The organism is Rhodococcus sp. BE178 (genome assembly GCF_050433545.1).
Lineage (GTDB): Bacteria > Actinomycetota > Actinomycetes > Mycobacteriales > Mycobacteriaceae > Prescottella.
Genome location: NZ_JBNPXA010000001.1, coordinates 516,410 through 631,752, shown reverse-complemented (window position 1 = coordinate 631,752; position 115,343 = coordinate 516,410). Strand labels below are relative to the sequence as shown.

Genomic DNA, 115,343 nt, shown 5'->3' with positions numbered 1-115,343 from the left:
GCTCCGTCGAGGATCAACTGGCTGGGTGCCATCGCCGATCCTGCCTGCGCTGCCGGGGTCAGGACATCAGAAGTGAGCCCCCGAACCACGTCGGATATCTGCCGGGTCGTGTCGAACGGACTGCCCAGCCACGGAATCGCTCCGGCGACACGCCAGCTGACCGAGTGGGCGGCGTCATAGGCCTGGTCTGCGTAGCGGTCCGCATCGGCCGCAGATCGTGTGCCTGTCTCCGAGTTACCCGCCAGTAGTGCATCTTTCGATTGCGTCGCGTGATCCGATGCTCGTTCAAGATTCAATCTGATCTGGGTTGCCTCGTACGCGAGATAGCAGCCCCAGGCACCGACGATCGCGACCGCGCACGTTGCGCCGATCGCGATGCGGCGTCGCCGCTTCCGCGCCGTTACCGCAGGTTGTGACGTCCGGCGGCGGCTTGTTCGACGGGCGGGCGCCGGATCGATCTCCGTCGTCCTTGATGCGGCTTCGGGCTCGGACTGCTCCACGTGGTGGACCCCCTTCGGTCGGCATGCTCTGGGCAGGCTAACCCGGATCGAGAATTGGTCGGGCGTTCAACTGGTGAATGGTGCACTCGCACAGTAAGTTATTCCTACCCGATCCAGGCAGGTTGGATCGGGTGGGTTCCGCTCGAGCGCGCTTGCGTGCCAGCGGTGGAGCTGTCGGGATACCTGCCGGATAAGAGGGGGTGCGCGCTTGCGTTCGTTTCCGCTTGCGCCATCACAGAGAGCGCTTCTGTTCGCTCAACAGCTGACGCCCGACACTGCCCTGACAGTCGCGCAGTATCTGGATCTGCGTGGGCCGCTCGATCGCCCGGCCTTCCTGGCCGCATGCGACCGTGCCGCCCGCGACATCGAATCCGGCACGGTTGTTCTCGTCGACGTAGACGGTGAACCGCACCAGCGGCCTGTCCTGGACATCGATGACGCGCCGAGGTTTCTGGATCTCGGTGGTGCGGACGATCCTCACACTGCGGCAATCGAGTGGATGACCGACCGAACGTCCCGACCGATCGACCCGTTCTCGGATCGGCTTGCGGAGATGACGCTCATCCGGCTGGGAAACGACCGGCATTATCTGCACTGTTTCGCACACCACCTCGTGATGGACGGCTCGGCCGCGCAAGTCCTGACCAAGCGCATCTCCGAGCTCTACACCGCGATGGTCAGCGGTGTGGAGCCGCCGCAATGTGCCTGCGCGCCGGTCGAAGAGCTGTACAGGAGTGTCGAGGCCTACTCCGGGAGCCGGCGCGAGGAACTCGACCGCGAGTACTGGCGTGAGCGACTGGCGGCGCTGCCGCAGGTCGTGTCACTGGCCGACCGGGTGGGGACGTTGTCAACACCTGCGCTGCGCACAGCCGGTGTTCTTCCGGAACGCTTTCTCGAGGCGCTGGACCACGCGGATTCCGCACCCGTGCCGGAAGTCCCCACGCTCGTTGCGTCGTTTGCCGCGTACGTGTCGCGGGTGACGGGCGTCGATGACATCGCTCTCAGCCTGCCGGTCTCTGCCCGTACCACCGCTTTGCTGCGCCGGTCAGCAGGATCGGTCTCGAACGTCGTGCCGCTGCGGGTGTTCGTCGATCCTGAGGGCACCGTCGAGGACCTGATCCGACGAGTCCAGTTGGAGATCACCGGTGCTTTGCGGCATCAGCGCTTCCGCTACGACGCGATGCTGGATGAGATGCCGGACTCCGCGGTCCACGGGGCCGGGTTGGGCGGGGTGTTCGGACCGGTCGTGAACATCATGCAGTTCCCTCGGCACTCGGTGTTCGGCGAGGCCGAAGGTGAACTGCATATTCTCTCGACCGGGCCTGTCGACGATCTCTCGCTGACCGTGTATCCAGGGTCGGGCGATCGCGCGACCCGAGTGGATTTCGAGGCCAATCCAGCGCGCTACTCGCAGGATTCACTGGAGCGACACCATTCCCGGTTCCTCGATTTCGCGGGGGAGTTCGTCTCCTCTGGGCACCGACGGGTGGGTGACCTTCCGCTCGGGCGACCCGGAGAGTCGGCGTCCGTCGACCCTGTCCGCGGCGCCGACATCGGTGCTGAGATCACCTTGCTCCCCGAGGCGCTCACCCGTCACGCCGCGAGCGCGGAAGCCGCCCTCGTCAGCGGTGACACCACACTCACGTATCGGGACCTCGACGCCCGCTCGTCGGCGCTCGCTCGGCGGTTGATCTCGCTGGGCTGCGGTCCGGAAGGTGCCGTCGCGGTTGCACTTCCCCGATCCCCCGCCTCGGTACTCGCGCTGTGGGCAGTGGCGAAGACCGGTGCGGCGTACGTACCGGTCGACCCGGATCTTCCGTCGCTGCGCCTGACGCAACACCTCGATGGCATCGAGGTTGTCTTCGCCGAGCAGGGTGTCGCGTTGCCGCCCGAGGTGATGCGCGTCGATATCGCGGCCGACGACTGGTCGACCGAACCGGTCACGGACGCGGATCGCGTCCGGCCTCTGCGGCCGGACAATCCGGCGTGGATCGTTCACACCTCCGGCTCGACCGGACGTCCGAAGCCCGTGGTGGTCTCCCACCGCGGGATCGCCGGACTGCTCTCGACGCTCCGTTCGCGATACGCCGTCACGGAGGACTCTCGGGTCCTGCACATCGCGTCTCCCACGTTCGATGCGTCCATCCAGGAGATCCTGACGGCTGCGGACGCCGGTGCTGTCCTGGTCGTGGCCGATCCGGATACCGTTGCGGGTGAGGCTCTCACGCGTCTGATGGGGGACCGCGCCGTCACCCATCTGGTTTCGGCACCGGCCGTGCTGGCGGCCACGTCCAGCGTGGGGCTGCCGCACCTGCGAATGTTGGACGCCGGCGGTGAGCCGCTCCCGATTCCCGTCGCACGTCGGTGGGCAGAGGGCCGCACGATGGTCAATGCGTACGGTCCCACCGAGACGACGATCCTCGCGTCGGTCAGCGGAGAACTCGATCCCGAGATCCTCACGCGGTTGCCTTCCGTGCCGATCGGGCGGCCTGTCGACGGAACGTCGCTGGTGGTGCTCGACCGGCGACTCCGGGTGGTGCCGCCGGGCGTCGTCGGCGAGCTCTATGTGATCGGTCCTGCCCTGGCACGGGGGTACGGTGCCCGTCCGGGGCTCACCGCCGAGCGCTTCGTCGCCTCGGTATTCGGGGGCGACCGGATGTATCGAACCGGCGACCTGGTGCGTTGGGGTGTCGACGGTCAACTCGAATTCGTCGGCCGAGCCGACAACCAGATCCAGATCCGCGGCATCCGTGTCGAGCCGGGTGACGTGGATGCCGCGCTCGTGACACACCCCGACGTCGACGGCGCCGCGACGGTACAACGTGACGGTCGGCTGCACTCCTACGTATCGGGCCGCTCCCCGACGGCGAGGGACCTGCACAAGTGGCTGACGGCTCGACTCCCGCGCCACATGGTTCCCGACAGGATCCTCGTCGTCGAGTTCCTGCCGCTCACCCCGGGCGGCAAGATCGACCGCTCGGCATTGGCCGCGATGGCGCCGCCCGCAGAGGACGCCGACGCGCGCGCGGTACACGGCCCGCTCGAGGCGTTGATCGCCGATGCGATGGGTGAGGTGCTGGGCGCCGAGGTTCGGGATGCGTCCGCCGACTTCTTTGTGCTCGGCGGCAATTCGCTCGATGCCACCCAGCTCGCCGGCCGCCTCGCATCCGCGACCGGTCGACGGATCACCGTCAAGGACGTCTTCGAGCAGCGCACGGTGGCCGGGCTGGCGGGGTCGGTGGCCGGCGTCGACGAGCGGACCGCGCTGGTCGGGGGTGCGACGGAGTCGAACTCGCTCGCGCCCGCTCAGCGGCGGCTGTGGCTACATGCGCAGACTCGACGCGACAGTACCGCCTATCACGTGCCGTTCGCGGTGGAGATGCGCGGACCGCTGTCAGGTGATGCCCTCACCTCGGCTCTACGGGACGTGATGGTTCGGCACTCGCCGCTGCGTACGGTGATCCACGACGGTGACCTCGGGCCGGAGCGGCACGTGTTGCCTGTCGAGGAGGCGTTCACGGTTCCGACCGTCGTCGACGTCACGTCAAGAGCCGAGTCCGATAGCGATGCAGCAGAATTCGTCAGCCGACCGTTCTCGCTCGCGTCGGACGTGCCGGTCCGATTCAGGCTCCAGCGATTCGACGCCGATCATCACGTACTCGTCGTCGTGGCTCACCACATCGCCCTCGACGGTCTGTCCTTCGGGCCCCTGGTGAACGACCTGGTGAGCGCCTACCGTGCACGGGCGGCGGGCGAGGAGCCGGCATGGGCGCCTCTGCCGGTCACATACACGGACTATGCGCAGTGGCATCAGACTGTGCTCGACTCCGGCGTCCGGGACGACGACCTCGACCACTGGACGTCGGCGCTGGCCGGTGCCGCGGACGTTCCGGGCCTTCCCCTCGACCGGACCCGGGGCCCGCTGGCCGGCTCTGCCGGACGCATCACCACTACGCTCGGCGCCGAGGTGCGAAACGCTCTCCACCGCACAGCCCGACAGCACGACACGACCGTCTTCATGCTCGTGCACGCCGCCCTCGCCGTGGTCCTGTCGGCTCTGACCGGATCCCGCGACACCGTGGTCGGAACCGTGGACGCGGGACGTGGAGATCCCGCCCTGGACGCGCTGGTCGGCATGTTCGTCGGCACGATCGCGTTGCGTGCCCAGGTCACTCCCGAGGAGACCTTCGACCGATTGCTCGACGCGGTCCGCGCCGACGACATCGAGGCATTCGTGCACAGCGCGACTCCGTTCGACAGCGTGCAGGAGCTTCTGGGCGCGGGCGTTTCGTTTCAGGCGGTGCTCACCTACGAGCACTTCGACGATCCGGTGATGCGGGTGTCGGATCTGAACTTCGTCGGACGCGAGCTGACAGGGACTGACGCGCGATTCGACCTTGAAGTCGCCATCCGGGAGCGGCCGGGCACCGAGGTGGAACTGTGCCTCACCTACGACGAGAGCATCCTGGACGGCGGAACCGTCCGCGGGTGGGCGGCGCTGTTGCGTGAAGTGCTCGAGTCTGCGGTGGCGGACCCGACGGCGCGGATTGCCGACCTGCTTCCCGCGGGGCCCGTCGACCGGGGGCCGTCGAACTACGCCGTTGCCACGTTGCGCGAGGTGCTCGGAGGTCCGACGCGGATCTGTGACGAGGAGGGCAAGCTCGTCGACATCGGTTCGGTGGCGGAGGCACTGGCACGCCGTCTCGCGCGGCTCGGTGTCGGTCCCGAGGACTTCGTCGGCGTCCTCCTGCCACGCTCGATCGACGCGATGACCGCCGTGTTGGCCGTCGCTCGGACCGGTGCGGCGTTCGTACCTGTCGACCCGGCCCAGCCGCGGCGACGCATCGAGGCCATCCTCGCGGACGCGGGTACACGATTCGTTGTTGCCGATCGGAGTGCGGTTCTGCCGCAATGGGTCACGCGGATCGATCCCCAGGCGGACAACTCGGTCGCACCGTCGAACAGCGAGTACCGGTTCGTTCCCCCGCATCCGGACAATCCGGCGTACGTGATCTACACCTCGGGGACGACGGGCGCGCCCAAGGGTGTCGTCGTGACGCACCGCGGCCTGGCGCCGCTCGCGTCGGCGCTGCGCCGGGAGTTCGCCGTGAGCGAGAACTCCCGGGTGTTGATCGGTGCATCGCCGTCGTTCGACGCATCCGTCCTCGAGTATCTGCTGGGGTTCGGGACCCGGGCGACCGTCGTGCTCCTGCCGCCGGGAGCATTCGGCGGCCCCGCACTGGCGGAAGTTCTCGAGTCGCAACGCATCACGCACTGGTTCACCACTCCCTCCGTCGCGTCGGGTATCCCGCCCGAAGGACTCGACCAACTACGTGTGGTCGGGCTCGGCGGTGAGGCGTGCGCCGCGGACGTCGCCGTCCGGTGGGGCGCGGGTCGGACCCTTCTGAATCTCTACGGTCCCACCGAGGGGACCGTCGTCGCGACCATCGGTCGACTCGACGACAACGGCGGTTCCACCCCGATCGGCGCGCCGATCGATGGAATGACGGCAGCGGTGTTGGATCGTGGGTTGCGAGCGGTTGCGGTCGGTGTGGTCGGTGAGCTGTACCTGTCCGGTCCGGGACTCGCTCGCGGATACCTGGGGCAGCCCGCTCGGACCGCGGAACGTTTCGTGGCCTCGGTGTTCGGCCCCGGCCGGATGTACCGCACCGGCGATCTGGTCCGGCGGCGTCCGGACGGGCAACTCGAGTTCGTGGGACGTCTCGATGATCAGGTCCAGATCCGTGGTATCCGTGTCGAATTGGGTGAGATCGAGACCGCGATTGCCGGGCATTCCGACGTGGAAGCCGCTGTCGTTGCCCTGCATGAGGGAATCGTCGTCGCCTACGTGCACGGCTCCGGCCTCATCGACACCGAACAGGTGCGCCGATACGCCGCCGACCGACTGCCCCGGCACATGGTGCCGGGCATCGTCCAAGTCCTCGACGCAGTGCCGCTCACGACGGCCGGAAAGATCGACCGGTCCGCGTTGCCGAGTCCCGCCCGTCCGTCGACGTCCGACACGGGCCTCCGCGGGCCGGCGGAGGAGATGGTCGGCCGTGTTGTGCAGGAGGTTCTCTCGGCCGAAGCAGTGGGCCGGGACACGGACTTCTTTGCACTTGGGGGCGACTCCCTGTCGGCCACTCGACTGGTCGCACGCCTCGGCAGCGTACTCGGCAAGCGGGTAGATGTCCGCGATGTTTTCGAGAATCCCACTGTCGCAGAACTTGCGGCCACTCTGTGGGGCCGGGACGATCTGCCGGAGTTCCCGACGGCGCCGGCGTCGTCGGGACCCGCGCCGCTGGCCCCCGCGCAGCAGAGGATGTGGCTGCTGAACCGCGTCGACCGGTCCGGTAGTGACAACATCGCATTCGCATTGGACTTCGAGGGCGACCTCGACACGGTTGCTCTGCGCCGGGCCATCGGCGATGTGCTGGAGCGGCACCCGGCTCTACGGACCGTGATCTCCGACAACGGCGACGGCCCGGTACAGATCGTGGAGGCCCCGGCGCCCGTCCCGGCGGTCGTCGACACTCCGGGCGGGTGTGAATCGGAACTGGACGCGCTCGCCTCGTCGGAGTTCGACCTCGCGATGGAACATCCAGTGCGCCTGCAGTTGTACCGAATCGACGGGAACCATCACACGCTCGCCGTGGTGGCCCACCACATCGCGGTGGACGGGTTGTCGGCGGTGCTGCTCTCCCGTGATCTGGCCCATTCCTACACCGCGCGCCGCGCAGGCCAGGCGCCCCACTGGCCGTCCCTCGAGATCCAGTTCGCCGACTATGCCCGCTGGCACCGGACCGTGCTCGGTGACCCCGCCGCCCCGGAGAGTCGCGCGCATCGGGATCTCTCCTACTGGCGATCTGTTCTGGACGCGGATGCGCCGCCCCTCGCGTTGCCCAGCGACCGGCCGCGTGGCGGGCCGATCGAGACTGCAACTTCCGGCATCGTGCGGTTCGAGGTGCCGGCGAACCTGCAGGCGGCGTTGGAAAAGATCGCACGCGAGTACGACTCGACCCTGTTCATGGTGCTGCACGCGGCGCTGGCCGTGCTGCTCGGCAAGTTGGCCGGTACAGACGACATCAGTGTCGGATCGCCGGTCTCCGGGCGTACCGATCCTCGCCTGGACGAGGTGGTGGGAATGCTCGTCGGAACCGTCACCCTGCGAACCCGTGTCGATCCGCACCGGTCCTTCGCCGATCTGCTCGCCCGTACCCGCCGCGTCGACATCGATGCCTTTGCCCATGCGGACCTGCCGTTCGACGAAGTCGTCGCTCACCTGACGCGGCGTCCCCCGACCGCCCATCATCCGCTCTTCCAGGTGATGCTCGCGTACGAGAACTTCGTGCCGGACGAGGTCGAGCTGCCCGGTCTGCAGGTGACGACCCGTGAACTGTCCAGTGAGCGAACCCGGTTCGATCTCGAGGTCCGGCTGCGGGCGCGGGACGCGGATATGGGGGAGGCGGCGGGACTCGACGGTAGCCTCACGTACCCGCGTGCACTGTTCGACCACGAGTCCGTAGCAAGGTGGGCGCCGTGGCTGCTTCGGATCTTGGAGGCGGTCTCGGACGATCCGACGATCGTCGTCGGTTCGATCGACCTGAGCGCACGTCCGATGGACGCGCGTCGCCCCCTGCTCGGCGCGGACGCTGACCATTTGCAGGCCGGGATCACCACCGCGGCAGGCTCGTTGGGGGAGCTCTTCGCACAGCGGGCTGCCGAGTCTCCAGATGCGATCGCGATCGTATGCGGTGACGATCGCGTGACCTACGCCGACCTCGACTCGCGTTCGAGGGCCTTCGCCCGCCGCCTCGTGCGCGAGGGAATCGGGGCGGAGGACGTCGTCGCGATTGCGCTGCCCCGCTCACCCGACCTGATCGTCGCGATGCTGGCCGCGGTCCGCGTGGGCGCGGCCTACCTCCCACTCGACGTCACCCAGCCGCCCGAGCGCCTGAACGCGCTGATCCGCCAGGCGCAGGCTGCGCTTGTGGTGTGCCACGACGGGTTCGCCGCCCCGGAGCGCTCGATCACCCTCGACATGGACTTCGCAGCAAGCGAACTGGATCGATGCGGAAGTATCGATGTGACATGCGACCCCGACCGCACCGCCTACGTGATCTACACGAGCGGGTCGACCGGAACACCGAAGGGTGTCGCGGTGACCCACGCGAACGTGCTCGCGCTCCTGACCAACACATACGCGGGGTTGGGCTTCGGTCCTTCCGACGTGTGGACGATGTTCCACTCGCCGTCTTTCGACTTCTCTGCGTGGGAGATCTGGGGGCCGTTGACCACCGGGGGACGCGTCGTCGTGGTCGATCACTTCGTGGCCCGCAGCCCCGAGGAGTTCCGGAAGCTGCTCGTCGCTGAGCGGGTGACCGTGCTGAACCAGACGCCGACCGCGTTCGGCCAGTTGGCCGAGGTGAGCGGAGACCCGGCGGACCTGTCGCTGCGTCTGCTGATCTTCGGCGGTGAGCCGCTGGACGGGGACCGCGTTCGTGGCTGGCTCGAGCGACATCGGAACCTTCGAGCGGTCAACATGTTCGGCATCACCGAGACCACCGTGCACGCCACGTGGACGGAGGTCCGATCGGCGCCGGCAGGTCGAAGTGTGATCGGTGTTCCACTGCCCGGTACCGGCGTGCAACTGCTCGACCGGCTCCTCCGGCCGGTGCCGCGCGGCGCGATCGGCGAGATGTACGTCTCCGGACCGCAGGTCGCTCGCGGCTACCGGGGACGGGCGGGTCTGAGTGCCGTCCGGTTCGTGGCGGATGTCGACGGCAAACTCCGGTATCGGACGGGTGACCTGGCTCGGCTACGCAACGACGGGATGCTCGAGTACCGGGGCCGGGCGGACGGTCAGCTCCAGATTCGCGGTCACCGCATCGAGCCAGGCGAGATCCGGGCGGCACTGTCCAGGCTCCCGGAGATCGTCGATTCCGCGATCGACGTGCGGGACGGTCGGCTGGTCGCGTACGTGGTGGGTGCGGTGCCCCGAGTCGGGCGGCAGGACCCGGATATCGACTCACGCGCGGTGATCCGTGCATTGCGAACAATCCTGCCGGACTACATGGTTCCCGCGGCGGTGGTAGCGGTCCACCATCTGCCGTCGAGTGCCAACGGCAAGGTCGATCTCGCGGCGCTGCCGACACCGTCGGTACCCGCCCCTGCTGCGGAGACAGCTACCGGGCCACGGGGTCCGTTCGAGGAAATCGTTGCGGGTGTCTACCGCGAACTGCTCGGCGCCGACCGAGTGGGACGTGGCGACGACTTCTTCGAGTTCGGTGGTAACTCGTTGCTGGCAACCAGGCTCGCCGGTCGACTCGCTGCGATCACCGGGGCCGACGTCGGAGTGCGGGACGTGTTCGAGGCGACCACGGTGGCCGAACTCGCCCTGGTCGTCGAGGAACGGGTGGGTGGGGGTGCACGGTGCGAAGGTCCTCGGCCGTCCACGCCGGCAGCGACGACCGGTCCGCTGTCGCCCGCGCAACGGCGACTCTGGTTCCAGCAGAACTTTGCTCCGGACTCCGCGATGTACAACCTTCCGTTCCTGCTGCACTTCGACGGTGAACTGGTCGAGGACGCGCTGGCGTGCGCGCTCCACGATGTGATCGAACGGCATCGGATCCTGCGCACGGTGTATCCGACCGTCGCGAGCGGACCGGTCCAGCAGGTGCTCGACGTCCCCGACCTCGACCTCGGTCCCGTCGCGATTGCGCCGGACATGTTGTCGGACACGGCTCGAGCCTTCGCGACCGCGCCGTTCGACGTGGCAACCGAGCCGCCGATTCGCGCGCGTCTCTACCGGACCGGTCCCATCCGCCACACGCTGGCTGTCGTCGTACACCACATCGCCGCCGACGAATGGTCGCTCACGCCCCTGCTTCGAGACCTCGCGCAGGCGTATCGGTCCCGGGCAACCGGGCACGTACCGCAGTTGCCGGTCCCGGCCATCGAGTACATCGACTACGCCCGTTGGCAGACCTCGGCCGGCGAGGACGGACTGGAGTACTGGTCGGCGGCACTGGACGGTGTCCCGGACGAGTGCACCCTCCCGAACGATCGTCCGCGATCCGGCACGAGCTCGACGCGTTCGGCCACCGTCGGGGTGCGACTGGGGACCGAACTGGCGACCCGGGTTGTGGCCACGGCTCGCCGACATCGCGCGACGAGTTTCATGGTCCTGCACGCGGTTCTGGCCGCGGTGCTGGCACGGCACAACGGCTCGGCGGACGTCGTGATCGGTACGGCGGTGGCGGGCCGGGGAGATCCGAGATTCGACGACGTGGTCGGAATGTTCGCCTCGACGGTGGTCCTGCGGACCGATGTCGACGGGGACGGTTCGTTCGCGAGTTTGCTCGAACACGTCCGGCGCCGCGACGTCGAGGCGTTCGCCCACGCCGACACCCCGTTCGAGACGATCGTCGAACGGCTCGCCCCGCTCCGGGATTCCGCTCGCCATCCGCTGTTTCAGGTGGCGCTGTCGATGCGCCGTCCCGAGACGGTGCGGATCGACCTCTCGGGGCTGGTGGTCACGGCCGAGCCCGCGGCGCAGGACACCGTCCAGTTCGATCTCCAGTTGACGGTCACCGAGACCCCGGGCGCCCTCGAACTCGAATTCGCCTATCGGAGTGATCTCTACGATCACGACACCGTCACCGCGTTCGCCGAGCGGTTCGAGATGTTCCTCGACGCCGTGACGGACGATCCCGCGAAGGTGGTCGGAGACGTCGACCTGCTGACCGATGTCGAGCGGGCATCACTGGTGCCGGCCTCGGGGGAAGCCGGCACGCCGGTCGGTCTGTGGGCACTGCTGTCCGACGGGGCCCGCCGTGGCGGCAGCAGGGCAGCGGTCGTGGCGCCAGGCATCGAAGTCTCCTATCGCGATCTCGTCGATCGCGCGGAGGGCCTGGCGGCAGCCCTGGGCGCCCGGGGCGCGGGGCCGGGGGTACCCGTCGCATGTGCGCTGCCGCGGTCGTTCGAGTCGGTGCTCGCGGTGTGGGCGATCTCCCGGACCGGAGCCGCCCCGGTGATGGTCGATCCCACTCACCCGATCCACCGGATCGCCGCGATGCTCGAGCAGTCCCGGGCGCGCCTCGGTGTCACTGCGGCCGATCTCGTGGCGGAGCTACCCGGAGACACGCAGTGGATCGACGTCGCGGCCGTCGGCGACACCGACGTTCCACTGCCCGAGGTGCTTCCGGATCAGCCGGCGTACGTCGTGTTCACCTCGGGCTCGACCGGGCGACCGAAGGGAGTGGTGCTCACGTCCCGAGGCCTCGGCGCGCTGGCAGCCGACCTGCGCGACGTGTTCGCGGCAAGTCCGCAGTCGCGTGTGCTCCACGTGGCGTCTCCGGGATTCGATGCGGCCCTACTGGAGATGTTGGTTGCGGGCGCCGCAGGGGCGCCGTTGGTGGTGGCGCCGGTCGAGGCCTACGGCGGTTCCGGGCTGGCCGATCTGCTCCGACGCGAGCGGATCACCCACGCCTGCATGACACCGTCGGTCCTCGCAACGGTGGGTCCACGGGACCTGCCGGACCTCGAGGCACTGATGCTCGGAGGCGAGCGAGTCATGCCGGATCTCGTGCGGCATTGGGGGCCCGAATGCCGCCTCTACAACGGCTACGGCCCCGCCGAATCGACGGTGTTCGCGACCTTCGCCGGCCCACTCGGTCCCGGGGATCCGGCGGTGATCGGCAGCCCCGCCCGAGGGATCGACGCGGTAGTTCTCGACGTGCGACTGCGGCCGGTGCCGCCGGGGGTGACCGGCGAACTGTATCTGGCCGGTGATCGCGTCGCACACGGATACGCGGGCGCACCTGTGACAACGTCGGCGAGATTCGTTGCGGGAGAGAACGGTCGACGCTGGTACCGGACCGGTGACCTCGTTCGGTGGGTGAGCGGCGCGCGCGGACCGGTCCTGGAGTTCTGCGGACGTAACGACCATCAGGTGAAGATCCGTGGGATCCGGATCGAACCGGCGGAGATCGACGCCGTCCTCACCCGGAGCGGGGCGGTGTCGGCCGCCGCGACGGTCGCACGGGTTGGGACGACGGGATCGCCGGTCCTGGTCTCGTACGTCGTTCCCGCCGATGCCGACGTCACCGAGCTGCGCCGCAACCTGGCCGCGGCGTTGCCGTCGTACATGGTGCCCGCGTCGGTTGTCGGCGTCGCCGAGATCCCTCTCACCGCGAACGGGAAGATCGACGTCGAACGGTTGCCGGAACCTGTGCTCGACTCGGCCACCGGACCGGTAACCACGACGGAGGAACTCGTCGCCGACGCCTTCTCGGCCGCGCTCGGCGCCCGAGTCGGTCGGACCGACGACTTCTTCTCCGTCGGCGGCGACTCGCTGCTGGCCACCAGCGTGGTCGCACAATTGCGTGCTTCCACCCATACGGATGTCCCGCTGCGGTTGCTCTTCGCTGCCCCGACCGTCGCCGAACTCGCCGCGGAATTGGATCGGAGCCGGTTCGCCGAGATCGACCCCGGCCCGGTCGCCGTCTCGCGGCCGGATCGGATTCCCCTGAGCCGTAGCCAGAGCCGCATGTGGGCACTGCGCGGAGTCAGCAGGGAGGAGGCGTACCGGCTGCCGGCTCGTGTGGTGTTCCGGGGGCCGCTCGACGTGGATGCATTGGACGCCGCGCTCGCCGACGTCCTGGTGCGGCACGAGTCCCTGCGGACGTCGTTCGCCGTCGACGCTGACGGGCCGCACGCGATCGTCGCGGCGGCGGAGGACGTCGTTCGGCCGTTGAGGAGTGCCGCGTCCGATCAGCCTCCGGGAGCACTGGACGTGCGCCTGCGTGAGGACGGCGCCGACCGGCACGTCCTGGAGGTGACGATCGACCACCTCGCCGCCGACGGCACCTCGGTCGCGGTGCTGCTCGCCGACCTGAGAGAGGCGTACCGGGCCCGCCACGCAGGTGCCCCTCCCCGCTGGGATCCGTTGCCGCTGCAGTACGCCGACTACGCGGTCTGGGAGCGTGCGCGGGTCACGGACGGCGCGGATCTCGGGTTCTGGCAGCGGGAACTCGATGGCTTCGATCCGGTCGTGCTGCCGATCGAGGCGGGGAGCGCCGCACCGGGAACTGGCGCGACCGTGGAGTTCGCGCTCGACGAGGACACGGCGCGGGCGATCACGGAGCTCGCGACGGCCCATCACGCTACCGAGTTCATGGTGATCCACGCCGCGCTCGCTGCGCTCCTGTCACGGCTCTGCGGTGGCGCCGACGTGGGAGTGGTCGCGGTGGTGGCAGGCCGCAGATACCCGCAACTCGACTCCCTCGTCGGGCTGTTCGTCGACACCGTCGTGCTGCGCACCCGGGTGGAGTCGGACATGCCGTTCGGCGCGCTGCTCGCACAGGCTCGAGACACCGATGTCGCGGCATTCGACCGGGCCGCGGTCCCGATCGAGGAAGTTCTCACCGCCGCCGGGGCCCGGATGCCGCAGGTAGCGGTCGCCCTCCAGGACTTCACCCCGCCGATCGTGCGGATCGGCGACCTCGAAATCGAATCCCACGAACTCGCCGAGGACGCGGCGAAGTTCGATCTCCAGTTCACGCTGTCACGAAGCGGGGCAGCAGGATTCCACGGCACCCTGGTCTACGACGCCTCGAAGTTCGGCGCCGAGACAGCACGAAGCCTTGTGGACCAGTTCGTCCGTGCTCTCACCGGCGCAGCAACACGGCCCGACGTCACTGTGCAGGACTTGCCGATCGCGGTCACCGATGTCGTCCACGGCTGCGCGGCGGATGCACCGCGGACCCTGGCCGGGTTGCTGCGCAGTACCGCGGCCGCGCATCCGGACTGTGTAGCAGTCGTCGACGGTTCCGCCGCCGTGACGTACCGAGAGCTCGACGAGCAGTCCGACGAGTTGGCCCGACGCTTGATCGAGGATCACGGTGTAGGACCCGAGGATGTGGTGGCCCTCGATCCCGAACGGTCGTTGGGCAGGCTCCGCATGCTGTGGGCAGTCACCAAGACCGGGGCGGCGTTCGGGCCGACGGATGCGTACGTCGCCGCGCCGGTCCCCGCACCCAGACAGTCGCAGTCGGTCGATTCGCCCGCATACGTCATCTCGACCTCGGGCTCGACCGGTGAACCCAAGCTCGTTGCCGTGACGCATCGCGGCCTGGCGGCCCTGGCATCGGCGGCGCGAGGACGGTACCGCGTGGGTCCGGGCGATCGGGTACTGCACGGATACAACCCGGCGTTCGATGCGGCCGTGCTCGAGATTCTGCTCGCGCACACTTCGGGCGCGACACTGGTCGTCGCGCCGCCGGACGTGTACGCCGGCCCCGCGCTGCACGGGCTGCTGCGGCAACATCGCGTGACCCACTTCCTCTCCACCCCATCGGTACTCGCGACGATTCGATCCGACGATCTGGACGACCTGCGGGTGGTGGCCAGCGGCGGTGAGAGTCTCCCCGCGGAGATCGCTGATCGGTGGCGGGCGGGCCGCACGATGCTCGACGCCTACGGGCCCACCGAATGCACTGTCGTCGCCACCCTCGGTGAGGTCGACGGTTGCACCGGTATCGGCACACCGATACCGGGAACCTCGGTCGCGGTCCTGGATACGCGGCTACGCCCCGTCGCGGTCGGTGGCGTCGGCGAGCTGTACCTCGCCGGCGGCGGTCTCGCCCGTGGCTACCTCGGCGCGCAGGCGCTGACCGCAGCGAGCTTCGTTGCATCGGTGTTCGGCCCGGGCCGTATGTACCGCACCGGAGACCGCGTCCAGGTGCTCGCCGATGGGCGGATGGTGTTCCTCGGGCGTGTCGATCGGCAGGTCAAGGTCCGCGGGGTCCGGGTAGAGCCGGAGCAGGTAGAGGCGGCGCTCATGCGCTGCAGCGGTGTTCGTCATGCGGCCGTCGTCGTGCGCGGACCAGTCCTCGTCGCATTCGTCGCGGGGGCATGTATCGATGCCGCAGCCGTCCTCGCTCGCATCGCGGGTGAGTTGCCACCGGGGTTGGTGCCGTCTCGCCTGCACGTACTGGACAGCCTGCCGACCACACCGAACGGCAAGCTCGACCACGCGGCACTGTCGACGATGGCGGACAGTCTCGCGGCGACCACCTCAGATCGATCACTCACGTCGACCGAGGTGCTGGTCGCGGCCGTCGTGCGGGACGTCCTCGGCCACGACGTCGACATCGACACCGGCTTCTTCGCGCTCGGTGGCCACTCTCTCGGCGCAGTCGAGGTAGCCGCCCGTCTCGCCGACGCGCTGCACCGCGACGTGCCGCCTCGAGCTGTTCTCGAATCGGTGACGCTGGCGGCGCTCGCCGGTCTGCTCGATCTCTCCGAGCTCGATGTCCGACCTCCGCTGACAGCGGCCGGCCCCGAACCTGCGCCCATGGCGCCCGCACAACGACGCCTGTGGATGCTGCACCGCGCGGACCCGGCGAGCTATGTCATGCCGATCACGTTGCGGCTGAACGGCTCCCTCGTTGCGGACGCCCTCGGGGCGGCGCTGGCCGATGTCGTCGAACGCCACGAGCCGCTCCGGACCGTCTACCCCGACGAACACACTCAACGGGTGTTGAGCGCCGATCGGTTCGTGATCGACTACACGGTTGCATCCGTCGATCCTGACGACGTGGACCACCGGGTGCGCGAACTTGTCGAGCGTCCTCTCGATCTCGTGGAACAGGCTGCTCTGCGTGCGGGTCTGTTCCAGGTGGACGACACGGAGTGGGTCCTCGCGATCGCCGTGCACCATATCGCTCTGGACGGCGCGTCGGCCGTACCGCTTCTGCGTGACCTCGAGTGCGCGTACGTTGCACGTCTCGCCGGTACGGCGCCGCCGTGGACGCCGCTTCCGCTGCGCTACAGCGATTTCGCGCATTGGCAGACGAAGATGCTCGGCGATGTCCGCGATCCGGACACTGTCGGTGGTCGTCAACTCGCGTACTGGGCGCACACCCTCGCGGGAGCGCCTGACACGCCGCTGGATCTACCGACCGATCGCCCTCGACCCGACGTCCCTACGCACCGCGGCGGCGTCGTACACGCCGAAATCGGTCCGGATCTGCACGCGGCAGTGACCGATCTGGCGCGTACCCACGGGGTCAGCGCATTCATGGTCCTGCACGCCGCCCTCGCCGCGCTCCTTGCACGACTCGGCGGCCGCGACGACGTCACGGTCGGCACCGTCGTCGCCGGTCGGACCGACGCTCGACTCGCCCCTCTCGTCGGGATGTTCGTGGGTACGCTCGCCCTGCGGACCCGGGTCGATCCGACCGAACCGTTCGCGGATCTCGTCCGACGGGTGCGCGACGTGGACCTCGCGGCCTTGGCCCACGGAGACGTGCCCTTCGACGATGTCGTGGCCTGCGTCGCGCCCACTCGTACTGCCGCGCATCACCCGATCTTCCAAGTGCTGCTGGCACACTCGACGGCGACACCGGAATTGCCGAGCCTGCCCGACGTGGAGGTGGCAGACCTCGCGGCGGGTGCGCCGACGGCGCAGTTCGATCTCGCGTGGGATGTCGTCGAGTCACCGGATGGATCGGGCATCGACGTGCGCTTGGTGTTCGCCACCGACCTGTTCGACTCCGGAACCGCCGACATGTTGCTCACATCCTGGGTGCGCCTGCTGGCTCATGTCGCGGCCGACGCGGCCACCCCGGTGGGCGATCTCGAGCTCGCGCTCGACCCGTCGGTCGCGGACGGGAGCTCGGCCCCGGTCGCCCGCACCCTGCGCGAGATACTGGCGGCGTCGGTTCGCACAAATCCCGACCGAATCGCGCTCCGGGCCGGTGACCGGCAGTGGACGTACGCCCAACTGGACGTCGCGGCGGCCCATCGAGCCGACCTCCTGCGAGCCGAGGGCGTCCGCGCGGGTGACGTCGTCCCGATCCGAGCGGTACGCGGCCCGGACTGGGTGCTCGACGTGTGGGCGATCACCCGAATCGGAGCGGCCTGGGTGCCGGTCGATCCGAAGCTCCCGGACGACAGGCGCCGACGGGTGCTCGACAGCGCGCGCGGATCGACGGACGGGTCGCTGGCCTACCTGCTGTACACGTCGGGGACGACCGGGGAGCCCAAGGGTGTCGCGGTAACGCACGAGGGACTGTCGGCGCTCGTCGATCTACAGGCCGATCGACTGCTCGTCACCCACGAATCCGTTGTTCTGCAGGCGGCTTCGCCGATCTTCGACGCGTCGGTGTTCGAACTGCTCGCGGCGCACGCGCACGGGGCGACCTTGGTGTGTGCACCGGAGTTCGCCTACGCGGGCGCAGACTTGCAGGCGGTGATCGAGGACGAGGCCGTCACCCACCTGAACCTGACGCCTACCGTCCTCGCGACGCTGGACCCGGCCGGATTCACTCGGGGCCTGACCGTGGTATCGGCAGGCGAGAGGTTGCCGGTCCCGTTGGCGCACAGTTGGTCCCGGCACGATCTTCGCAACGGTTACGGGCCCACCGAGTGCACAGTCGGCGTCACGTGCAGCGACGTGTTGGGGACCGGAGCAGTGAACATCGGGGCGCCCCTGGCCGGCGCGAGTCTGCGAGTTCTGGACGGGCGACTGCATCCGGTTCCGGTGGGTGTGGTCGGTGAACTCTACGTCGGTGGCACGGGGCTCGCGCAGGGATACCACCGGCTGCCCGGTACGTCGGCCGGCCGATTCGTCGCCGACCCGTTCGGGGCACCGGGGGCGCGGATCTACCGGACCGGGGACCTGGTGCGCCTGCGCAGTGACGGCACCCTCGAGTACATCGGCCGCGGTGACGACCAGGTCCAGATCAACGGCGTGCGTGTGGAACCCGCCGAGATCGACACTGCACTACTGGCGCACCCGGCGGTGGTTGCGGCAGTCACTCTGCCGAGGTGTCGACCGACGGGCGAGACGGTGCTGGTGTCGTACGTGTCGACCCGGCGTGGAGGCACCCTCGAACCGCGATTCCTGCGTGCGCACCTCGAGCGCGTGCTGCCCCGCCATCTGCTTCCCGCAGCGGTAACCGTGATTGCCGAGATGCCGGTGTCGGCAGGTGGAAAGATCGACCGGAGCGCGCTGCCGGAACCGGTTTTCGACGACGGATACGTGAGCGGTTCCGAGCCGGAGGGGATCATCGAGCGGCGCGTGGCCGCCGAGATGGCGGACGTGATCGGGTTGTCCGGTGCTCCCCGAGATCGCAGCTTCTTCGAACTCGGCGGAACATCCATGGGCGCCGTCCGCTTGGTGACGCGGCTACGGGAACGGTACGGCTACGACGTTGCGCTCGCCGCACTCTTCGCCGATCCAACGGTCGCCGGCACGGCCCGGCAGATCGAATCCGGAAGCGAGGATCCGGATCCGTTGGCGACGCTCGTGCGCCTGAACCGGCCCGAGAAACCCGATGCGGCACCGCTCTTCTGCGTTCACCCCGTCAGCGGGCTCGCCTGGTGCTACGCGGGACTGGCCGAGGAGTTGCGCGACAGGCCGCTGTACGGATTGCAGGCAACCAACGAAGGCGTCGACAGCCTGGAGGGACTGGCGCGCCGGTACATCGAGCAGATACGAGCGGTGCAGTCGCAGGGGCCGTACCACTTGCTCGGCTGGTCCTTGGGCGGCAACATCGCGCATGAGATGGCGGTGCAGTTGCGCGCGGCGGGGGACGAGGTGGCGGCACTGGTACTGCTCGATTCGCTCCCGCCGGAGTCCGTTCCGTCGAACGCCGCCGTGGATGCGGTTGGCGCGATCGATGACGTCCCGGGACTCGACCCCGGTGTTGTTCAGCACGTGGTTCGGACCGGCGCAGCGTTGGAAGCCGCCGCCCGTGGGCACCGTTCGGGAGCCTTCGACGGCGACGTCGTGTTGTTCGTCGCGGCACACGAATCGGAGGAACGGGGAAAACTGAGTGGTCTGTGGAGTCCCTACGTTCGGGGCGACGTGACGGAGCATCGCGTGCCGTGTGCGCACGCGGAGATGACCTCGACGGATTCGCTCCGGCGCGTCGCGCACCTTCTCGCCGAGCTGGACGGAGGTGCGCCGTGATACGAACTCGCGCATAGGGTATCCGCAAGTGTTGTACCGAAAACAGGACGGGGAATCGGGGATATGGAAGTACAGGACTACCTACGGATCGTGCAGACACGGTGGAGGATCATCGCGCTGACAACACTGGTCGGCATACTCGTCGCGCTCGGAGCCTCGCTGATGTCGACACCGATGTACCAGGCATCGTCCAGGCTGTTCGTCTCCACCTCCTCAGGTGCGTCGGTCAACGAGGTCTACCAAGGCAACCTGTTCTCGCAACAGCGTGTCGCTTCCTATACCAAACTGTTGACCGGTTCCACGCTCGCCCAGCGCACGCTCGACAAGCTGGGGAAGTCCGACCTCACTGCGGAGCAACTGGCCAAGAAGGTCAAGGCAACCTCGACGCCGGACACCGTCCTGATAGACACCAAGGTGACGGATGCATCTCCCGAGGTCGCGCGCGACCTCGTGAATGCACTGTCGGACGAGTTCGTTCTCATGGCAGAGGAACTCGAGAGCATGGAGCCCGGGACGCCTCCGATGGCCCGCGTCGTGGTGGAGCAGCACGCGTCGACTCCGTCCACTCCTGTGAGCCCCAAGACAAAGCGCAACCTGGCACTGGGCTTCGTCGTCGGACTTCTCGGCGGCATCGCCCTCGCCGTCCTGCGCGACCGCCTGGACAACACCGTGAAGAGCCGTGAGGTGCTCGACGAGCTTGCCGGGGTCGGTCTGGTGGGTACGGTGCCGTTCGACAAGGATCGGGAAGAGAAGGCGGCCATCGCTTTCCAGGACGGGTATTCGGGCAGCGCCGAGGCGTTCCGTGAGCTGCGCACGAATCTGCAGTTCCTCGAGGTGGACAACCCGCCCCGTGTCATTGCGATCACCAGTTCGCTTCCGGGAGAGGGAAAGACGACGACGGCGATCAATCTATCGCTCGCGATTGCGGAGGCCGGCTACTCGGTGGCTCTCGTGGACGCGGATCTGCGCCGCCCGCGTATCGCCAAGTATCTCGATCTGATCGGGTCGGTCGGTATGAGCACGGTGCTGGCCGGGCAGGCCGACATCGACGACGTGTTGCAGTCGACGCCGTTCCCGAACGTCTCGGTACTCGCGTCCGGTCCGCTGCCGCCGAATCCGAGCGAGTTGCTCGGCTCCACGCATGCCGAGAAGTTGTTCGCGGATCTGCGCTCGCGTTTCGACTTCGTCATCATCGATGCCTCGCCGCTTCTGCCGGTGACGGACGCGGCCGTTCTCGCGGTCAAGGTGGACGGCGCGTTGGTCGTGGTGAAGCACGGGCAGACCAAGCGCGAGCAGGTCTCGCGGGCTATCGGCAATCTGCGCAGCGTGGGTGCGACCGTCCTCGGCACGATCCTGACGATGACGCCGGCCAAGGGCAAGGGGGCGTACGAGTACAAGTACTACTACGACTCGGATGCGCCGGTGCAGAAGGTGGAAGATGCCCCGGCGAAGGTCGATCCCGCGCCGCTAGTCGCGCAGGCGGGGCAGAAGGTCGAGTAGGGCCTCGTCGATCTGACTGCCGACGTCCCCGAACACGATCGCGCTGCGGCCGATCGGGTCGGGGACGTCGACGTTGTCGGGTCGGGGGACCTGACCGCGGACCGCTGCGAGGTCGGCGACGGTGGCCGATCCGGTCGCGCGCGCCAGATGGGTCGCCTCGAGCAGCGTGAACGTCCGCTTGAGCTGGCGCGGTGCCGTGCGAAGCACGGCGTCGCGGTGGGACTCGGTCATCGTCAGGATCAGGTCGGCGGTTCCCGCGATCGCCGGGTTCAGCTGGCGCGCCGCGAAGCCGTCCGGCGTGCCGCCGAGGTTCGAAAGGATCTGTGCTGCCGTCGGTTCCATCGGGCCGCCGACTACCGCTCGGGTCCCTGCGCTGGATGCGGCCAGATCGGTCCGCCCGGTGCGGGCCGACCAGGCGGCGGTGAGCCGCTCTGCGGTGGGGGAGCGGCAGATGTTGCCGGTGCAGACGAACAGCAGTTGCATGGGGTGAGTGTAAGGCGGCTGTATAGACTCGGCTCGTCCAGCACGCGGCTCGCGCGGCGACCGTTTGCGACCACGATCGAAGGCGGCTCATGGGTGGGGTTCTGGGAGTTTCGGTGGGGGCCGGATTCGTTCGTCTGGTGCGATCCGATTCCCCGGACGGATCCGGTGAGTTCGAGTACCAGGCGATCGAGGTCGGTGGGCAGATCGCGGAGGATCTGGCGGCGCAATCGGTCGGCGTGATCCTCGCGGAGGCGGCCGAGTCGGGATCGGCCGTCGGCGTGGGTATCTCCTACAGCGACGAGGGCCAGGCCGCTGCGCTCGACGTGGCGATGCGACGGCAGGGTGTCACCGGCTTTCGCCTCGTCCCCGAGGTGACCGCGGTACTCGAGCAGTTGCGCGGTGTCGGCGATGTGGCGGAGTTCCGGACGGTCGTGCTCTACGACCTCGGTAGTTCGGGGTTGACCGTCAGCGTGGTCGACCGGTCGACCGGAGTGGTCGCGGCAACGGAGCGCACCGACGTCCTGTGCGGCGACGACCTGATCGGACTACCACGTGAAACATTCGACAGCGTCGCGGTTCCCGCGGTCCAGCGTTCGGCAGACCTGGTGGCCGAACTGATCGTGCAGTCCGGGCACAGGCCCGACGCCGTCGTGCTTCTCGGTGGCGGAGCCCATCTGCCCGTGGTGCGGGCCGTGCTCGAGTGGAGGCTCGGTCTGCCGATCGTGGCGCCGCACGCGCCGGAACTGGCCGCTGCCCGCGGCGCCGCGTTGCTTGCGGCGCCGGTGTCGGCGGCCGGGCCCGCTCGTCCACGGCCGTCCACCGCGCGCGGGCGGCACCGGCAGGCGGTCTCGCGGCGTCAGGTCAGCGGTGCCGGTATCGCCGGGGCCGCGCTCGTCGTCATCGCCGTCGTCGGGTTCGGACTGGGCTACGGCAGAACCCTTTTCGGTCCGGATGCGGCAGCCACCGCCGACACACCCACCTTGGTACCGCCGAGTTCGTCGACGACGGTCCAGACCTCGCTCCCGTCACCCCCGCCGCCGTCCGAAGCGCCGACGACGCCGCCGTCCGAGCAGGGCGCGTCGCAGCCGGTCGGGGGCGGTGGGGGCGCCCCGGCCCCACCTCCACCGGCCCAGCCCCGTCCGGCGGATCCACCACCCTGGTGGGAGATCCCGGAGCTACCCGGGATCCCGCCGCTCCCGCCGCTGCCGCAGCTCCCGCAGTTGCCGTTGCCTCCGGTGGAACTGCCACCCTTGCTGCCCCTCCCGCGGCTCTGACGGGCGGTCGGTCAGCGCGCGTGACGCCCGCCTGTACGCCGCCGCGGTGACGGAGCGGCGAGCCGGGGCCGGGCGAGGAGCGCGGCGATCCCGGTTGTCAGGGGCACGGAGAGCGCGAGTGCGATGCCGCCGACCGACGATCGGACGATCTCGATCGCCACGGCGTCACCGGTCAGGACGTCGCTGACGGGTCCACCCGCGACGCTGAACAGCAGCAGGAGCGGAAGCGCACCGCCGGCGTACGCGAGCACCAGGGTGTAGACCGTGCTGGCGATGTGGTCGCGTCCCACCCGCATTGCGGAGGTGAAGACGGTTCGCCGGGAAGCGGCCTCGTCCATCGACGCGATCTCGAATGCCGCCGACGCCTGCGTGATCGTGACGTCGTTCAGCACACCGAGCGAGCCGATGATGAAGCCGGCCAGGAGGAGTCCGGTGATGCTGACCTGCTGGATGTAGGCCTGCACGTTGGTGTTCTGTTCCTCGGACAGTCCCGTCAGATGCGTCATCCGAATCGCGATGACGGACAGGACGGCTGCGACGAGCATCGAGGCGAGCGTGCCGAGCAGCGCCGCGCTGGTGCGTAGATTCACGCCGTGCGCCAGGTAGAGCACGGCGTACAGGATCACCGCGCCCGAGACGAGTGCGACGGGCATCGCCGGCTTTCCGTCGAGCAGTGCCGGCAGCGTGAAAACGACGAGGACGCCGAAGGTGATCCCGAGTCCGAGGAGCGCCCGCGCACCCCGCCACCGGGCAACCGCGACGATCGCGACGGCGAACGCCGCGACGACGAGGAGCAGGGGAAGCCCGCGGGAGTAGTCGTTGAACGAGTAGATCGGGGTGCCGGACGAATCCGTCTGCCGGACAAGCCGGATGTGCTCACCGACGCTCAGATTCGGTTGCCCCGGACCGGGCACGATCTCGAGCAGCGTCCGGGTTCCCTCGTTGGGGCCGGAGTCGATCGTCACCAGGCTGCGTCGGCAATCGAACGAACTACCGGTCGGGGGAGGTGTGGGATCGCCCGGAAACGCCCGGCCCGCAGACGGGCTGCCGCACGGTGTGATGTCCTGTGCGACGACGGTGCCGGCCTCGGTGGTGACGGCTCCACCGCCCGCGTTCTGGAACGGCAGCGGGATCTCGATGTGCTGCTTGCCCGGCCACAGGATCGCGGCCGCCGCGACGACGGCGATTGCGATCGCGACGAGCAGTCCGACCACAACGCGTGCAGCGGTCGGGCCCACCGGGAGCGGGCCTTCGAAATGGCCGTGGCCGTGGCCATGACCGTGGAGGGCTTCGGATGTCATCGGATCGGCCTCTGCACCGGATCAGGCTAGCGGTGGCGGTGGCAAGCGACGGTGGCGGGGAGCAGGGGGGGGTCGTCCCCGCCACCGATACCTCGTCGCCCAGGGGGGAGGGGGCAAGACGAGGCGCTTACGGACACTCAGAGGTGCCAATCGGTCAATCTACCCATACCGGGGCGATCCCGCAGGGTTGAGGGAAAATAGCGTGTCGGCCCACCATGCGATCACCTGGATCACGTTCGGATGCAGGTGCTTCCGAGGTATCGGGTGCACCTGCATCCGGGCCGGGCGGACAGGTCCGACGGGCTACTGCTTGTAGCTGGACAGGAAGTTGCCGAACCGCTCGATCGCCACCGCGAGATCCCGCGCCCACGGCAACGTCACGATGCGCAGGTGGTCGTGATCGGGCCAGTTGAAACCGGTGCCCTGGACCATGAGGATCTTCTCCTGCAGCAGCAGATCCTGCACCAACTTCTCGTCGTCGTGGATCTCGTAGACGTTCGGATCCAGCCGGGGGAACGCATACAGCGCGCCGCGCGGCTTGACGCACGAGACGCCGGGAATCATGTTGAGCCGCTCCCACGCGACGTCACGCTGCTCGAGCAACCGGCCGCCCGGCAGGATCAGATCCTCGATGCTCTGGTGCCCGCCGAGCGCAACCTGGATGGCGTGCTGACCCGGAACATTGGGGCACAGGCGGGTGGACGCCAGCAGATCCAGACCCTCCAGGAACCCGGCAGCGTGGTCCTTCGGGCCGGTGATGGCGACCCAGCCGGAGCGGTAGCCCGCGACGCGGTACGCCTTCGAAAGCCCGTTGAACGTCAGGCACAGCATGTCGGGCGCGAGCGTGGCCAGCGAGATGTGCTTGGCGTCGTCGTAGAGGATCTTGTCGTAGATCTCGTCAGACAGCAGCAGCAGCTGATGCTTGCGGGCCAGGTCGACGAGCTGCGAGAGCACCTCCGCCGAATAGACGGCGCCCGTCGGGTTGTTGGGGTTGATGACCAGCAGCGCCTTGGTCTTCTCGGTGATCTTGGACTCGATGTCCGCGATGTCCGGGTTCCAGTCGTTCTGCTCGTCGCACAGATAGTGCACCGGGGTGCCGCCCGACAGGCTCGTCATCGCGGTCCACAGCGGGTAGTCCGGAGCCGGGATCAGGACCTCGTCACCGTCGTCGAGCAGTGCCTGCATCGTCATCGTGATGAGTTCGGAGACGCCGTTGCCGAGGTAGATGTCGTCGACGTCGAGCTCCGGGAAGCCGGGCACCAATTCGTACCGCGTGACGATTGCGCGCCGTGCGGACAGGATGCCCTTGGACTCCGAGTAGCCCTGCGCGTACGGCAGAGCCGCGATCATGTCGCGCATGATCACATCGGGTGCCTCGAATCCGAACGGGGCGGGATTGCCGATGTTGAGCTTGAGGATTCGGTGCCCCTCGGACTCCAGTCGCGCCGCGTGCGCATGCACCGGCCCGCGGATTTCGTACAGCACGTTCTGCAGTTTGGTGGACTGCTCGAGAGCGCGCTGCGGCCGACGGTTGCGGACGGAATCTGGAGTGCTCACGCAACCATGATTCCACTCGCGCGCAAACGGAAATCGGCCGCCCACGAGCGGCCACTCCGGAGCGGCGCCGAAATCGGGCATGTTCGGCCTGGTGGGGGCGCTGATCGTGGGTGTCGGGACGCGCGCGGGAAAGGTCCGTCGAGGCCCGTGGACGTGACGGACGCCGCCGCGCTCACGACGCCGACCACGCCCGCCACCGAACGTCGCCGATCGCCACGACCGGACCGGCGGGGCGCATCGATCGGTACTGCGGATACTTCGCGACCAGCGCGTCGATCGCGGACCGGCCCTCGCTGCTGTCACCGGACAGGATCCGTGCGGCGCCGTCGACGCGGACCCACCACAGTCGCGTCCAATCGTGGTCGTAGTGGTCGACGATCAGGCTGACGCGTCCGGTCGCGGTGATGTTCGCGAGCCGACGCAGCCGGCGGGTGCTCTTCGGCTTGTCGTCGACCGCGGTGTAGATCGTCTCTCCGAGCACCGCGAATACCACCGGCACCACGTGCGGGTCGCCGGCCTCGGTCACCGTCGCCATGCGGGCGATCGGGGCGTCGGTGAACCGCGAGGGCAGCTGCGCGGGCATGAGGAAACGGTACGTCGCGCGGCGGTGTCCCCGCGATATTCCTGGCTAGGGTGTGCGCATGACATCTGCCGCTCGAACCGTCGCCCCCTACGGCTCGTGGACGTCGCCCATCGCGGCTGCCGACCTGGCGGCCAGCGGTCACCCGGTGGACGGAGGCCGGTTCGTCGGAGATCAGGTGTGGTGGTCGGAGCAGCGCCCCACCGAGGGCGGCCGGACCGCGATCCGCCGGCTCGGACCCGACGGTGAACCGGCCGACGTCCTGCCGATCCCGTGGAACGCGCGCACCCGCGTCCACGAATACGGTGGCGGAGCCTGGACGGTGGCCCGCGACTCGGTGCTGGTGTTCGCCGAGTTCAGCGACCAGCGGCTGTACCGGTTCGACCCACGCGTCGACGCTGCGCCGGTGCCGATCACCCCGATGTCGCCCACCCCGTCCTCGGACCGCTACGGGGATCTCACCATCGTCGGCGACGAGGTGTGGTGTGTGCGCGAGGTCCACCGCGGCCCGTCGCCGATGCGCGACATCTGCGCGATCCCCCTCGACGGATCGGCCGCCGGCGACCCGGCCGCGGTGCGCTCGATCGTCGGCGGCTCGGACTTCCTCGCCTACCCACGGTTGTCCCCGGACCGGACCCGGCTGGCCTGGATCGCCTGGAATCACCCGCAGATGCCTTGGGACGGAACCGAACTGCGTGTGCTGACGCTCTCGACCGGTCGGGTCGACGTTCTGCTCGGCGACGCCGAGGAATCCGTCCTGCAACCCGAATGGGTCGACGACGCGACACTGCACGTGATCAGCGACCGCAGTGGCTGGTGGAACCTCCACCGCGTTGCGCTCGGTGACGGCACCGTGACACCCATCTGCCCGACGGACGCCGACTTCGGCGCCCCGCTGTGGCAGCTCGGTGCCCGCTGGTACGCCGACCTCGGCGACGGCACCCTGCTGACCACTCGCACGGTCGGCACCGACACCCTCGCCGTGCTCGATCCCGCCACCGGTGCGCTCCACGACATCCCGCTCGACGGCATCTCCTCGGTGCACATCGCGGACGTCGACGGACGGCGGATCCTGTTGCGGTGCGGCGGAGCCCGCGTCGCCTCCGGGCTGAGACTGCTCGACCCGGACAGCGGCGAGCTCACCGACGTGCGAATGTCGGTCGACGACCTGCCGGACGTCGCCTACCTGCCCGAGGCGCAGTCCCTGACCTTCCAAGGCCCCGAACGCGAGGTCCACGCGATCGCCTACGCGCCGCGGAACCCGAACTACGAGGCGCCCGACGGCGAACTGCCGCCGTACGTCGCGCTCGTGCACGGTGGCCCCACCGCGCACGTCGCACCGGCCGTGCACCTGGTGTACGCGTACTTCACAAGCCGCGGTATCGGCGTCGTCGACGTCAACTACGGCGGCTCGAGCGGGTTCGGACGTGAATACCGCAACCGACTGCGCGGACAGTGGGGAATCGTCGACGTCGAGGACACCGTCGCCGCCGTGCGGGGGCTCGCCGACGCCGGTCTGGCCGATCCCGCGCGTCTCGCGATCGAGGGCGGCTCGGCCGGCGGCTGGACCGTGCTGTCCGCCCTGACCACGTCGGACGTGTTCGCCTGCGGCGTCTCGTATTACGGCGTCGCCGAACTGGTCGAGTTCGTGAAGGAGACCCACGACTTCGAGTCCCGCTACATCGACGGCCTCATCGGACCGCTGCCCGAGGCCGCCGACCTGTACGCGCGGCGGGCGCCGGTCAACAACGTCGACGGGCTCTCCTGCCCGGTGCTGCTGCTGCAGGGCCTGTCCGACCCGATCGTCCCGCCGTCCCAGGCCGAGCGATTCCGTAGCGCGCTGCTGCGCAAGGGCATCCCTCACGCGTACCTCGCGTACGACGGCGAGTCCCACGGATTCCGGAAGCTCGAGACGATCGTCAGCGCTCGGGAAGCGGAGCTGTCGTTCTACGGGCAGGTGCTCGGCTTCGAGACACCGGACGTGCCGCGCCTGGAGCTGTGGCGGCCGTAGGGCGCTCACGGGCGGGGCACCGGTTCAGTTCGTCCACGAGGGCCGGGGCGTGCCCGGCCGACTGCTTCCAGGATGCGCTCGACGATGACGCGAGGAGTCGCCAGTTCATCCCACACCCAGCGCACCACTTCCCATCCGGCGCCGCGGATCGCGTCCTCGCGTAGCTTTTCCGCCCACAGCACATCCTCCGGGACTCGGCCGTCGGGAGCGAGACGGCCGTACTTCGACCTCCCGTCGAATTCACCGACGACTCCCTGTTCGGTGAACAGGAAGTCGACGCGACCGAGGAATCTTCCGTTGGACGAGTAGAGCTTCGGCTGGCAGTCCGGGATCGGGAGTTGCTCGCGGATCATCAACACCCGGCTGCGCGATTCGCCGACGGACTCGGATCGCCCGTCGAGCAGTTGGAGGACGCCGGCAACCTTGCGACGCGAGGTTCGGGGATCCGTGGCCGCCAGGTCACCGGCGGAGCACCGCCCTGAATGGAGTGCATGATCGCCCGCTACGAGCGCTTGCTCGAACGGGAGTGTCCGCGCCAAGTCCACTATCGTGCGAGCGGCCGTCGTCACTCGCAGACCGGCCACTGACGTCGACTCGTCGGGGAGCAGTGACGTGCAGTGCACGTGTCGAAGCGCGGTGCGGCTGCCGCCGGACTGGCGGTTGCGAGTGAGGTGGACGGCGGCAAGCGGGGTGTTCCACAGATCGATGCCGTGCACGATCGCGGCTGACTGGTGGCTCAGTATCGCGTCGCGTGACGCGGACTCGAGTGTGGCGACGGACCGTACGCGGTGGCGTTCGCGAGCACTCAGCTCTGCAAATGTTTCCGCTGACAGGTAGGAGCCGCGCCGGAGCCGGTGCCAGGAACCGTTCCGGCACAGATGCTGCAGATTCCAGTCCGTCGCGCCACGCTGCAGTGCTTCGGAGCGCCGGATGATGAGTGGGTCCATGGCGTCATCCTGGCCGGCAGCTCCGTCACTCGAAGGGGCGCCGGACGCTGGATCGAGGGGGTTGTGGATGGCGGAGGAGCTGGGGACAAACACCATTGCCGCAGGGGTTGTCGCGCTGTCGCAAGGGCTGTCAGCGCGGAATCGCCATGCGGTGCTCGCACAAGCCCTGCGGCAGCTGGCGTCGGGAGCGCGGAAACGAAAGCGCCCCCACCGCGAACGGTGGGGGCGCTTGTCGTCAGGCGACTACTTCTTGCGGCCCGGTGCCTTGGCGCCGGCCTTGAAGCCCAGCGCGCCGGGCTTGGCCTGCGGCGGCGGAGGCGTGTTCGACGCATCCTGCTGGGGCGCGGCCTCGGCCTGCGGCTCGGCAGGTGCCTCGGGCTCAGGCTCCGCGACTGGCTCCGGGGCAGCAGGTGCCGCCGGTGCCGGGGCGGCCTTGCGGGCGCCCGGTGCCTTCGCGCCGGCCTTGAAGCCCAGTCCGCCCGCCTTGGGCTGCGGTGCCGGCTTGGCCTCGGCAGCCGGTGCGGCCGGAGCCTCGGGTGCGGTAGCCGCGGGAGCCTCGGCTACGGGCGCAGCCGGTGCCGGTGTAGCGGCCTTGGCGCCGGGAGCCTTGGCGGCGCCCCTCATCTGCAGGCCCTTGCCTCCGGGCGCCTTGGCGCCGGACTTCATGCCGAGTCCGCCGGGCTTGGCGGTCGGTGCGGTGGGAGCCGCCGGTGCCTCCGCAGCCGGAGCAGCCGGAGCAGCCGGAGCGGCCGAATCGGCAGGAGCGGAGGGTGCCGGTGCGGCAGCCTTCGCGCCGGGTGCCTTCGCGGCGCCCTTCATCTGCAGGCCCTTGCCGCCCGGTGCCTTGGCCCCGCCCTTCATGCCCAGGCCGCCGGGCTTGGCGACCGGCGCCGCAGGTGCCTCGGCAGCCGGTGCAGCAGCCTCGGCGGCCGGAGCGGCAGCCTCGGCCTTGGCGCCGGGTGCCTTGGCGGCGCCCTTCATCTGCAGACCCTTGCCGCCGGGAGCCTTCGCGCCCGGTGCCTTACCGAGACCCTTCATCTGCAGGCCCTTACCGGCCGCGGGAGCGGCGGCGGCAGCGGCCGGTGCCGTCTCGGCGGCCGGAGCCTCGGGTTCGGCGGCGGGAGCAGCAGCGGCGGCCGCGGGTACAGTGACAGCCGCGGCGGCGACCGGCGTCTTCTCGCGCGGCTCGACCTTGATGTTCGCGGTGAGCTGTGCAGGATCGAGTCGCGTGACCGAGCTCAGCATCAGCTGTGCGACGTCGACGACCTCGACGCCCTCGCCCTGGCCCTGCTCCTGTCGGGCGGTGACGCCGTCGGTGAGCATGACGCGGCAGAACGGGCAGCCTGTCGCGATCTTCTTGGGCGAGGTGGTGAGGGCCTCGTCGACGCGATCGATGTTGATGCGCTTGCCGAGCTGCTCCTCCATCCACATGCGGGCACCACCGGCGCCACAGCACATGGACCGCTCGCCGTGACGCGGCATCTCCTTGAGATTCGCGCCCGACGCCTCCATCAGCTCACGCGGTGCGTCGTACACCTTGTTGTGACGGCCCAGGTAGCACGGGTCGTGGTAGGTGACGTCCTCGTCGAGCTTGGCGACGGGGATCAGCTTCTTCGCGCGCACCAGGCGGTTGAGCAGCTGCGTGTGGTGGACCACCTCGTAGACGCCGCCGACCTGCGGGTACTCGTTGCCGAGCGCGTTGAAGCAGTGCGCACACGTGACGACGATCTTGCGCTTGGTGTCCGGGGTGCCGTCGAAGACCGTGTTCAGCAGCTCGATGTTCTGCATCGCGAGCTGCTGGAACAGGAACTCGTTGCCCGCGCGGCGAGCCGAGTCGCCGGTGCAGGTCTCCTCGGCGCCGAGGACCATGAACTTCACGCCGGCGGTCGCGAGCAGCTCGGCGACGGCCTTGGTGGTCTTCTTCGCGCGGTCCTCGTAGGCGCCGGCGCAGCCGACCCAGAACAGGTACTCGTAGTCCTCGAAGGAGTCCGCGTCCTGGCCGTAGACCGGGATCTCGAAGTCCATCTCGTTGATCCAGTTGAGCCGGTCCTTGGAGTTCTGGCCCCACGGGTTGCCCTTGTTCTCGAGGTTCTTGAACAGACCCGCGAGCTCGGACGGGAACTCCGACTCGATCAGCACCTGGTAGCGGCGCATGTCGATGATGTGGTCGACGTGCTCGATGTCGACCGGGCACTGCTCGACGCACGCGCCACACGTGGTGCACGACCACAGGGTCTCGGGGTCGATGATGCCGCCCAGTTCACCCTCGACCGTCTCGCCGACGAGCGGGCGCTCGGCCTCGGCACGCGCGGCTTCGGGGATCTTCGCGAGGGCAGCCTCGTTCGGCTTGCCGTCGGCGTCGACCAGGCCGACCTCGTCGCCACCCATGTCCTTGCGGCCACCGGCCAGCAGGTACGGGGCCTTGGTGTAGCCGTGGTCGCGCAGCGACATGATCAGCAGCTTCGGCGAGAGCGGCTTGCCGGTGTTCCACGCGGGGCACTGGCTCTGGCAGCGGCCACACTCGGTACAGGTCGTGAAGTCCAGCCAGCCCTTCCAGGAGAAGTCCTCGATCCGGCCGGCGCCGAGGGTGTCGGTGTCCGGGTCGACGTTCTCCATGTCCAGGGCGCGGCCCTTCGACATCATCGGCTTGGCGGCACCGAGAGCGACGTCGCCGTCGTCCTCACGCTTGAAGTAGATGTTCGGAAAGGCCGAGAAGCGGTGCCAGGCGACGCCCCACGTGATGTTGCGGCCGACCACGAAGAGCCAGATCATGCCGGACATCAGCTTGACGAACGCGAAGACCGAGACCATGACGGCGCTGGCGGGCAGCAGGTTGGCCACCTGCATCGTGAAGAAGTCGGTCCACGGGTTGGAGTGACCGGTCATCGCGATGCGGCCGGCCTTCACCATGATCATGCCGAGGCCCTCGATGAGCACGACGATCTCGACGAAGTACGCGGGGCCGAACTTCGAGCCACTGAAACGGGAGAGGCGCGCCGGGATCCGCGGGTGGTTGAGCTGGCGGATCACGATCAGCGTCAGGATGCCGACGACGGTGCCGATGCCCAGGATCTCGTCCCACAGGTGCCACACCCAGGTGTTGCCGAACAGCGGCCAGTGGAACTCGGGGTTGAACGTCTGGCCGTAGGCCTCGAACCACAGCAGCGCACCGCCGAGGAAGCCGATCATCACCAGCCAGTGCGCCCAGCCCACGGTGCGGAACTTCTGCATCCGGGTGTGCGCGATGAACTCGACGATCATCTGCTTGAAGCGAGGGAAGAAGGGTCGCCAGCGGTCGGGCGCCGGCTGACCGATCTGCACGGTCTTCGCCATGGTCCAGGCCCCACTCAGGAATGAGGCCCAGCAGACAAGGCTCAGCAGCGCGCCGACGGTGCCCAACGTAATCGTCAGGGCATTCATGTCGATGCCTTTCGTTTCGGGGCAGCACGCGTGCCGCCTGGGGTCAGCCCACAGATCCTAGCGCCCTACAAGTTACCCGCTGGTAACTTGTGAGCACTACCTGTCGGTAACATAGCGCGTACCGTCGTTTCCTGCATCTTTGTCTGTGAAGAACCTTCCCGGGGCACGCAGACGTCCGGTTCGAAGGGGTGCGGGGCGGGCTGGGCCCCGGCCGTTCGGGTCGGATTCAGTTAACGGTATGCGGTGCCGGTGTGACGTATGTCGTGTAGGTAGACCTAACTCGCGCGGGTGGGTGTGAATCCCAAAAGCAATTTGGACGTTTGTTCATTTAATATTCGATATGAATTAGTGACAATTCCGTGTTGTGTCGGGTTATGATTCGCCGCGAATCGGAGGGCTTCTCGCGGCTCATTTGCGCAGGTGGGAGAGCGCCGGGAGCGCTTCGAGGGTTCGAATACCTATTCGGTCGGAGAGCCACTCGTGGCAGTCACAGAACGGAAATGACAGCCTTATGAAGTTCACGAAGCTTGCCGCAACGTCGGCATTGGTGATCGCCGCAATGGGCGTCGGTGCGGGCACGTCGTACGCCGCGCCTGCGCAGGATGCGGTCGGGTACGAGGCACACATCGACGGCCGCTCGGTCGTCACCGTCCTCGACGCCGGCGGATTCCACGTGACGTCCGACGGAAAGTTCGTCGAGATCAAGAACGACGCCGGCACCGTCCTGCAGGCGCTGCCGCTGTCGTACCGGATCGGCGATCGCGAGTTCTCGATCGCACCCGTGATCGAGGGCCGGCAGTTGGCCCTCACTCCCGAGACCGATCCGGCGAAGTCCACGCCGGTCGATGTCGCGGGTCCGGCACTGCCGCCGATGCCGATCGACCTCTCGATGCTCGACAAGTTGGCTGACGGAGTCGACTCGGCGGTCACCGTCGGCACCTTGGTCGGCACGATCGTCGGGGCGCTTGTCGGATGCGTCGCGGGCGGCTCCACCGGTCCGGCCGCGTGTTTCGCCGGCCTCGCGACGGGCGCCGGTGTCGGCGGGGTCATCGGCACGATCCTCGCCGCCGGGCCCGTCCTCGCCTACAACGGATGGCAGGTGTTCCAGACGATGAACCCCGCTCCGGCGCCGGCGGCGTGACCTGACTGCACCGGGACAGAGGAGAAGGAGCCCACTTCCGTGAGGAAGTGGGCTCCTTCTCTATGTGCGTTCGGACGGGCTAGGACGTCCGGATGCGGAGGCCGGGGTTGTCGCGGAGGATCGCGTTGATCGGGGTGGCGAACAGTTCCGGGGTCTGGCCCATGACGGAGCTGACGAAGCCCGCGACCTCGCACAGGCCGTACTCGCCGACGGTCGACGCGCTCGAGATGCCGAGGGCGAGGGTGCCGGTGACGATGGTGCCGCCGCTGTCACCCTGGAGTGCGCAGAGGTTGGTGGCGAACCCGCCGGCGAGCATGCGGGCACCGACCTTGACGTTCTGGTTGGTTTCGGTGACGACCCCGCAGTTGAAGCCCGAGGTGTTGCCGGCCTTGCAGACGGGCGCGCCGACGACCGGGTCGGCGGTGCCGGTGATGGCGACCGGGGCCGCTCCGGGAACCCGCACGCCGTTGTTCTCGAACCGCTGCGCGGATTCGGGGGTGGGGCGGATCACCGAGTAGTCGAGGCGGTCGAGGCTGGTCTTCTCGAAGGTTCCGATCATGGGCCCGGCCGAACCACCCGCCGACGCATACGCCGTCGACGCGTCCGCCGTTCCGGCGACGTCGCGGCTGGGGTCGCAGTGTCCGGCGCTGATGTTGACGGGTGCACCGTTGCGGTCGATCGCGTTGAATCCGAGCGAGCAACGCAGCCCGATGCCGCCGCCGGCCGCCACATACGGGTCGCCGCCGAGGAAGGCGTCGGGCGCGTACTGGCCAGCGGCCGGTCCCGGTGCCGGCGGCTGCAGCGAACCGAGTGCGGGACCGAGCGCGACCCGTGCAGCACCCTGCAGGAACGGGGGCAGGAGGTCGAACAGGTCGCCTGCGGCGTCATCGGCGCGCAGCACCAGGGTGTTGCCGGCGATGTCCACGGTGATACCGCGCACCAGATCGGCGATCTCCCGCGGCAGCGTGTCGATCCACTTGCTCAGCGCGGCGCGGTCGGACTGCAGTTGGATCTCGCTGCGGTCGACGTCCCTGCTCGTGAACCCGGCCTGCTCGACGGCTGCCCGCGCGGCGTCGCGGCCCTCGCCGGCGAGCCCGACGATCGGAGTGCCGGACGGGTCGATCCACGCGCCCGCGAACGCGTCGGGGAACTCGTAGCGGGCGAGCGCGGCGAACTCCGCGAGCTTCTGCCCGAGCTCGGACCGTTCGAGGTACTGATCCGGGGTGAGCTGCAGATCTCGCTGCAGCGCGTCGACGAGTTCGATCGGGAGATGCGCCGCCTGATCCGATACGCCCGACGTGGACGACGATTCGGCTGGATCGGCCTGGGCGGCCGCGGTTGCGGGGCCGAGGAGTAGGAGCGCAGCAGAACCGAACACCGCGGCGCGACGTGCGAGCGAGCTTCGCATGTGGGCCTTTCTATTGTGTGCCCTGCGCGCAGGATCCAGACGCGCGCAGAGATGAGCGCCCGGTGTCAGTGGATGCCCCCGAGCCGCGTACGACTATATGGGTTCGGTACTGCCGTGCCCACACGATCTGCGTAATTCGTGGGTGGGTCGTTCGTCAGTGGTCGGCGGCGCCGGTGCGCATGGACAGCCCCGCGCCGAGACCTCCGCCCGAGGACGCATTCGCCGAGTCGAGCACGTTCCGAATCGGAATCCCGAGGTTCGATGTGCCGCCGTCGAATGCGAGGACGAGGTTGGCCTCGGCGCAGTTCGGGGCGTCGGTGCTGTTGGATCCGCTCGTGATGCCCAGTGCGAGCGTGCCGGTGACGATTGCGCCGCCGCTGTCACCCGCGAGTGTGCAGGCGGTGCCGGCGAAGCCGCGCACGATCCGACTGTCGTTGGTATCTGTCACCAGTTCGGCCTGGACGTGGTCGGCCGAGACGACGCCGCACGTGAACGACGACGTCTGCCCGGACTTGCAGATCGGCGCGCCCACGACGGGGACGGCTGTGCCGGTCACGGTGAGGGTGCTGCCGCCGGCGCCGCGGACGACCGGGCGGTCGAGTCCGGCCTTGACGCCGGCGTCGTTGATGCGGATCAGGGAGTAGTCGAGTGCGTCCGCGTTCCCGACCTCGGAGCGCGCGAAGTCGCCTACCCGAAGGCTGTCCTTCATGTTCGCGCGGTTCGGCAGGTACACGCCCGCTCCGGCGCCCGGTGCCGGGTCGCAGTGGCCTGCGCTGATGTTGATCGCGTTGCCGTTCCGGTCGACACCGTTGAATCCGAAGGAGCAGACCCCGATTTCGCCCGGCCCCGCGTTCGCGAGCGGCCCGGAAGATGTCACGTAGGTGTCGCCACCCATCGGTGCGCGCTCGACCGGAACGGGTCCGAATGCCTTGAGTTGGACCTTGACGTTCGCGATGTGGGTCGGCAGGTCGAGGGCCCGCCCGGCGGGGCTGTTCGCGATGTCGACGACGATCTGGTTGTTCAGGACGTCGATCGACGCGGCACCGATCTGCGACGCGATCTCGCGGGGCAGATCCGAGACCCACCGGTTGAAGTCGGCGAGGGAACTCTCGAGTCCCTCTGCGGAGACGGGTGCCAGGCGTGTGCGATAGCCGTCGCGCGCTGCGATCTGCGCCGCCTCGGTCGTGGTGACGGCGACGATGGGGTGGCCGTCGAGTCCCATCCATGCGCCCGCGAAGTCGTGGGGGCGCTCGGCGCGGAAGTCCTCGGCATACGAACCGAGTTCCTGCGCGCGGGCGGCGCGGTCCAGGTACTCCTGCGGGCTGATCTTCAGGTCTCGTGTGATCGCCTCGGCCAGTTCGGCGGGCAGTTCGTCGGCCGACAACTGTGTCACCGAGGACGTGGGGGAGGTCTCGGGGGCGGCCTGCGCGGCCGCGGTGAAGGGTCCGAGGAGCAGTAGCGCAGACGATCCTGCGACGGCGACGCGGCGGGCCAACGAATGGACTGCGGCGCGCGGCGCCAGCGAGGTACGCATTGAATTCCTTCGGGGTCTTCGGGATCAGCCACCAACAATAGGGCAAGTTGCGGTGGGAGCGCCCGGGAACAAAGTCCCGAAGTTCACGATCCCGACGACTCGGAGACTCCGTGGCCGAGTGCACGCAACATCGACAGCAGCTCCGAGCGGGAGTGGGCCCCGAGCCGCCGCCGGATCCGCGCCACGTGGTGTTCCACAGTCTTGGGGGCGATGTAGAGGCGCGCCCCGATCTCGCGGTGGGTCAGCCCCAGCAGCAGCAGTTCGGCCACGTCGGCCTCGCGATCGGTGAGGGCACCGGTGGCGGGCTCGGGGGTGCTCGGCTCGGCGCCGACGGGTGGCGCCGCCGACGCGTCCCGGAGCGACCGGGCCACCTGCAGCAGCGTCGTCGCCCCCCGGGTGTCCGAGACCCGCAGCGCGGCTTCGCCCGCCAGCCGTGCGCCGTCCCACGGCAGCCCGATCCGCTCGAGCGCCCGCGCCGCGGATTCGACCTCCGCCGCCTCTGCCTCTTCGCGGAGCACGCGGAGCCAGACGCGCCCTGCCGCCGCGAGTCCCGCGGCGTACGAACTCACCTCGGCCGACGCGGCGAGGGCCCGCGCGTGCGGCAGCAGCTTCGCCGGGTTCTCGCCGAGAATCGCGGCCTGCACGCCGTACCAGTGCAGCGACGCTCCCCACAGTGCGGGCTCTCCGAGGCGGGCCAGTAGTTCCTGTGCTTGTTCGACGAGGTGCGTGATGCGCGGCTCGTCGCCGAGTCGTACTGCCGCGAGCCAGAGTTCACCGAGCGGCAGAAGGCTCAACAGGTCCACCGAGTATCCCGCCACGACCGGCTGGGCGTCGGCCCACTGACGTTGCAGCGCACCGAGATCGCCGTGTCGCCGGGCGAGTCCCACTCGGAGTCCGTGGACGAACAGGGCCTCCCGATGGTGCAGGGGCCGGTCGGTCGGCAGCGTGTCGACGAGCGCGGCGGCACCGGCGAGATCGCCTCCGACCATCGCCGTCCACGCGGCCAGCACACGATGCCGGAGTTGGGTGACACTGCCCGGCGGATCGGACTCCAGGGCCCGACCGAGTACGGACTCCGCGTGTGCGAGTTCGCCGGAGTGCAGGCACAGCAGGGCGGTGACCGCGGTCGCGCTGTCGGGCAGCAGTCGGGTGTGCGCGCTGGTGGACAGCAGCGACATCGCGCGGGTCAACGAGTTCATCGCGACCGCACCGGAACCCGCGATCGACTGCGCGAGCCCCTCCGCGACCAGGGCGATGCCCGCGGCTCCTGACGTGGGCGGACCCTGCGACCCGACGGCGAGGGCGGCGGCGGCCGCGTCGGGTCGCCCGGCCGCGAGGAGCACCGCCGCGGAGACCGCGGTGTCGGCGCCGACCCGCGTCGGCCCCAACCATTCGTAGAGGTCGGCGCTGCGGCCGATCGCACCACGGTAGGCGGCGACGCTGGCGGAGATGCGAACGGCAGCAGTCAGTTCCGGAGGATCGAGGGAATCGGCGCGGGTCAGCAGCGAGTCCGCGATCCGTTCCGCGGTGTCGAGGTCTCCGCTCAGGGCACTGACCTCGCAGTGGCGCACCGCGAGGCGGCCGGCGTCGGCGCCGGCTCTGACGGCGGCGGTGTACAGGTCGGCCGCCGCGGTCGGCTCCGCGGCATCGGCACAGGTGCACACGAACTCGGCCAGTCGTGGATCCTCCAGCCCGGCCTCGACGAGGGCCACGGCGGTCTCCGCGTCCAGCGTCCCGGCGTCCAGTCGGGTGGCGAGCAGACGCAGCTGCAGATCGCGCACCCGGGTGACCCCGGTCGCGATGGCGACGTGTGGGCGCACGAAGGGCAGTACGGAGCCGGCCCGGGTGACGAAGGCGCTCGCTCGGATGCGGTCGGCAAGGTCCTGTCCCCGCCGCGGATCGACCTCGAGGGCGGTGCCGATGTCGCTCGCGTCGATCCCGGAACTGTACGAACACAGGGCAAGTGCGGCGAGCATTTCGGCATCGAGGTGGCGCAGTGTGGTCTGCAGGTGTGTGGCCGCTGCGGCGCGGACGACGTCGTCGTCGCCCGGGGCGGTTGCCGCGGCGGACAACCCGGCGTCGACGCCCGCGAGCACGCCGCCTGTCGAATCGTCCAGCGTCCGGGTGAGCGTCGGGGTGGGCGAGATGCCTCGCCGTCGGGCGCGTTCGGAGATCTCGAACGTGGTCAGTGCGCGCAGGTCGACCACCGCACCGAGGGACTGCACAGCCGTGACGAGCGAGCGCAGGATCGGGTCGTGGGGGCGCGGTTCGGTCGCGACGACGATGGTGCGGTCGCCGCGTCGCACGAGCTCGAGCAGGGCGGCGCGCTCGTCGTCGGGCAGCATGTGTGCACCGTCGAGCAGTAATGCGCCGCTGTGAAGTTCGGCTGCGGCCACGGTGGCGTGCACGTCACCGCCGCGGGTGTCCAGCAGTGTTCGGGCTGCGGCGAGGAGGAGCGACTTTCCGCTGCCCGAGTTGCCTCGGAGCAGGACGCAGCCGGGAGCCGCGACATCGACGGCGTCGAGGAATTCGCGGGCGCCGGGGACACCCGCGACGAGGTCGTCCGGCGCCGTGTCGACGGCCTGTACGGTCCGCATCGACTACTTTCCGATCAGTGCGCCGGTCAACGGATCGACGACCGCTCCGACGAGGCCGCCCACGCCGGTCCCGATGCCGGTCACGGCAGCGCCGAGTCCTTGTCCGATTCCATTGGCCGCCTTGGCGAATCCCTCGCCCACCTCGCCGGGGGTGGGAGCGTTGATTCCGGGATTCGGCGGGACGAATTCGGGAGCGGGGGGTGTGTAGGCGGGCGGAGCCGCGGTGTCTCCGGTGCCGGTGTTTTCCGGAGCAGGGGTTCCCGGTGCTGCCGCCGGTGAGTTAGGGGCCGAGGACCGGGCGGCGGGCTGCCCGTCGGTGGCGCCGCCGACGACGCCGGCTCGATTCGCACTGGCGGTTGCCGTTGTCGCACCGCCGTTCCCGCCGCCGATGGCGCTGACGGTCGACACCTCCGATGGGGTTCCGCCGTTCGCCACGCCGTCCGCTGTCAGGGCGCCACCGTTCGGCGTGGACGCCGGTGCGCCCGGGGTGGACGTCACCACTGGCGTCGGCGACGTGTTCGCCGCCGTGCCGATCGACAGGCCGCCGGCGGTGAGGATTCCCACCGCGGCTGCCGCCGATGCGATGATCGCGATGCGGCGTCGGGTGCTCGACCCGTTGGGGGCGGAGTGCATTCGCGACGGGAAGCTCGCCGTGACGGGTGCGCGGTAGACGCCGTCGGCGGCACGATTGTCCCGGTCCACGGGGGTCGGAACGGCTGCGGCACCCGACGACGCGGTGTCGCCTGCCAGATACGCGGCACCGATCGCCGCGGTGAGCGCGGGGACCGGGGCGGCGACCACGGTGAGCCCCAGTTCGGACGACACGAGTTCCGCCGCCAGCGGGATCGCGCCACCGCCACCCGCGAGCAGGACGTGGGTGACGTCAGAGACCTCGATCTCGGCCGAGCGGAGGGCCTCCCGGATCAGCTCGACCGAACTCGACAGGGGTCGGCGGATCAGATCCTCGAGCTCGGACCGGACGAGTCGTACGTCGGTCGTGACGCCGGGCAGGGCGACCGGGATGGCCGTCTCGGTGTCGGTGGACAGCTTTTCCTTGGCCGTGGCGCAGTCGGCCCGCAGCACCGACAGGGCGGCGATGGTCGCGGGGTCGAAGGGGTCGAGGTCGCCCGTCTTGTCCGCGATCGCGTCGAGCACGTAGCGGGTGATCAGCTGGTCGAAGTGGGCGCCGCTGAAGTCTTCCGAGCGGAGCGGCTTGCCGAGGATCGCCGACTCGGCGCCGGTGCGCACCACCGTGATGTCGAGCGCGGAGGCGCCCAGGTCGAAGACGACGATCACTCCGTCGTCCGGGCGCCCACGTGAGGCTTCGAGCCACCGCGCGCAGGCTGCGGCCTCCGAGACCAGTCCGGCCGTGGACAGCCCCGAACGGTCGAGCGCCGATTCGAGGGCCCGGACGGTGTACTTACTCCATGCCGTCGGATGGGTGACCACCACCGTCGCGGGGGATTCCGGTGCGACCAGGCACGCCACGGCGGACGCGAAGAGATCCGCCCCGGCATGGATGCGGCCGGCATCGTCGAGCAGCCCGACCGGGTCGCCGACCCGCTCGACGAAACCCGACAGATGTGCTCGTCCGGCGTCGTCGCCCGGCTCCGGGAACACGGCCGTTCCGTCCGACAACAGGTGCAGGATCGTCGGTCGGGACGACGTGACGGCGTCCGCCTCATCGGTGAAGGTTCCGTCCGCTGCGATCGATGCAGTGCCCGAATTGGTCGTTCCGACAGCAATTCCGAGCACGGCGCCCATGCGCTTCTCCCATACGTTCGGGGCGGATTGCGGCACCGCCGGTGGTATGGCGATTGTCGGCGCGAGCACGACGATCGTTACGGGAACCCCGCGATCTCGCCCCAGGTCGAGGGCGATCCCCCTAATCGTCCACAATCCCCTAGGGCGGGCTGTTCGCATCCCCCTGTCCGCGTTCGGGGGGATGCGCCCCGTTCCCGTTCGTCTCCCGGATTCGTAGCGTGTTAACCAATCTCGCCGCAGTGTCCGTTCCGGAACCGCGGTGGCCGGCCTACCGACCGTCAGGAGTTACCTCATGGCCAGCAACGCAGTTCTCGACTTCATCCTCCGGCTTCTCCGCGACGAGGACGCCGCCGCCGCCTACTGCGCGAACCCCCAGGCCGCGCTCAGTGCGGCGGGAATCGGCGATGTGTGCCACGCCGACATCGTCGCCGTCGCCCCGATGGCGGCCGAGTCTGGTCTGTTCGGCAGTGCGGGCGCCGATCTGGGTGCGATCCTGGCGGCCGGAACGGGCGCGGCGGGCTCGCTCGGCGCGGCCGCCGGCGGCGGACTAGGCCTGGGAGGTGGTCTGGGTCTGGGTGGTGGCGCGGGCCTCGGTCTCGGCGCCGGTGCGGGACTGGGCCTCGGCGCGGCGGTGGGCGGCGGATTCGCCGGTGACCTCGACCTCGGCGGCGACCTGGTGGCGGCGCTGGGTGCCGCCCTTGCGGTCGGCGGATCGATCGGCGCGCAGCTCGGTGCGGCTCTCGGCGCCGCGTTGGAAGCCGCCGTCGGCCTCGGTGGCGGGCTGGGCGGCGGTCTGGACCTCGGCAGCCTGACGAATGTCGGCGGCTCGCTGGATCTGGGGGGTGCGCTGGCGGCCGCTCTGAATGGGGCGCTAGGTGGCGTCGTGGATGTGAACGGGTCGCTGGTGACCGACCTCGGTGCAGCCCTGGGTGCCGCGCTCGAGGGCGTGACCAGCTTCGACCTCGGCGGACTCCTGTCGGTGGACGGCGGGTTGAGCGCCGCGCTGGAGAGTGCTTTCGCGATCGGCGGCGAGCTCGGTGGGGAGCTGGGTGCCGCCCTCGGCGGACTCTTCGGTGCGGCAATCGAGGCCGGTGCCGAGCTCGGTGGGGGGCTCGGTGCCGGCTTCGAGAGCGCGCTCGAGGCGGCGCTGTCGCTCGGCGGCAGCCTGGGCGGCGCACCGGACGGTGACATCGCCGGCCAGTTGGGCACGGCGCTGAGCGGACTGCTCGAGTCGGCCCTGTCGATCGGGGGATCCGTCGGCGGCGACCTGGGAGCGGCCCTGGGCGGGGCGCTGGAACTCGGCGGCGCGCTGGATATCGCGAGCGCCCTGAATCTCGACAGCTTCCTCGATCTCGGCGCGTCGCTCGGCAGCGTGATCGGTGGCTCGCTGGGCGTGGACGGTGCGCTGACCGCGGACCTCGGTGCCGCGCTGGGCGCCGCGCTGGCCGGTGCCGGCAGCGTGGACCTCGGTGGTCTGCTCGAGGTCGGCGGCGGCCTGACGGCGGCGCTCGAGAGTGCCTTCGGGATCGGTGGAGCGATCGGTGCCGACCTGGGTGCCGCCCTCGGCGGGGCCCTCGACGGTGGACTCGGCGGCGGCATCGACCTCGGCAGTCTGATCGGGTCCGGTGGGGACCTGGGTGCCGCGATCAGCGGGGCCCTGGGCGGTGCGCTCGACGTCGACGGTGCCCTCACCGCGGCGCTCGGGACCGCACTCAACAATGCCCTGGCCCTCGGCGGCAGCCTGGAAATCGGCGCCGAGGCGGACCTCGGTGGGCTGCTCGAGGGCGCGTTCGGTGTCGGCGGCTCGGCGGACGCCGATCTCGGTGCAGCGCTCGGTGGTCTGCTCGGCGGTGGGCTCGAGTCGGGCGGCTCGCTCGAGGGTTTGCTGGGTGCCGGAAGCTCGGCCGGTGGCGATCTGGGTGCGGCCCTCGGAGCTGGGCTCGGTGCCGGCCTCGGGGGTGACCTGGGGGCGAGCCTGTCGGGCGCGCTCGGATCGGTTTCGGATCTGGGTGAGCAGGTCGGTGCCGGTCTCGGCGCCGCGGGACAGATCGACGGCGGCTTCGGCTCGACCGGTAACGCCGACGGTGGACTCGGTGCCGGTCTTGCCGGCGCCTCCGACATCGCAGGCAGTCTCACGACGGACCTCGACTCGGCACTGCAGGGCGCGCTCGACGCGGCCGGCAGCGTCACCGGTGGTCTGTCCGAAGCGGTGACGGGCAATGCGTGGTCGTCGATCGACACCGACGCGTTCGGCTCGGCCCACTCGGATGCCGGACTGTTCGCGAACGGTGTCGGTGAGGTGGAGGGCCAGGCGGGCTCCGTCGCCGATCCGACACCCGCGCACGTCGATCTCGGAGACCATCTGCTGCCGTGACGCCCGGACACGACCTGTAACGAACGGGGCCCCGTACGCGCTAATGCGAACGGGGCCCCGGTTCGTATCCAGCGGAGCGGCGGATCAGTCAGCGCGTGCACAGCGGTGCGGGCGTAGGTCGGAACACAGAAGCGGGGCAGCGAAACCCATGGACAACGCGACCTCGGACACGGCGGAATCGGCGAAGTCGCCGACGCGGAACCGCGCGGTGCCGGCGCACGAGGCCGCGCTGACGGCACTGCTGGACCGCACCACCGGGATCGCGGCGGCCGCGGGCCGGACGGATCTGGTGGATCGTCTGGACCTGGTGCGCACGCGGGTGGTCGACCCCCGGTTCCGCGTCGTGGTGGTGGGACAGCTCAAACAGGGCAAGAGCCAGTTCGTCAACTCGCTGCTCAACCTCGCGGTGTGCTCGGTGGGGGACGACGAGACCACCGCGGTACCGACGGTCGTGCAGAACTCCGAGCGGGCCTTCGCCGAGCTTGTCGTGGCCGAGCCCGGTGGCGAGCCGCGGCGGGTCGAGGTTCCACTCGCGGAACTGGATTCGGTCAGTCCGTCGACTCCGCGCGCGGAGGGACGCGAGGTGCTGCGTCTCGAGGTCAACGTGCCGAGCCCGCTGCTGGCGGACGGTCTGGTGTTCGTCGACACCCCCGGCGTCGGTGGGCACGGAAATCCGCACGCGGCAGCCACTCTGGGACTGTTGCCGGCCGCCGACGCGGTTCTCGTGCTCTCCGACGCGAGCCAGGAGTTCACCGAGCCGGAGCTCGCGTTCCTGCGCCAGGTGACCGGGCTGTGTCCCGCGGTCGCGTGCCTGATCACCAAGACCGATCTGTATCCGCACTGGCGGCGGATCGTCGACGCCGACCGAGCGCACCTGCAGCGCGCGGGCATCGACGTCCCGCTGGTGCCGATCTCGTCGGTGCTGCGTTCGCACGCCCTGCGCCTCGACGACCGGTCCCTGCACGACGAGTCCGGCTTCGACGCCCTGTACGCGTTCCTGCGGGGGCGGGTGATCGAGCACGCCGAGGGCGGGTTGCGTCGCGCGGTGTCCCACGACGTCCACTCCGTGGTCGAGCACCTCATGCTCGCACTCGGCAGCGAGCTTGCCGCGCTGCGTGATCCGACGAAGGGCGCGGCCGCGGTGGCCGAACTGCAGCGGGCCAAGACGGCCACCGAGGAGCTGCACAAGAAGACGTCGCGATGGCAGCAGACCCTCGCCGACGGGATCGCGGATCTGGCGTCGGACATCGACCACGACCTGCGGGACCGGCTGCGGCAGGTGACCCGTGAGGCCGAACGTGCGGTCGACGAGGGCGATCCCGGCAAGGAGTGGGGCGAGCTGGGCGAGTGGCTCGAGGAGCAGATCGCGCAGTCGGTGGGCGACAACTTCGTGTGGGCGCACGACCGTGCCCTGTGGCTCGCGGAGGTGGTGGCCGAGCACTTCGCGGACGCGGGTGCGGTGGAGATGCCGCAGCTCGACGTCGCCGATCTCGACGGTGTGCTCGAACCGGTGGTCGCGCTGGCGGACCTCGAGTCGGGGCGGATCGGCATCACCCAGAAGGTGCTGGTCGGAATGCGCGGATCGTACGGTGGCGTACTGATGTTCGGCCTCATCACGACGCTGATGGGGATGACGCTGCTCAACCCCATCTCGGTGGGTGCCGGAGTTCTGCTCGGCACCAAGGCATATCGCGACGACCGTGACGCCCGGGTCGTCAAGCGCCGCGCCGACGCGAAGGTGGCGATCCGACGGTTCACCGACGACGTCAGCTTCCAGGTGGGTAAGGAGTCGAAGGATCGGCTCCGGCTGATCCAGCGGTTGCTGCGTGACCACTTCACGGCGATCGCGGAGCAGACGCTGCGGTCGCTCGGTGATTCGTTGCGCGCGGCACAGGACGCGGCCACCGTCGAGTCGACCGAGCGCGCCGGCCGCGCCGCCGAGGTGGAGCGGCAGATGCAGGTGCTCGCCGAACTGAAGGATCGAGCGGCACAGTTGCTTCCCGTCGAGGCCGGGGTGGACGAGGAGGTGCCGGCGTGACGGCGTCGATGTCGTTCGAGCGGGCGCGCGCCCTGATCGTGTCGGCACGCGAGATCTACGCAGACAACCCTGTCGCGCGGGCGCAACTGAACGAGTGCGCGTCCCGGCTCGAGCAGCCGTTGCGCGTCGCGCTCGCCGGTTCCGTCAAGGCGGGCAAGTCCACGCTGCTCAATGCGTTTGTCGGACAGGACATCGCCCCGACCGACGCGACGGAGTGCACCCGCGTCGTCACCTGGTACCGCGGCGGCACGACGCCGACGGTCACCGCCCGCTACGACGGCGCCGAATCCGCCAATGTGGCCGTACAGCGGCACGCGGGACGCCTGACGTTCGACCTCGGCGACCTCACGGCGGACCGTGTCGACCGCCTCGACGTGGAATGGCCGGCCAGCGCGCTCGCCCAGACGACGATCATCGACACCCCCGGTACGTCGTCGCTGTCGAAGGACGTCTCCGCCCGCACCCTCGAGATGCTGACCCCCGAGAACGCGGTGTCCGGCGCCGACGCGGTGGTGTACCTGCTGCGCAGCCTCAGTGCGTCGGATGTCCAGTTCCTGGGCCGGATCGGTGCCCACGTGGGTGGCGAGTCCGGGCCGCTCGGCGTCGTCGGGGTGGTCTCGCGCGCCGACGAGGTGGGGGCGGGCCGGGCCGACGCGATGCTGTCCGCGAAGGAGATGGCGGCCCGGTTCACGGCGGAACTCGAGCTCACCGGACTGTGTCAGGCGGTCGTTCCGGTGGCGGGCCTCTTGGCGCTGGGCGCGCGGACGTTGCGGCAGAGCGAGTTCGCGGCATTCGAGGCGCTCGCGCGGGTGCCGGGGGAGGATCTGCAGCTGGCGATGCTGTCCGCCGACCGGTTCGTCCGCGACGACGCCCCGCTGCCCGTGGACGCGGCGATGCGCCGTCAACTCGCGGACCGGTTCGGCCTGTTCGGGATTCGGCTCGCGGTGATGCTGATCCGGCTCGGGGTGCAGGATTCGCCCAGCCTCGCCGCCGAGTTGGTGGCCCGCAGCGGGCTCGACGAACTGCGACAGGTGATCGACGTGCAGTTCGGCCAGCGAGCCGATCAACTCAAGACGCACTCCGCGCTCGTCGCGCTCGAACGGGTCCTCGAAGCGCACCCCACCCCGCAGACGCCGCGCATGATCGACGAGGCCGGACGGCTACTCGCGGACGTCCACGGCTTCCAGGAGTTGCGCATGCTCGGCCGGCTCCGCAGCTCCGAAACCGGCCTGTCGGGCGACGATCTGACCGAACTGCAGCGGCTCATCGGTGGTTTCGGCATCGATCCCGCACAGCGGCTCGGGCTGGCGGCCGACGCCTCGATCGAGGAGGCGCGGGTCGTGGCGCTCGCAGCGGTGCACGAGTGGCGTGAACGGGCGGCGCATCCCCTGGTCGACCAGTTCACCGCCCGGGCCTGTCGCGTCGCCGCCCGCAGTGCGGAGGGAGTGCTGACCGAACTGGGCGGGACCGGCGGGGTCGGTGGATTCGCCGGGGCGATGCGGCTCGACATCGACGCGGGGGCGGTGCGCGTGGCGCCGGTCGCGTTTACTCCTCGTCGCTGATCGGTCGCAGGAAGCTGCCGGCGATGTCGAGCGCGGGGCCGGAACTCTCGCCCGAGACCACCAGCACCGCGAACGCGACGTTGCCGCGGATCCCGACGAACCATCCGTGGGCGTGCGTGCCGTCGCCGAATTCGGCGGTCCCGGTCTTGCCCATGAGCCCGGAGATGTCGGAGAGGCTCGTGGCGGTGCCGCTGCGCACCGTCTCGGTCATCATTGATTTCAGGCCCCGCACATGGTCGGGGTCGAGCGGCCCCGGTGTGTGGTCGGCGGTCGCGGGCTCCCCGCCGATCAACTGGGGTAGAGGGGCCCGGCCCCCGGCGATCGCCGCCGCGACCATCGCCATCCCGAAGGGGCTCGCCAGGTCCTCGCCCTGACCGATCGCGGCCTCGACGCGCTGCGCGGGCGTCTGCGCCGACGGCACCGAACCGGTGACGGTCGTCAGTCCCGGTGTCAGGTAGTCGACGCCCAGCCCGAACTCGCGTGCCTGCACCTGAAGTGCGTCGGCGGGCAGCCCGACGGCCAGTCTGCCCATCGTCGTGTTGCACGAGTGGGCGAACGCCGAGTGCAGCGGGACGCGGCCCAGATCGAACTCGTTCTCGTTGGGGATGACGCGGCCCTCGATATTCGCGGTGCCCGGGCAGTCGACGGTGCTGTCGGCGTTGACCGCGCCGCTCTGCAACGCAGCCATCGTCGTGACGGTCTTGAATGTCGAGCCCGGCGGATACAGGCCGGTCAGGGCGATGGGGCCGGACTTGTCGGCGGCCCCGTTCTGCGCGACCGCCAGCACCTGGCCGTTCGTGGCATCGAGCGCGACCAGCGCGGCCGCGCGGGGTTCGGTGTTCACGGCCTGCTGGGCGAGATGCTGGATGCGGGGATCCAGCGTCGTGCGCAGCGCCGTGCCGTCCGGCGGGTCGCCGCCGGTGAGGGTGCCGGCGACGCCGCCGTCGCGCTCGACGGCCTGCACCCGCCAGCCCGCCGAATCCTGTTGTCGCGATTCCCAGGTCGCCCGCAGCTCGGCGACCACCGGCGACGTCAGCGCCCGGTCGACGGTGAGTAGCCGCATCTGATCGGAGAGATGGATGCCGGGGATCTTCTCGAGTTCGGCGCGGATCGGCGCGGCGTCCTGCTGCCGCAGGCTCACCAGGTTCACCCGCTCGCCCGGCTTCGCCGCCGCGCCGGGATTCGACGGGGCGACTTCGAACCCCGGTACCGCGCGCGACAGCAGACGCGACAGTTGCGCCCGCACCGCAGAATCGGTTGCCAGCGCGTTCGATTCGATGTCGACGACCGTGACCGTCTGCGGCTCCAGCAGTGCCATCCCGTTGGCGTCGAGGACGGCCCGTGTGTCGGCGACCGGTGTGTACTGCAGGGCCTGGCCGGGCTGGAGTCGTTCGTTGACCACCGCGGAGGACCACGACACCCGGCGGGTGCCGTCGGTGTACGTCAACGGCACCGCCGTGGTGTAACTCCAGGACCGTCCGCCGCCGAAATCCCAGTCCGACCGGTAGGTGAACCGTGAGTCGTCGGCGCGTTCGACGGTGAACTCGGCCTCGGCGCCGTCGCCCACACCGTCGAGGGTGCGGCGCAGCACGTCGCTCGCGCCGTCGGGGTCGTCGGTGAGCGATGCGGCGGCCGCCACGTCCCCGCTGCCGAGGGCGTCGACGAACTTGCGCGCCACCTTCTCGCCGGAGTCGGGACCACCCAGCACGCCGCACGACGTCAGCGCCACCGCCGCCGCGAGTGTCAGTGCGCCGCGCTTCCACAACTCCCGCTTGGTCCCGTCGGCCATCATCACTCCGCTCGTTCGATTGGATGTCGATTGGCAGCGAAGCATCGAGGACTCCGGCGAGTCCAATATGCTATTGACGTGAGACCGATACTCGATACGAATAAGGCCAGTTCAGGTCCGTCGTGAACCTTCTGTTGCACCTCGAATTCTTCATCGCCGTGGCCGAGGAACAGCACTTCGGCCGCGCTGCCGCCCGCCTCGGGATGACCCAGCCGCCGCTGAGCCAGGGCGTGAAGAAGCTCGAGCGTGAACTCGGCGTCACGCTGTTCCACCGCGGATCGAAGGGCGTCGTGCTCACCGCGAGCGGGCAGGCGCTGCTGCCGGACGCGATCGACCTGATCGGACAGGCCCAGCGCTTCACCGACACCGCGCGCCGGCGGCAGGCGCACGAGCGCACCCTCCGCGTCGGCGTCATGCCGAAGGTGCCGACCGCGCTGGTCGCGGACCTCGCGGCGACGGTCCGGTCGTTCGCCGGGTCGGGCCGCGTCGAGGTGAGCATCGCCCCGAGTGCCGATCTCGTCGACCAATTGGGTTCCGGTGCAATCGATCTCGGTGTCATCGAGCATCCCGCCCTGGTGGACCCGCTCACCGGCACCGACGTGGTGCCACTGCCGCTGACCCTGCTGGTGCCGGCCTCGCACCCGGCGGCGGCGCAGGACCCGTGCGGGCTGTCCCGCCTGACCGGCCTGCGGTTCGCGTCGCCGCCACGCTCCGACGGCCCGGCGGCGTACGACCTGCTGGGCGACGCATTCGCCCGGGTCGGGACCGACCTGGACGTCATCAACGCACCTGACGACCGGTGGGCCCTCGCGCTCGTGGCGGCCGGCCAGGCCTTCGCCCTCACCGCGGACCAGACGCTGTCGGCTCCCGGGGTGGGCCGGGTCCGGCCGGGCGACGAGTCGATCCGCCTGCGCCTGCGGTGCCTGCGGTCGGCGTCGGCCGACGTGCCGGACCGGGTGCTCGACGCGATGGCCGCGCGGATCGCCGGCTACGCGGCGGCCGGGCAGGTGACGTCGTGACGGGTACGACTGGACTGTCGGACGTGTTCGTCGACGCCGCCGTGCGCGGATGTCTGCACGCGATCCCGGTGTCGGACCGACGCGCGGGTATCGAGGTCGGGGCATCGCCGGACCAGCCGGTGGTCATGGCCTCGGTGTACAAACTGCCGCTGCTCGTCACGTTCTGCCGCCTCGTCGACGCCGGTGATCTGGACCCGCGCCGGCAGGTGACCCTCGACCCGTCCACCCGCACCACCGGGCCGACCGGTGTCTCGCAGATGTCGGATCCGGTACGAATGTCGCTGCGCGACATGGCGCGCTCGATGATGACGGTGTCCGACAACGCCGCCGCCGACGAACTGCTCCGGCGCGTGGGTGTTGACCGGGTGAACGAGACGATGGGCGGCCTGGGGCTCTCGTCGACGCGGATCGTCGGTGGCACCGCGGACAGCCTGGAATCGCTGGTGGCGGACACGGGCACGCGCTCGCCCGCCGAGGCGTTCGCCCGGATCGGCGACAACGACACCGTCGTGTTCCCGAGCGGCTACGACCCGGTGCTGTCGAGCGCGACCACCCCGCGGGACATGACGACGCTGCTGTCGGCGGTGTGGACCGGGGCCGTCCTGTCCGCGGATCAGACGGCATTCGTCCGCGTCCTGATGTCGAGCCAGGTCTTCACCGCGCGCTTGCGCTCGGGATTCCCGTTCGCAGACGTCGTCGTCGCCGGGAAGACCGGAACGCTCGGTGCGGTACGCAACGAGGTGGGAGTGATCGAGTTTCCCGACGGTGACGCGTTCGCGGTCGCGGTCTTCACCCGGGCGGCGCGCGCGGATGCGCTGTTGCCCAGGGCGGATGCGGCGATCGGTCTCGCCGCGCGTGCGGCGATCGCGGACTTGCGCCGGCTGGGCTGATCCGGCCGTTCCGTCGGTTCCGTGCACCGCCGGCGGGTGTCGGCGATACTCGAAGGAGGTGTCGGTGCTCCGACGCCACGAGGACCGAGGGGGCCCTTCGTGCTTCTCCGATTACCCGGTGTTTATCGTCCGCAAACCGACAGTTTCCTTCTGGCGCAGGCCCTGAGCTCCGAGCCCGTGGGTGCCCGCACTCGGATCCTGGACCTGTGCGCGGGCACCGGGATGCTCAGCGTGCGTGCCGCGGCGGCGGGCTCGGAGGACATCACGGCAGTCGACATCGGCCGTAGAGCGGTGGTGAACACGCGAATCAACGCGTGGCTCAACCGCGCTCACGTACGGGTGGTGCGGGGTGATCTCACGGTGCCGGTGGACGGCGAGCGGTTCGACCTCGTGCTGTCCAATCCGCCCTACGTGCCTTCGGCGACCGACCGGTTGCCGACGCGCGGCGCGGCCCGCGCGTGGGATGCGGGATCGAACGGTCGATCGCTGCTCGATCGCATCTGCACCGAGGTGCCCGACGTCCTGACCGACGGGGGAGTGATGTTGCTGCTGCAGTCCGCACTGAGTGGTCTCGAGAAGACGCAGGTGATGCTCGAGGAGCGGGGGTTGGAAGTCGACATCGTTCGCAGCGTGGACATACCGTTCGGTCCGATAACCGCTGCGCGCGAGGGCATGCTTCGGCGTCGCGGGTTGGTCGAGGCGGGGCAGGACCGCGAAAGGCTGGTCGTGTTCCGTGCCGGGTGGAGGGAGGCGGTCCGTCGTGGCTGACGGCGCAGGAGCCGAGGTGGTCGTCACGGTGTGCACCGACGGGCCGCTGCTGATCCGCGGCCCGGTGAGTCTCGTCGACGGCGCCGGTGTCCCGATCGTCAACGAACGCGCGACGATTGCGTTGTGCCGCTGCGGGAGGACGGGCCGGTCGCCCTTCTGTGACAGCTCGCACAAACGGAAGAAACAGCAGAATCCGTGAAATCTTCTCTGCGTCAACTCGAGTGACCTAGCGGTTCTCGAGTCATCGTCGAGTCCGCCCCTGGCGGTGAATCATTCACAGGGCTGTCCACAGGTGTGAGTTCTTTCCTCCACAGGCGGCGTGGCCGAAATCCTGTCCAGCAGAACGATCCGGAGACGGGCAGTATGAGAGTCAGTGCCCGGAAACCTTGCGAACGACGACAAGACGGAAACGGGGTTGAGAACGGATGACAACTGGAGGAACAACCGGTCGAACCGATGCGGACCGACAGAAGCTGAACGAGATCGCCGCCAATCTGGACGCGATGATCGGAAGCGGTGTGAGCCCGAAGACGTCGGGTCCCTCGCGCGCCGAGTTGGGGCGCGACTTCGGTCTGGTGCACAAGTTCCTGACCGCACTGGACATCGGACAGCCCGGCCTGGTCGACAGCGAGGAGTTCGACCGGCTCGTGGCGCAGTACACCTAGGCGCTGCACGGAGCGGAACGGAGGAACGAGACGAATGACCACCGCAGGTGACCGCTACTGATCGGGGAAGCCGATGCCGATGCCGATTCCCGAACCACGCGGTCCCGTGAGCGCCGCAGTCGTCGCGGTGCTGTCCGGCGCGGACGACCCGGCGGCCGTGAACACCGCGGCCCGTGGGTACAGGTCGGAGTCGTCGAACGGCATGATCGACGACGATGACGCGCAGCTGGCCTTGGCGCTGTTGTACGAGCTGCATCTGCACGGCGTCGACGGAGCGGACGACCGGCTCGAGTGGGCCCCGGAGCTGATCGCCGCGCGTGCCGAGCTGGAGGCACCGTTCGAGGCGGCGGTCCGCGAGCTCGCGCGCCCGCGGGTGGAGGACGTCGACCCGTCCGATGTCGTGGCAGCGCTCTGGGAGATGACCGCGCCCACGGTGGGTCCCGGGTTGGCGGGCTTCATGGCCACGGACGCGACCGCGGACCAGTTCCGGGAGCTGCTGATCCACCGATCGCTCAACCAGCTGCGCGAGGCCGACGTCCACACGCTCGGCATCCCGAGACTCGTCGGGCGGCCGAAGGCTGCGCTCGTCGAGGTGCAGGCCGACGAGTACGGCGGCGGGCGTCTCGAGCGGATGCACTCGCAGCTGTTCGCGACGACGATGCGCGAGCTGGGGCTGTCCGACGGGTACGCCCACTATCTCGACGACGTCCCGGCGGTCACGCTCGCATCGCTCAACGCGCTGTCCCTCTTCGGGCTGCACCGCCGTCTGCGGGCCGCGCTCGCCGGACACCTGTGCGCGGTGGAGACCACCTCCGCGCTGCCGAGCAAGAAGTACGCCGCCGGGCTGCGTCGGCTCGGCTTCGGCGCCGCGGCCACCCTGTTCTTCGACGAACACGTCGAGGCCGACTCCGTGCACGAGCAGATCGTCGTCCGCGACCTCGCGGGCGGTCTGGTCGCGCAGCGCCCGGACTGTGCCGGCGACGTCCTGTTCGGCGCGGCCGCGTGCCTCGCGTTCGACGACCTGGTGGGCGAGCACATGGCGAACTCGTGGGCCCGCGGCGCGAGTTCGCTGCGATCCCGCGCGGGCTGAGATCTGGACAGGCGGGCGCGACACCGACCGACACTGACGCGTATGGGTCTGCTGTGGGCGATGACGCTTCCCGGCCTGGCGTGCTTGCTGATACTGCTGGCATTCGTCGAGGTGGTGTTCAGCCGGATCACCGGTCGAGGCCTGCTGCCGTTGATCCGGGTGGATCTGGCGTCCGGGTCCATCCGTGTCGATCGACCGGAATCCGGATCCGACGCCTGACCTTTGCGGGCAATGACCCGGCCGGCGGCCCGGGAGATCACCCGATGTGCGATCGATCGGTTGTCGAGGGGCGCTGTGGAAGCGATCGTGCCGCACGGTGCAATTCGTCGCTCACGGCGGCGAATGGCGGCCGGAACCGACTTCCGAGCCGGTAGGCGATCCGGGTCCGCCTGTGGATCGGGAGAGTCGTGAGCACTACACCCTCCGGGACGTCGGTCGCTCCGAGTTGGGGAACCAACGCCACGCCGTCTCCCGCGGCGACGAGTCGCAGGACCGTCGCGAAGTCATCGACCCGATGGGCTATGTGCGGTTCGAAGCCCTGGGACTGACAGGTGCGTACGGCCATCGTGTGGCAGAGGGTGCCGGTGTTGCCGACTATCCAGCGGCTTCCGGCGTGCCGGCGGACCACCGTCATGTCGACCCCCTCCGCCGGTTCCGTTGACGCGAGGTACACGACCTCGTCGAGGATCGGTTCGGTCTCGATGCCTGGCCCCATGGTGGAGGGCACGTTGTCGTATTCATGAACCAACGCGATGTCCAGTCGACCGCCGCGAAGAAGATCCGGCACGGTGGCGGGATCCACCTCGGTCACCGTCAGTTCCAAACCCTTCTCGGCGCGGCCGATCTCCAGCATTGCGGGCAGCACGATCGTCCGTAGGGCAGTCGGAAACGCCCCCAGGCGAACCGAACCCGACAGGCCCTTCTCGCTCGCGGCGAGCGCGGCCTCGGCTCGTTCCAGGTCGGCGAGCACGACCTCCGTGTGCTCGACCAGCATCGTCCCGGCCGGCGTGAGACTCACCCGACGGCCCGTGCGTGTCAACAGCGGGCGACCGGCCTCGCGCTCGAGGGCCGCAAGCTGCTGTGACACCGCCGAGGGCGTGTACGACAGTGCCTCTGCGACCGACGCGATGGTGCCTCGGTGGGCGAGTTCGCGCAGAAGTCTGAGCTTGCGGATGTCGAGCATCAGTTCAGCTTACGGATAGCGCCATGAACAGTAACTGGATCTTGATTATGTGCGCGGTGAGACTGGGTGCATGACCTTCCACCCGTCAGGAATTCTCGTCCCGCTCGTCACTCCGTTCGCGGACGACGGTGAGCTCGCCGCTGCCGAGCTGGAACTCCTCGCGCACGCCGTGATCGACGAGGGAGCGGCCGGGATCGTCGCGTTGGGGACCACCGCGGAGCCGGCGACGCTGAGCCCACCGGAACGCCGCGATGTCGTGCGGATCTGTGGCAGGGTGTCCCGCGAGCGCGGGGTTCCTCTGCTCGTCGGGGCCGGCTCCAACGACACGGTCGGCACCGTGCGGGCGATCGAGGCGCTGAATGCGGAAGCCGATGTCACGGGCGTATTGGTAGTGGTCCCGTACTACACGCGACCGTCCGAGGCGGGGGTCATGGCGCACTTCGAGTACGTCGCCGATCGGAGTCCGCTTCCGCTCGTTCTGTACAACGTTCCGTACCGCACCGGCCAGTATCTGGGTTGGGAGTCCGTTGTGCGCCTGGCGAAGCACCCGCGGATCGTCGGCATCAAGCAGGCAGTCGGCTCGGTGGATACCGACACCGCGCGGCTTCTCGCGGAGTCTGCGTCGTCGGGTCGCGCCGCAGGGTCCGCTCCTGTGGACGCGTTCTCGGTTCTTGCGGGGGAGGACACGCTCGTCTCGCCGCTGCTCGCGATGGGTGCGGCGGGCGCGATCGCGGCGACCGCGAATGTGTGTGCGAGGGAATTCGTCGAACTGTACGACCTCTGGCGCAGCGGACGACCCGTGCCCGCACGGGCGCTGGCGCACCAATTGGTGGGGCCCACATCCGCACTGATGTCCGAGCCCAATCCCACCGTCATCAAGGCCGTTCTCCATGCCCAGGGTCGGATATCCACCCCGAACGTCCGGCTTCCGTTGCTGCCGGCCGGTGAGCCCGGGGCGATCGTCGACGCGCTCCGGCACCTTCGCCTTGCGCTCTCGCGATGATCGATCCCAACGTGCCGTGGGCCGGTGCGGCGTCCGAAACCTAACGCTCGATTCGCCGCAGTGCCGACCTGGCTGCGTTGTATCCGCCCATCCCGTGCGCGCCGCCGCCGGGCGGGGTCGCGGCGGAGCAGATGTAGACGCCCGGGATGCCTGTCGAATAGGGGTCGATGGCCACCCGCGGGCGCGTCAACAACTGCACCGGATCGTTCGCGCCGGTCGCGATGTCGCCGCCCACGTAATTGGGGTTGTAGGCGGGCATCTCGACGGCGGACCGGGTGAAGCTGCCGACGATGCGGTCCCGGGTGTGGGGTGCGAAGCGCTCGATCTGGTGCAGGATCGCCTCCGTCGCGTCGCCGGTGTATCCGTGCGGCACATGGGCGTACGCCCACACCGGGTGCACGTCACCGGCCGATCGTGAGGGGTCCGCCAGGTACTGCTGTCCGATCAGGACGAACGGACGCTCGGGCATCCGGCCGCGGTGCAGGTCCCGCTCGGTCGCGACCACCTCCTCGAAGGTCCCGCCGAGGTGGACGGTGCCGGCGCGGCGGCATGCGTCGTCACGCCACGGAATGCCGCCCTCGACGGCCAGATCCAGCTTGAACGCCGCCGGACCGTACCGGTACCGGCGGTACGCGCGGGCCACCCGGGCCGGCAGCCGGTTGCCGGCCACCTCGGCGACGCCGGTGGGCGACAGGTCGAGCATCGTGATGTCGGCGCGCGGCAACTCGCCCAGCGAGCGGACACGTCGTCCGGTCTCGATCCGACCGCCGTGGGCGAGTAACAGTGAGGCCAGCGCATCGGTGATCGCGCGGGACCCGCCCTTCGCGACCGGCCAGCCGTAGCGGTGCCCGGCGGCGAGCATCATCAGGCCCGCCGCCGACGTCGTGGGCCGGGACAACGGGTAGTAGGCGTGCGCGGCCACACCGCCGAACAGCGCCCGCGCCTGCGCGGTGCGCCATCGCCTCGCCGTCAGCGTGGCGGGGGCGAGCGCATGGATCCCGAAGCGCACCATCGGGATCGGGTGCCTGGGCAGGTGTACGACGGGACGCAGCAGTTCGCCGGCCAGTTCGTCGAAGTGCTCGGACAGCGGCGCGAACAGCCGTCGCCACGCGGGTCCGTCGGGCCCCAGTCGGCTCGCGGTCTGCTCGATCGACCGTGTGAACACGCCCGACACGGCGTCGTCGAGCGGATGCGCGAGATCGATCTCCGGATACCGCCATTCGAGTCCGTGCGCGGAGAGGTCGAGCGAGCGGAAGAACGGTGACGCCACGCCCATCGGGTGCACCGCCGAGCAGTCGTCGTGCAGCAGTCCGGGCACGAGGCGCTCGGAGGTGCGGGTGCCGCCGCCGATCGTGTCCGCGGCCTCGTACACGGTCACGGAGATGCCGCGCAGCGCGAGCGCCACACCCGCGGCCAGCCCGTTGGGGCCGGAGCCGACGACGACGGCGTCCGTCATGGCGTGCCGCCGGCCGGGCGGTCGAGCCACGCCGAGACGGCGGGTGCGAACAACAACGCCGTGCCCACCACGACCAACCCGGCCTGCAGCAGCGGCGCCCACGTGAGGGCCCCGTACACGAGGTCACCCGCGTCGGCCAGCACGCTCCACGAGGCCACCGACGCCGCGACGGTGAGGACGCCGACGACGGTGAGCCAGATGCGGGGCCGACCGTGGCCCGACCGCAGGCGCACGATCCCGAGGACCGCCGCCAGGACCAGCAGCAGGCCGACACCGCCGACACCCAACACGGTGAGTCCGGACACCTGGTCGACCGTGGCGGACTCGGCCGCCGGATTCCGTGAGGCGAGACCGGTGTCGAGGGCGTCGACGACGGAGTCGTAGTAGACACCGAGGACCCCTGCCACGGCGGCGAAGGCCGCGAACGAGAGGGCCCAGGCCGTGACCGCCGCGGTGAGGGACCGCGGCGCGAGACCCGGATCGGCGTCGAGGGTGTGCAACGGCGCGACGGCGACGTCGGGCCGGGGCGGCCGGGGCCGGTGCGGCTGCGCCGGCACCGCCGTTGCCTCGTGTTCGCCGGTGGTGTCCACGTCCGAATCGTATCCGCGCCCGCGGTCCGGTCAGCCCGGTCGGGAAAATCCCGCAGTCGGGAACAAACCCGTGAGGCGGCCCGTTGACCATTTCGAGAACCTGAGCGTCAGGGACTCAAGTTTCGGATTGACTTCGACCGGAGTCGCATGCAAACTTGAGCCGGATACGCTCACCTGAGGTTCATCAGCTCAGTGTCGAGAAGATAACCGCAGCTCGAGAGGCTGCGAAGAAGGAAAGTGAGGGATCACTATGGCTCGTGCGGTCGGAATCGACCTCGGGACCACCAACTCGGTCGTGTCTGTGCTCGAAGGCGGCGAGCCTGTAGTGGTCGCCAACTCCGAGGGCTCGCGCACCACCCCGTCCGTCGTGGCCTTCGCCAAGAACGGTGAAGTGCTCGTCGGTCAGCCCGCCAAGAACCAGGCGGTCACCAACGTCGACCGCACCATCCGCTCGGTCAAGCGCCACATCGGCACCGACTGGAACGTGGAGATCGACGACAAGAAGTACACGCCGCAGGAGATCAGCGCCCGCACGCTGATGAAGCTGAAGCGTGACGCGGAGGCGTACCTCGGCGAGGAGATCACCGACGCCGTCATCACCGTCCCCGCCTACTTCGAGGACGCGCAGCGCCAGGCCACCAAGGAAGCCGGACAGATCGCGGGCCTCAACGTCCTGCGCATCGTCAACGAGCCCACCGCGGCCGCGCTGGCGTACGGCCTCGACAAGGGCGAGAAGGAACAGACCATCCTGGTCTTCGACCTCGGCGGCGGCACCTTCGACGTGTCCCTGCTCGAGATCGGCGACGGCGTCGTCGAGGTCCGCGCGACCTCCGGTGACAACCACCTCGGTGGCGACGACTGGGACGAGCGCATCGTCAGCTGGCTGGTCGACAAGTTCAAGGCTCAGAACGGCATCGATCTGACCAAGGACAAGATGGCCCTGCAGCGTCTGCGTGAGGCTGCGGAGAAGGCGAAGATCGAGCTGTCCAGCTCGCAGAGCACCTCCATCAACCTGCCGTACATCACCGTCGACGCGGACAAGAACCCGCTGTTCCTCGACGAGCAGCTCACCCGCAGCGAGTTCCAGAAGATCACCTCCGATCTGCTGGATCGCACCCGCGCGCCGTTCCAGGCCGTGGTCAAGGACTCGGGCATCGCCGTCAAGGACATCGACCACGTCGTGCTCGTCGGTGGCTCCACCCGTATGCCGGCCGTCTCCGACCTGGTTCGTGAGCTCACCGGTGGCCGTGAGCCCAACAAGGGCGTGAACCCTGACGAAGTGGTTGCAGTCGGAGCGGCGCTTCAGGCCGGCGTCCTCAAGGGCGAGGTCAAGGACGTTCTGCTGCTCGACGTCACCCCGTTGTCTCTCGGTATCGAGACCAAGGGTGGCGTGATGACCAAGCTCATCGAGCGCAACACCACGATCCCGACCAAGCGCTCCGAGACCTTCACCACGGCGGACGACAACCAGCCGTCGGTGCAGATCCAGGTGTTCCAGGGTGAGCGCGAGATCGCCTCGCACAACAAGCTCCTCGGATCGTTCGAGCTGTCCGGTATCCCGCCGGCCCCGCGCGGCGTGCCGCAGATCGAGGTCACCTTCGACATCGACGCCAACGGCATCGTGCACGTGACCGCGAAGGACAAGGGCACGGGCAAGGAGAACACGATCAAGATCCAGGACGGCTCCGGTCTGTCCAAGGACGAGATCGATCGGATGATCAAGGACGCCGAGGCGCACGCGGAGGAGGACAAGAACCGCCGCGAGGAGGCCGAGGTCCGCAACCAGGCCGATTCGCTGGTGCACCAGACCGAGAAGTTCATCAAGGACAACGAGGACAAGGTGCCCGCCGACGTCAAGGAGAAGGTCGAGGCCGCGGTCACCGAGGTCAAGACCGCTCTCGCCGGCTCGGACATCGCCGCCGTCAAGGCTGCAGTGGAGAAGCTGTCCACCGAGTCGCAGGCCCTGGGCCAGGCGATCTACGACGCGCAGGCCGCCGACGCCGCCGCGTCGGGTGACGGCTCCGGCCCCGCCGCTGACGACGTCGTCGACGCCGAGGTTGTCGACGAGCCGACCGATCAGGACAAGAAGTGACGGCGGAAAACCCCGAGCGCGAACCGGTGACGGCCGACGATCAGGTCGACGCCACCACCACCCCGGCTGCCTCCGAGGAGGCGGCCGGGGCCGGTGCGGCCGAGACGGACGATCTGACCGCGATCACCTCCGAACTCGAGAAGGCCAGCACCGAGCTGGGCTACGCGAAGGCGGAGATCGCCAACATCCGCCGCAACGCGTTGGCCCGGATCGATCGGGCCGTCGAGGACGAGAGGGTCGCGGTGGTCGGGAAGTTCCTCGACCTCGTCGACGATCTCGACCGGGCACGCGCCCACGGGGATCTGGAGTCGGGACCGCTGAAGGCGCTGTCCGACAAGCTCGCCGGTGTGCTCGACGGTCTCGGCCTCGAGGGGTTCGGCACCGAGGGCGATGCCTTCTCCGCGGAACTGCACGAGGCCGTGCAGATGGAGGGTGACGGTGACAACCCCGTCCTCGGGGCAGTGCTGCGCAAGGGCTACCGCCTGGGCGAACGAGTGCTCCGCACGGCGATGGTGACCGTCACCGACGGCGCGCCTGCAGCCGAAGCGGCAGCCGAGTAGATAGACAGACAACAGTGAAAGGAGGAGACGCCCAGTGAGCCAACGGGAGTGGATCGAAAAGGACTTCTACAAGGAACTGGGTGTCTCTTCCGACGCCTCCGCCGACGAGATCAAGAAGGCGTACCGCAAGCTGGCCCGGGATCTGCATCCCGACGCCAACCCCGGTGACACCAAGGCGGAGGAGCGTTTCAAGACGGTCAGTGAGGCGCATGCCGTCCTGTCCGACCCCGCGAAGCGCAAGGAGTACGACGAGGCCCGCCGCTTGTTCGCGAGCGGCGGCTTCGGCCCCGGAGCCGGATACAGCACCGGCGGTGGCGGTTTCGGCGGCGGCGGCTTCGACATCAACGACCTGTTCGGTGGTGGCGGCGGCGGTGCCGCCGGCGGCGACGGTGGCCTCGGTGACCTGTTCGGCGGGCTGTTCAACCGCGGTGGCGGTGGCCGCACCACGGCGTCGCGTCCGCACCGCGGCAGCGACGTCGAGACGGAGACCACGCTCGAGTTCCGCGAGGCCGCCCAGGGCGTGACGGTTCCGCTGCGCCTGACCAGCAGGTCGGCGTGCACCACGTGCCACGGCAGCGGTGCCGAGCCGGGTACCAGCCCGCGGGTGTGCCCGCGCTGCAACGGAACCGGCGTCGTCAGCCGCAACCAGGGTGCGTTCGGTTTCAGTGAGCCGTGCGACGACTGCCGCGGCACCGGGTCGATCATCGACGATCCGTGCGCCGACTGCCACGGAAACGGCGTCACCAACCGCACGCGCACCATCACCGTCCGGGTTCCCTCGGGCGTGAGTGACGGCCAGCGGATCCGCCTGGCGGGTCAGGGTGAGGCCGGGCTGCGGGGTGCACCGTCCGGCGACCTGTACGTCACCGTCCACGTGCGTCCCGACAAGGTGTTCGGGCGCAACAACGACGATCTGACGCTGGTGGTGCCGGTCAGTTATGGCGAATTGGTGCTCGGTACGACCCTGTCGGTGCCGACACTGGACGGCCGTGTGGGCGTGAAGGTTCCGGCCGGAACCGCGGACGGACGGATTCTCAGGGTGCGAGGGCGCGGTGTGCCCAAGCGCGGCGGAGGCGCCGGCGATCTGTTGGTCACCGTGAAGGTTGCGGTGCCGCAGAAGCTCGACGACCCCGCCACCGAGGCGCTCCAGACCTACCTGGAGGCAGAGAAGGCCAGCGGATTCGATCCGCGGGCAGGATGGGCCGGCGCCTGACCGGCGAGAACCGATCGAACAGGTGAACCATCATGAGCGACAAGCAGCGCAAGGCGTCGGAGGTCCCAGCGGACCCCGATGCGCGGGTGTTCGTCATCTCGGTGGCCGCCGAACTGGCCGGGATGCACGCACAGACGTTGCGTAACTACGACCGGCTCGGACTGGTCACCCCGCACCGCACCACCGGTGGCGGCCGCCGGTACTCGCCGCGGGACGTGGCGCTGTTGCGTGAAGTGCAGCGCCTGTCCCAGGACGAGGGCGTCAACCTCGCCGGCATCAAGCGGATCATCGAGCTGACCAACCAGGTCGAGGCGCTGCAGCACCGCGTCGACGAGATGGCCGCCGAGATCGCCCGCGTCCACGCCAGTTACCGCCGGGACCTGGTGCCCATCCCGCGCAGCAACGCGCTCGTCGTCTGGAAGCCGCGCAACCAGCGCTGAATCCCCGGTTGCTAGTGTGTGTCCCGAACACAACCCGGGGGGGCGACGTGGACGCGTTGACGACTGATCTCGAACATCTCGAGCAACTGAGTTCGATCCTGCATGCACTGGGTGACGAGGCGCGTTCGCTTCGCACCGGTCCGGCAGCAGGTCCCTACGCCTCGACCGTCGGCGGCACCATGTCGTCGGTACTCGAGGCGTCGAGCATTTCCGCTGATCTCGTGGACGGAGCACTCGTCGCCGCGCTGGCTGAGCGTCTTGGAGAGACGGGTGACGTCATGCGCTACGTCGCCGCGCAGTATCGGAACCAGGAGACCGCGAACGCCGAACAACTCGTGCGCACCTATCTCGACGCGACGGGCGACTGGGATGCACCGGGGGACCCCGCGTGACCCTCTCGCGTTCACAGATCGAATCCTGGAATCCGGCCACACTCAACGATGTCGCGGATGCGTGGGAGGCGTTCGGCTCGAAGGTCGAGGGTTTGTTCGACCGCTACGTCGAGGCGGTCACCCGCGTGAACGACGGGTACTGGGAAGGCCGAGCTGCCGAGGCGGCGCAGGATCGTGCGACCTCGGACCGGAAGACCGCCCTGGCCGTGGTCGATCGGCTCGGAAGCCTCGCGGCGCGAGCGCGGCAGGGATTCTTCGAGATCGACGCCCCGCTGTCTCGGGCGCGCAACGCGATCGCCGGTGCCGAAGGGGAGCGGTTCGCGGTGTCGAGCGCACTTCAGCTCACCGACACCCTGTCCGAGTCCTCGCCGGAAAGGATTGCAGCCCTGCGGCAGTGGCAGGGGGGAGATCACCGCGGCGGCAAACGACGTGGAGATGGCCGACCGCCCCGTTCGCGAGGCGCTCGGTGCGCACCGCTCCGAGTTGCGCGCGATGTTCGTGTCGGTAGCGGCGCTGGGAGCCGAGCAGGGCCGGACCGATGGCGAGTTGATCGCCTCCGGCGGGGAGCTGAGCGCGGAGTCGGTGCGCCGTCTCGTCGAGGCCGGGACGCTCGACCCTGCACAGCTTGCAGCGCTGTCGGGTGGACACGAGGCACCCATCCCGGCGTCGCACATGGAGTACCTCAATCAGGTGGCGCGATCTCTCGACGGAAAGAGCCCGCGCGAGATCGAGGAACTCATGGGCAGGCTGCCGGAGGAGGGTAGGCGGGCACTCGCGAATTCACTCCAGATCGTGTCGAACGAGCGCGTTATCGCGGGCGTGGCCGGTGACCCGGAGGTGCCGACGAGCGGTGGCGCGGACCTCCTCCCGGACAGGGTCCGAGAATCTCTCACCCGCGACGATCTGGTGGTCCGTGAGTTCAAGATGATCGCCGGAACAGGTTCGTGGAGTACCGAACTCAACGGTGTGTCCGACAACCAGACCATCGCCCGCATCGTGGAGTCGGGGGACGCGCTGTACAAGACGGGCAGTGAACTCGACAGGCGCCTGCTCGACGCCGGCCGGCAGTACCTCGACGCCCAGGTGGCGCACGAGCAGAACCCGAACAACAAGTTCGAGTACTTCGCGGTCGACGGACGCGGATCGAGCGGTGACGCGGTTGCGGAGCAGATCTTCGATGCCGTCGGCGACGACAAGGCCGCTGTTCTCGACGCCGTGACGGGCAAGCACGGCGGGGACCTGGTGCGCGACATGCTTGCCCACGATTGGACGGACGACGGTAAGGCGGCGTCGTCGATGTTCCGCTTCTCCGAGCAGGACTTCACCGTCGAGGACCCGAACAATCCCGAGGACGTGGCTCGTGCGACGCAGGCCGGGAAGCTCATGGCGGGGGTAGGGGAGCATCTGAGTACCGCCGACGCGTGGAAGACCCTCTCCGACATCCCTGGTGCGAACGGCCAATCGGCCGGACAGGTCAACCCGGAGTTGCTCCGGACGCTGTCGCACAGCCTGAGCCCGTACCTTCCGGGGCTCACCGGCGCCGAGATGCTCGACCGTCCGGGCTTCGCGCCTGGTGACTGGGCCGACCCCAGCGACAACGGCCACTACAACGGAACCGCCAACATCTTCGCGTTGATGAACACCGACGGCGAAGCCGGGCGACACTTCACGGCGGCCGCGCAGCACACCACGCTCGACAGCCTCGGGGCGTACGCAAAGGATCCGAGCGATCCACACGCAAGCTACGACCTGGTGACCGCGGGGCGCCTCATGGGGCTCGTCGATCGGGGCCTGCTCATCGAGACGCAGAACGAATACCAGGACAGCGCGGAAGCCGCGAAGGCCGCGTACGAGCGCAAGGCTGCCGCGTACTCGTTGGCAACTACCGTCGGAACCTACGGGCTGGACAAAGCCTGGGGCGGTGATGCGTTCAGCACACTGGTCGACGCGGGTGGGGACACGCTCAAGGAATCAATCATCGGAAAGGCGCCCGGTGAAGCGGACCGGGCGGTGCTGACCGGGCCCGACTTTCCGGCCGCATACCATGCGGTCCTCGCCGCAACGCCGGACATTCCGGATGGTGTCCGATCCGAATACAAGGATCTGTTCGACGACCAAGGAAACCTGCGACCCTACGATGCGATCGATTCTCGGGGTGACAGATGGAAAACAGATCTACGAGCAGTGTTCAACAAGATCGGTGATCCAACAGACGGCCATGGGAGTTTGATGCAGGAGATGTACAACGAAGTAGTCCGCAATGACGGGTAGAAATCGGTCGATTGCCATCGGAGTGATCGCGCTAGGACTACTGGTCGCGTCATGCGGTGTCACTGACGGTGATTCCGATTCCGAGCCTCAGCAAGTGCCGGGGCCTGTGTACTCGAATGTGTGGTCAGCCGGTGCAGACGTCAGCATCTTCAGCAGGGGTGCAGAATTGACGCGCGCTGCACTCGAGGCCGGCGAGTACGCGACGTATGTTGGTGCAGCACAGTCATTCCCCGGCTACCTGGACGCGCTCCCCGGATACATCTCGAGTACGAATCCGGCCGTGGAGGACTACTTCTTTTCGAACCAACCGGGTGAATCCCAGCAGAAGCCCACAACGTTCTTTCGCCACATTGCAGAACTCGAAGAGTCCAAGCGAACCGTGAACGCGACGGTTTGCGATTATTGGATCGACCCAGACGGTACTGCGAATCCTGGACCGAATCAGCTGCGTGGCGCCTGGTGGGTCAAACTGTCGAATCCTGGAGGCGATCCGGGCGTACCTGCCGTCGCAGATACGGATGCACGGACGAACGACCAGCGGGAGCACCCGATACCGACATGGAATGTCTTCGGCTCGTGGAAGATCGACAAGCTCAAGTATGTGCCGATTGAGGAAATTCCGCGTTCCTGTGTTGATTGGTGGCAGGAGCGGTTCCCGACCTTCGTGCCTCGAAACGGCTCCAACGTTCTCGACCCTCCTGAGGGGTACGTGCCCGAGACAATGCCGGTCGCGGTGCAGTATCCGGAGTGGATCGGGCCGCCCACGTCTTGATCAACCGCTGCAGCGGTGGATCAACCGCCGGGCCTAGGCACGGATCACCCGCCATCCGGCTGCTTCGAACGCGTGCTAGCGTTCGACGCCGCGGTTCCGTTGCTCCACCTCGAAGTGGTGGTCGCCGTCGTACTCCTCGATCACGCTGCACAACTGGATGATTCCGCGCGGACCCGGGTGTCGACCTCGATGTCGTTGTGCAGGTAGGTGTCGGGGTAGATGCGCGTGTAGTGGCGTCGGAGTCCACGCCTGCTCACCAGGCCCCGATCGAGGGCGGCCCCGCCGTGGAACGGTACGAGAATTCCCGTCATGCCGGCACTCTCGCGGCGTGCCCCGACACGGAATGCGCCCAGCGCGCCGCGGCGTCGTCGCCTTTGGGCGGTGCCGGTGCTGTGGACAGCCCCTGATCGACCCTGACCAATCCCGGAACGGGAGTTCACGGCACGCTTTCGGCCCCGGGAACGTGCCGTGAATTCCCGTTCAGCGGTATCGCGGGGTATCGCCCTCCCATCCCATGGTCGAGTCGGTTGACGTTACCCACGTCACACCCTTATGCTCCCACTCGAGCAAGTGCTTGGTGAATCAAGCAAGTGCTTGATGGGAAGAGCTCGGTGGGTGTTGATGCAGGGTGACGTGTCGAGGCGTCGCCCAGCTGGGGCTCGCCGAGCTCTTCCGTGTCCAAACACGCCAAGCGAGCGCTTGGTTCTGTAGGTACGTAGCGGGTGTCCTAGGAGGGCAGTCATGAAGAATCGGCGTCCAGTGTTCGTCGCGGCGGTTGCCGCGTCGGTCTTGACGATTGCGGGGTGCGGTGGCACGGACTCCGCCGAGGCCGGCGGCGCCGATGCGCCGTACCGGGTCCTCGTGACCGGCGGTATCAGCGCCCAGGGTGTCCTCGCGGCCAACGCGCAGACCTCGATCCTCGCGACCAAGGCCGGTGTCGAGGTTCAGAACCAGGCCGGTGGCATCGGTGGTCGCCAGATCGAACTGACGGTCGTCGACGACGCCGGTGACGCCACTATCGCGGTCACCAAGGTGCGCGAGGCCATCAACAAGCAGAAGCCGGACCTCGTCCTCAACTCCGGACCGTCGTCCGTCGGCGCCGCGGTGCTGCCGATCCTCGAGCAGAACGACATCCTCTCGTTCAACGTTGCGCCCACGCCGGATTCGACGGATCCGTCGAAGTTCCCGCTGAACTTCGACCTGGCGCCCGGCGCCGGCGACAACGCCCGCGGCATCGTCGGCCACGTGAAGGAGAAGGGCTACGACAACATCGGTGTCATCCACGGCAGCACCGCGTACGGCGAGCTGTTCGGCAAGGAGATGACCTCCGAGCTGGAGAAGGCCGGGCTGAAGCAGGCCGGCAACGAGGAGTACGAGGCCACCGCGCTGGATATGACCGCGCAGCTGCAGTCGCTCAAGAACGCCGGCGCCAAGGCGATCGCGCTGGACGCGTACGGCGCGCCGCTGGGTTACGTCCTGCAGAGCATGCAGCGTCTGGGCTGGGACGTGCCGCTGATCGGCAACACCTCGGTGTCGAGCACCAACCTCGTCGCCAACGAGCCGCCGAACGGCGTCCTCGGTACGCCTGAGGTGAAGAACCTTGTCTCGCAGGTCTTCACGAGCACCGTGTACGACCCGAACAACGAGGCCGTCAACAAGATGGTCGACACGATGGCCTCGATGGGCGCCATCTCGTCGACGCTGATCATCGCTGACAACTACGACGCGTTCCCGCTCGTGGCCGCCGCTGCCGAGAAGGCCGGCACCACCACCGATTCCGAGAAGCTGGCGCAGGCGCTCGAGACCGAAGAGGTCCAGAAGAACGCGAAGACGGCCTTCCTGTCCCGCTACAACTTCACTGCCGACAACCACGGCCCGAACCCGACGCAGGACGAGATGAAGTTCATCGCGCCCACCAAGGTCGTCAACGGCCAGTTCGGCAATCCGGCCGCATGACGTTCATGAACTCTGATTCCCATACGACGCGAAGGAGGTTCTCGCTGTGACGATTCTGTGGTCGGGGCTCGCCCTCGGCGCTGTCTACGTGCTCGTCGCGATCGGGTACAACATCGTGTTCGTCTCGTCGAACACCTTCAACTTCGCGCAGGCGCAGTTGATGATGGTCGGCACCTTCGTGGCCTACACGGGCCTGGTGACGCTGAAGCTTCCGGTGCTGGTGGTTGCCGTGATGGCCACCGTGACGGTGATGATCCTCGCGGCCGTCGAGGAGTTGGTCGCGATCAGACCGGTCGCCGATCACCAGAACCAATTGGTGACGACATTGGGTGCGGCGACGTTGCTCAACGGTGCGACGCAGTTGATCTGGGGCAGTGAGCCGCTGACGGTTCCGTTCTTCGGGTCGAACGACCCGATCACCATCCTGGGCGGCCGGACGTATCCGGTCGAGATCGCGCTGCTGGTCCTGTCGATCGTGCTCGTGATCGGCCTCGGTCAGCTGAGCAAGCGGACCATGACCGGTCTGGCTCTCATGGGTGTCTCCGAGGACCGCGAGGCCGCGATGCTGCGTGGTGTCAATGTGCGGCGCATCGCGATGGGCGCGTTCGCGTTCTCCGGTGCGATCGCCGGTGTGCTCGGACTGTTCGTGGGCCCCAAGACGTTCGCGGTCGCGACGCTCGGTGCCGCGCTGGCGCTCAAGGGCTTCGTGGCCCTGGCGATCGGCGGCTTCGGTTCGCTGCCGGGCGCACTGATCGGTGGTCTGACGGTCGGTCTGGTCGAATCGTTCACCGCACTGTGGGCGGGTAGCCAGTACAGCAACATTGCGGTGTTCGTCGTGCTGATCGTCGTCCTGATGGTCAAACCTGCCGGACTGTTCGGCACGGTGAAAGAACGGGTGGTGTGACCATGCAGATCTGGCGCACTCTGCGCGGTGTCCCGAGCTGGATCTTCGCGCTCGCATTCGGCCTGATCGTGTTCTTCGCACCGATGATGGGCATGGACGCGACGAACACGCGTCAGCTCCAGCTGGCGTGCATCCTGGCCCTGGTGGTCAGCGGCCTGAACCTGAGCCTCGGCTATGCCGGTGAGCTCGCGCTGGGACAGGCCGCGATGTACGCGGCCGGCGCGTACACGGCCGGTCTGATGTCCCAGGCCGGGCACACCGAGATCCTGCTGCAGCTGGCGGCCGCGGGCGCGGTCGCACTCATCGTCGGCATCATCACCGGCATTCCCGGTCTGCGACTTGGTAGTTGGTCGCTGGCGATGACGTCGTTCTTCCTGATCCTGTTGGTGCCCGACATCCTCGCGATCTTCGGCGGCAAGACCGGTGGCCGTAACGGCCTGTCCGGGATGGAACCGCCGACGCTGTTCGGCCAGGACATCGACAAGAACTTCTACTACGTCGTGGTCGGCGTGACGATCCTGTGGTTCGTGGTGATGCGCAACCTCGTGGTCTCGCGTCACGGCATCGCGTTCCGCACGCTCAAGCAGTCTCCGGTTCTCGCGCAGTCCCAGGGTGTGTCCGTGTTCCGGATGAAGCTGTTGGGCTACGCGATCGGCGCCCTGCCCGCAGGCCTCGCGGGCGCCCTGTTCGCGAACACCGACCTGTTCATCGCCCCCGAGGCGTTCGGTTTCACGTTCGCTACCGCGGTGCTCGCGGCGTCGATCCTCGGTGGTTCGGCGAGCGTCTACGGTGCGGTGATCGGTGCGGCCATCATGCAGTTCGGGCCGAATCAGTCGACCGCGTTCCAGGAGTACTCGCTGATCTTCTACGGCGGCTTCCTGATCATCGGCGGCGTCCTGCTCTCGGGTGGACTCACGAAGGTGTTCCGCAGCCTGGCAACCAGGCTCGACCGCAAGGCCGGTATCGGCGCCCTCGAACGGCCGGAACCGCGGGACCCGGAGGCGATTCCGCATGTCGATCCCATCGCGGGTGCCACGCTCGAGGTCGACGGCATCTCGAAGGCGTTCGGCGGGAACCAGGCGCTCGAGGCGGCGACCCTGCGGGCCGAGCCGGGCCGGGTGACCGCGCTGATCGGGCCCAACGGTTCCGGCAAGACCACGATGCTCAACATGATCTGTGGCTTCTACACCGCGGACTCCGGTCGAATCGTCATCGGTGACACCGAGGTCCAGAAGTTCTCGTCGAACCGGGTGGCCCGTGAGGGTGTGGCCCGCACGTTCCAGACCCCGAACATCCCCGAGAACGTCACCGTCCTCGAGGCGGTCGCCTCGGGCCGGTACATGACGAACCGTGCCTCGATGCTCTCGGCCGTGTTCCGGCTGCCGAGCTTCCGCAAGGTCGCCAAGGCCGACATCACCGAGGCCGAGCGGGTCCTCGAACTGGTCGGAATGTCGCACCTACGGAACGAGGTTGCCACCTCGCTGCCGCTGGGAATGCGACGGATGCTCGAGGTCGCGCGCGCCGTGATCGCCGAGCCGCGGGTCCTGCTGCTCGACGAGATCGCGTCCGGCATGGACGAGGACGAACTCGTGCGGCTGTCGGTGCTCATCCGCGCCCTGCGTGACGCCGGCGCCACCGTGCTGCTGGTGGAGCACAACTTCCGCCTCGTCCTCTCCCTCGCCGACACCATCGTCGTGCTGGCGCAGGGACAGGTCATCGCGTCGGGCCCGCCCGCGGAGATCGAGCACCACCCCCGCGTGCTCAGCGAGTACCTCGGCGTGGACCCCGACAGCGGCACGGCTACCGAGCTGGAGAAGGTGGAGTGATGAAACCGGTTCTGAGCGTTCGGAATCTGCAGTCCGGTTACGGTGACCTGCGCGTGGTCTGGGACGTCTCCTTCGACGTCTACCCCGGCCAGGTGACGGCCCTGCTCGGACGCAACGGTGCCGGCAAGACCAGCACCCTGCGTGCGATCTCCGGTCTCAACAAGGTTCACGGCGGCACCATCGAGATGGACGGCCAGGACATCTCCGGTGTTCCCGCTCACCAGCGGGTGCGCCGCGGCATGGCGTACGTGCAGGAGGGCAAGCGCGTCTTCCACAAGCAGACCATCGAGCAGAACCTGCTGCTCGGCGGCTACACCACGAAGAAGCGTCGCACCGCCCTCAAATCCGAGGTCGAGCGCATCTACGATATGTTCCCGATCCTCGGTGAGAAGCGGAACCTGTTGGCCGGCTCGATGTCCGGTGGTCAGCAGCAGATGCTGGCGATCGGTGCGGCACTGATGGCAGAACCGAAGCTGCTGCTGCTCGACGAGCCGTCGGGCGGCCTGGCCCCCGTCATCGTCAACGAGGTCATGGAGCGCGTCCAACTGCTCAAGGAAACCGGCCTGGCCGTGCTCCTCGTCGAGCAGGCCGTCGAGGCGGCGATGAGCGTCGCCGACCACGTCACCGTCCTCGACATCGGCAAGGTCGTCATGGACTCGCCGGCGTCGGAGATCGACGACCTCGCAGTCCTCAAGGACGCGTACTTCGGGCGCGTCTGACCGGCACTGCAAACCCCTCAACGGGAGTTCACGGCACACTTCGACAGCGAATGCGTGCCGTGAACTCCCGTTTCGGTGCTTTTCGAAGGAAGAGGAGAAGGACACATGAGGATCGGACTGGACGTCTTCGGTGCGGAGCGACTCTACGACGGCGACCACCGTGGACTGCTCGACCTGGCGGCGGAGGCCGACCGGCGCGGCATCGACCTGATCACGACCTCGGACCACCTGGGCTTCTCGCGGGAGGCTCACGAAGAGCGGGTGCGTGCCAACGGTTTTCCGTTCGAGCTCGAGCATCCGTGGCTCGACCCGATGTCGTTGCTGTCCGCGGTGGCCGCGGTGACCGAACGGGTGGAGCTGGGCGTGTACGTGCTCGTTGCGCCGCTGCGGCCGGCGCTGTTGCTCGCCAAGCAGATCGCGACGCTGGACGTGCTGTCGCGGGGCCGGACGCGGATCGGGATGGGCGTCGGCTGGCAGCAGGCCGAGTACGAGGCGGCGGGGATTCCGTTCGAGCGCCGCTTCGGCCGGTTGGAGGAGACGGTGGCCGCGTGCCGCGAACTGTGGGGTCCGCCGCCGGCGTCGTTCACCGGAACGGGCTTCGCGTTCTCCGACTTCTACAGCCTGCCGCGTCCCGTGCGGTCACGGGTGCCGGTGATCTTCGGGATGGCGCCGTCGAAGCGGAACTTCGACCGGATCGCGCGCGTCGGCGACGGCTGGACCGCAGCCCCGGCGGACATGCCCCGCCTCGCCGAGAGCATCACGCTGCTGCGCAACTGTTTCGAGGAGCAGGGCCGCGACCCGGCATCCGCCGAGGTACAGATCATGCTGCCGGCAATCGACGACGGATCCGGTGGCGTCGACTTCGACGCGATGGCGGCATCGGCCGACCAGGCGCGGGAACTGGGCGTCGACACGGTGCTGGTGCGTCCGTCGGCCCTGGCAATCGGGGCAGATGACGTCGACGCGTTCCTGACCTGGGCGGTCGGGCTCGGTGGGAATGCGTAGCCCAGCGGACCCCTGAGCGGGAGTTCGCGGCACACCTTCACCGTCGACGTGTGCCGTGAACTCCCGTCCAGTGCTTCAGGAGCCGGCGATGGCCTGGTCGGCGAAACGGCGGACGGCGTCGAGGCGGGCCCACGGATCGGACGGATCGGCGCCGTAGAGTCGCCACAGGGAGACCCGGACACGGGTGACGCCGATGTCGGCGAGCGCGCGGTATCCGTCGATGTCCGAGACGTCGGTGAGGGAGGCGTCGATCTCGAACGGCTCGTCGGCGCGCCCGAACTCGGCGCGCAGTTCGCCCAGACGCTCGATCGCGGAGGTCAGTTCTGCGACCCCGGTGTTGACGGAGATCCAGCCGTCCGCGAAGCGTGCCGCGCGGCGCAGGCCGGCCTCGCTGTGCCCACCGCCGTAGACAGGCACCGGCAGATCCGGTGCGGGACTGATCATCAGCCGGTCGAAGTCGTAGTGGTTGCCGTGGAACTCGACCCATTCGGGACCACGCCCGGCGCACACGGCCTGCAGGATCTCGATGGCCTCGTCGGTGCGGGCACCGCGGGTCCGCATCTCGGTGCCGGTGAAGGTGAACTCCTCCGGGATCCACGACAGCCCGACGCCGACGGCGATCCGGTTGCCCGACATCACGGCCATCGTCGCGACCTGCTTCGCCGTCAGCAGCGGATCACGAAGCGGCAGCTTCAGCACGTTGGTGTAGAAGCCGATTCGCTCGGTGACGGCGGCCATCGCGCCCGGCAATGCCCACTTCATCGTTCGAACGTAGGGGACGCATCGGTGTGCGTGCCTGGGCGATCCCGGTGGCAGAGACCGGGACCGCCGTCGGATCACTCGAGGCGGCCGGGCACCGGGTAGCTGCGCAGGGACAGGCCGAGCTGTCCGGAGATCGTGAGATCGTCGATGGACTCGCGCAGCTTGTGGCACGTGGGCGTCCACGGACGTCCGACCTCGGTGCGGGCCTCGGCGAACTCGGGGCACGCCCGGTCGGCATCCTCGAGCCACTGGATGCTGGTGTGGGCCTCGCTGTACTTCTCGACGAGGACTCGGTTGCCGCAGCTGTTGCAGCTGACGCTTTCCATGAACGGACCTCCTGACTCCATGCGTGACGGTAGTCACTGTCGTGTCGTACGTCTGCAGTTCTCCCACGGAGCGGGAGGTGCGCTCCCGGTGAGCGGACACTTGCTACCGGTCTGTAACCACCTTCTACCTGGGCTGTTAGGCTTCGGCCATGCCCGAAACCGAGCCCGCCAACGACGCTTTCGACGCCGGCTACCCGTCGCTGCCCGCCACCAGTTGGGCGGTTCTGGGCATGCTGACCCTCGGCGAGGGGCTCACCGGATACGACCTCAAGAAGTGGGCCGACTGGAGTATCGGCTACTTCTACTGGAGCCCGTCGATCAGCCAGGTGTACGGGGAACTCAAGAAGCTCGAGGCGGCGGGCCTGGTGGAGTCCGAGATGGTCTCCGAGCCCGGCGAGCGCGGCCGGCGCGTCTACCGGATCACCGAGCGTGGGACGCATGCGGCGCGGAACTGGTCCCGGGACGCGCCCGTCGACCAGCCCGTGCTCAAGCACGGTTTAATGCTCCGGCTGTGGATGGGACACCTCAACGACCCCGAGCACCTCAAGGCGCTCGTCGAGGCCCACATCGAGAACATGGAGGCGCTGCGCCAGCGCGCCGAGTTGCACGCCGACCACGCCACGCGCGAGCCGTCGTGGGCGTTCTCGAAGATGAGCCTGAAGTGGGCCGAGCGCTACTACCGGGCCGAGATGGACCTCGCGCGGCAGATGCTCGACGATATCGACGAGGCCGCAGAGACTTTCGCGCACGTGCGCGAGCGGGACGAACTTGGCAATCCGATTCCCGAGGTGGCTGGTTCCTGGCGTGATGTCGAGGACTTCGTCGAGGGCTTGGAGAAGGGTGGGCAGCGCTGAGCGCCCACCCCTCCCGCTGACGCTCAGTTCGACGCGGTCCCCAGGATCGACTGGAGGTCCGCCCACAACTGCTTGCGCGCCACCTGGGTGATCGACAGTGCCGGAATCGTCAGGAATCCGTGGAACAGCCCCTCGTACACGCGGTGGATCGTGGGCACACCGTCGGCCGCGAGCCGTGCGGCGTAGGCGTCGCCCTCGCTGCACAGCGGGTCGCGGGTCGCGGTGACGACGACGGCGGGCGCGACGCCGGACAGGCTCTCGGCGCGGTTGGGGGAGATCAGCGCGCTGTCCGCGCCGCCGGGTGCGTACTGCTTCCAGTACCACTGCATCGCCGCACGGGTGTTGAAGTGACCCTCGGAATAGGTTCGGTAGGAGTCGGTTTCGAAGTCGTCGTCGATGACGGGGTAGAGCAGTGCCTGGGCGGCGACGGCCGGGCCACGACGATCGCGGGACGCCAGCGCGACGGTGGCCGCGAGGTTGCCGCCGGCGCTGTCCCCGGCGACGATCAGTCGGGCCGGATCTGCGTTCAGGTCGGCGCAGTTGTCCGCGGCCCAGACGAGCGCCGCGTAGACGTCCTCGAGTGCGGCCGGGGCCGGATGCTCCGGGGCGAGTCGGTAGTCCACCGAGATCACCACGGCGCCCAGTCCGTTCGCGGCCGCACGGCAGATTCCGTCGTGGGTGTCGAGGTCGCAGAACACGAAGCCGCCACCGTGCGCGAAGACGACCACGGGCCGCGGCTGCGTGGAGTTCGCGGCCGGCTCGTAGACGCGGACCGGGATCGGTCCGGCGGGTCCGGCGATCTCGAGGTTCCGGACCGACGCCACCTCCTCGGGATTCGCGACGGGCTGTAGCCGGGCCCGGATCGCGGCCCGCGCATCGGCGCCGGTCATCTCCTCGACGGGGGGGAACCCTGCGTCGAGCAGGGTGAGCATCGACTCGACCTCGGGATCGATCTGCATGGTGCTCCTAGAAGTCTGGGGTCAGGAGTGTCTGGGGATCAGGCGTACTGGAGGCGGGCGCGGGGTGCCGCGGTGGGCATGCTCTGCAGGCGGTTGCGGTGCGCGATCGGCGCCGCGCCGTGGCTGCGTCCGGTGAGGGACTGCAGGATCGCGTTGGCGGCCATGCGGACCGGCGCGGAGTGACGGTGGTCGAACTTGAGGTGACTGGTGGGTCCGCAGATCGACAGCGCGGCGGTGACGCCCCCGACCGGACCGATCGGGACGGCGATGATGCCGATGCCGCCGGAGATCTGGCTGACCTCGTACGCGACACCCATCTCGCGGACCTTGTGCAGTTCGGGCGTGAACTCGGCGAGGCTGTCGGTGCCGTTCGGCGTGTACGCGAGCAGGGCCTTGCCGATCGCGGAGTTGCGGGCCGGGTAGCGGCTGCCCACGCGGGTGGGCAGCTCGGCGGCGAGCCGTCCGCCGACCTTGTCGAGGTAGAGAACGTCGGTGCCGTCGAGGACGCCGAGGTGTACGACGTAGCCGGTGACGCGGTGCAGTTCCTGCAGGATCGGTGCCGCAGCGGAGTGCAGGCGATTCTGGTGGACGGCGATCGAGCCGAGTTCCATCAGCCGGGTGCCGAGCTCGTAGTCGCGGCCGTCGCGGCGCAGCCAGCGCATCTCGACGAGACGCTCGAGCATGCGATGCGCCGACGACCGGGGCAGCCCGGTGCGCTTGACGACCTGGGCGAGGGTGAGGCGGCCGGGGCCGTCGAAGGTGTCCAGGACGAGCGAAACCCGTTCGAGGATCGCGGTCGGGGTGGAGTCTGCAGTCGCTGGTGCGGTCATCGATGTCTCCCTCACTTCTGTCGAGCATCGCCGTGAGACCCATCTGACGTGGGTATTTCGATTAGAAATAATGACACAGGATCCACATTTTGTGAAGTGGATCACCAAGATCGACATACGCCGAAAGGGGGAACCCGATCGTCCCTGGTAGGACGGGGTTCCCCCTGACGGCGGATTGTTCGGTTGGAGTGGGTCCCGCTGCTACATCGCGGCGAGCGGCTCGCTGCCGGACCAGTCGTGGCCCCAGTAGCTGTCGGCGGTGATCTCCTCGGCGGAGTAGTACCGCTCGTCGACCTTCTGGCCCTCGGTGCCGAACTCGATGTCCCAGCCGCCGGGTGCACGGACGTAGAAGGACACCATCTTGTCGTTGGTGTGGCGGCCCAGCGTCGAGGACACCGAGAAGCCGTCCTTGACGACGCGATCGAGGGCCTGGCCGACGGCGTCGAGCGTGTCGACCTCGACCATGATGTGCACCAGGCCCGGGGCGCCGCTGTGCGGTGCCGGGCACAGCGCGAGGCTGTGGTGGCGCTCGTTCACGCCCAGGAAGCGCACCCGCAGCGGGCCGAACTCCGGCGGGGCCGGGATCCGGAACGCGCCGCGCGGCAGGAAGCCGAGGACGTCGGTGTAGAACTCGAACGTGCCGTTCGGATCCATCGTCGGCAGCACGACGTGGCCGAGGCCCTGCGCACCGGTGACGAACTTGGAGCCGAACGGGGTGACGACCGGGCTGTGGTCGAGGACCGCGCCGTGGAAGATCTCGAGCGTCGCGCCGGCGGGATCCTGGAAGGTCACCACCTCCTCGACACGGCGGGCGTCGGCCTCCTCGACCGAGAGCGGCTTGACGGCGATGCCGGCCCGCTCGACGGCCTCGGTCACGCGCACCAGGGCGTTGTGGTCGCGGACCTCCCAGCCGATGGTGACAACCTCGTCGGTCTCGCCGGGGACGACGATGATGCGTGCCGCGCGCTCGTCCATCCGCAGGTAAAGGGCGTTCTCGTCGGGTCCGCTGCCCTTCGCGAAGCCGAGCACGTCGAAGGCGAACGTGCGCCAGCGGTCCATGTCGTTGGTCTGGACCTTCACGTAGCCCAGGCCGCGGATGTCGGTGCCGAAGCCGCCGACATTGGGGTTCGTCATGTTGTCTCCGTTGTGATTTCGAATGGTGGTCAGATCATCGCGCGCAGCGGACCCTGCGGGTCGACGCCCAGACCGCTCAGCGTCGCCGCGTGGTACACCGTGCCCGGCACATGGATCGCGTGGTGCAGGCCGGCGTGCGCGTCACGCCAGAAGCGCTGCATCGGCTTGTCCATGCGCAGGGCGTTGCCGCCGCAGCGGGCGTACACCGCGTCGATGGCCTGGACGGCCTGCCAGGCGGCGTTGACCTGGGTCTCGCGGCCGAGGGCGCGCTGCTCGAACGTCGGCGTCTTGCCGGCATCGACCAGGTCCCACATACGATCGACGTTGGCCAGCAGCGAATCCCGGGCCGACTGCAGCTTCGCGGTGGCCTCGCCGATGGCGAACATCGAGTACGGGTCGTCCTTGACGGCGGTGCCCTGCGGGTTGATCCGCTCACGCTGGTACTCGTTGGCGTGGTGCAGCAGGCCCTCGCAGATGCCGATCGTGGCCGACGTGATGCCCAGCGGGAACATGTTGGACCACGGCATCAGGTACAGCGTCTCGGTGCGCCCGTACTTGCGGACCGCGGTGCCGTCGATGACCTCGTCGCAGTCCATGACCCGGTAGTCCGGCACGAAGGCGTCCTTGACGACGACGTCCTTCGAACCCGTGCCGCGCAGGCCCACGACGTCCCACGAGTCCTCGATGATCTCGTAGTCGCTGCGCGGGATGATGACGTGGAGCATGCGGGGCGGCATCTCCATGCTGCCGTCCGGGTTGCACGCCATCGCGCCGAGGAAGGCCCAGTCGCAGTGGTCGGTTCCGGAGGAGAACGACCACTTGCCGGCGAACTTGTAGCCGCCGTCGACCGGGATACACATGCCGCCCGGCATGTAGGGCGACGCCATCCAGGTGTCCTGGTCGTTGCCCCAGACCTCCTGCTGCACCTTGGGGTCGGCGAACGCGAGCTGCCACGGGTGCACGCCGACGATGCCGTGGACCCAGCCCGCGGACGGGTTCAGCGATGCCATCCGCATCACGGTCTCGGCGAACTCGCGCGGGTGGACCTCGAGGCCGCCGTGCTCCTTGGGCTGGAGCATCCGGATGGACCCGGCGTCCTTCATCCGCTTGGCGGTGGCGTCGGCGACCTTGCCGATCCGCTCCGCCTCGATGCCCTCGACGAAGATGTCGTCGGCGGCTGCCTCGATGCGGGCCAGGACTTCGTAACTCATGTGTATTTCCTCTTCGAGTCGGGGTGTTCTATGAAGCGGAGACTAGGAGGTCGGGGCCGAGTTCTCGGCCTTTTTCGCGATGTTCTCCGCGACTTCCTGCTGCCAGCTCACGACCGCCCGGGTGGTGTCGATCTCGAACTCGAAGCGCTTGGTCATGTCGTCGGTGATGTCCTCGACGTCGACGTAGAACTGCTGGTACCAGCGGCGCAGCTGGTAGACCGGGCCATCCTCCTCGGACAGCAGCGGGTTGTCGATGGGCGCCTTGTTCTTCCAGATCTCGACGTCCTGCTCGAAGCCCATCTCGACGCCCTCGGCGAACTTCGCGGCCATGTCGGCGGCGTCCTCGTCCGACAGTCCCGGGAGCTTCTTGACGATCGCGCCGTACTGCAGCACGAACTCGTTGTTGCTCACCGGGTAGTGGCAGTTGATGAGGACCGTCTCGATCGTCTGACCGTTGGCGTCGGACTCGAGCCAGTCGATCATGTACGACGGGCCGAAGTACGTGGCCTCCGAGCGCAGTTCGGCGTTCGGGTCGTCGTAGTTGGTACCGCTCACGATGTCCTCGCGGCCCGTGGACTTCATGAACTGCGTCGCGGTGTGGCCCTCGAAGACGTTCTTGAAGTAGCGCGGGAACGAGTAGTGGATGTAGAAGAAGTGCGCCATGTCGACGACGTTGTCCACGATCTCGCGGCAGTGCGAACCCTTGATGCGCAGGGTCTTCCAGCTCCAGTCGGTCCACTCGTCGGATCCGTACCCCGCGATGTCCGGGATGGTCACGTCGGCCGGCGGCTTGTTGCCCTGCGGATCGTTCCAGACGTAGAGCTGGCCGTTCTTCTCGAGCGTCGTCCACGCGCGGGTCTTCGCGAGCGGGGGCACGCGCCGGGCGTAGGGAATGTCGGTGCACTTGCCGTTTCCGCCCCAGCGCCAGTCGTGGAACGGACAGGCGATCGAGTCGCCCTTGATCTCGCCCTGGCTCAGGTCACCGCCCATGTGGCGGCAGTACGCGTCGAGGACCTTCAGATCGCCCTTGCTGTCGGCGAACACGACGAGCTTGGTACCGAATGCCTCGATGGGGTGCGGCTTGCCGTCCTTGAAGTCCCGGGTGAGACCGATGCAGTGCCAGCCGCGCGCGAAGCGGGTGGGCGCTGCCGCGGCCTCGATCTCGCGGATCTCGTCGGTGTCGGTCGTCGAGCCGTTGGTGGGCGCCGTGTCGAGTGACATGTGTTCCTCCGTGCCGTCAGGGGGCTGTCCTGTGATGCGCCTCATAGAACTCGGCGGCGTGTCGCGCGGGAAGGGGTTCTCCCGCTGGATGGAACACCCCGGAGGTCGTGGTATAGCGGCAGGTCGGAGCGGTCGTCGTGCGGTTTCGACGGCGGCGGCACCGGGTCGGTCGGGTCCTCCCACCACGCGGGAGGACTACTGCCGGGTCGCCGGATCGGCTGGCTAGCGTCGCCTCACGGTGAAAGGAATGATCATGATGCGGATGGCCGGTAAGACGGTGCTCGTCACGGGCGCCGGCAAGGGGATGGGGCGCGTGCACGCGGTCCGCCTGGCCGAGGAGGGGGCCGACATCGTCGCGCTCGACCTGCCCGGACGCGAGTCGGAGACGGACCTCGCCGAGACCGCGCGCCTGGTCGAGCAACAGGGCCGACGCGTCGTCACCGGCACCGCCGACATCCGGGACTTCGACGCGCTCACCGCCGCGGTGCGGGCCGGTGCGCGCGAACTCGGACCGCTCGACGTCGTCGTCGCGAACGCCGGCATCAGCGACAACCCCGGCCCGTCGTGGGAGATCGACGACGCCGTGTGGAACCGGTCCATCGACGTCAACGTGACCGGCACGTGGCACACCGTCAAGGCCGGTGTCGCGGAGATGGATCCGTCCGGTGGTTCGGTGGTCATCGTCAGTTCGACGGCCGCGATCAAGGCGGTGCCCGGCGCGTCGCACTACTCCGCGGCCAAGCACGCGATCACCGGTCTGGCCAAGACCCTCGCGAACGAACTCGGTCCGAGAGCGATCCGCGTCAACACCGTTCATCCCGGTGCCGTCGCCACCGCGATGACCCTCAATCCCGCCACGTTCGCGCGGCTGCGGCCCGATCTCGAGAATCCCACCGCCGCCGACGTCGCCGAGGTGCTGGCCACCAAGATGCTGCTGCCGGTGCCGTGGGTGGAGTCGATCGACGTGAGCAACGCGGTGCTGTTCCTGGCATCGGACGAATCCCGGTACGTCACGGGCCTGCAGATGGTCATCGACGCCGGCCAGACCCAGAAGGTGGCGTGATGAGCGGACGTCTCGAAGGCAGGGTCGCGCTGATCACCGGCGCGGCGCGGGGCATGGGCCGGGCCCAGGCGGTGCGGTTCGCGCAGGAGGGCGCCGACATCATCGCCGTCGACGTGTGCGCGCCCGTCGAACATTCGACCACGCCCGGTGCGTCGCCCGAGGATCTGGCAGAGACGGTCCGGCTGGTGGAGTCGCTCGGCCGCAAGATCTGTGCGTTCGAGGCCGACGTGCGTGACCAGCAGGCGCTCTCGGCCGCGGTCGACGCCGGTGTGGAGGCACTCGGACGTCTCGACATCATCTGCGCGACCGCCGGGATCAGCTCGTCCGGTGCGGCCGTCGAGATGGGCTCCGAGCGCTGGCAGACGATGCTGGATGTCAACCTCACCGGCGTGTGGCACACGTGCAAGGCCGGCATCCCACACGTCATCGACGGTGGCCGCGGCGGCTCGATCGTGCTGATCAGCTCCATCGCGGGCCTGCGCGGCCTGGTGAGCGTCGGGCACTACACCGCGGCCAAGCACGGCGTCGTCGGGCTGATGAAGTCGCTCGCGAACGAGCTTGCGCCGCACAGTGTGCGGGTCAACACGATCCACCCGGCGAACACGCGGACCCCGATGATCCAGAACCCGTCCACGATGCGGACGTTCTGCCCGGGCGTCGAGGAACCGACGCAGGAGCAGTTCGAGGCGGGAACGCAGTCGATGCACCTGCTGCCGGTTGCGATGATCGAGCCCGAGGACATCGCCAACGCGAGTCTGTTCCTCGCGTCCGACGAGGCCCGCTACATCACCGGTGTCACACTGCCCGTCGACGCCGGCCACTGCGTCAAGTAGAACCGCGGAAAGCAGGGACAGCACCATGCGATTCGAAGAACTGAGGGGCGGCACCGCCGTCGTGACCGGCGCCGGCAGCGGCATCGGGGAGAGCGCGGCCCGGTACGCCGCGTCGCTCGGCATGAACGTGGTCCTCGCCGACATCTCGGCCGAGCGCATCGACGCGGTCGCCGACGACCTGCGCGCCGACGGTCACGCGGTGCTCGCGGTACCCACCGACGTTCGGGACGCGGCCGCCGTGGATGCCCTCGCCGACGCCGCGTACGACGAGTTCGGTTCGGTGACAGTGCTGCTGAACAATGCCGGACTCGAGTCGCTGGGCTACACGTGGGACATCCCGGCCACCGAGTGGCAGCGCGTGATCGACGTGAATCTCAACGGGGTCTTCCACGGCATCCGCTCGTTCGTGCCGCGGATGGGCGCCGATCCGCGGCCGTCGCACATCGTCAACACCTGCTCGGTGGGCGGCATCGCGATCACCCCGCGGATGACGGCGTACGCGGCGACGAAGCACGGTGTGCAGGCGCTCACCGAGTGCGTCTACCTCGAATGCGCGGAGGCGTTCCCGCAGATCCGGGTGTCGGTGTTCAGTCCGGGGCAGGTCGCGACGCGGATCTTCGAGGACGCCCCGGTGCACGACGCGACCGCGGCGGACGCCGGCTTCTGGCGTGACCAGATCCGGGAGGGGATGACCCCGGACGAGGCCGCGAAACTACTGTTCGACGGGATCGCGCGGGACGAGTTCTGGATCCTCACGCACCCCGACGCGTTCGAACGGCTCGCGTCCAAGCGCGCCCGGGTGCTGAGCGAGAAGCTGCGGCCCGACGCGCTGTTCGACGGCCGGAACTGACCGATCCTCTGGGTGTAACAGGTTCCAGTTCTGTGGAAATCCGGTTATCGTGTCGGTGACCCGGACCACACTGGCCGACCGTGGCGCGACCGGCGCTCGTAGCGCTGTGTCCGTGTCCGCGTCCGCGCGCGTAGAAGGAACACACATGACCGACGAGTTCACCGACGTTCTCCACCGCCCCCGCTTCCTGGCGGACCTGCTCATCACCGCGCTGGATCGCAACGCCGACCGGCCGGCGCTCTACCTCGGCGACGTCGTGCTGACCGGCGGCCAGATGCGCGACCAGATCAGCTGTTTCATCCAGGCGCTCGAGTCCCTCGGCATCGGCAAGGGCTCCACCGTCGCGATGCTGTCGAAGAACCGCCCCGAGGTCCTCATCAGCGTCGGCGCGCAGATGATCCAGGGCTGCCGCAACACCGCGCTGGCGCCGATGGGCTCGGTCGACGACCACAGCTACATCTTGGGCGACGCCGAGATCGAGACGTTGATCTTCGATCCGACCGCGTTCGAGGGCCGTGCGGCCGACCTGAAGGCCGCGGTGCCGTCGCTGAAGAATCTGTTCTCCCTCGGGCCGTCCGAGGTGGGCGTCGACGTGCTCGCGCTCGCGGCGACGTTCACGCCGGAACCGCTGGTGGCCGCGGACGTCGACGGCGACGATCCGTCGAGCATGGTCTACACGGGCGGCACCACCGGCAAGCCGAAGGGCGTGGTCAACACCTTCCGATCGGGTGTGACGCTGCCGCAGATCCAGATGGCGGAGTGGCAGTTCCCGGACGAGATGCGGTTCCTGGCATGCACCCCGCTCTCGCACGCGGGCATGGCGTTCTTCGTGCCGACGCTGATGCGTGGCGGTTCGCTCGTGGTGCTGCCGGCGTTCGAGCCGGGTGCGGTGCTCGAGGCGATCGAGAAGTACAAGATCACCTCGACGATGCTGGTGCCCACCATGATCTACATGCTGCTCGACCATCCGGACCTGAAGACCCGCGACGTCTCCAGTCTGGAGACGCTGTTCTACGGCGCCGCCGCGATGTCTCCGACCCGGCTCCAGGAGGGCATCGCCAAGCTCGGCCCGATCTTCTTCCAGTACTTCGGCCAGAGCGAGTGCGGCATGACGATCACCGTCATGCGCAAGGAGGAGCACGACCCGGAGAACATCGAGCGGCTCGCGTCGTGCGGGCGCCCCGTGCCGTGGCTCGACGTGCGCCTGCTCGACGACGACCTCAACGAGGTGCCGCGCGGTGAGCTCGGCGAGATCTGCGTTCGTGGACCCTTGGTGATGAAGGAGTACTGGAAGAAGCCGGACGAGACCGCCGAGGCGCTGCGCGGTGGCTGGCTGCACACCGGCGACATCGCCCGCGCCGACAAGGACGGATTCCTGTTCATCGTCGATCGCAAGAAGGACATGATCGTCACGGGCGGGTTCAACGTGTTCCCGCGCGAGATCGAGGACGTCATCTCGGGGCACCCGGCCGTCGCGAGCGTCGCGGTCGTCGGAGTGCCCGACGAGAAGTGGGGTGAGGCCGTCAAGGCATGCGTCGTGCTGCGTGACGGCCAAACCGTGGAGGCGACCGAGTTGGCCGAACGAGTCCGCGCCGCAAAGGGTTCGGTGCACGCACCCAAGTCGGTCGACTTCGTCGACGCGCTGCCGCTCACCCCGCTCGGCAAGCTCGACAAGAAGGCCCTGCGCGCGCAGTTCTGGGCAGGGGCCGCGCGCTCGGTGTGACAAGAACGCCCGGCCGACGAGAATCCGTCGGCCGGGCGTTTCCGTGTCGGTGTTCGTCGGTCAGCTACCGGCCACCGCGCCGAAGATCTTGCCGAAGTCGATGCCGTTGATCACGTCGCTGACGGACCCGGTCGGGTTGGTCAGCGACCCGAACATCGAGGTACTGGCCGTGCTGACCGAGCCGAGGCCGGCGGAATCCAGGCTGCCGTTCGCCGACTCGACCGGGTTCTTGGCCCGCACCTTCACGCAGGCGCCGGTCGTCGGCCATTCCTGACTGGTGCTCCAGCCGAGGGGCTTGGCCTGCACGCCGCTGACCAGTTCGCTACCGGCCTGGGCGTCGTCGGAGACGCGGTAGGTCATTTCGAGGACCGCGTAGTTGCCGCCGGTCATGTCCCAGCCGCTGCCGCTCTCCCAGTACAGATTCTTTGCGGGGTCGTTGTTCAGATGGGTGGCGCCCCACTTCTGGCCTCCGGCCAGGTACCAGACGTTCAGCTTGGAGCTGTCCAGCGTCAGTGCCGGGTCGTGGAACTGCCCGATTTCCTTGAGCATCCAGATTCCGCTGCCGCGGCTCACCTTGGTCTGGTAAGTGACGGTGCCGCCGGGTGCGACCTCGGCCTTGTCGGCGGTCTGCTCGACGACGATGCCGTCACTGTTGAAGTTCTTGGTCGGCTGGCAGGCGGACTCCTGGGCAGCGGCGGTTCCGGCGCCGAGAGAGACGGTCATGCCGGTGGCGATCATGGCGGCACTGGCGCCGGCGGCGGCGACTCGTCGTAGCGTCGTACGGTTCACGGAAGAGCTCCATTCGGTCGGAAGTGGTGTCGGCTACTGCAGCCATCAGGACGCGTACCGCACCGCATCACCTGGAGCCGTACCCCCGAACGCGTCCTCGCTGACTATATGGACGCCCGTCCAGACCTGCAGGAGATTCGTTCATTTCATGCCCGGCGGACCCGACGAACTGCTAGTCGAGCGGGTCGAACCGGATGGCGTCGGCGGGGGTTCCGGTGGCGATCAACCGATCCCGGGTGGTTCGCACCATGGCAGGGGAACCGCACACGAGGACCTGGTGGTCGACGAACGCGCCGTGCGCCGCGACGACGTCGCCGAGCGTGCCCTCGAGCAGGTGGTCGTCGCCGAAGCCGGCCAGCGCACTGTCGCCCACGTGGTCGCGGATGCGCTCGTACCAATCGTCGGGGGCGCCGGGGTCGGTCACGTCCTCGACGACGGGAATCGTGGTGAGCCACGGCAACTGCTGCGTGAGCAGCCAGAGCATGTCCGACGCGTACAGGTCCGCCACCGTCCGCCCGCCCACGAACAGATACACCTGCGGCGGGTTCGGCACCTGCACCAGGTCGAGAATGATCGAGCGCAGCGGGGCGAGGCCGGTGCCGCCGCCGACCATGACGACCGTCGGTCCCTCCTCGTCGACCGTGAGATCACCGCGCGGAGCGGAGATCTGCCACTGATCGCCGGGGCGTGTGTCCTCGACGATGCTGCGGCTCACCCAGCCGCCGGGGACAGTGCGGACGTGGAACTCGAGCTTGCCGTCGAGCGACGGAGGCAGCGCGGGCGAGAGGCGCCGGGGCAGGCGCGGATGCCCCGGCACGCTCACATCCACGTACTGGCCGGCGCGGAACGGCACGGCCTCACCGATCAGGCGCACCACCGCGACATCGCGGCGCAGGCGGTGGTGTTCGACGACGGTCGCGGTCCAGGAATCCTGCTGTTGCATACGACCATTGTTCCCGGTGATCGGGTCCGCCGCTGCTATCGCGCCGCGCCGAACGTGCTACCGGCCCAATCCGCGAACGACGTCCACCCCACGTCCGGGAACCTGGAATGCAGCCGCTCGAGGTCGACCCGGTAGCCGGGGCCGCGGCCATGGTGTCGGGAGTGGGTGCGTCACTTGCCAGTTCGATCCGCTCGCCGGCGAAGCGCTCGGGGGAGAGCGGACGTGGGCCGCGAACGCCCCGAGATCCCTGCGATCGAGTTGTTGCAGTGGGCGATCCGGCGGCAGCGGCAGGTCGAGCACGCCCTCCGTGCGGATCCGATCGGCGCCGCCGAGTGCATTGTCGAAGAAGTACGTCGGCCCCAGGATCGTGTGGGCGAGCCCGCTGGACGTCAGCTCGGCCTCGATGACGGCCTTGCTCTCGAAGTGCGGAACACCGCTGTGCTGGTCGGCGCCGGCCACCGAGCTGAACACCAGGTGCGGTACCCGGGCCCGACCGGCGGCCGCGACGATCGTGCGGCCCTGGGTGATCTCCTCCTCGACCCCGCCCTCGAACGGCGTCGTCATGGCGAAGACGGCCGCCACGTCGCGCATGGCCGCCGCCAACGACTCTCCGTCGTCCAGCGATCCGGTGACGATGTCGGCGCCCCGGTCGGCGAGGGATCGTGCCCCGGCCGACGTCGGGTTGCGCACCAGGGCACGCACCGGCGCGCCCCGGTCGAGGAGGGCCGTGCTGACCGCTCGCCCCTGTCCGCCCGTGGCGGCGAGAACCAGTATCGGATGGGTGGCCATCGGATCTCCTCCGGTCGGTGACACGGGGTGCTTCCCGCCGCGAGCGTACCCCCGGAAACGGCGTGGACACGACGGACCGGGGCCGTGTGCGGGCGAAGCGCCCGAACACGGCCCCGGTGGGTGTCAGTACGAGTAGAAGAAGCCGCGGTCTCGGCGGACCGCCACCTCCCTGCGGTGCGCGATGCGCCATCCGAGTTCGGTCCGTCGGTACCGCACCGTGTAGTGGCCGGCCACGTGGGTGTGTCTCGTCTCGGCGCCCTGCACGGCGCCCGACCGGAACTCGAAATGCACTCGAGCCGCGGCCTCGTCGCCGTCCAGTTCGATCGACGGAACGTTCAGCAGATGGATGCCGGCGGCGCGTGCAGTGGCTGGATCGTCATGGCGTCTCCTCGATCACGCGGCGGGATTGCCGTACTGGCCGTTGAGCAGCTTGCTCGGCGGCACGAACCGGTACCCGTCGTCGGCCAGGTTGGGCGCGTGCGATTCCGGCGAGTAGTGGTAGCGCGGGAGGAACGCCGTTCGCGCGTTGTCGAGAACTTCCTGGGTCTCGAGCGCCTCGGCGAGCTTCTGCGGATCCGCGGCGGAGCCGACCTTGTCGGCCGCGGCCGCAACGAGCCCGAACGGGTCGTAGTTGTCGGCGAGGATGAGCGTCGAAGGAATCGACCCCATCGATGCCATCGACGACACCATCGTGTTCACCGTCGTGTCCGCGGCGTCGTAGACGGTGCTCGGGAACACCTGCATCACCAGGTTGGAGGCGGCCCGCGTGCCCAGAGCCCCGTCCGGCGCGGGCTTCGCGATCAGGGCAGTGCCGGAGACCGAGGTGTTGCCGATCAACGGGATGTGCCAGTCCAGTCGCTCGAGGCTCGTGAGCAGGTAACCCAGGGGCGCGCCGTACGCGTCGATGACCAGCGCCTGCGTGCCCTTGTTCTTCAGCGCCTGCAACTGGGCGGTCATGTCCAGTGCGGCCACGTCGTACTCCTCGGTGGCCGACATGCTGACGCCCTCGTCGGAGAGGGCGGAGTCCATCGCCTTACCGAATGCCTCACCGTAGGCGCTGCTTCCGTGGATGACGCCCACCTGCTGGTAGCCCTTGCTCTTCGCGTACCGGGCGAGGGAGACGGCGTACTCGGTGGGTGAGGGCGACAGATCGAAGTTGAGGGGGAACTCGCTCGGATCGGACGAGTTGTCGGTGGGGCCGACGTTGAACGACAGGATCTTGTTCTGCTTCAGGATCGGCAGCGTCGCCGCCGAGACCGTGGACGGGCCCGAGTTGAGGTAGAGGTCCGGTTTCTTGCCGGAGTTCACCGCGTCGCGCAGGTTGGACACCGCCTTGGTGGCGTCACCGCCGTCGTCGACGACGGTGAGTTCCACCGTGCGCCCGGCGATTCCGCCGTTCTTGTTGACCTCCTCGACGCCGGCCTTCGCGGCCAGGATCGAGGTCTGGGCATTCGCCGCCAACGAACCCTGGCCACTGATCGCCCCGGTGACCAGGACACGGTAGGGGCCGCTGTCCGAGGCGTCCTCGCCGGACGCCGAGCCGGAGCAGCCGGCGACGGCGACGGCGGAGGCCGCCAGTGCCGCGATGAACGCAGAATGCCGAATCTTCATGCAGGATCCCTCCGAATGGGCACGGCCGATGCCAGGCGATTGCCTGGGCGCGCTGACGCTAAGGGTGTGACGTGGATTACGTCAATAGCCTGTTCCGCCTCTAGGAAGTGGAGAAAGCTTTGTGAGGCAACATTATTGGATGCATGTGAGCGTGCAGGAGCGGGCCGGAACCCGGTGTCGGGTCCGGCTCGTGCTCGTTGGGATCGACGCTAGAGCGGGTGCGGCGCAGCGCCTACGGAGTCTCCCGCTGACCGGTCGGTTTTCTCGGCGCAGGCGGATTCAGGTTCCCGGGCGTATGCCGGTGGTGACGCGATGGTTGTGGAGTGCCTGCGGCCACGATCGTCGTCAACCACGTTGCGATCACCCAGCCGGACGTCGTGTCGGACGAGTCGGGGCCGGTGTTGTCGACCGGTGGCATCGGTGGGAGGTCGTCCATGCCTCGACTGTGCCCCGTCAGCGCAGTGGGTCGTGGGAGATCGACGACGCCGGTGTGCCGGTCCGCTGTAGTGCGTATGCGGTGGTCTTCACCATCGCCGGGGAACCGCAGATCTGCACCTGCCGGTCGGCCCAGGTTCCGAACTGCCCCACCACTCGGCCCAGCGGGCCGAGCAGGCGCTGGTGCATTCCCGGCGGCGGTTCGGGGCTGGGGTACGGGTGCCACCAGGGGTTCTCGTCTTCCTCGGTGACGGGCACGACCGTGAGCCAAGGGTTGCTCAGCGACAGGTGCCACAGCGTCTCGATGTCGTACAGGTCGCACGGGTACGTGCCGCCGACGAACAGGTGCACCCGCGGGTTGATGCCGCGATGGGCCATGTCCATGATCTGTGCGCGCAGCGGCGCGAGTCCGGTGCCGCCGGCGATCATCAGGACGTCCTGGCCGGACTCGCGGTCCACGTGCAGACCGCCGAGCGGGGAACTGAGCTGCCAGCGGTCGCCGACCGCGGTCTCGTTGACCATCGCGGGGCTCACCCAACCGCCCGACACCCGCCGGACGTGGAACTCGAGCTGGCCGAACGGGTTGGTGGGCATCGCCGGCGACAGGTATCGCCACATCTGGGGCCGCTGCGGGATCTGGACGCTGAGGTACTGCCCGGCGGAGTAGGGGATCGGGGAGTCGGACTCGAGCCGGATGATCGCGAGGTCCCGCAGCACCCGCTCGTGGCTGACGACGGTCGCCTCCCACAGCGCGGGGAAGTCGTCGGCGTCGGCGGCATCGGACATCGTGGTGGTGATCAGGGCGATCAGCTCGCGCCACGCGGCATCGCTGTGCGGGCCCCACGGCCCGTCGGAGTCGGCGTCGCGCATCGCGTCGAGCAGTGCGTTGCCGGCGGCCGCGTAGTGCTCGCGCTGCACCCCGTACTTGCGATGATCGCGGCCCAGCTGCGCGAGAAACGGCAGCAGTCGGTCGGTGTCGTCGAGCCCGCGGACGATGAACTCGACCGCCGCGACGAGCTTGACCCGCTGGCCGTCCATCCCGGCCGGGAACAGCGAGCGGCTCTGCGGGATGCGGCCGAAGAACTGGGTGTAGAAGGTGTGGGCGAAGCGGTCGCGGGTGTCGGTAGACGAGGTGACGGCCGCAAATTGTGCACGAATGAGACTGATCTCGGCCGGTTCCACGTCGTCCTCCCTTGCATGCGGATCGGCTCCGACCGCAGTCGAGGATCGGAGCCGGTTACCAGTGTGCACCGCCGACGAGACCGTCCGGTTGTGGGCCTCGCCTAACCCGGGTGAGAATTCCCGAAGAATTCCGAAGTTGAGCGGAACAGACTCAACATTTCGTTCGTTGAGGAGAACGACAGCCGACCGGAATCCTCCGGCACGGCACAATGATCTTGTTCGTTCGTCGCAAGGAAGGTGACCAGTGGACTCATTCTCCCCCACCACCAAGACCCAGGCCGCGCTGACGGCTGCGTTGCAGTCGGCGTCCGCAGCAGGCAACCCGGACATCCGTCCCGCGCACCTGCTGGTGGCGCTGCTCGACCAGACCGACGGCATCGCCGCACCGCTGCTCAAGGCCGTCGGCGTCGATCCCACTGTGGTTCGACGCGAGGCCCAGGTGATGGTGGACCGGCTGCCGCGCGCCACCGGCGCCACCACCCAGCCGCAACTCGGCCGCGAGGCGATCGCCGCGATCACCGCCGCGCAGCACCTCGCCACCGAACTCGACGACGAGTACGTCTCCACCGAGCACGTCATGGTGGGTCTCGCGTCCGGAGATTCCGACGTCGCCAAGCTCCTCGTCGGCCACGGCGCCACCCCCGAGGCGCTGCGGGACGCGTTCACCGCCGTCCGCGGCAGCGCGCGCGTCACCAGCCCGGACCCGGAGGGCACCTATCAGGCGCTCGAGAAGTACTCGACCGACCTCACCGCGCAGGCCCGCGAGGGCAAGCTCGACCCGGTCATCGGGCGGGACACCGAGATCCGGCGCGTGGTGCAGGTGCTGAGCCGTCGCACCAAGAACAACCCGGTGCTCATCGGCGAACCCGGCGTCGGCAAGACCGCGATCGTCGAGGGTCTCGCGCAGCGCATCGTCGCCGGGGACGTCCCGGAGTCCCTGCGCGGCAAGACCGTCATCTCGCTCGACCTCGGATCGATGGTGGCCGGTGCCAAGTACCGCGGCGAGTTCGAGGAACGGCTCAAGGCCGTGCTCGACGACATCAAGAACTCGGCCGGCCAGGTCATCACGTTCATCGACGAGCTGCACACCATCGTCGGCGCCGGTGCGACCGGCGAGTCGGCGATGGACGCCGGCAACATGATCAAGCCGATGCTCGCCCGCGGTGAGCTGCGGCTGGTCGGCGCCACCACGCTCGACGAGTACCGCCAGTACATCGAGAAGGACGCCGCGCTCGAACGACGCTTCCAGCAGGTCCTCGTGGGCGAGCCGTCGGTGGAGGACACCGTCGGCATTCTTCGCGGACTCAAGGAGCGGTACGAGGTGCACCACGGCGTGCGCATCACCGACTCGGCGCTCGTTGCCGCCGCGACCCTGTCGGACCGCTACATCACCTCGCGCTTCCTGCCGGACAAGGCCATCGACCTCGTCGACGAGGCCGCGTCGCGGCTGCGCATGGAGATCGACTCGCGGCCCGTCGAGATCGACGAGGTGGAGCGCGTCGTGCGTCGTCTCGAGATCGAGGAGATGGCGCTGACGAAGGAGACCGACGCGGCCTCCCAGGACCGGCTCGAGAAGCTGCGCGAGGAACTCGCCGACGATCGGGAGAAGCTGCGCCAGCTCACCGCCCGGTGGCAGAACGAGAAGAACGCCATCGACTCGGTGCGCGAGGTCAAGGAACAGCTCGAGGCGCTGCGCGGCGAGGAGGATCGCGCCGAACGCGACGGCGACCTCGGCAAGGTCGCCGAACTGCGGTACGGCCGGATTCCCGAGCTGGAGAAGCAACTCGAGGCCGCCGCGGCTGTGTCGGACGGGGCGTCCGATGGTGCCGTCATGCTCAAGGAGGAGGTGGGTCCCGACGACGTCGCCGACGTCGTGTCCGCGTGGACCGGCATCCCCGCCGGCCGCATGATGGAGGGCGAGACCGCCAAGCTGCTGCGCATGGAGACCGAACTCGGCAAGCGCGTGGTCGGTCAGGCGGACGCGGTGCAGGCGGTGTCCGACGCGGTGCGCCGCGCCCGGGCCGGCGTCGCCGACCCCAACCGGCCCACCGGCTCGTTCCTGTTCCTCGGTCCCACCGGCGTCGGCAAGACCGAGCTCGCGAAGGCGTTGGCCGAGTTCCTGTTCGACGACGAACGCGCGATGGTGCGGATCGACATGTCCGAGTACAGCGAGAAGCACTCGGTCGCGCGGCTCGTCGGTGCGCCCCCCGGCTACGTCGGTTACGAATCGGGTGGCCAGCTCACCGAGGCGGTGCGCCGACGGCCGTACACCGTCGTGCTGTTCGACGAGGTCGAGAAGGCACACCCGGACGTGTTCGACATCCTGCTCCAGGTGCTCGACGACGGCCGGCTCACCGACGGTCAGGGCCGCACGGTCGACTTCCGGAACACGATCCTGATCCTCACCTCCAACCTGGGTGCGGGCGGCGACCGTGAGCAGGTGATGGCGGCGGTGCGTTCGGCGTTCAAGCCGGAGTTCGTCAACCGGCTCGACGACGTCGTCGTCTTCGACCCGCTGTCGGAGGAGCAGCTCGAGTCGATCGTCGACATCCAGCTGGATCAGCTGGCGGCCCGGCTCGCGGCCCGACGGCTCACGCTCGAGGTGGCGGACTCGGCCCGGTTCTGGCTCGCTGTGCGCGGCTACGACCCGCTGTACGGCGCGCGTCCGCTGCGCCGCCTCATCCAGCAGGCCATCGGCGACCAGCTGGCGAAGCTGCTGCTCGCGGGTACCGTCCGCGACGGCGACACCGTGCCGGTGACCGTCTCCGAGGACGGCGATCACCTGGTGCTCGGCTAGGCGCTGCGCGCCCGTGCGCCTTGTCGGTAGTAGCAGCTACCGGCTAGGCGCACGGGCCGTCAGGCCTCGAGTTCCTTGATTCGCTCCGCGGCCTCGCGTAACCGCTTCTTGCGTGCCTCGTCCTCGGACTCCTTGAGCTCGCCGTAGAGCTCCTCGTCCGAGTCGCTGAACCCCAGGATCATCCGCGGTAGGCCGAGTGTGACGATCAGGCTGGGCCACACCACCCACGCGTAGTCCCAGTCGACGACGTTGTTCAGGATCAGGAACGCCACCAGGGTGAGGCCGAGTACGAGCCAGTCGAGCGATTCGATCCACTTGCCGCGCCGCAGCAGTGACGCGAGCTCGGTCTCCGTGCTCTGCTGCGACGCCGGCATGGCGGCGTCGGCCGTACCGCTGACGGTGAACGGCACCTTGACGATTGCGCCGCCGTCCGCGCGCAGGGGTACGCCGCCGGGCAGATCCCGGAACGATTGCTGCACGCCGTCGAGCGTGCGTGCGTCCGCGATGCTGCCGGTGCGCTCGTAGAACTCGTCGACGTCCAATCGTCCTGCCGCGTAGTGCTCGCCGATCGCATTCAGCGCGTGCAGGCGCTCGTCGTCACTCAGTCGCAGACCACCGTCGCCGGATGTGCCGGTCACCGCCGTCACCTCCCAGTCGGACCCGAATCGTGTGGGTTCGATGGTAGCCGCCGGTCACACACCGTCTCGGGGTCGCCTACTCGGTCGTGAAACTCTTGCAGCCGGATTCGACGACCCGGTCGACGTGCAGGCCTGGTCAGCCCGTGAACGGCGGGACGAAGAAGCACGGGACCGGCCGCGGATGCTCCGGGTCGAGTGCGTTGAGGACGTGCGTCGCGGCGATCGGATCCGCGGCGATGCCCGCGTGTTCGGCGTAGTCCAGTGAACAGGCGTCCTGTACGACGATGTTGGTGGCGTTCGGGGCCTCGAGGAAGCCGGCCGTATACGGCACGACGGCCTCGTCGTAGCGGGTCATGATGTTGGTGTACGTCACCTGCGGGACGTAGGGCCCGCCCTCGTTCATCTTGTTCATGAAGTCGGTGCCGGCCGCCATCTGGAAGCACGCCCCGCACAGCTGCTCGACCGTCTGCGCCTGAACCTCTTGCAGTCCCAAGCGTTTGACCGTCGGAGCCAGTTGGGAGACGCCGAGGGCGTCGATGCCCTTCCACAGCGGCGCCAGCGAGACGTACTTGTCGACCTTGTCGGCACCGCCGAGGAACTTCAGGTAGTAGCTGGGCATCAGCGTGCCCTGCGAGTGCCCGACGAGGTTCACCTTCGTCGCGCCGGTCGACGCGAGCACGCGGTCGACGAAGTCGCCGAACTGCTGCGCACTCTGCTCGATCGGCAGCATCCCGCCGATCGCGCTGACCGGCCACGGCATGCCCGGCACGCCGCCGTACGTCAGGGAGAAGACGCAGTACCCCTCGTTCGCGAGCAGAGGTGCGTACTTGCCCCAGTTGGTCTGCTGTCCGCCGCCGGTGCCGTGCACCAGGATCACCGGTTCGGGGTGCTCGGCCGTCGGCTTGCACGAGAAGTCGTTGGAACCGGGCAGCGATCCGGCGGGATTGGTCAACTCCGGCAGGATGCCGGAGAAGAATCCGTCCGGCACCGGCAACGGGGGAGCGGGAGCCGCCCCGGCCGTGCCGCCGATCAGTAGTGCTCCCGAAACCGCGATTACCAGCCCTGCGAACAACTTTCGCACGTAGTGTCCCTTCGTCCGGTGTGCCGTCCCGACCGCTCGAGGAACCTAACACAGGCGATACCGCCCGTAACGTGAAAATCGTGGACTGAAACACATGTGGTCCCCGCCGCCGACAGCTCGCGATGCACTTCGGCCCGACACCTTCTATGAGGTGCCGGGCCGCGCATGGAGCGGTGCGACTCAGGCTTCGAGGATCGCGAAGCCCTTGTAGCCGGATTCGGCGACCTCGGTGATGATCTCGCGGTAGGCGGAGAAACCGCCGAGGAACGGCATGAACACCCGCGGACGGCCGGGGATGTTGGCGCCGAGGTACCAGGAGTTCGCGGTGTTGAGCAGGGACGCCTCGGCGCGGGTGCGGCATTCCTCGACCCAGTCGGCGACGGACTCGGGGGTGCCCTCGATGCCGGCGGCGCCGCGGTCGTCGAGGTAGGCGATGGCGTCGGCCACCCAATCGACGTGGAGTTCGGAGTGCAGCACCATGTTCGCGAGCACCGACGGGCTGCCGGGGCCGGTGAGGTTGAAGAAGTTCGGGAAGCCGTCGATGCCGAGACCGAGGTAGGTCTCGGGGCCCGCAGCCCACTTCTCCTTCAGGCTGCGGCCGCCGCGTCCGACGATCTCGAGCTTCTCGAGCGAGCCGGTCATCGCGTCGAATCCGGTGGCGAGGACGATCGCGTCGAGGTCGTAGTGCGCGTCGGTGGTGTCGATGCCGTGCTCGTCCATGCCGACGATCGGCGCGGCCTTGAGGTTCACCAGTTCGACGTTGTCGCGGTTGTAGGTCTCGTAGTAGCCGCTGTCGGTGACAATGCGCTTGGCGCCGATCGCGTGATCGGTGGGAATCAGCAGTTCCGCGATCGCCGGATCGTCGATGACGGCGCGGACCTTCTCCTCCCAGAACTGCCGAGCGGTGTCGTTCGCGGCGAGGTCGGTGAGCTGGTCGGGGAACGTCTTGGAATACAGGACGCCGCCGAGTTGCCAGCGCTCCTCGTAGGCGGCGCGGCGCTCCTCCTCGGACAGCTCGAGGGCGGAGTGGGGGATCGCGCGGTGCGGGGATCCGCCGCCGGACTCCCGCGACAACCGGCGACGCTCGGCGTAGGTCGCCTTCTGCTCGGCGCGGGTGGCGTCGTCGAGCGGGGCGTTGCCCGCGGGCACGGAGTAGTTCGCGGACCGCTGGAATACGAACAGGCGCTCGGCCTGCTCGGCGATGTGCGGGATGGACTGGATCCCGGACGATCCGGTGCCGATCACACCGACACGCTTGCCGGTGAAGTCGACGCCCTCGTGCGGCCAGTACGCGGTGTGGAAGACGTCGCCGGTGAACGTGTCCAGGCCGGCGAAGTCGGGGGTGTTGGCGTTCGACAGCGGGCCGGCGGCGACGACGAAGAAACGGGCCGACACGACGTCGCCGCGGTCGGTGCTCACCGTCCACCGCAGCGTGTCCTCGTCGAGAACCGCTGAGGTGACCCGGGTTTCGAACTGGATGTCACGACGGATGTCGAAACGATCCGCGACGTGGTTGATGTACCGGAGGATCTCGGGCTGGGTGGCGTACTTCTCGCTCCAGTCCCATTCCTGCTCGAGTTCGGGGGAGAAGGAGTACGAGTAGTCGACGGATTCGACGTCGCAGCGGGCGCCCGGGTAGCGATTCCAGAACCACACCCCGCCCACGCCGCTGGCGGCCTCGAACGCGCGCACCGTCAAGCCCTGCTTGCGGAGCCGGTAGACGGCGTACACGCCGGCGATGCCCGCGCCCACGACCACGGCGTCGTACGAGGCGGTGATGGGTGCCGAATCCTGTCCGTTCACTGAAGAGTCCTTCCATGAGCGCGAGGTGCCCGACCCTGAAGATGGACCAGACCCCGCGGTCCCTGCGATGAATCCACGCTATGGCGGGGTGGCATGCCTGGGCAGCGGACCATCCCGCCCAGCGGGTCGTTTCGGCGGAACAGGGACCTTCGGCGCTCGACGAAAACGGCGTCTTGCAGGGCGGATGTGTCCCGAGCCGGGGCGGGGAAGGTTCCCACCACGAGGGACGCAAGGGGGCCCTCCGCGACCTCGGTAACCTGGCGTCGTGCCTACCCCTACTCCTGACGCGACGAGCGCCCGCGTGGACAGTTGGACCTGGGCGGTGCGGCTGTTCAAGACCCGGTCCCAGGCGGCCACCGCGTGCCGGTCCGGTCATGTCCGGGTGAACGGCACACCGGCGAAGGCGTCCGTGCAGGTCAAGCCCGGCGACGAGGTGCGCGTGCGGGTCTCCGGTGTCGAGCGGATCGTCGTCGTGGTGCGGCCCATCGCGAAGCGGGTCGGCCCGCCGGTCGCCGCCGAGTGCATGCAGGACAACAGCCCGCCGCCGCCCTCGCCCGAGGTGATGGCGTCGCAGCCCCGCCGCGATCGTGGTGCGGGCCGGCCCACCAAGCGTGAGCGGCGCGACCTGGAGAAACTCCGCGGGTTGTAGGCCGGATCCGCGATCCGATCGAGACCCCCGGGACCGTTGACACCCCCGAGAAAGTGGCAGAGACTTTCAAAAGGGATGAGGTGCCAATTCGGAGGTTCTCTCATGATTTCGACCTCGGGTTCTGTTTCTGCCACGTCCCGCCGCCGCTGGTGGGCCCTGACGGCGCTGTCGGTCGCAGTCTTCGCGATCGGCATCGACCTGATGGTGCTCACGGTCGCGCTGCCCACGCTCGCCCGGGACCTCGACGCGACCACGTCGTCGCTGCAGTGGTTCTCGACGTCCTACACCCTGGTGCTCGCCGCGGCCCTGCTGCCCGCCGGCAGTTTCGGGGACCGGATCGGACGACGGAAGTTGCTGCTGATCGCGATGGCGCTGTTCGGTCTCGCGTCGCTCGCGTGCGCCTACTCACAGACCGGTGCACAGCTGATCGGCGCCCGTGCGGTGCTCGGACTCGCCGCTGCCGCGATCATGCCGATGTCGATGGCGGTGCTGCCGATCCTGTTCCCCGACAAGGCGGAGCAGCAGCGGGCGCTGACGATCTGGGTCACCGCCACCGCGCTCGGGTTGCCGCTCGGTCCGATCCTCGGTGGGTGGCTGCTCGGGCACTTCTGGTGGGGTTCGGTGTTTCTCGTGAACGTCCCGCTGGTGTGCGTCGGCCTCGTCGCGGTCGCGCTCCTGGTGCCCGAGTCGCGCAGCAGTGCGCCCGGACGTTTCGACGTCGCCGGCGCGCTGCTCTCCTCCACCGGGCTGCTGGCCCTGACCTACGGCTTCATCACCGCCGGCAGCGACGGCTGGGGTACCGACCAGGTCCTGGTGTCTCTCGGTGCGGGTGTCGTGCTGTTGGCGGCGTTCCTGTTGTGGCAGAGCCGGTCCGGGAACCCGATCATCGACCTCGCGCTGCTCGCCGATCGGGACTACGCGTTCGGCGCGGGGCTGACGACGCTCGTGAACTTCGTGATGTTCGGCCTGCTGTTCTCGCTGCCGCTGTATCTGGGCTCGGTGTTGGGGGCCGACGCGCTCGGTATCGGGGTGCGGTTGCTGCCGATGATCGCCGGACTGGTCCTGGGCACTCGACTCGCCGACCTGCTGGCCCGAATTCTGGGCCCGGGCACGCTCATCGCCCTCGGATTCGCGGCGCTGGTCGGAGCGTGCCTGCTCGGCACCACCATGACCGTCGACTCCGGCTACGGGCCGGCCGCGACGTGGCTGACGATCGCCGGTGTGGGGCTGGGGCTGGTGATGCCCACCGCGATGGCTGCCGCGATCGGCGCGCTGTCGCCCGAACGATCCGGGGCGGGATCGGCTCTGGTGCAAGCGCTTCGGCAGGCCGGCGGAACCATCGGCGTCGCCGTGCTGGGCACCGTCCTCGCCGCCGGCTATCACTCGCACCTGCCGTCCACGGCGCTGCCGGAGCCCGCGCAGTCCGCGGTCTCGGATTCGGTGAGCAGTGGTGTGGCCGTGGCCCGGTCGCTGAATCTGCCCACGCTCGAGGAGCAGGTGCAGGCGGCGTTCGTGCACGGCATGGTCTCGGCGCTGTGGGTCAGTGCCGCGCTCGCGGTCGTCGGCGGGGTGATCGCGATCATCGGCCTGCCTGTGCGCCGACAGGTCGAGACCGAGGCCGACTCGTCCGTCGATGAGGAACACTGGGCGCATGAGCACGTCGACTGAGCAGTTGGGACTGCGCGAACGGAAGAAGCTCCGGACGCGGGCCCAGATTCGCGAGCACGCGATGCGGCTGTTCACCGAACAGGGTTACGCCGCGACCACCGTCGAGCAGATCGCGGCCGCCGCGGAAGTCTCACCGAGCACGTTCTTCCGCTACTTCCCGAGCAAGGAGCAGTTGATCCTCATCGACGACCTCGATGCGCCGATCCTCGAGGCCGTCGCCGCGCAGCCGCCGGAGGTGCCCCCGCTGACTGCGTGTCGGCAGGCCTTCGAGCAGGTCCTGTCGGCGCTCTCGGCGGAGGAGCGAGAGGCGGAACGCACCCGGCAGCGGTTGCTGTTCGGTGTGCCCGAACTGCGCGCGGCGATGATCGGTGAGCTCACCCGATCGATCGGCGTCCTCGCGGACGCGATCGGTTCTCGCGTCGGCCGACCCGCCGACGAGTTCGAGGTTCGGGTTCTCGCCGGTGTCATCGCGGGCGCCGTGCTGGGCGCCGTCGGCGGTGATGCCGCAGATCCGCCGGATCTGGCCGTATTCGTGCGGGCGATCGAATTCCTCGAGCAGGGTATGCCCCTCTCGTGAGGTTTCAGACGCATCTCAGAATCCGGCTCTACCCTGAACTGTCGGCCGAAGAGAGTAGGTGTCTCGCACCATGACGAACCCCGAGGATCCGCGCGATCCCCGCACCCCGCAGGAACGCGCGTACGACCCAGCCGAACAGGCGCGGCCGTCGGACGAGACCGTCCAGTGGGCACGTACCGGCGACGACAGCACACAGCAGATTCCGCCGGTTGCCCCGGACCAGCCCACCGAGCAGTACTACACGGCCGATCCCTACCAGGCGTACGGTTCGCCGCCGCCGAATGCGACCCAGGCGTATCCCACGTACGACCCGCGCCTCGATCCGCAGGCTCCGCCGTCGAATCCGACGCAGGCGTACCCGACGTACTACGCGCAGGGCGGGTACCCGCCGCCCGGCTATCCGCCGCCCGGCCAGCCGCCGACCGGTGAGGTGCCGTCCATCGAGAACACGCCCGAGCACAAGCCCGGCCGCAGGGTGGGCCTGTGGGCGGCCGTCGGCGCCGGCGCCGTGCTGCTGGCGCTCGGCCTGGGCATCGGGTTCCTGCTGAACAGCGGCGGCCCCGACAACTCGACCACCGCCTCAGCCCCGTCGATCCGCACGTCGGCACCCACGGTGCCCGGGCAGCCACGCAGCACCCCGCCACCCACGTCGGCGCCCGACACGACGTCCCCGCTCGAGAGCATTCCCGGCGGTGTCGGCGAACTGATCGGCAAGGCGGGCACGGCGATGGGCACCATCACCGCCAACGACGGCGGCACGCTCACCGTCGACTCGATCGGCGGAACCAAGGTCACCGTGTTCACCACTGCCGACACCACGCTGATCTCCCTCACCGCGAACACCATCGCCGATCTGAAGCCCGGCGAATCGGTGCTGGTGCAGGGTGACAAGGTCGAGGGCGGCGCCGTCACCGCGAAGTTGATCATCGGCACGACACTTCCCAACTTCGGTAACTGACGCGCGGCACCGGATGCCCGGATCAGGCCCGGGAGTGGCTAGGCTGACCCTCGATGACGGCTATGTGGTTCGGATTGGCAGTGATAGCGCTCGCGGGTGCTGTCGCGCTGCTCTATGTCGATCGTTCGCGACGCGACCAGACCGGTCGAGTCCGGCAGATCTGGGCGAAGGCGCAGGGATACACGTACAACTCCTCCGACGAGCATCTGCCGTCGGAGTGGCATCGTGCGGCCCTGTCCAAGCAGGAGTATCTCGGTGCGGTGGACGTCGTGCGGGGTATCCGCCGGGGTGAGCAGTTCGTGCTCTTCGACCTCGAGGACACCGCCACGATCGTCGCGGTGCACCGCGAGGTGGGCTCGGACGTCGACATCGACCTGCGTCTGAAGTCGACCCCGCCGCCGCGCGACACCGACCTGAACCTGCTCGGGGCGATCGGGCCGCGCGTGGTGTTCGCGACCGATCTCGAGATCGCGCGCCGGGTGTGCGACCAGCGCATGGTGGCGTTCACCGAGACGGTGCCGCCGCAGCTGCAGATGCTGTGGAGCGAGGGCCAGTGGACGCTGGGCTCATTGCCGGTGGGCAGCTCCGGGCGGGACTGGGACGCGGCGATCGAGGCCGTGGCCCGGCTGTCGGGAATGCTCCGGGTGCTACCGCCCGCCACCGAACCGCCGGCCATGGAGCCCGCCGCGCACGATCCGGGTCGCCCGGTGGCGCAGGAGCCCGTCGAATAGCGGCCTCCGCCCCGTCCCAGTAGATTCCGCATCTGTGGTTGTTGTGTCGGGTGTTGTTCTTGTTCTTGTTGTGGCTGTAGTGAGTGCTGCGGTCTGGGTGACGGTCTCCGTCCGGCAGCTCCGCCGGACCGACGCCAGCGTGCGTGCGGCCCTCGGGTTGGTCCACGTCGAGCTCGATCGCCGGTACCAATACATCCCCGGCCTGGTCCTGGCCGCCGCGGAGACGGTGGGCCGTGAGCTCGTGAACACCGTGTCGGGGGCCCGCAGCCTGGCCATGCGGATCCGCGAGGAGGACCTCGACCCGCGCCGGCAGGCTGGCGCCGAGAATGCGTTGTCCGAGGCGCTGCAGTCCCTGCTCGCCACCGCCAACCGTTACCCGGCGCTGCGCAACGACTGGGCGTTCACGCGGCCGAGCCACGAGATCGAACAGACCGAGGCGCGGCTGGCCGGCGCGATCCAGGTCTACAACGACATGGCCGGACGCCTCGACCGCTCGCTCACGACGTTCCCGACAGGGCTGATCGCGCGCCGAATCGGGATCGTGGGGGCGCAGCCGTTCGAGGCGACGATCCTCGAGGTGCCCACGTCGGGAACGAAGGATGCGGACGCCGGGGACGACGGCGTCACCGACGTCGCGGCCTGAGGGCCGCAGGCACTGTGACCGGGCCCCCTCGCTAGGCTCGACCCGACGAAATATGTCTGACTTCGAAGGTGATGGGAGCGGCCGATGACGGATCGCGACGAGCTCGCTGCGTTGGTGCGCGAGCTGGCGGTGGTGCACGGAAAGGTGACCTTGTCCTCGGGCAAGGAAGCCGACTACTACGTGGACCTGCGCCGCGCGACGCTGCACCACCGCGCCGGCCCGCTGATCGGCAAGCTGCTGCGCGAACTGGTCGCCGACTGGGATTTCGTGTCCGTCGGCGGTCTGACGATGGGCGCCGACCCGGTCGCGATGGCCGTCATGCATGCGGAGGGACGCCCGATCGACGCGTTCGTGGTCCGCAAGGCCGCCAAGGCGCACGGCATGCAGCGCCAGATCGAGGGCCCCGACGTCGTCGGCAAGCGCGTCCTGGTCGTCGAGGACACCACCACCACCGGCAACTCGCCGCTCACCGCCGTCAAGGCGCTGCGTGACGCGGGCGCCATCGTGGTGGGTGTCGCCACCGTCGTCGACCGGGCCACCGGCGCCGACGCGATCATCGCCGCCGAGGGACTCGAGTACCGCTCGCTACTGGGTCTCGACGACCTGGGTCTGAGCTAGTTCTGAGCTAGTACTGCAACGGCACTCGTAGCGGGCCCCCGGGCTCGGTAGTGCGGTACCCGGCAATGCACTGGCTGTTCACGTCAGGCCCCCACGGGCCGTGCCGGTGGCGGCCGACCGCCGGTGCGGGATCACGCACAGGTTTGCGCGATCCCACACCGGCGACGGTCCAGTTCAGTCGTTCTTCTCGGTCAGCTCGCTACAGCATTGCGACGACGGATCATGACGAATCCGCCCGCCCCGAGTGCCAGCACTGCGCCGGCGGCGCCGGCGACGGCCGGGTTGATCATGGGTACGGCTGCGGTCTCGGCGGCCGGGTTCTCGAGGCACAGTGGACCGCCCGCACACGAAGCGGGGACTCCGGCAGGAATGTCCGCACGCTCCGACATCACCGTGACGAGGTTGTGGTCACCCTGACTTGCGTACGGCTTGACCGCGACCGCGTAGGTCACTGTCACCGACTGGCCCGGAGCCAAGGTCCCCGCGATACCGTGCACTCCGGAGCCTGAATCAGTCACGGACAGAGCCGCATTCTCGCTCGTCGGACCGGACACCAGGTCCGCGTCGTCGAGCAGACCGGAAAGCGTCAGGGCGCGATCCACCGCAATGGGTTGCTCACCGGTGTTGGTGAACGTCGAGGTGTAGTTCACGACCTGGCCGTCGGTGACCGGACCTGATGCGTCCGAGGTGTGGGTCACCTCGAGTGCGCCGGCAGAGGGGGTCTCGAGCTTCATGGAGACGTTGTCGATGTAGGAATCGAACGTCGTCCCGGTCCTCAGGCCATCGAGAAAAATATTGACGCTGCGACTGCCGGGGGGTACCGGAACCGTGATGGACTGGAGAGTGAACCCGGCGGTGTTGCCACGCTCCGCCGCGGCACCGAATGGTCCCAGGATATTGAGCATGCCCGCTTGTCCGAACCTGAAGCGCAATCTCATGCTGTCGTCGGAATCTGCGGTACCACCGAAGTAGGCCGACAGCTTCACACTCACAATTCCGGCGTCGATCTGGGTCAGGGCTGCGGCCGGCAGATTGAACGTCTGTAGCGCGCTCGCTGTGGGTTGGGATCCTGCATAGGTCATGGCGTTGTTGCCTCCGTCGAATGTTCCGACCTGGGCTCCGGTGCTGTCCACCACCGTCGGCGACACGCCGATGTCGGCATAAGGCGCGCCGGCAATGTTCACGTTCTTGAACCAACCCCCGCCGCCCTCGCCGTCGCCGTTGACCACCAGTTCCCCGGGAAACGTGTCCAGGGGTACTGCGCTCGACGGGGCTGCTGTCAGCATTCCTGCCGCACCTGCTGTCACGGCAACGAGCGCCGCACCGACCATGCGCCGGACCAACGAATTCACCTTCACGAAGTTCGCTCCATTCTCATGCGGCGTCATGTGCGCATGGAACGCGCTGCACTGCCACTGAATTCGACCTTCGCAGAATAGGGATCTCGCTGGCGGTGGGCGGCACGCGCAGGGTCAAGAGTGCGCGATCCCGCACCCGCCGTTCGCGTTACCGCACTACGGTGCGCCGTCCACTGGAGTCCACTCACGACGAGGACCACGGGCGCGCCGCCCCGGCATCGACCAACCCACCCAATCGATCACCGAACCGGGCACAGACCTCCGAAAACGACACGGTCGCCGCAACCTCTCGGATCGAGAGTGTTGCGACGACCGCGTGAACCCGAGCGTGCGAAGGAACCCTTCAGCCGTTCAGCGTCAGGGGACGAGGAAGAAGGCGCTGACCGTCCCGTAGCCCGCCTGCGGGCGGAGTTCGTTGTACCACGGGCTGACCGGGCTCACCCCCATCGTCAGCGACGCGACCCCGGAACCGGGATTGATCTCCGTCCGGACGGTCTGGCCCGAGACCGCGAGAAGTTCGACGTCCTTGACCTGTCCGGCGAGGCGTCCGAAGTTCCATCCGACGCTGACCTTCACCTTGCAGACCGGATTCTGGGCCCAGCCCGGGCCGATGCCGTTCATGCCGCGCGGCGTGAAGGCGATGGTTGCGAGTCCCCGGCGTGCGGGATCGGTCTCGACGACGGTGTCGATGAGGCCGTTGCAGAAGTCGTTCTGCCCGAGCACCGGCAGAGTGGGCCCGTTGAACGTCGCGTGCACGAGCGGCGCGGGCGCCGGTGCGGCGCTCGCGGTTCCGGCGACGCCCGTGATTGCGGCCGCCGCGACAGCCGCGGCGCCGAATGCGCGCACGGCAAAGCTACGAAGCTTCATGTGAATCCCCCGTTGTTTCGATGTGTTTCGTTCCCCCGGCTGCCGGGTCGTCCGAGACGCCGCGACAGCCTCGAGCATGCTCACACAGAACGCGTTCCGACGCCAAACCGGGTGGTGGGTGGGGAATCGGGGGAGGTCGCATATCGTGATCCGATGCCGATCCGGAAGACGCGGACGACCCTGTCCGACGGGCGCGAGCTGATCTACTTCGACGACACCGAGCCGTATGTCGGCGGGGACGCGACCCGTGAACTGCACGACGGGCGCGGCCTGACGCCGGTCACCGCGCTGTCGACGATGCGCTACGACGTGCTCTCGGGGGAGTGGGTGACGCTCGCGGCGCACCGGATGGACCGCACGTTCCTGCCGGCGGCCGACGAGTGTCCGCTGTGCCCCACCCGGCCCGGACATCCGGCGACCGAGATTCCCGCCGACGACTACGACGTCGCGGTGTTCGAGAACCGCTTCCCGTCCCTCGCACCCGGTGCGGTGCTCGACTCCGATCACGTTGACGGAGTGACGCTCTGGCCGCAGCGGCCCGCGGACGGTCGATGCGAGGTGGTCTGCTTCACCAGTGACCACGACCGTGCGTTCGCCCAGTTGCCGCTCTCCCGTGTGCGCACGGTGCTCGACGCCCTCCGAGACCGGACACGCGAACTGTCGGCGCTGCCGGGTATCGCGCAGGTCTACTGCTTCGAGAATCGCGGCGAGGAGATCGGGGTGACGCTGGCGCACCCACACGGGCAGATCTACGCCTATCCGACGCTGCCGCCGCGCACCGCCGCGCTGCTGCGACAGGCCGAGCAGCACCGCACCCGCACGGGACGTTCGCTCCTGCGCGACGTCCTCGACGCCGAACGCCGCGCCGGCACCCGGGTGGTCGTGGAGGGGGAGCACTGGACGGCGTACGTGCCGGCAGCCGCGCGCTGGCCGGTGGAGTTGCACGTGGCGCCGCACCGGGACGTCGTGGACCTCACCGAACTCGACGACGCCGAACTCGACGAACTCTCGCACCTGTACCTCGACCTGCTGGGCCGCCTCGACCGGTTCTTCGACGGTGTCGACCGTCTGCCGTACATCGCCGGCTGGCACCAGGCGCCGGTCGGCGAGGGGCGCGAACTGGGAAGGCTGTACCTGCAGGTCTTCTCGCTGATGCGCTCACCGCACCGGATGAAGTTCCTCGCCGGCTCCGAGTCGGGGATGGGCGCGTGGATCAGCGACACCACACCCGAACGCATCGCGGCACGATTCCGTGAGGTTGCTCCGTGACCGCCTCATGGTTCCGTGCGGAGACCGACGGCGCGCTGTCCGCGGCGGCGGGCGAGTTCTTCCGGGTCGAGTTCGGGGCGGACCCGGCCGGTGCCTGGGCGGCCCCCGGCCGGGTGAACCTGATCGGCGAGCACGTCGACTACGCGGGCGGTCTGTGCCTGCCGATCGCGCTGCCGCACAGCACGGTTGTGGCGGTTTCGCCGCGAACGGACGGGCTGATCCGGGTGCGCTCCACCGACGGCGCCGGGTGGGAGGGGCGCCTCGACGACGTCGGACCCGGCCGCCCGCACGGCTGGGCGTCGTATCCGGCCGGCGTGGTGTGGTCGCTGCACGAGAGTGGGCTGCTGCCGGACGGATTCGGCGGCGTGGACGCGGCATTCGTGTCGACGGTGCCGATCGGGGCGGGACTGTCGAGTTCGGCGGCGCTGGAGTGTTCGCTGGCGCTCGCGCTGGCACCCGACGCGGACCGCGCGGACCTGGCCGCAGTGTGCGTCCGCGCCGAGAACGACATCGCGTTGGCTCCGACGGGTGGCATGGACCAGGCGGCGTCGCTGCGGGCATCGGAAGGTCATGCGCTGCTGCTCGATTCGGATTCGGGTGCGATCTCGCACGTGCCGTTCGCGCCCGAGGGGCTGTCGCTGCTGGTCGTCGACACCCGCGCCCCGCACCGCCTCGTCGACGGGCAGTACGCGAAACGTCGGGCCGCGGTGGAGCGCGCGGCGCGCCGGCTCGGAGTGCCGCTGCGTGATCTCGCCGACCGCGGCCGCGGCGGGATGGACGCGGTGCGGGGGTTGAAGGACGACGTGCTGCGCCGCCGGGCGTGGCACGTGATCAGTGAGATCGCGCGCGTCCGGCTCGCCGTGGAGGCGTTGGAGTCCGGCGACTTCGCCGAGTTCGGGCGCCTGCTCTACGCGTCGCACATGTCGCTCGCCCGGGACTTCGAGGTGTCGTGCCCCGAACTCGACAACGCGGTCGAGAGCGCCATGATCGCCGGGGCGCTGGGTGCACGGATGACCGGCGGCGGGTTCGGTGGATCGGCGATCGCGCTGATGCCGACCGGCCGCGTGGACGAGGCGACCGAGACGATCCTGCGCCGTGCACGGGAGCGGGGCCTGACCGAGCCGGCCTTCGCGACCGTCGCCGCGTCGTCCCCGGCGCACCGGCTGCACTGACCTCTCGCGTTTCGCGCACTTATCGGTGTTGCGAGGGCCTCCGCGGGACCGATAAGTGCGCAAAACGCGGGGTGGGTTCCCGTGGATCGGGACGAGCGGGTCCGTCGGGCGGCGCCGCCGCGTCATGCTCGGGGCACGACGCTGCGAGCGTGTGAAGGGACCCTTCTGCTGATAGGCGGGAACGGCTAGAAGCTCAGTCCGCGTCGCCGACCGTGACGGCCGTGGCCTCCTCGATGCTGTGCGGCTCCGGATCGTGATCATCGACGTGCGCCAACACCTTTCGTCCGGTCGACAGGACGACGATCGCGGCGACGGTAAGCAGTGCGCCGAGCCAGAACGGAGCGTGGACGTTGTGCTCGCCGAGCTTGCCGGCGACGTATGGGGCGGCGGCGCCGCCGACGAAGCGGACGAAGCTGTACGCGGCCGACGCGGTCGAACGTTCGACGGGCGCGGAGATCATGACGGTCTCGGTGATGAGGGTGTTGTTGACGCCCAGGAAGAGTCCGGCGAGGACGACGCACACGACGAGGGCCGGCTTCGAATCGGTGAACAGGCCCATCGCGGCGAGGTCGACCGCGAAGAGGGCGAGCGACGCCATCATCATCGGCAGCGTGCCGAACCGGCGCTGCAGGCGCGGTGCGAGGAACACCGACGAGATCGCCAGCATCACGCCCCAGCCGAAGAAGATGAAGCCGATCGAGTACGCGCCCATGTCCAGCGGGAACGGGGTGTACGCGAGCAGCGTGAAGAACCCGTAGTTGTAGAGCAGCGCGGTGATCGCGACCGTCAGGAGACCGCGGTGGCGAAGGGCCAGGAACGGTGCGGCCAGCGACGTCCGGTGCTGCGGCTTGGGCGCTTTCGGCAGCATCACCGAGATGAGGATGAACGCGATGGCCATCAGCGTCGCGACGCCGAAGAACGGTGCGCGCCAGCTGATGTTGCCCAGCACGCCGCCCACGAGCGGGCCGACGGCGATGCCGATGCCGAGCGCGGCCTCGTACAGGATGATCGCCTGCGCCACACCGCCACTCGCGGCCCCGACGATCGCGGCCAGCGCGGTCGCGATGAACAGCGCGTTGCCCAGGCCCCAGCCGGCGCGGAAGCCGACGATCTGGTTGATGGTGTCCGAGGCGCCGGCCGCAGCCGCGAACACCACGATGATCGCCAGGCCCCACAGCAGCGTCTTCTTGGCGCCGATGCGGCTGGAGATCACGCCGGTGAACAGCATCGCGACGCCCGTGACCAGCATGTAGCTGGTGAACAGCAGCGACACCTGCGACGGGGTCGCGTCGAGCTGTTCGGCGATGGGCTTGAGGATGGGGTCGACCAGGCCGATGCCCATGAAGGCGATGACGCTGGCGAAGGCGACGGCCCACACCGCCTTCGGTTGCTGCAGAATGCCGGGCTTCTCGGTTCCGGCGGCGACGGTCGCGGTGCTCACATGCCCCTCCTCGGGTGTGTCAGTTGTCGGTGGCGGCGGTCCGGATGATCGCCCTGAGTTCGCCGAGACCCTCGGCCAGTCGCTGCAACTGCACCGGCTCGAGGTGCGCGAAGTGCGGGGCCAGGTCGGCGGCGACGGCCCGGCGGGCCTCGGTGAGCCAGCGTCGGCCGTCGTCGGTGATGCCGACCAACACGGCGCGGCAGTCGTCGGGGTCGGGCTCCCGCGAGACCAGTCCCTCCTCGCCGAGCCGTTTGAGCAGTGCCGTGGCGGACGGTTGGGAGCAGCGGTCCAGGCGCGCGAACGTGCTGACCCGCACCGCGCCCTGTTCCTCGAGCAGCGACAGTGCCCGCATCCACGGACGCGGGTGGTCGTCGGTCGCGAGGGCCGACGCGAGGCGGGTGAAGCGGTGCGCATTGCTGACGAGATCGACGAGCAGGTCGCGAAGCTGGGGATCTGGCGAACTCACGCCAAAAGATTACATAAGCTAACTATCTATGTAAACCCTCTCGATTCGGGGTGCTCGCGCGAATCCCCGGCGACCCGCGCCGCGACATGTCCGCAGAAGCCGGCGGTGCGGCGGTACGGTCGAGCCCGAATCCGGACACGAGGGAGTGGGTATGGCGTTCGCGAGCATCAAGAAGTGGGGAATCGAGCATGCGGTGTTCGTGGGCGCCACCGCGGCCACGGTGTACGGCGCGGTGACCGGGAGCGAACGCGTCCAGCAGGTCGCCAAGCCGCTCATGGCCCCGGCCCTCGCAGCGCGGGTGCTGCGTCGGCGCGACGACCTGGACGCCGCCGACACCGTCCTGCTCGTCGCCGGACTGGCCGCGGCCACCGTCGGCGACGTGTTCATGATCGACCCCGACGTCGACGCCCGCCTGCGCCGCGGTGCGACGTCGTTCGGCGTCATGCAGACCAGCTACTCGTCGCTGCTGCTCCGCCGCGGCGCCAGGCCTCACCGCGCGACCGCCCTGCCGCGGCTCGGGGCGTGGGCGGGGGCATCGGGACTGCTGCACGCCAAGGCACCGACGGTGGCGAAGACGCTCACCGGCTACGGATTCCTGCTCGGCACCACCGCGACGCTCGCCGCCGATCCGGCTCTCGCGCCGGGCGCCTCCGACGTCGCGGGGCTGCCGGTGCCGAACCGTCGCGATCGACGCAGCTGGCTCGGCCTCGGTGGGCTGTTGTTCACCGGCTCCGACGGCCTGATCGTGGTGCGGAAGCTGTTCCTGCGCGGCGAGAAGTCGCGTGCCGTCGCGGAAGGCGCCATCCTCGCGTCGTATGCCGCGGCCCAGCTGTTGCTCGTCGAGGGGATGATCGAGCTCGGGCGTCGCGCCACGGCGCGGAACCGCTAGGGGCAGATCAGGATGCGGTCTCGGTTGCGCGGATCGACGCGGATCGAGATGGTCTCGCCCGCGACGAACCGGTCCCGGTTCTCCGGGAGCACCTCGTAGAGGACCTTGCCGGTGTACGACTCCGATCCGGGCACCGTCAGCGCCAGATCCAGCTCGGTGAGTTCGCCGTTGTCGACGGTGCGCCGGATGGGCTGGGCATGCTTGATCTTCGCCCAGCCCTCGAGGCCGTGCCGGGCGAGTCTGCGCTCGGAACGCGTGGGGCGGTCGGCCCACATCATGCCCAGCCCCAGCGCCGAGCCGTAGGCCGCGAGGAGCCCGCCGACCTGGTACGGGATGGTCCCGGGAGCGGTGTGATCGATCAGCCATCCCAGCCAGATCGACAGGACGATGACGTAGCTGACGCTGATGAAGCAGACGGTGCGAACAATGCGTGGGTGGTTCATGGCCTTCTTCGTCCGGGGGCCGACGCCGGAAGTCGACCGCGCGAACGTCACTCTCTCCGATCGCCTCCAGCCTATCCATCCGGCGCCTAGCCTGTCGGCATGCCTCCCACATCACGACGCACCGTGTTCATCACCGGCGCGGCCGCTGGCATCGGCCGCGCGACCGCCCTGAAGTTCGCCGACTCCGGTTATGTCGTCGGCGCCTACGACATCGACGAGGACGGTCTCGAGTCGCTCCGCGCGGAGATCGCCGGTCGTGGTGGACGAGCGCGGACCGGTGTCCTCGACGTCACCGCTCCGGACGAGTGGAAGGACCGTCTGGCCGAGTTCACGTCCGACGACAGGCGGCTCGACATCCTCGTCAACAACGCCGGAGTGCTGTCGTCGGGGCGCTTCCAGGACATTCCCACCGAGGTGCACCGTCGGATGATCGACATCAACGTCGGCGGCACCGTGAACGGGACGCTCGCGGCGTTCGAGTACCTGAAGGAGACGCCGGGCGCCCAGGTGGTGAACCTGTGTTCGGCGTCGGCCATCTACGGTCAGCCCGAACTGGCGACCTACAGTGCCACCAAGTTCGCGGTACGCGGTCTCACCGAAGCGCTCGACCTGGAATGGCGCGCCCACGACATCCGGGTGATCGACATGTGGCCGTTGTTCGTCGGGACGGGGATGGTGCGCGGAATGTCCATCGGCAGTACCCGATCGCTCGGTGTCCGACTCAACGCGGAGGAGGTCGCCGACGCGATCTTCGACGCGACACGGGGCCGCCGTCGCCTGCTGCCCAAGGTGCATTATCCCGTCGGCCGGCAGGCGAAGGTGATGTCGGCGGCCGCGCAGTTCTCCCCGCAGTGGCTCACCCGGATGACGAACCGGCTGCTCACCCGCAGTTGAGAACAGTCGCCCGGGGCGGCGACTAGAGTTCGATGTCGGTCGATCGGTCGGGAATTCGTCAGGAGTGCACTGTGCGTCGGGTATCGCTGCTGGGTGTGGGGGCCTGCGCCGCCGTGGCCGCGGTCCTGACTCTGAGCGGGTGCGGCGGATCGCCGGACACCCCGGCGCAGGCCGAGGCGACCAGCGCCGCCGTGGCGCCGACCACGACGACGACCGCCCCGGCGCCCACCACGACGACGGTGCCGGTCACCACGACGACGGAGAGCACCACGACGTCCGCGGCGGCCACCACGACGCTCACCGACGTGCAGTTCCAGCGCAACGAGTCGTATTTCTTCACCTCGCCCGACGGCACTTTCAGCTGCGGCATCGTGAGGCTGCCGAGCCGCACCGAGGCGGGCTGCGAGGGGCCGACGAGCCCGATCCCGCCCCGGCCCGACGACTGCATCGTCAGCTGGGGCAACGGGATCCGCGTCGAGAACGTCGGTCGTGGCGGGTTCATGTGCTCGGGCGGACGGGTCTACACGTCCGGGGCGGGCGCCGATCCGGTGCTGGCGCCCGGCGTCGAACTAGCCCAGCTCGGCTTCACGTGCACGACCACGGCGACCTCGGTGACATGCACCAATGACGAGACCGGCCACGGCTTCACCGTCGCCCCCGATTCGAACGAGACGTTTTGAGCACTGACGACACGAAACCGACCGCCGTCACCGACGAGGCCGACGCACCCGGCCCCACCGAATGGGGTGAGCATCCGTACGGCGTCGGCCCGTGGCTCGAGGAGCACGGGGCGCCGCTGCCCGACGATCCGCGGTACGACCCGCAACTGCTGGCCGAGGGGGACCGCCGCAATGTCGTCGATGCCTACCGCTACTGGACGCGGGAGGCCATCGTCGCCGACATCGACGTCCGGCGGCATCCGCTGCACGTCGCGATCGAGAACTTCGCGCACGACGCCAACATCGGCACCGTCGTGCGGACCGCGAACGCGTTCGCGGCGGCGGCCGTGCACATCGTCGGCCGACGACGCTGGAACCGGCGCGGCGCCATGGTCACCGACCGCTATCAGCACCTGGTGCACCATGCCGACCTGGACGAACTCGCCGTGTTCGCAAGGGACAACGGGCTGACGGTCGTCGCGGTCGACAACACTCCCGGCTCGGTCCCGATCGAGACGGTGGAGCTGCCACGCGACTGCCTGCTGTTGTTCGGGCAGGAGGGCCCCGGCGTCACCGAACAGGGGCACGCGGTGGCGTCGATGACGGTGTCGATCGCGCAGTTCGGGTCCACCCGCAGCATCAACGCGGGCGTCGCGGCGGGCATCGCGATGCACACCTGGATACGTCAGCACGCGAATCTCGGCCGCGCCTGGTAGCGGAAGTGTCCACGTCCGGGCAAGATCGGTAGGCATGCAGCGCGAATGGTCCGCTCGTGCGGACGCCGCGGAGAACGCGGTGATCACTCGGCACATTCGCCGCGTCTGGGGGATACCGGGTACTGCACTCGCAGTTGTCGCGTGGCCCGCGGTGCGGCGGGAACGAGTGTTCGTGCACTGGCACTACTGGTGGCAGGCACACCTCATCAACTGCACCGTCGACGCCGCCGAACGAAATCCCACCACGCGACGTCGGCGCCGGTTGGCGAGACTCATTCGCGGTCACCGCATCCGGAACATCTCCGGGTGGACCAACAGCTACTACGACGACATGGCGTGGCTCGGGCTCGCACTCGAGCGTGCCCAGCGGATGCAGCTGATCGACAATCGCAAGGCCCTGGCAACGCTCGAATCGCAGCTGTTCGACGCCTGGTCGCCCGACGAGGGCGGCGGTATCCCGTGGCGCAAGCACTCGGATTTCTTCAACACTCCCGCGAACGGCCCGGCCGGGTTGATGCTCGCCCGGAGCGGTCGGTTGTGGCGGGCGCAGGCGATGGCCGATTGGATCGACGACACGCTCCGGGATCCGGAGACGGGTCTGATCTTCGACGGAATCCGCAGCGACGGGACGATCGAGCGCAACATCTACTCGTACTGCCAGGGGACGGTGCTCAGCCTCGAGACGGAGCTCGCGGTCCGCATGGGCTCGCCACGTCATCGGCTGCGGGTGCATCGGTTGGTCGACGCCATCGACGAGCGGCTCACCAAGGGTGGTGTCATCCGCGGCGGGGGCGGCGGCGACGGCGGATTGTTCAACGGGCTCCTCGCCCGGTATCTGGCACTGGTCGCGCTCATGCTGCCGGGGGACGCCCCGGAGGACCTGCGGGCGCGGCGCATCGCGGCGCAGCTGGTGCTCGGTTCGGCCGAGGCCGCGTGGGAGAACCGACTGCAGGTCGAGGAGCTGCCCCTGTTCGGCAAGGACTGGAGCCAGCCCGCGTTGCTGCCGGGGCTGGGAGCGGGAATCGCGACCGTCTCCGCTGGATCGGTGCACTCGTCCGACATCGCGGAACGGGATTTCTCGGTGCAGCTCAGCGGGTGGCTGCTGATGGAGTCGGCCTATCTGGTCTCGGCGGCGGGATATCCGAAACGGCGGTGACGGCCGGTCAGTCGTGCACCTCGTCGACGAGCACGTCCTCGGCGGGCTTGGACATCTCGCGTCGGTACCCCCACACGCCCAGCCCGGTGGCGATCACCAGCAGGGCCACCATGGTGCCGAGCACGACCGGCATCAGCCACGGCACGCGCTCGAGCACGGAACCGAAGTAGTAGCCGAGGAGCAGCAGCACCGGCGCCCAGATGACCGCGCCGATGCTGCTGGCCGTGGTGTAGCGGCGATGGTCCATGTTCGCCGCGCCGGCGACCATCGGACACAGCGTGCGGACCCACGGGATCCAGCGCGCCACCAGCACCGCCCAGAACCCGTGCCGGTCCAGCAGGACGTTGACCTTGTGCAGGTTCTTCGCGTTGACGTACTTGCCGTTGCGCCGGGCCACGAGGTGATGGCCGCTGCGTTTGCCGATCGCGTAGCCCACCTGGTTGCCGGCGATCGCGGCACCCATCGCACCGACGGACAGCGCCCACGTGTGCTGGGCGCCGGACCCGTGCGTGGCCAGCACGATGCCGGCGGTGACCAGCATGGAGTCGCCCGGCAGGAACAGCCCGACGAGGAGAGCGCATTCGAGGAAGACGAAGGTGAGTACGACGATCCACACCAGTGCGGGACCGGCGGATTCGAGCGGTCCGAATGATCCGGCCGCAGTGATCATCGTCAAACGGTCGGGTCTTGGGGAGCGCTGACCCGATCGGGCTCGGTGGCGGTCTCGGCGGGCCGGGACTTACGGGACGAGAAGAAGCGCTTGCCGATCTCGACGATGATCGGGATGACCGACACGAGGACGATTCCGATGAAGATGTAGTCGATGTTGTCGGCGATGAACTGGAACTGTCCGAGCCAGAAGCCGAGGAGGGTGACGCCCGCGCCCCACACGATGCCGCCGACGATGTTGTACGTGATGAACGTCGAGTACTTCATCTTCGAGGCGCCGGCGACCAGCGGTGCGAACGTGCGCACGATCGGCACGAAGCGGGCCAGGAAGATCGTGATCGGGCCGTGCTTCTCGAAGAACGCGTGGGACTCGTCGATGTAGCTCTTCTTGAAGAACTTCGCGTCGTCGGACTTGAAGAGGGCCGCGCCGCCCTTCGTGCCGATGAAGTACCCCACCTGGTCGCCGAGGATGGCGGCGATGGGAATGGTCACCATCAGCACCCACAGCGGGGCGAACGGCTCGACCTCGGCGGACTTCGACGCCGCGATGAGGCCCGCGGTGAAGAGCAGCGAATCGCCCGGCAGCAGCGGGAACAGCAGGCCGGACTCGATGAAGACGACCAGCAGGAGGCCGACCAGCATCCAGGTGCCGAACGAGTTCAACAGGTTGACGGGATCGAGGAATCCCGGCAGCAATGCCAGATTCGTGGTCACGGACTCCGAGGCTGCCAGCACATTCACGCGCACAAGACTACCGGCGGCCGCTGAGAGCGCGCTGAGTCGACCGTGCCCGGCGAGCCGACACCGAGCCGACACCGAGCCGACACCAGGGGAGGCGCTTACGCGCCAGGGTTGCCATACTGCATAGACCACCGGCGCGCCGTCACAGTCGGCCGCGCCCCCGAACCGTCACATGGAGGACAGCCGCCGTGCCTATCGCAACTCCCGAGGTCTACGCCGAGATGCTCGGTCGGGCCAAGGAGCACTCCTTCGCCTTCCCCGCCATCAACTGCACCTCGTCCGAGACCATCAACGCGGCCATCAAGGGCTTCGCGGACGCCGGCAGTGACGGCATCATCCAGTTCTCGACCGGTGGCGCGGAGTTCGGTTCGGGCCTCGGCGTCAAGGACATGGTGACCGGTGCGGTCGCGCTCGCCGAGTTCGCGCACGTCATCGCCGCCAAGTACGACGTGACGATCGCGCTGCACACCGACCACTGCCCCAAGGACAAGCTGGACACCTTCGTCCGTCCGCTGCTCGCGATCTCGCAGGAGCGCGTCAACAAGGGCCAGAACCCGCTGTTCCAGTCGCACATGTGGGACGGCTCGGCCATCCACATCGACGAGAACCTGGAGATCGCCCAGGATCTGCTGAAGCTGTCGAAGGCCGCGAACATCATCCTCGAGGTCGAGATCGGCGTCGTCGGCGGTGAAGAGGACGGCGTCGAGGCCGAGATCAACGACAAGCTGTACACGTCGCGCGAGGACTTCGAGAAGACTGTCGACGCCCTCGGTGTCGGCGAGAACGGCAAGTACCTGCTGGCCGCGACGTTCGGCAACGTGCACGGTGTCTACAAGCCGGGCAACGTCGTCCTCAAGCCGGAGGTGCTGGCCGAGGGCCAGGCCGCGGCCGTCGCGAAGCTGGGCCTCGCGGACGGCTCCAAGCCGTTCGACTTCGTCTTCCACGGCGGCTCGGGCTCGCTGAAGTCGGAGATCGAGGACTCGCTGCGCTACGGCGTCGTGAAGATGAACGTCGACACCGACACCCAGTACGCGTTCTCGCGCCCCATCGCCGGCCACATGTTCGCCAACTACGACGGCGTCCTGAAGATCGACGGCGAGGTCGGCAACAAGAAGGTCTACGACCCGCGCAGCTACCTCAAGAAGGCCGAGGCCGGCATGACCGCTCGCGTCATCGAGGCCTGCAACGACCTCAAGTCCGCGGGACGTTCCGTCTCCGCCGGCTAGTCCGAGGCTTCTTCCTCACCATCGCATTCTGCGCACCTGCCACCGAGTGGCAGGTGCGCAGAATGCGTTGCGGGGGCCCGACGGGGCGCGGGTGCCTCAGTCGGGGTCGCAGACCTTCCAGGT

The 115,343-nt window shown here is 68.8% G+C and carries 87 protein-coding genes and 2 pseudogenes (2 of these 89 running past the window's edge); 49 read left to right on the top strand and 40 right to left on the bottom strand.

The genetic code is table 11. The annotated features are described in order from the left end of the window. Positions 1-458: the start of a DUF4012 domain-containing protein gene (locus J2X34_RS02930; RefSeq protein WP_114721750.1), read on the bottom strand. The gene continues 1,348 nt to the left of window position 1, outside the view; only the first 458 of its 1,806 coding nucleotides appear in the window; the start codon lies at positions 456-458; the stop codon falls past the left edge of the window. A 250-nt stretch (positions 459-708) separates the two neighbouring features. Here J2X34_RS02930 and J2X34_RS02925 point away from each other — a divergent pair, with 250 nt between their 5' ends. Then, positions 709-19,482: an amino acid adenylation domain-containing protein gene (locus J2X34_RS02925; protein ID WP_429516072.1), complete on the top strand. Its 18,774-nt coding sequence runs from the start codon at positions 709-711 to the stop codon at positions 19,480-19,482. Between the two features lie 63 nt (positions 19,483-19,545). Further along, the gene (locus J2X34_RS02920) at positions 19,546-20,982 is read left to right on the top strand and encodes a polysaccharide biosynthesis tyrosine autokinase (RefSeq protein WP_429516071.1); all 1,437 of its coding nucleotides are present in this window, start codon (positions 19,546-19,548) and stop codon (positions 20,980-20,982) included. Here the strand turns inward: J2X34_RS02920 and J2X34_RS02915 are convergent. After that, positions 20,950-21,465: a low molecular weight phosphatase family protein gene (locus J2X34_RS02915; RefSeq protein ID WP_114721484.1), complete on the bottom strand. Its 516-nt coding sequence runs from the start codon at positions 21,463-21,465 to the stop codon at positions 20,950-20,952. The two genes, J2X34_RS02920 and J2X34_RS02915, sit on opposite strands and share 33 nt — an antisense overlap. Before the next feature lie 137 nt (positions 21,466-21,602). On the opposite strand from J2X34_RS02915, the gene J2X34_RS02910 reads away from it, so the two are divergent. Next, positions 21,603-22,739, top strand: coding sequence for a hypothetical protein (locus J2X34_RS02910; RefSeq protein ID WP_429516070.1), 1,137 nt, complete (start codon positions 21,603-21,605; stop codon positions 22,737-22,739). An 11-nt stretch (positions 22,740-22,750) separates the two neighbouring features. Here the strand turns inward: J2X34_RS02910 and J2X34_RS02905 are convergent, their stop codons facing one another. From J2X34_RS02905 to J2X34_RS02895, 3 genes are all read right to left on the bottom strand, one after another. Then, positions 22,751-24,040: a YibE/F family protein gene (locus tag J2X34_RS02905; RefSeq protein ID WP_114721488.1), complete on the bottom strand. Its 1,290-nt coding sequence runs from the start codon at positions 24,038-24,040 to the stop codon at positions 22,751-22,753. A 303-nt stretch (positions 24,041-24,343) separates the two neighbouring features. Beyond that, positions 24,344-25,597 carry a pyridoxal phosphate-dependent aminotransferase gene (locus tag J2X34_RS02900; RefSeq protein ID WP_114721752.1) on the bottom strand — a complete coding sequence of 418 codons (1,254 nt, stop codon included), beginning with the start codon at positions 25,595-25,597 and terminating at the stop codon, positions 24,344-24,346. Between the two features lie 172 nt (positions 25,598-25,769). Beyond that, a complete protein-coding gene (locus tag J2X34_RS02895; RefSeq protein ID WP_114721490.1) occupies positions 25,770-26,180 on the bottom strand; it encodes a TIGR03668 family PPOX class F420-dependent oxidoreductase in 411 nt (136 codons plus the stop codon). Positions 26,181-26,238: 58 nt separating this feature from the next. On the opposite strand from J2X34_RS02895, the gene J2X34_RS02890 reads away from it, so the two are divergent. Further along, positions 26,239-28,188 (top strand): prolyl oligopeptidase family serine peptidase, encoded by a 1,950-nt coding sequence (locus J2X34_RS02890; protein ID WP_429516069.1) that lies wholly within the window; start codon positions 26,239-26,241, stop codon positions 28,186-28,188. Positions 28,189-28,193: 5 nt separating this feature from the next. On the opposite strand, the gene J2X34_RS02885 is transcribed toward J2X34_RS02890, so the two are convergent. After that, complete coding sequence (locus tag J2X34_RS02885; RefSeq protein ID WP_114721494.1) at positions 28,194-29,135, bottom strand: hypothetical protein; 942 nt, start codon at positions 29,133-29,135, stop codon at positions 28,194-28,196. Positions 29,136-29,378: 243 nt separating this feature from the next. After that, on the bottom strand, positions 29,379-32,555 hold the full coding sequence (locus J2X34_RS02880; RefSeq protein ID WP_114721496.1) for a (Fe-S)-binding protein: 3,177 nt from the start codon (positions 32,553-32,555) through the stop codon (positions 29,379-29,381). A gap of 511 nt (positions 32,556-33,066) precedes the next feature. Here J2X34_RS02880 and J2X34_RS02875 point away from each other — a divergent pair. Continuing rightward, entirely contained in the window at positions 33,067-33,696 is a 630-nt protein-coding gene (locus J2X34_RS02875) for a hypothetical protein (RefSeq protein WP_429516068.1), read from the top strand. A 79-nt stretch (positions 33,697-33,775) separates the two neighbouring features. On the opposite strand, the gene J2X34_RS02870 is transcribed toward J2X34_RS02875, so the two are convergent. The 4 genes from J2X34_RS02870 to J2X34_RS02855 form a co-directional block, all read right to left on the bottom strand. After that, entirely contained in the window at positions 33,776-35,104 is a 1,329-nt protein-coding gene (locus J2X34_RS02870) for a S1 family peptidase (RefSeq protein WP_429516067.1), read from the bottom strand. Between the two features lie 154 nt (positions 35,105-35,258). Beyond that, entirely contained in the window at positions 35,259-36,638 is a 1,380-nt protein-coding gene (locus J2X34_RS02865; RefSeq protein WP_429516066.1) for a S1 family peptidase, read from the bottom strand. Positions 36,639-36,721: 83 nt separating this feature from the next. Further along, complete coding sequence (locus J2X34_RS02860; protein WP_114721504.1) at positions 36,722-39,235, bottom strand: LuxR C-terminal-related transcriptional regulator; 2,514 nt, start codon at positions 39,233-39,235, stop codon at positions 36,722-36,724. Positions 39,236-39,238: 3 nt separating this feature from the next. Next, positions 39,239-40,999, bottom strand: coding sequence for an Hsp70 family protein (locus J2X34_RS02855; RefSeq protein ID WP_429516065.1), 1,761 nt, complete (start codon positions 40,997-40,999; stop codon positions 39,239-39,241). A gap of 292 nt (positions 41,000-41,291) precedes the next feature. Between J2X34_RS02855 and J2X34_RS02850 the strand changes: the two genes are divergently transcribed. The 3 genes from J2X34_RS02850 to J2X34_RS02840 all read left to right on the top strand — a co-directional run bounded on the left by J2X34_RS02850 (position 41,292) and on the right by J2X34_RS02840 (position 46,973). After that, positions 41,292-43,373, top strand: a complete 2,082-nt coding sequence (locus J2X34_RS02850; protein WP_429516064.1) for an IniB N-terminal domain-containing protein — start codon at positions 41,292-41,294, stop codon at positions 43,371-43,373. 148 nt (positions 43,374-43,521) lie between these two features. Then, a complete protein-coding gene (locus J2X34_RS02845) occupies positions 43,522-45,411 on the top strand; it encodes a dynamin family protein (RefSeq protein ID WP_429516063.1) in 1,890 nt (629 codons plus the stop codon). Positions 45,412-45,419: 8 nt separating this feature from the next. Beyond that, positions 45,420-46,973: a dynamin family protein gene (locus J2X34_RS02840; RefSeq protein WP_429516180.1), complete on the top strand. Its 1,554-nt coding sequence runs from the start codon at positions 45,420-45,422 to the stop codon at positions 46,971-46,973. Here the strand turns inward: J2X34_RS02840 and J2X34_RS02835 are convergent. Further along, positions 46,957-48,765, bottom strand: a complete 1,809-nt coding sequence (locus tag J2X34_RS02835; RefSeq protein ID WP_429516062.1) for a penicillin-binding transpeptidase domain-containing protein — start codon at positions 48,763-48,765, stop codon at positions 46,957-46,959. The genes J2X34_RS02840 and J2X34_RS02835 overlap by 17 nt on opposite strands. 119 nt (positions 48,766-48,884) lie before the next feature. On the opposite strand from J2X34_RS02835, the gene J2X34_RS02830 reads away from it, so the two are divergent. The 7 genes from J2X34_RS02830 to J2X34_RS02800 all read left to right on the top strand — a co-directional run bounded on the left by J2X34_RS02830 (position 48,885) and on the right by J2X34_RS02800 (position 53,413). Next, positions 48,885-49,781: a LysR family transcriptional regulator gene (locus tag J2X34_RS02830; RefSeq protein ID WP_174913095.1), complete on the top strand. Its 897-nt coding sequence runs from the start codon at positions 48,885-48,887 to the stop codon at positions 49,779-49,781. Further along, positions 49,778-50,671, top strand: coding sequence for a serine hydrolase (locus tag J2X34_RS02825; RefSeq protein WP_429516061.1), 894 nt, complete (start codon positions 49,778-49,780; stop codon positions 50,669-50,671). The genes J2X34_RS02830 and J2X34_RS02825 overlap by 4 nt, the downstream gene beginning before the upstream one ends. Positions 50,672-50,770: 99 nt before the next feature. Then, on the top strand, positions 50,771-51,439 hold the full coding sequence (locus J2X34_RS02820) for a HemK2/MTQ2 family protein methyltransferase (RefSeq protein WP_429516060.1): 669 nt from the start codon (positions 50,771-50,773) through the stop codon (positions 51,437-51,439). After that, the gene (locus tag J2X34_RS02815; protein WP_429516059.1) at positions 51,432-51,638 is read left to right on the top strand and encodes a CDGSH iron-sulfur domain-containing protein; all 207 of its coding nucleotides are present in this window, start codon (positions 51,432-51,434) and stop codon (positions 51,636-51,638) included. Before J2X34_RS02820 ends, J2X34_RS02815 begins: the two co-directional genes overlap by 8 nt. A 226-nt stretch (positions 51,639-51,864) precedes the next feature. Further along, on the top strand, positions 51,865-52,104 hold the full coding sequence (locus tag J2X34_RS02810) for a hypothetical protein (protein WP_114721524.1): 240 nt from the start codon (positions 51,865-51,867) through the stop codon (positions 52,102-52,104). Positions 52,105-52,183: 79 nt separating this feature from the next. Further along, positions 52,184-53,194 carry an iron-containing redox enzyme family protein gene (locus J2X34_RS02805; RefSeq protein WP_114721754.1) on the top strand — a complete coding sequence of 337 codons (1,011 nt, stop codon included), beginning with the start codon at positions 52,184-52,186 and terminating at the stop codon, positions 53,192-53,194. A gap of 42 nt (positions 53,195-53,236) precedes the next feature. Beyond that, entirely contained in the window at positions 53,237-53,413 is a 177-nt protein-coding gene (locus J2X34_RS02800; protein WP_181818759.1) for a hypothetical protein, read from the top strand. A gap of 37 nt (positions 53,414-53,450) precedes the next feature. Here J2X34_RS02800 and J2X34_RS02795 read toward each other — a convergent pair whose 3' ends face one another. Continuing rightward, positions 53,451-54,377, bottom strand: a complete 927-nt coding sequence (locus J2X34_RS02795) for a LysR family transcriptional regulator (RefSeq protein ID WP_114721527.1) — start codon at positions 54,375-54,377, stop codon at positions 53,451-53,453. 70 nt (positions 54,378-54,447) lie between these two features. On the opposite strand from J2X34_RS02795, the gene dapA reads away from it, so the two are divergent. Beyond that, positions 54,448-55,380, top strand: a complete 933-nt coding sequence (gene dapA / locus J2X34_RS02790; RefSeq protein WP_114721529.1) for a 4-hydroxy-tetrahydrodipicolinate synthase — start codon at positions 54,448-54,450, stop codon at positions 55,378-55,380. Between the two features lie 40 nt (positions 55,381-55,420). Here dapA and J2X34_RS02785 read toward each other — a convergent pair whose 3' ends face one another. Both J2X34_RS02785 and J2X34_RS02780 read right to left on the bottom strand, forming a co-directional pair. Further along, positions 55,421-56,836 carry a phytoene desaturase family protein gene (locus J2X34_RS02785; RefSeq protein ID WP_114721531.1) on the bottom strand — a complete coding sequence of 472 codons (1,416 nt, stop codon included), beginning with the start codon at positions 56,834-56,836 and terminating at the stop codon, positions 55,421-55,423. Continuing rightward, positions 56,833-57,426 carry a hypothetical protein gene (locus J2X34_RS02780; RefSeq protein WP_114721533.1) on the bottom strand — a complete coding sequence of 198 codons (594 nt, stop codon included), beginning with the start codon at positions 57,424-57,426 and terminating at the stop codon, positions 56,833-56,835. Before J2X34_RS02780 ends, J2X34_RS02785 begins: the two co-directional genes overlap by 4 nt. Before the next feature lie 250 nt (positions 57,427-57,676). On the opposite strand from J2X34_RS02780, the gene dnaK reads away from it, so the two are divergent. The 7 genes from dnaK (at position 57,677) to J2X34_RS02745 (ending at position 65,166) form a co-directional block, all read left to right on the top strand. Beyond that, positions 57,677-59,518 carry a molecular chaperone DnaK gene (dnaK, locus tag J2X34_RS02775; protein WP_114721535.1) on the top strand — a complete coding sequence of 614 codons (1,842 nt, stop codon included), beginning with the start codon at positions 57,677-57,679 and terminating at the stop codon, positions 59,516-59,518. Next, a complete protein-coding gene (grpE, locus tag J2X34_RS02770) occupies positions 59,515-60,078 on the top strand; it encodes a nucleotide exchange factor GrpE (RefSeq protein ID WP_429516058.1) in 564 nt (187 codons plus the stop codon). The genes dnaK and grpE overlap by 4 nt, the downstream gene beginning before the upstream one ends. 34 nt (positions 60,079-60,112) lie before the next feature. Then, positions 60,113-61,291 (top strand): molecular chaperone DnaJ, encoded by a 1,179-nt coding sequence (gene dnaJ / locus J2X34_RS02765; RefSeq protein WP_114721539.1) that lies wholly within the window; start codon positions 60,113-60,115, stop codon positions 61,289-61,291. Positions 61,292-61,323: 32 nt separating this feature from the next. Continuing rightward, positions 61,324-61,731 (top strand): heat shock protein transcriptional repressor HspR, encoded by a 408-nt coding sequence (locus J2X34_RS02760; protein WP_114721541.1) that lies wholly within the window; start codon positions 61,324-61,326, stop codon positions 61,729-61,731. A 47-nt stretch (positions 61,732-61,778) separates the two neighbouring features. Beyond that, on the top strand, positions 61,779-62,123 hold the full coding sequence (locus J2X34_RS02755) for a hypothetical protein (RefSeq protein ID WP_114721543.1): 345 nt from the start codon (positions 61,779-61,781) through the stop codon (positions 62,121-62,123). A 435-nt stretch (positions 62,124-62,558) separates the two neighbouring features. Further along, on the top strand, positions 62,559-64,394 hold the full coding sequence (locus tag J2X34_RS02750; protein WP_429516057.1) for a hypothetical protein: 1,836 nt from the start codon (positions 62,559-62,561) through the stop codon (positions 64,392-64,394). Between the two features lie 280 nt (positions 64,395-64,674). Further along, positions 64,675-65,166, top strand: a complete 492-nt coding sequence (locus tag J2X34_RS02745; protein ID WP_147283507.1) for a hypothetical protein — start codon at positions 64,675-64,677, stop codon at positions 65,164-65,166. Between the two features lie 140 nt (positions 65,167-65,306). Here the strand turns inward: J2X34_RS02745 and J2X34_RS02740 are convergent, their stop codons facing one another. Next, positions 65,307-65,477: a hypothetical protein gene (locus tag J2X34_RS02740; RefSeq protein WP_181818760.1), complete on the bottom strand. Its 171-nt coding sequence runs from the start codon at positions 65,475-65,477 to the stop codon at positions 65,307-65,309. 430 nt (positions 65,478-65,907) lie between these two features. On the opposite strand from J2X34_RS02740, the gene J2X34_RS02735 reads away from it, so the two are divergent. The 5 genes from J2X34_RS02735 (at position 65,908) to J2X34_RS02715 (ending at position 71,576) form a co-directional block, all read left to right on the top strand. Continuing rightward, complete coding sequence (locus tag J2X34_RS02735) at positions 65,908-67,122, top strand: ABC transporter substrate-binding protein (protein ID WP_114721549.1); 1,215 nt, start codon at positions 65,908-65,910, stop codon at positions 67,120-67,122. A 46-nt stretch (positions 67,123-67,168) separates the two neighbouring features. Further along, a complete protein-coding gene (locus J2X34_RS02730) occupies positions 67,169-68,026 on the top strand; it encodes a branched-chain amino acid ABC transporter permease (RefSeq protein ID WP_114721551.1) in 858 nt (285 codons plus the stop codon). A gap of 2 nt (positions 68,027-68,028) precedes the next feature. Next, positions 68,029-69,852 carry an ABC transporter permease subunit gene (locus J2X34_RS02725; protein ID WP_429516179.1) on the top strand — a complete coding sequence of 608 codons (1,824 nt, stop codon included), beginning with the start codon at positions 68,029-68,031 and terminating at the stop codon, positions 69,850-69,852. Continuing rightward, positions 69,852-70,571 (top strand): ABC transporter ATP-binding protein, encoded by a 720-nt coding sequence (locus J2X34_RS02720; RefSeq protein WP_114721554.1) that lies wholly within the window; start codon positions 69,852-69,854, stop codon positions 70,569-70,571. Before J2X34_RS02725 ends, J2X34_RS02720 begins: the two co-directional genes overlap by 1 nt. A gap of 105 nt (positions 70,572-70,676) precedes the next feature. Beyond that, positions 70,677-71,576, top strand: coding sequence for a TIGR03619 family F420-dependent LLM class oxidoreductase (locus tag J2X34_RS02715; RefSeq protein WP_429516056.1), 900 nt, complete (start codon positions 70,677-70,679; stop codon positions 71,574-71,576). Between the two features lie 75 nt (positions 71,577-71,651). Here the strand turns inward: J2X34_RS02715 and J2X34_RS02710 are convergent, their stop codons facing one another. Then, a complete protein-coding gene (locus tag J2X34_RS02710) occupies positions 71,652-72,338 on the bottom strand; it encodes a TIGR03619 family F420-dependent LLM class oxidoreductase (RefSeq protein WP_258557851.1) in 687 nt (228 codons plus the stop codon). 74 nt (positions 72,339-72,412) lie between these two features. Beyond that, entirely contained in the window at positions 72,413-72,664 is a 252-nt protein-coding gene (locus tag J2X34_RS02705; protein ID WP_114721756.1) for a hypothetical protein, read from the bottom strand. Positions 72,665-72,813: 149 nt separating this feature from the next. Here J2X34_RS02705 and J2X34_RS02700 point away from each other — a divergent pair, with 149 nt between their 5' ends. Further along, positions 72,814-73,518, top strand: coding sequence for a PadR family transcriptional regulator (locus J2X34_RS02700; protein WP_429516055.1), 705 nt, complete (start codon positions 72,814-72,816; stop codon positions 73,516-73,518). 23 nt (positions 73,519-73,541) lie between these two features. Here J2X34_RS02700 and J2X34_RS02695 read toward each other — a convergent pair whose 3' ends face one another. The 5 genes from J2X34_RS02695 to J2X34_RS02675 all read right to left on the bottom strand — a co-directional run bounded on the left by J2X34_RS02695 (position 73,542) and on the right by J2X34_RS02675 (position 78,873). Continuing rightward, entirely contained in the window at positions 73,542-74,477 is a 936-nt protein-coding gene (locus J2X34_RS02695; RefSeq protein ID WP_114721557.1) for an alpha/beta hydrolase, read from the bottom strand. A gap of 38 nt (positions 74,478-74,515) precedes the next feature. Beyond that, positions 74,516-75,307 (bottom strand): IclR family transcriptional regulator, encoded by a 792-nt coding sequence (locus J2X34_RS02690; protein WP_114721558.1) that lies wholly within the window; start codon positions 75,305-75,307, stop codon positions 74,516-74,518. Positions 75,308-75,508: 201 nt separating this feature from the next. Further along, complete coding sequence (gene bphC / locus J2X34_RS02685) at positions 75,509-76,441, bottom strand: biphenyl-2,3-diol 1,2-dioxygenase (RefSeq protein ID WP_114721559.1); 933 nt, start codon at positions 76,439-76,441, stop codon at positions 75,509-75,511. Between the two features lie 29 nt (positions 76,442-76,470). Beyond that, positions 76,471-77,652 (bottom strand): hydroxylase, encoded by a 1,182-nt coding sequence (locus tag J2X34_RS02680; protein WP_114721560.1) that lies wholly within the window; start codon positions 77,650-77,652, stop codon positions 76,471-76,473. Positions 77,653-77,694: 42 nt separating this feature from the next. After that, complete coding sequence (locus tag J2X34_RS02675; protein WP_174913047.1) at positions 77,695-78,873, bottom strand: Rieske 2Fe-2S domain-containing protein; 1,179 nt, start codon at positions 78,871-78,873, stop codon at positions 77,695-77,697. A 253-nt stretch (positions 78,874-79,126) separates the two neighbouring features. Between J2X34_RS02675 and J2X34_RS02670 the strand changes: the two genes are divergently transcribed. The 4 genes from J2X34_RS02670 (at position 79,127) to J2X34_RS02655 (ending at position 83,342) form a co-directional block, all read left to right on the top strand. Beyond that, on the top strand, positions 79,127-79,936 hold the full coding sequence (locus J2X34_RS02670) for a mycofactocin-coupled SDR family oxidoreductase (RefSeq protein WP_114721758.1): 810 nt from the start codon (positions 79,127-79,129) through the stop codon (positions 79,934-79,936). Then, positions 79,936-80,769, top strand: coding sequence for a mycofactocin-coupled SDR family oxidoreductase (locus tag J2X34_RS02665; protein WP_429516054.1), 834 nt, complete (start codon positions 79,936-79,938; stop codon positions 80,767-80,769). Before J2X34_RS02670 ends, J2X34_RS02665 begins: the two co-directional genes overlap by 1 nt. A 25-nt stretch (positions 80,770-80,794) precedes the next feature. Next, on the top strand, positions 80,795-81,619 hold the full coding sequence (locus tag J2X34_RS02660; RefSeq protein ID WP_114721564.1) for an SDR family NAD(P)-dependent oxidoreductase: 825 nt from the start codon (positions 80,795-80,797) through the stop codon (positions 81,617-81,619). Between the two features lie 145 nt (positions 81,620-81,764). Further along, positions 81,765-83,342, top strand: a complete 1,578-nt coding sequence (locus J2X34_RS02655; RefSeq protein ID WP_429516053.1) for an AMP-binding protein — start codon at positions 81,765-81,767, stop codon at positions 83,340-83,342. A 60-nt stretch (positions 83,343-83,402) separates the two neighbouring features. Here J2X34_RS02655 and J2X34_RS02650 read toward each other — a convergent pair whose 3' ends face one another. The 6 genes and pseudogenes from J2X34_RS02650 to J2X34_RS02625 all read right to left on the bottom strand — a co-directional run bounded on the left by J2X34_RS02650 (position 83,403) and on the right by J2X34_RS02625 (position 89,091). Next, complete coding sequence (locus tag J2X34_RS02650; protein ID WP_114721566.1) at positions 83,403-84,131, bottom strand: hypothetical protein; 729 nt, start codon at positions 84,129-84,131, stop codon at positions 83,403-83,405. A gap of 172 nt (positions 84,132-84,303) precedes the next feature. Further along, on the bottom strand, positions 84,304-85,074 hold the full coding sequence (locus J2X34_RS02645) for an FAD-binding oxidoreductase (protein ID WP_114721568.1): 771 nt from the start codon (positions 85,072-85,074) through the stop codon (positions 84,304-84,306). A 35-nt stretch (positions 85,075-85,109) separates the two neighbouring features. After that, a pseudogene (locus J2X34_RS02640) lies at positions 85,110-85,863 on the bottom strand (NmrA/HSCARG family protein). A gap of 123 nt (positions 85,864-85,986) precedes the next feature. Then, positions 85,987-86,220 (bottom strand): annotated as a pseudogene (locus J2X34_RS02635) (nuclear transport factor 2 family protein); the annotation flags it as partial. Positions 86,221-86,256: 36 nt separating this feature from the next. After that, positions 86,257-87,474: an ABC transporter substrate-binding protein gene (locus tag J2X34_RS02630; RefSeq protein ID WP_429516052.1), complete on the bottom strand. Its 1,218-nt coding sequence runs from the start codon at positions 87,472-87,474 to the stop codon at positions 86,257-86,259. 453 nt (positions 87,475-87,927) lie between these two features. Continuing rightward, on the bottom strand, positions 87,928-89,091 hold the full coding sequence (locus J2X34_RS02625; RefSeq protein WP_114721572.1) for an FAD-binding oxidoreductase: 1,164 nt from the start codon (positions 89,089-89,091) through the stop codon (positions 87,928-87,930). Positions 89,092-89,335: 244 nt separating this feature from the next. Between J2X34_RS02625 and clpB the strand changes: the two genes are divergently transcribed. Then, on the top strand, positions 89,336-91,888 hold the full coding sequence (gene clpB, locus J2X34_RS02620; protein WP_429516051.1) for an ATP-dependent chaperone ClpB: 2,553 nt from the start codon (positions 89,336-89,338) through the stop codon (positions 91,886-91,888). 59 nt (positions 91,889-91,947) lie between these two features. Here the strand turns inward: clpB and J2X34_RS02615 are convergent, their stop codons facing one another. The 3 genes from J2X34_RS02615 to J2X34_RS02605 form a co-directional block, all read right to left on the bottom strand. Further along, positions 91,948-92,526: a DUF1707 SHOCT-like domain-containing protein gene (locus J2X34_RS02615; RefSeq protein WP_429516050.1), complete on the bottom strand. Its 579-nt coding sequence runs from the start codon at positions 92,524-92,526 to the stop codon at positions 91,948-91,950. A gap of 136 nt (positions 92,527-92,662) precedes the next feature. Next, entirely contained in the window at positions 92,663-93,607 is a 945-nt protein-coding gene (locus J2X34_RS02610; RefSeq protein WP_429516049.1) for an esterase/lipase family protein, read from the bottom strand. A 180-nt stretch (positions 93,608-93,787) separates the two neighbouring features. Further along, positions 93,788-95,410, bottom strand: a complete 1,623-nt coding sequence (locus tag J2X34_RS02605; protein ID WP_429516048.1) for a flavin-containing monooxygenase — start codon at positions 95,408-95,410, stop codon at positions 93,788-93,790. Between the two features lie 265 nt (positions 95,411-95,675). On the opposite strand from J2X34_RS02605, the gene J2X34_RS02600 reads away from it, so the two are divergent. The 7 genes from J2X34_RS02600 (at position 95,676) to pyrE (ending at position 101,254) form a co-directional block, all read left to right on the top strand. Beyond that, positions 95,676-96,059, top strand: a complete 384-nt coding sequence (locus J2X34_RS02600; protein WP_114721581.1) for an RNA-binding S4 domain-containing protein — start codon at positions 95,676-95,678, stop codon at positions 96,057-96,059. 102 nt (positions 96,060-96,161) lie between these two features. Further along, positions 96,162-97,727 carry a DHA2 family efflux MFS transporter permease subunit gene (locus J2X34_RS02595; RefSeq protein ID WP_114721583.1) on the top strand — a complete coding sequence of 522 codons (1,566 nt, stop codon included), beginning with the start codon at positions 96,162-96,164 and terminating at the stop codon, positions 97,725-97,727. Next, complete coding sequence (locus tag J2X34_RS02590; RefSeq protein WP_254622639.1) at positions 97,711-98,304, top strand: TetR family transcriptional regulator; 594 nt, start codon at positions 97,711-97,713, stop codon at positions 98,302-98,304. The genes J2X34_RS02595 and J2X34_RS02590 overlap by 17 nt, the downstream gene beginning before the upstream one ends. Positions 98,305-98,374: 70 nt before the next feature. Further along, entirely contained in the window at positions 98,375-99,262 is an 888-nt protein-coding gene (locus tag J2X34_RS02585; RefSeq protein ID WP_114721586.1) for a DUF5666 domain-containing protein, read from the top strand. Between the two features lie 62 nt (positions 99,263-99,324). Continuing rightward, positions 99,325-99,993 (top strand): hypothetical protein, encoded by a 669-nt coding sequence (locus tag J2X34_RS02580; protein ID WP_114721588.1) that lies wholly within the window; start codon positions 99,325-99,327, stop codon positions 99,991-99,993. 79 nt (positions 99,994-100,072) lie between these two features. Further along, positions 100,073-100,636, top strand: a complete 564-nt coding sequence (locus J2X34_RS02575; RefSeq protein WP_258557852.1) for a LemA family protein — start codon at positions 100,073-100,075, stop codon at positions 100,634-100,636. 84 nt (positions 100,637-100,720) lie between these two features. After that, positions 100,721-101,254, top strand: a complete 534-nt coding sequence (gene pyrE, locus J2X34_RS02570; protein WP_114721592.1) for an orotate phosphoribosyltransferase — start codon at positions 100,721-100,723, stop codon at positions 101,252-101,254. A gap of 191 nt (positions 101,255-101,445) precedes the next feature. Here pyrE and J2X34_RS02565 read toward each other — a convergent pair whose 3' ends face one another. Both J2X34_RS02565 and J2X34_RS02560 read right to left on the bottom strand, forming a co-directional pair. Beyond that, positions 101,446-102,642, bottom strand: coding sequence for a hypothetical protein (locus J2X34_RS02565; RefSeq protein ID WP_429516047.1), 1,197 nt, complete (start codon positions 102,640-102,642; stop codon positions 101,446-101,448). Between the two features lie 327 nt (positions 102,643-102,969). After that, positions 102,970-103,479, bottom strand: coding sequence for a hypothetical protein (locus J2X34_RS02560; RefSeq protein ID WP_114721596.1), 510 nt, complete (start codon positions 103,477-103,479; stop codon positions 102,970-102,972). A 153-nt stretch (positions 103,480-103,632) separates the two neighbouring features. On the opposite strand from J2X34_RS02560, the gene galT reads away from it, so the two are divergent. Continuing rightward, positions 103,633-104,748 carry a galactose-1-phosphate uridylyltransferase gene (galT, locus tag J2X34_RS02555; RefSeq protein ID WP_114721598.1) on the top strand — a complete coding sequence of 372 codons (1,116 nt, stop codon included), beginning with the start codon at positions 103,633-103,635 and terminating at the stop codon, positions 104,746-104,748. Further along, a complete protein-coding gene (gene galK / locus J2X34_RS02550; protein WP_429516046.1) occupies positions 104,745-105,920 on the top strand; it encodes a galactokinase in 1,176 nt (391 codons plus the stop codon). The genes galT and galK overlap by 4 nt, the downstream gene beginning before the upstream one ends. Before the next feature lie 193 nt (positions 105,921-106,113). Here the strand turns inward: galK and J2X34_RS02545 are convergent, their stop codons facing one another. Next, complete coding sequence (locus tag J2X34_RS02545) at positions 106,114-107,361, bottom strand: MFS transporter (protein ID WP_114721602.1); 1,248 nt, start codon at positions 107,359-107,361, stop codon at positions 106,114-106,116. A gap of 19 nt (positions 107,362-107,380) precedes the next feature. Next, on the bottom strand, positions 107,381-107,827 hold the full coding sequence (locus tag J2X34_RS02540) for a MarR family winged helix-turn-helix transcriptional regulator (protein ID WP_114721604.1): 447 nt from the start codon (positions 107,825-107,827) through the stop codon (positions 107,381-107,383). 151 nt (positions 107,828-107,978) lie between these two features. On the opposite strand from J2X34_RS02540, the gene J2X34_RS02535 reads away from it, so the two are divergent. Next, entirely contained in the window at positions 107,979-108,716 is a 738-nt protein-coding gene (locus tag J2X34_RS02535) for a lysoplasmalogenase family protein (protein ID WP_429516045.1), read from the top strand. Here J2X34_RS02535 and J2X34_RS02530 read toward each other — a convergent pair. Next, entirely contained in the window at positions 108,713-109,159 is a 447-nt protein-coding gene (locus J2X34_RS02530) for a hypothetical protein (protein WP_114721764.1), read from the bottom strand. The genes J2X34_RS02535 and J2X34_RS02530 overlap by 4 nt on opposite strands. 99 nt (positions 109,160-109,258) lie before the next feature. Here J2X34_RS02530 and J2X34_RS02525 point away from each other — a divergent pair, with 99 nt between their 5' ends. From J2X34_RS02525 to J2X34_RS02510, 4 genes are read left to right on the top strand one after another with little or no spacing between them, the layout of a single operon-like run. Further along, on the top strand, positions 109,259-110,053 hold the full coding sequence (locus J2X34_RS02525) for an SDR family oxidoreductase (RefSeq protein WP_429516044.1): 795 nt from the start codon (positions 109,259-109,261) through the stop codon (positions 110,051-110,053). A 32-nt stretch (positions 110,054-110,085) separates the two neighbouring features. Continuing rightward, a complete protein-coding gene (locus J2X34_RS02520; RefSeq protein ID WP_429516043.1) occupies positions 110,086-110,733 on the top strand; it encodes a DUF6636 domain-containing protein in 648 nt (215 codons plus the stop codon). After that, positions 110,730-111,428 carry a TrmH family RNA methyltransferase gene (locus tag J2X34_RS02515; protein WP_174912984.1) on the top strand — a complete coding sequence of 233 codons (699 nt, stop codon included), beginning with the start codon at positions 110,730-110,732 and terminating at the stop codon, positions 111,426-111,428. Before J2X34_RS02520 ends, J2X34_RS02515 begins: the two co-directional genes overlap by 4 nt. A 34-nt stretch (positions 111,429-111,462) precedes the next feature. Then, positions 111,463-112,584 (top strand): glycoside hydrolase family 76 protein, encoded by a 1,122-nt coding sequence (locus J2X34_RS02510; protein ID WP_429516042.1) that lies wholly within the window; start codon positions 111,463-111,465, stop codon positions 112,582-112,584. Positions 112,585-112,591: 7 nt separating this feature from the next. On the opposite strand, the gene J2X34_RS02505 is transcribed toward J2X34_RS02510, so the two are convergent. Continuing rightward, positions 112,592-113,254 (bottom strand): DedA family protein, encoded by a 663-nt coding sequence (locus J2X34_RS02505; protein WP_114721614.1) that lies wholly within the window; start codon positions 113,252-113,254, stop codon positions 112,592-112,594. Between the two features lie 2 nt (positions 113,255-113,256). Beyond that, positions 113,257-113,988, bottom strand: a complete 732-nt coding sequence (locus tag J2X34_RS02500) for a VTT domain-containing protein (protein WP_429516178.1) — start codon at positions 113,986-113,988, stop codon at positions 113,257-113,259. A 194-nt stretch (positions 113,989-114,182) separates the two neighbouring features. Between J2X34_RS02500 and fbaA the strand changes: the two genes are divergently transcribed. Next, a complete protein-coding gene (fbaA, locus tag J2X34_RS02495; protein WP_114721616.1) occupies positions 114,183-115,220 on the top strand; it encodes a class II fructose-bisphosphate aldolase in 1,038 nt (345 codons plus the stop codon). A 96-nt stretch (positions 115,221-115,316) separates the two neighbouring features. On the opposite strand, the gene J2X34_RS02490 is transcribed toward fbaA, so the two are convergent. After that, positions 115,317-115,343: the 3' end of a hypothetical protein gene (locus J2X34_RS02490; RefSeq protein WP_429516041.1), read on the bottom strand. The gene runs 498 nt beyond the window's last position; only the last 27 of its 525 coding nucleotides appear in the window; its start codon lies off the right edge, out of view — the gene reads right to left on this strand; it ends in the stop codon at positions 115,317-115,319.

Coding starts and splice junctions, on each gene's coding strand:
- J2X34_RS02785 (WP_114721531.1), bottom strand. CDS start 56,836: ATGACGGACGCCGTCGTCGTCGGCTCCGGCCCCAACGGGCTGGCCGCG.
- J2X34_RS02760 (WP_114721541.1), top strand. CDS start 61,324: ATGAGCGACAAGCAGCGCAAGGCGTCGGAGGTCCCAGCGGACCCCGAT.
- J2X34_RS02865 (WP_429516066.1), bottom strand. CDS start 36,638: ATGCGTACCTCGCTGGCGCCGCGCGCCGCAGTCCATTCGTTGGCCCGC.
- J2X34_RS02735 (WP_114721549.1), top strand. CDS start 65,908: ATGAAGAATCGGCGTCCAGTGTTCGTCGCGGCGGTTGCCGCGTCGGTC.
- J2X34_RS02670 (WP_114721758.1), top strand. CDS start 79,127: ATGATGCGGATGGCCGGTAAGACGGTGCTCGTCACGGGCGCCGGCAAG.
- J2X34_RS02870 (WP_429516067.1), bottom strand. CDS start 35,104: ATGCGAAGCTCGCTCGCACGTCGCGCCGCGGTGTTCGGTTCTGCTGCG.
- J2X34_RS02795 (WP_114721527.1), bottom strand. CDS start 54,377: ATGCTCGACATCCGCAAGCTCAGACTTCTGCGCGAACTCGCCCACCGA.
- J2X34_RS02845 (WP_429516063.1), top strand. CDS start 43,522: ATGGACAACGCGACCTCGGACACGGCGGAATCGGCGAAGTCGCCGACG.
- dnaK (WP_114721535.1), top strand. CDS start 57,677: ATGGCTCGTGCGGTCGGAATCGACCTCGGGACCACCAACTCGGTCGTG.
- J2X34_RS02680 (WP_114721560.1), bottom strand. CDS start 77,652: ATGAGTTACGAAGTCCTGGCCCGCATCGAGGCAGCCGCCGACGACATC.
- J2X34_RS02740 (WP_181818760.1), bottom strand. CDS start 65,477: ATGACGGGAATTCTCGTACCGTTCCACGGCGGGGCCGCCCTCGATCGG.
- J2X34_RS02510 (WP_429516042.1), top strand. CDS start 111,463: ATGCAGCGCGAATGGTCCGCTCGTGCGGACGCCGCGGAGAACGCGGTG.
- dapA (WP_114721529.1), top strand. CDS start 54,448: ATGACCTTCCACCCGTCAGGAATTCTCGTCCCGCTCGTCACTCCGTTC.
- galT (WP_114721598.1), top strand. CDS start 103,633: ATGCCGATCCGGAAGACGCGGACGACCCTGTCCGACGGGCGCGAGCTG.
- J2X34_RS02690 (WP_114721558.1), bottom strand. CDS start 75,307: ATGACCGCACCAGCGACTGCAGACTCCACCCCGACCGCGATCCTCGAA.
- J2X34_RS02595 (WP_114721583.1), top strand. CDS start 96,162: ATGATTTCGACCTCGGGTTCTGTTTCTGCCACGTCCCGCCGCCGCTGG.
- J2X34_RS02875 (WP_429516068.1), top strand. CDS start 33,067: ATGAAGTTCACGAAGCTTGCCGCAACGTCGGCATTGGTGATCGCCGCA.
- J2X34_RS02805 (WP_114721754.1), top strand. CDS start 52,184: ATGCCGATTCCCGAACCACGCGGTCCCGTGAGCGCCGCAGTCGTCGCG.
- J2X34_RS02800 (WP_181818759.1), top strand. CDS start 53,237: ATGGGTCTGCTGTGGGCGATGACGCTTCCCGGCCTGGCGTGCTTGCTG.
- J2X34_RS02905 (WP_114721488.1), bottom strand. CDS start 24,040: ATGACATCCGAAGCCCTCCACGGTCATGGCCACGGCCACGGCCATTTC.
- J2X34_RS02630 (WP_429516052.1), bottom strand. CDS start 87,474: ATGAAGATTCGGCATTCTGCGTTCATCGCGGCACTGGCGGCCTCCGCC.
- J2X34_RS02915 (WP_114721484.1), bottom strand. CDS start 21,465: ATGCAACTGCTGTTCGTCTGCACCGGCAACATCTGCCGCTCCCCCACC.
- J2X34_RS02860 (WP_114721504.1), bottom strand. CDS start 39,235: ATGCGGACCGTACAGGCCGTCGACACGGCGCCGGACGACCTCGTCGCG.
- pyrE (WP_114721592.1), top strand. CDS start 100,721: ATGACGGATCGCGACGAGCTCGCTGCGTTGGTGCGCGAGCTGGCGGTG.
- J2X34_RS02675 (WP_174913047.1), bottom strand. CDS start 78,873: ATGTCACTCGACACGGCGCCCACCAACGGCTCGACGACCGACACCGAC.
- J2X34_RS02590 (WP_254622639.1), top strand. CDS start 97,711: ATGAGCACGTCGACTGAGCAGTTGGGACTGCGCGAACGGAAGAAGCTC.
- J2X34_RS02565 (WP_429516047.1), bottom strand. CDS start 102,642: ATGACGCCGCATGAGAATGGAGCGAACTTCGTGAAGGTGAATTCGTTG.
- J2X34_RS02665 (WP_429516054.1), top strand. CDS start 79,936: ATGAGCGGACGTCTCGAAGGCAGGGTCGCGCTGATCACCGGCGCGGCG.
- J2X34_RS02725 (WP_429516179.1), top strand. CDS start 68,029: ATGCAGATCTGGCGCACTCTGCGCGGTGTCCCGAGCTGGATCTTCGCG.
- J2X34_RS02700 (WP_429516055.1), top strand. CDS start 72,814: ATGCCCGAAACCGAGCCCGCCAACGACGCTTTCGACGCCGGCTACCCG.
- J2X34_RS02560 (WP_114721596.1), bottom strand. CDS start 103,479: ATGAAGCTTCGTAGCTTTGCCGTGCGCGCATTCGGCGCCGCGGCTGTC.
- J2X34_RS02750 (WP_429516057.1), top strand. CDS start 62,559: ATGGCCGACCGCCCCGTTCGCGAGGCGCTCGGTGCGCACCGCTCCGAG.
- J2X34_RS02855 (WP_429516065.1), bottom strand. CDS start 40,999: ATGGGCGCCGTGCTCGGAATTGCTGTCGGAACGACCAATTCGGGCACT.
- J2X34_RS02525 (WP_429516044.1), top strand. CDS start 109,259: ATGCCTCCCACATCACGACGCACCGTGTTCATCACCGGCGCGGCCGCT.
- J2X34_RS02695 (WP_114721557.1), bottom strand. CDS start 74,477: ATGCAGATCGATCCCGAGGTCGAGTCGATGCTCACCCTGCTCGACGCA.
- J2X34_RS02535 (WP_429516045.1), top strand. CDS start 107,979: ATGGCGTTCGCGAGCATCAAGAAGTGGGGAATCGAGCATGCGGTGTTC.
- J2X34_RS02585 (WP_114721586.1), top strand. CDS start 98,375: ATGACGAACCCCGAGGATCCGCGCGATCCCCGCACCCCGCAGGAACGC.
- J2X34_RS02705 (WP_114721756.1), bottom strand. CDS start 72,664: ATGGAAAGCGTCAGCTGCAACAGCTGCGGCAACCGAGTCCTCGTCGAG.
- J2X34_RS02850 (WP_429516064.1), top strand. CDS start 41,292: ATGGCCAGCAACGCAGTTCTCGACTTCATCCTCCGGCTTCTCCGCGAC.
- J2X34_RS02530 (WP_114721764.1), bottom strand. CDS start 109,159: ATGAACCACCCACGCATTGTTCGCACCGTCTGCTTCATCAGCGTCAGC.
- J2X34_RS02520 (WP_429516043.1), top strand. CDS start 110,086: ATGTCGGTCGATCGGTCGGGAATTCGTCAGGAGTGCACTGTGCGTCGG.
- J2X34_RS02710 (WP_258557851.1), bottom strand. CDS start 72,338: ATGAAGTGGGCATTGCCGGGCGCGATGGCCGCCGTCACCGAGCGAATC.
- J2X34_RS02895 (WP_114721490.1), bottom strand. CDS start 26,180: ATGCCCGCGCAGCTGCCCTCGCGGTTCACCGACGCCCCGATCGCCCGC.
- J2X34_RS02835 (WP_429516062.1), bottom strand. CDS start 48,765: ATGATGGCCGACGGGACCAAGCGGGAGTTGTGGAAGCGCGGCGCACTG.
- J2X34_RS02580 (WP_114721588.1), top strand. CDS start 99,325: ATGTGGTTCGGATTGGCAGTGATAGCGCTCGCGGGTGCTGTCGCGCTG.
- J2X34_RS02880 (WP_114721496.1), bottom strand. CDS start 32,555: ATGAATGCCCTGACGATTACGTTGGGCACCGTCGGCGCGCTGCTGAGC.
- J2X34_RS02645 (WP_114721568.1), bottom strand. CDS start 85,074: ATGCAACAGCAGGATTCCTGGACCGCGACCGTCGTCGAACACCACCGC.
- bphC (WP_114721559.1), bottom strand. CDS start 76,441: ATGACGAACCCCAATGTCGGCGGCTTCGGCACCGACATCCGCGGCCTG.
- J2X34_RS02890 (WP_429516069.1), top strand. CDS start 26,239: ATGACATCTGCCGCTCGAACCGTCGCCCCCTACGGCTCGTGGACGTCG.
- J2X34_RS02885 (WP_114721494.1), bottom strand. CDS start 29,135: ATGGACCCACTCATCATCCGGCGCTCCGAAGCACTGCAGCGTGGCGCG.
- J2X34_RS02720 (WP_114721554.1), top strand. CDS start 69,852: ATGAAACCGGTTCTGAGCGTTCGGAATCTGCAGTCCGGTTACGGTGAC.
- J2X34_RS02655 (WP_429516053.1), top strand. CDS start 81,765: ATGACCGACGAGTTCACCGACGTTCTCCACCGCCCCCGCTTCCTGGCG.
- J2X34_RS02660 (WP_114721564.1), top strand. CDS start 80,795: ATGCGATTCGAAGAACTGAGGGGCGGCACCGCCGTCGTGACCGGCGCC.
- J2X34_RS02505 (WP_114721614.1), bottom strand. CDS start 113,254: ATGATCACTGCGGCCGGATCATTCGGACCGCTCGAATCCGCCGGTCCC.
- J2X34_RS02810 (WP_114721524.1), top strand. CDS start 51,865: ATGACAACTGGAGGAACAACCGGTCGAACCGATGCGGACCGACAGAAG.
- J2X34_RS02920 (WP_429516071.1), top strand. CDS start 19,546: ATGGAAGTACAGGACTACCTACGGATCGTGCAGACACGGTGGAGGATC.
- J2X34_RS02715 (WP_429516056.1), top strand. CDS start 70,677: ATGAGGATCGGACTGGACGTCTTCGGTGCGGAGCGACTCTACGACGGC.
- J2X34_RS02840 (WP_429516180.1), top strand. CDS start 45,420: ATGTCGTTCGAGCGGGCGCGCGCCCTGATCGTGTCGGCACGCGAGATC.